This window comes from uncultured Tenacibaculum sp., assembly GCF_947495995.1.
Lineage (GTDB): Bacteria > Bacteroidota > Bacteroidia > Flavobacteriales > Flavobacteriaceae > Polaribacter.
On record NZ_CANMAX010000001.1, the window covers coordinates 980414 to 1095756 of the forward strand.

The 115343-nt window shown below is 31.2% G+C and carries 113 protein-coding genes and 1 tRNA gene (2 of these 114 running past the window's edge); 67 read left to right on the forward strand and 47 right to left on the reverse strand.

What is annotated here, in order from left to right; translation table 11 throughout:
• Positions 1-761: the 5' portion of a succinylglutamate desuccinylase/aspartoacylase family protein gene (locus Q1A15_RS04475; RefSeq protein WP_299619396.1), read on the reverse strand. It extends 205 nt beyond the left edge of the window; only the first 761 of its 966 coding nucleotides appear in the window; the start codon lies at positions 759-761; its stop codon lies beyond the left edge, outside the window.
• A complete protein-coding gene (locus Q1A15_RS04480; protein WP_299619399.1) occupies positions 728-1630 on the reverse strand; it encodes a RimK family alpha-L-glutamate ligase in 903 nt (300 codons plus the stop codon). Before Q1A15_RS04480 ends, Q1A15_RS04475 begins: the two co-directional genes overlap by 34 nt.
• An 83-nt stretch (positions 1631-1713) precedes the next feature.
• Here Q1A15_RS04480 and Q1A15_RS04485 point away from each other — a divergent pair, with 83 nt between their 5' ends.
• The 5 genes from Q1A15_RS04485 (at position 1714) to Q1A15_RS04505 (ending at position 9062) form a co-directional block, all read left to right on the forward strand.
• The gene (locus Q1A15_RS04485) at positions 1714-4545 is read left to right on the forward strand and encodes a sialidase family protein (protein ID WP_299619402.1); all 2832 of its coding nucleotides are present in this window, start codon (positions 1714-1716) and stop codon (positions 4543-4545) included.
• Positions 4546-4908 (forward strand): dihydroneopterin aldolase, encoded by a 363-nt coding sequence (gene folB / locus Q1A15_RS04490; RefSeq protein ID WP_299619405.1) that lies wholly within the window; start codon positions 4546-4548, stop codon positions 4906-4908.
• 50 nt (positions 4909-4958) lie between these two features.
• Positions 4959-5029, forward strand: a tRNA-Cys gene (locus Q1A15_RS04495).
• A gap of 487 nt (positions 5030-5516) precedes the next feature.
• Entirely contained in the window at positions 5517-7856 is a 2340-nt protein-coding gene (locus Q1A15_RS04500; RefSeq protein ID WP_299619408.1) for a spondin domain-containing protein, read from the forward strand.
• Positions 7857-8120: 264 nt separating this feature from the next.
• Positions 8121-9062, forward strand: a complete 942-nt coding sequence (locus Q1A15_RS04505; RefSeq protein WP_299619411.1) for a hypothetical protein — start codon at positions 8121-8123, stop codon at positions 9060-9062.
• Positions 9063-9126: 64 nt separating this feature from the next.
• Here Q1A15_RS04505 and Q1A15_RS04510 read toward each other — a convergent pair whose 3' ends face one another.
• The 3 genes from Q1A15_RS04510 to Q1A15_RS04520 form a co-directional block, all read right to left on the reverse strand.
• A complete protein-coding gene (locus tag Q1A15_RS04510; protein WP_299619413.1) occupies positions 9127-9579 on the reverse strand; it encodes a PA2169 family four-helix-bundle protein in 453 nt (150 codons plus the stop codon).
• An 81-nt stretch (positions 9580-9660) separates the two neighbouring features.
• Positions 9661-9867 carry a hypothetical protein gene (locus tag Q1A15_RS04515; RefSeq protein ID WP_299619416.1) on the reverse strand — a complete coding sequence of 69 codons (207 nt, stop codon included), beginning with the start codon at positions 9865-9867 and terminating at the stop codon, positions 9661-9663.
• A gap of 31 nt (positions 9868-9898) precedes the next feature.
• Positions 9899-10372, reverse strand: a complete 474-nt coding sequence (locus Q1A15_RS04520; RefSeq protein ID WP_299619419.1) for a hypothetical protein — start codon at positions 10370-10372, stop codon at positions 9899-9901.
• A 133-nt stretch (positions 10373-10505) separates the two neighbouring features.
• On the opposite strand from Q1A15_RS04520, the gene Q1A15_RS04525 reads away from it, so the two are divergent.
• The gene (locus tag Q1A15_RS04525; protein WP_299619422.1) at positions 10506-11543 is read left to right on the forward strand and encodes a response regulator transcription factor; all 1038 of its coding nucleotides are present in this window, start codon (positions 10506-10508) and stop codon (positions 11541-11543) included.
• Positions 11544-11580: 37 nt separating this feature from the next.
• On the opposite strand, the gene Q1A15_RS04530 is transcribed toward Q1A15_RS04525, so the two are convergent.
• Both Q1A15_RS04530 and Q1A15_RS04535 read right to left on the reverse strand, forming a co-directional pair.
• Positions 11581-12216, reverse strand: coding sequence for an SOS response-associated peptidase family protein (locus Q1A15_RS04530; RefSeq protein ID WP_299619425.1), 636 nt, complete (start codon positions 12214-12216; stop codon positions 11581-11583).
• 10 nt (positions 12217-12226) lie between these two features.
• Positions 12227-12394, reverse strand: coding sequence for a hypothetical protein (locus tag Q1A15_RS04535; protein ID WP_299619428.1), 168 nt, complete (start codon positions 12392-12394; stop codon positions 12227-12229).
• Between the two features lie 193 nt (positions 12395-12587).
• Between Q1A15_RS04535 and Q1A15_RS04540 the strand changes: the two genes are divergently transcribed.
• The 8 genes from Q1A15_RS04540 to Q1A15_RS04575 all read left to right on the forward strand — a co-directional run bounded on the left by Q1A15_RS04540 (position 12588) and on the right by Q1A15_RS04575 (position 21907).
• Positions 12588-12752 carry a DUF1328 domain-containing protein gene (locus Q1A15_RS04540; RefSeq protein ID WP_299619431.1) on the forward strand — a complete coding sequence of 55 codons (165 nt, stop codon included), beginning with the start codon at positions 12588-12590 and terminating at the stop codon, positions 12750-12752.
• A gap of 94 nt (positions 12753-12846) precedes the next feature.
• A complete protein-coding gene (locus tag Q1A15_RS04545) occupies positions 12847-13734 on the forward strand; it encodes a mechanosensitive ion channel family protein (RefSeq protein WP_299619434.1) in 888 nt (295 codons plus the stop codon).
• A gap of 130 nt (positions 13735-13864) precedes the next feature.
• A complete protein-coding gene (locus Q1A15_RS04550; protein ID WP_299619437.1) occupies positions 13865-14752 on the forward strand; it encodes a hypothetical protein in 888 nt (295 codons plus the stop codon).
• Positions 14753-14842: 90 nt separating this feature from the next.
• A complete protein-coding gene (locus Q1A15_RS04555; RefSeq protein WP_299619440.1) occupies positions 14843-15688 on the forward strand; it encodes an MBL fold metallo-hydrolase in 846 nt (281 codons plus the stop codon).
• Between the two features lie 8 nt (positions 15689-15696).
• A complete protein-coding gene (locus Q1A15_RS04560) occupies positions 15697-17352 on the forward strand; it encodes a S8 family peptidase (protein ID WP_299619443.1) in 1656 nt (551 codons plus the stop codon).
• 52 nt (positions 17353-17404) lie between these two features.
• Positions 17405-19264 carry a M1 family metallopeptidase gene (locus tag Q1A15_RS04565; protein ID WP_299619446.1) on the forward strand — a complete coding sequence of 620 codons (1860 nt, stop codon included), beginning with the start codon at positions 17405-17407 and terminating at the stop codon, positions 19262-19264.
• Between the two features lie 99 nt (positions 19265-19363).
• Positions 19364-21052 (forward strand): glutamine--tRNA ligase/YqeY domain fusion protein, encoded by a 1689-nt coding sequence (locus Q1A15_RS04570; protein ID WP_299619449.1) that lies wholly within the window; start codon positions 19364-19366, stop codon positions 21050-21052.
• A gap of 162 nt (positions 21053-21214) precedes the next feature.
• Complete coding sequence (locus tag Q1A15_RS04575) at positions 21215-21907, forward strand: energy transducer TonB (RefSeq protein WP_299619452.1); 693 nt, start codon at positions 21215-21217, stop codon at positions 21905-21907.
• 32 nt (positions 21908-21939) lie between these two features.
• Here the strand turns inward: Q1A15_RS04575 and Q1A15_RS04580 are convergent, their stop codons facing one another.
• Both Q1A15_RS04580 and Q1A15_RS04585 read right to left on the reverse strand, forming a co-directional pair.
• On the reverse strand, positions 21940-23565 hold the full coding sequence (locus Q1A15_RS04580) for an Ig-like domain-containing protein (protein WP_299619455.1): 1626 nt from the start codon (positions 23563-23565) through the stop codon (positions 21940-21942).
• A gap of 41 nt (positions 23566-23606) precedes the next feature.
• The gene (locus Q1A15_RS04585; protein WP_299619458.1) at positions 23607-24287 is read right to left on the reverse strand and encodes a phosphoribosyltransferase family protein; all 681 of its coding nucleotides are present in this window, start codon (positions 24285-24287) and stop codon (positions 23607-23609) included.
• Positions 24288-24330: 43 nt separating this feature from the next.
• On the opposite strand from Q1A15_RS04585, the gene Q1A15_RS04590 reads away from it, so the two are divergent.
• The 6 genes from Q1A15_RS04590 to Q1A15_RS04615 all read left to right on the forward strand — a co-directional run bounded on the left by Q1A15_RS04590 (position 24331) and on the right by Q1A15_RS04615 (position 33695).
• Complete coding sequence (locus Q1A15_RS04590; RefSeq protein WP_299619461.1) at positions 24331-24894, forward strand: methyltransferase; 564 nt, start codon at positions 24331-24333, stop codon at positions 24892-24894.
• Positions 24895-24921: 27 nt separating this feature from the next.
• Positions 24922-26112 carry a GTPase HflX gene (gene hflX / locus Q1A15_RS04595; protein WP_299619465.1) on the forward strand — a complete coding sequence of 397 codons (1191 nt, stop codon included), beginning with the start codon at positions 24922-24924 and terminating at the stop codon, positions 26110-26112.
• Positions 26113-26287: 175 nt separating this feature from the next.
• Entirely contained in the window at positions 26288-27013 is a 726-nt protein-coding gene (locus Q1A15_RS04600) for an energy transducer TonB (protein WP_299619468.1), read from the forward strand.
• A 104-nt stretch (positions 27014-27117) separates the two neighbouring features.
• Positions 27118-29916, forward strand: coding sequence for a TonB-dependent receptor (locus tag Q1A15_RS04605; protein WP_299619471.1), 2799 nt, complete (start codon positions 27118-27120; stop codon positions 29914-29916).
• A 159-nt stretch (positions 29917-30075) separates the two neighbouring features.
• Complete coding sequence (locus tag Q1A15_RS04610) at positions 30076-30816, forward strand: energy transducer TonB (protein WP_299619474.1); 741 nt, start codon at positions 30076-30078, stop codon at positions 30814-30816.
• A 29-nt stretch (positions 30817-30845) separates the two neighbouring features.
• Complete coding sequence (locus Q1A15_RS04615) at positions 30846-33695, forward strand: TonB-dependent receptor plug domain-containing protein (protein WP_299619477.1); 2850 nt, start codon at positions 30846-30848, stop codon at positions 33693-33695.
• A gap of 335 nt (positions 33696-34030) precedes the next feature.
• Here the strand turns inward: Q1A15_RS04615 and Q1A15_RS04620 are convergent, their stop codons facing one another.
• From Q1A15_RS04620 to Q1A15_RS04650, 7 genes are all read right to left on the reverse strand, one after another.
• Entirely contained in the window at positions 34031-35104 is a 1074-nt protein-coding gene (locus tag Q1A15_RS04620) for a CNNM domain-containing protein (RefSeq protein ID WP_299619480.1), read from the reverse strand.
• Between the two features lie 84 nt (positions 35105-35188).
• Positions 35189-36016 carry a DUF3078 domain-containing protein gene (locus Q1A15_RS04625; protein ID WP_299619483.1) on the reverse strand — a complete coding sequence of 276 codons (828 nt, stop codon included), beginning with the start codon at positions 36014-36016 and terminating at the stop codon, positions 35189-35191.
• A gap of 84 nt (positions 36017-36100) precedes the next feature.
• Complete coding sequence (locus tag Q1A15_RS04630; protein WP_299619486.1) at positions 36101-36949, reverse strand: DUF3078 domain-containing protein; 849 nt, start codon at positions 36947-36949, stop codon at positions 36101-36103.
• A 17-nt stretch (positions 36950-36966) separates the two neighbouring features.
• Complete coding sequence (locus tag Q1A15_RS04635) at positions 36967-37473, reverse strand: DUF2480 family protein (protein ID WP_299619489.1); 507 nt, start codon at positions 37471-37473, stop codon at positions 36967-36969.
• Position 37474: 1 nt separating this feature from the next.
• Complete coding sequence (locus Q1A15_RS04640; protein ID WP_299619492.1) at positions 37475-37795, reverse strand: DUF59 domain-containing protein; 321 nt, start codon at positions 37793-37795, stop codon at positions 37475-37477.
• 4 nt (positions 37796-37799) lie between these two features.
• A complete protein-coding gene (locus Q1A15_RS04645) occupies positions 37800-38621 on the reverse strand; it encodes a hypothetical protein (protein WP_299619495.1) in 822 nt (273 codons plus the stop codon).
• A 12-nt stretch (positions 38622-38633) separates the two neighbouring features.
• Positions 38634-39053: a SufE family protein gene (locus Q1A15_RS04650; RefSeq protein WP_299619498.1), complete on the reverse strand. Its 420-nt coding sequence runs from the start codon at positions 39051-39053 to the stop codon at positions 38634-38636.
• A 75-nt stretch (positions 39054-39128) separates the two neighbouring features.
• Here Q1A15_RS04650 and Q1A15_RS04655 point away from each other — a divergent pair, with 75 nt between their 5' ends.
• The 8 genes from Q1A15_RS04655 (at position 39129) to Q1A15_RS04690 (ending at position 47012) form a co-directional block, all read left to right on the forward strand.
• Complete coding sequence (locus Q1A15_RS04655; protein WP_299619501.1) at positions 39129-40055, forward strand: PfkB family carbohydrate kinase; 927 nt, start codon at positions 39129-39131, stop codon at positions 40053-40055.
• A gap of 63 nt (positions 40056-40118) precedes the next feature.
• A complete protein-coding gene (locus Q1A15_RS04660) occupies positions 40119-42017 on the forward strand; it encodes an amidophosphoribosyltransferase (RefSeq protein WP_299619504.1) in 1899 nt (632 codons plus the stop codon).
• Between the two features lie 104 nt (positions 42018-42121).
• Complete coding sequence (locus tag Q1A15_RS04665) at positions 42122-43057, forward strand: glutaminase (RefSeq protein WP_299619507.1); 936 nt, start codon at positions 42122-42124, stop codon at positions 43055-43057.
• Positions 43058-43189: 132 nt separating this feature from the next.
• Positions 43190-43861, forward strand: a complete 672-nt coding sequence (locus tag Q1A15_RS04670) for a Crp/Fnr family transcriptional regulator (protein WP_299619510.1) — start codon at positions 43190-43192, stop codon at positions 43859-43861.
• Positions 43862-43934: 73 nt separating this feature from the next.
• On the forward strand, positions 43935-44336 hold the full coding sequence (locus Q1A15_RS04675; RefSeq protein WP_299619513.1) for a DoxX family protein: 402 nt from the start codon (positions 43935-43937) through the stop codon (positions 44334-44336).
• A gap of 128 nt (positions 44337-44464) precedes the next feature.
• Entirely contained in the window at positions 44465-45442 is a 978-nt protein-coding gene (gene glpQ / locus Q1A15_RS04680) for a glycerophosphodiester phosphodiesterase (RefSeq protein ID WP_299619516.1), read from the forward strand.
• A 93-nt stretch (positions 45443-45535) separates the two neighbouring features.
• Positions 45536-46219 carry a hypothetical protein gene (locus Q1A15_RS04685; protein WP_299619519.1) on the forward strand — a complete coding sequence of 228 codons (684 nt, stop codon included), beginning with the start codon at positions 45536-45538 and terminating at the stop codon, positions 46217-46219.
• Positions 46220-46226: 7 nt separating this feature from the next.
• The gene (locus Q1A15_RS04690) at positions 46227-47012 is read left to right on the forward strand and encodes a ThiF family adenylyltransferase (RefSeq protein ID WP_299619522.1); all 786 of its coding nucleotides are present in this window, start codon (positions 46227-46229) and stop codon (positions 47010-47012) included.
• Positions 47013-47070: 58 nt separating this feature from the next.
• Here Q1A15_RS04690 and Q1A15_RS04695 read toward each other — a convergent pair whose 3' ends face one another.
• The 3 genes from Q1A15_RS04695 to Q1A15_RS04705 are packed head-to-tail and all read right to left on the reverse strand — an operon-like array spanning position 47071 to position 49993.
• Complete coding sequence (locus Q1A15_RS04695; protein WP_299619525.1) at positions 47071-47793, reverse strand: LytTR family transcriptional regulator DNA-binding domain-containing protein; 723 nt, start codon at positions 47791-47793, stop codon at positions 47071-47073.
• Positions 47790-48842, reverse strand: coding sequence for a histidine kinase (locus Q1A15_RS04700; RefSeq protein ID WP_299619528.1), 1053 nt, complete (start codon positions 48840-48842; stop codon positions 47790-47792). The genes Q1A15_RS04695 and Q1A15_RS04700 overlap by 4 nt, the downstream gene beginning before the upstream one ends.
• Positions 48843-48883: 41 nt before the next feature.
• Positions 48884-49993: an alpha/beta hydrolase gene (locus Q1A15_RS04705; RefSeq protein WP_299619531.1), complete on the reverse strand. Its 1110-nt coding sequence runs from the start codon at positions 49991-49993 to the stop codon at positions 48884-48886.
• A 371-nt stretch (positions 49994-50364) separates the two neighbouring features.
• On the opposite strand from Q1A15_RS04705, the gene Q1A15_RS04710 reads away from it, so the two are divergent.
• The gene (locus Q1A15_RS04710; protein WP_299619534.1) at positions 50365-50916 is read left to right on the forward strand and encodes an energy transducer TonB; all 552 of its coding nucleotides are present in this window, start codon (positions 50365-50367) and stop codon (positions 50914-50916) included.
• 110 nt (positions 50917-51026) lie between these two features.
• Here Q1A15_RS04710 and Q1A15_RS04715 read toward each other — a convergent pair whose 3' ends face one another.
• The 5 genes from Q1A15_RS04715 to Q1A15_RS04735 all read right to left on the reverse strand — a co-directional run bounded on the left by Q1A15_RS04715 (position 51027) and on the right by Q1A15_RS04735 (position 58736).
• The gene (locus tag Q1A15_RS04715; protein WP_299619538.1) at positions 51027-51734 is read right to left on the reverse strand and encodes a DUF6503 family protein; all 708 of its coding nucleotides are present in this window, start codon (positions 51732-51734) and stop codon (positions 51027-51029) included.
• Between the two features lie 63 nt (positions 51735-51797).
• On the reverse strand, positions 51798-52919 hold the full coding sequence (locus Q1A15_RS04720; RefSeq protein ID WP_299619540.1) for a glycerate kinase: 1122 nt from the start codon (positions 52917-52919) through the stop codon (positions 51798-51800).
• An 11-nt stretch (positions 52920-52930) separates the two neighbouring features.
• Complete coding sequence (locus tag Q1A15_RS04725) at positions 52931-54637, reverse strand: sodium/solute symporter (protein ID WP_299619543.1); 1707 nt, start codon at positions 54635-54637, stop codon at positions 52931-52933.
• A 29-nt stretch (positions 54638-54666) separates the two neighbouring features.
• Positions 54667-55980: a trehalase family glycosidase gene (locus Q1A15_RS04730; RefSeq protein WP_299619547.1), complete on the reverse strand. Its 1314-nt coding sequence runs from the start codon at positions 55978-55980 to the stop codon at positions 54667-54669.
• A gap of 89 nt (positions 55981-56069) precedes the next feature.
• The gene (locus tag Q1A15_RS04735; RefSeq protein WP_299619550.1) at positions 56070-58736 is read right to left on the reverse strand and encodes a TonB-dependent receptor; all 2667 of its coding nucleotides are present in this window, start codon (positions 58734-58736) and stop codon (positions 56070-56072) included.
• A gap of 145 nt (positions 58737-58881) precedes the next feature.
• Between Q1A15_RS04735 and Q1A15_RS04740 the strand changes: the two genes are divergently transcribed.
• On the forward strand, positions 58882-59901 hold the full coding sequence (locus Q1A15_RS04740) for a LacI family DNA-binding transcriptional regulator (protein ID WP_299619553.1): 1020 nt from the start codon (positions 58882-58884) through the stop codon (positions 59899-59901).
• 49 nt (positions 59902-59950) lie between these two features.
• Here the strand turns inward: Q1A15_RS04740 and Q1A15_RS04745 are convergent, their stop codons facing one another.
• From Q1A15_RS04745 to aspS, 3 genes are all read right to left on the reverse strand, one after another.
• Entirely contained in the window at positions 59951-60709 is a 759-nt protein-coding gene (locus tag Q1A15_RS04745; RefSeq protein ID WP_299619556.1) for a tetratricopeptide repeat protein, read from the reverse strand.
• Positions 60710-60761: 52 nt separating this feature from the next.
• Positions 60762-61316, reverse strand: coding sequence for a hypothetical protein (locus Q1A15_RS04750; protein WP_299619559.1), 555 nt, complete (start codon positions 61314-61316; stop codon positions 60762-60764).
• Between the two features lie 201 nt (positions 61317-61517).
• A complete protein-coding gene (gene aspS, locus Q1A15_RS04755; RefSeq protein ID WP_299619562.1) occupies positions 61518-63281 on the reverse strand; it encodes an aspartate--tRNA ligase in 1764 nt (587 codons plus the stop codon).
• A 116-nt stretch (positions 63282-63397) separates the two neighbouring features.
• On the opposite strand from aspS, the gene Q1A15_RS04760 reads away from it, so the two are divergent.
• The 5 genes from Q1A15_RS04760 (at position 63398) to Q1A15_RS04780 (ending at position 67834) form a co-directional block, all read left to right on the forward strand.
• On the forward strand, positions 63398-63742 hold the full coding sequence (locus Q1A15_RS04760) for a HopJ type III effector protein (protein WP_299619565.1): 345 nt from the start codon (positions 63398-63400) through the stop codon (positions 63740-63742).
• Positions 63743-64154: 412 nt separating this feature from the next.
• Positions 64155-64637, forward strand: a complete 483-nt coding sequence (locus tag Q1A15_RS04765) for a hypothetical protein (RefSeq protein WP_299619568.1) — start codon at positions 64155-64157, stop codon at positions 64635-64637.
• A 104-nt stretch (positions 64638-64741) separates the two neighbouring features.
• Complete coding sequence (locus tag Q1A15_RS04770; protein WP_299619571.1) at positions 64742-66478, forward strand: M28 family peptidase; 1737 nt, start codon at positions 64742-64744, stop codon at positions 66476-66478.
• A gap of 1 nt (position 66479) precedes the next feature.
• Complete coding sequence (locus Q1A15_RS04775; protein ID WP_299619574.1) at positions 66480-67115, forward strand: FMN-binding negative transcriptional regulator; 636 nt, start codon at positions 66480-66482, stop codon at positions 67113-67115.
• Positions 67116-67132: 17 nt separating this feature from the next.
• The gene (locus Q1A15_RS04780) at positions 67133-67834 is read left to right on the forward strand and encodes a M50 family metallopeptidase (protein WP_299619577.1); all 702 of its coding nucleotides are present in this window, start codon (positions 67133-67135) and stop codon (positions 67832-67834) included.
• Here Q1A15_RS04780 and Q1A15_RS04785 read toward each other — a convergent pair whose 3' ends face one another.
• Entirely contained in the window at positions 67835-69196 is a 1362-nt protein-coding gene (locus Q1A15_RS04785; RefSeq protein WP_299619581.1) for an alanine/glycine:cation symporter family protein, read from the reverse strand. It lies immediately after the preceding gene.
• 197 nt (positions 69197-69393) lie between these two features.
• On the opposite strand from Q1A15_RS04785, the gene Q1A15_RS04790 reads away from it, so the two are divergent.
• The 3 genes from Q1A15_RS04790 to Q1A15_RS04800 all read left to right on the forward strand — a co-directional run bounded on the left by Q1A15_RS04790 (position 69394) and on the right by Q1A15_RS04800 (position 71626).
• Complete coding sequence (locus Q1A15_RS04790; RefSeq protein WP_299619584.1) at positions 69394-70293, forward strand: hypothetical protein; 900 nt, start codon at positions 69394-69396, stop codon at positions 70291-70293.
• 149 nt (positions 70294-70442) lie between these two features.
• Complete coding sequence (locus Q1A15_RS04795; protein WP_299619587.1) at positions 70443-71252, forward strand: DUF6503 family protein; 810 nt, start codon at positions 70443-70445, stop codon at positions 71250-71252.
• A gap of 11 nt (positions 71253-71263) precedes the next feature.
• Positions 71264-71626 carry a cupin domain-containing protein gene (locus tag Q1A15_RS04800; protein ID WP_299619590.1) on the forward strand — a complete coding sequence of 121 codons (363 nt, stop codon included), beginning with the start codon at positions 71264-71266 and terminating at the stop codon, positions 71624-71626.
• A gap of 532 nt (positions 71627-72158) precedes the next feature.
• Here the strand turns inward: Q1A15_RS04800 and Q1A15_RS04805 are convergent.
• Positions 72159-72554, reverse strand: a complete 396-nt coding sequence (locus Q1A15_RS04805) for a hypothetical protein (RefSeq protein ID WP_299619593.1) — start codon at positions 72552-72554, stop codon at positions 72159-72161.
• Positions 72555-72640: 86 nt separating this feature from the next.
• Positions 72641-73660, reverse strand: a complete 1020-nt coding sequence (gene pheS, locus Q1A15_RS04810) for a phenylalanine--tRNA ligase subunit alpha (RefSeq protein ID WP_299619596.1) — start codon at positions 73658-73660, stop codon at positions 72641-72643.
• Positions 73661-73840: 180 nt separating this feature from the next.
• Here pheS and gdhA point away from each other — a divergent pair, with 180 nt between their 5' ends.
• The 26 genes from gdhA (at position 73841) to Q1A15_RS04940 (ending at position 98940) form a co-directional block, all read left to right on the forward strand.
• Positions 73841-75184, forward strand: coding sequence for an NADP-specific glutamate dehydrogenase (gene gdhA, locus Q1A15_RS04815; protein ID WP_299619599.1), 1344 nt, complete (start codon positions 73841-73843; stop codon positions 75182-75184).
• Positions 75185-75270: 86 nt separating this feature from the next.
• Positions 75271-76113: an alpha/beta fold hydrolase gene (locus tag Q1A15_RS04820; protein ID WP_299619602.1), complete on the forward strand. Its 843-nt coding sequence runs from the start codon at positions 75271-75273 to the stop codon at positions 76111-76113.
• Positions 76114-76285: 172 nt separating this feature from the next.
• Positions 76286-77842: a regulatory iron-sulfur-containing complex subunit RicT gene (ricT, locus tag Q1A15_RS04825; protein ID WP_299619605.1), complete on the forward strand. Its 1557-nt coding sequence runs from the start codon at positions 76286-76288 to the stop codon at positions 77840-77842.
• A complete protein-coding gene (locus Q1A15_RS04830; protein WP_299619608.1) occupies positions 77820-78320 on the forward strand; it encodes a gliding motility lipoprotein GldH in 501 nt (166 codons plus the stop codon). Before ricT ends, Q1A15_RS04830 begins: the two co-directional genes overlap by 23 nt.
• A gap of 3 nt (positions 78321-78323) precedes the next feature.
• Positions 78324-80615: a transglycosylase domain-containing protein gene (locus Q1A15_RS04835; RefSeq protein ID WP_299619611.1), complete on the forward strand. Its 2292-nt coding sequence runs from the start codon at positions 78324-78326 to the stop codon at positions 80613-80615.
• Between the two features lie 37 nt (positions 80616-80652).
• Complete coding sequence (locus Q1A15_RS04840) at positions 80653-81354, forward strand: CoA transferase subunit A (RefSeq protein WP_299619614.1); 702 nt, start codon at positions 80653-80655, stop codon at positions 81352-81354.
• 2 nt (positions 81355-81356) lie between these two features.
• Positions 81357-82013: a CoA transferase subunit B gene (locus Q1A15_RS04845; RefSeq protein ID WP_299619617.1), complete on the forward strand. Its 657-nt coding sequence runs from the start codon at positions 81357-81359 to the stop codon at positions 82011-82013.
• Between the two features lie 93 nt (positions 82014-82106).
• Positions 82107-82868 (forward strand): exodeoxyribonuclease III, encoded by a 762-nt coding sequence (locus tag Q1A15_RS04850; protein WP_299619620.1) that lies wholly within the window; start codon positions 82107-82109, stop codon positions 82866-82868.
• Between the two features lie 18 nt (positions 82869-82886).
• On the forward strand, positions 82887-84212 hold the full coding sequence (locus Q1A15_RS04855; RefSeq protein ID WP_299619623.1) for a lytic transglycosylase domain-containing protein: 1326 nt from the start codon (positions 82887-82889) through the stop codon (positions 84210-84212).
• Positions 84213-84261: 49 nt separating this feature from the next.
• On the forward strand, positions 84262-85254 hold the full coding sequence (locus tag Q1A15_RS04860; protein WP_299619626.1) for a DUF4837 family protein: 993 nt from the start codon (positions 84262-84264) through the stop codon (positions 85252-85254).
• 142 nt (positions 85255-85396) lie between these two features.
• The gene (locus Q1A15_RS04865; RefSeq protein ID WP_299619629.1) at positions 85397-85894 is read left to right on the forward strand and encodes a DUF1761 domain-containing protein; all 498 of its coding nucleotides are present in this window, start codon (positions 85397-85399) and stop codon (positions 85892-85894) included.
• A gap of 96 nt (positions 85895-85990) precedes the next feature.
• Positions 85991-87460, forward strand: a complete 1470-nt coding sequence (locus Q1A15_RS04870; protein WP_299619632.1) for a DUF5687 family protein — start codon at positions 85991-85993, stop codon at positions 87458-87460.
• Between the two features lie 7 nt (positions 87461-87467).
• Positions 87468-88175: an ABC transporter ATP-binding protein gene (locus tag Q1A15_RS04875; protein ID WP_299619635.1), complete on the forward strand. Its 708-nt coding sequence runs from the start codon at positions 87468-87470 to the stop codon at positions 88173-88175.
• Positions 88176-88251: 76 nt separating this feature from the next.
• The gene (locus Q1A15_RS04880) at positions 88252-90468 is read left to right on the forward strand and encodes a tetratricopeptide repeat protein (protein ID WP_299619638.1); all 2217 of its coding nucleotides are present in this window, start codon (positions 88252-88254) and stop codon (positions 90466-90468) included.
• A 7-nt stretch (positions 90469-90475) separates the two neighbouring features.
• On the forward strand, positions 90476-90898 hold the full coding sequence (locus Q1A15_RS04885) for a polymer-forming cytoskeletal protein (protein WP_299619641.1): 423 nt from the start codon (positions 90476-90478) through the stop codon (positions 90896-90898).
• A complete protein-coding gene (locus Q1A15_RS04890) occupies positions 90867-91097 on the forward strand; it encodes an AtpZ/AtpI family protein (RefSeq protein WP_299619644.1) in 231 nt (76 codons plus the stop codon). Before Q1A15_RS04885 ends, Q1A15_RS04890 begins: the two co-directional genes overlap by 32 nt.
• Positions 91090-91473, forward strand: a complete 384-nt coding sequence (locus Q1A15_RS04895) for a DUF6168 family protein (protein WP_299619647.1) — start codon at positions 91090-91092, stop codon at positions 91471-91473. The genes Q1A15_RS04890 and Q1A15_RS04895 overlap by 8 nt, the downstream gene beginning before the upstream one ends.
• A gap of 115 nt (positions 91474-91588) precedes the next feature.
• Positions 91589-92722 (forward strand): F0F1 ATP synthase subunit A, encoded by a 1134-nt coding sequence (gene atpB, locus Q1A15_RS04900; protein WP_299619649.1) that lies wholly within the window; start codon positions 91589-91591, stop codon positions 92720-92722.
• Between the two features lie 40 nt (positions 92723-92762).
• On the forward strand, positions 92763-92954 hold the full coding sequence (gene atpE, locus Q1A15_RS04905) for an ATP synthase F0 subunit C (RefSeq protein ID WP_013620961.1): 192 nt from the start codon (positions 92763-92765) through the stop codon (positions 92952-92954).
• Between the two features lie 97 nt (positions 92955-93051).
• Complete coding sequence (locus Q1A15_RS04910) at positions 93052-93552, forward strand: F0F1 ATP synthase subunit B (RefSeq protein ID WP_299619652.1); 501 nt, start codon at positions 93052-93054, stop codon at positions 93550-93552.
• A gap of 9 nt (positions 93553-93561) precedes the next feature.
• A complete protein-coding gene (gene atpH / locus Q1A15_RS04915; protein WP_299619655.1) occupies positions 93562-94119 on the forward strand; it encodes an ATP synthase F1 subunit delta in 558 nt (185 codons plus the stop codon).
• Positions 94120-94140: 21 nt separating this feature from the next.
• The gene (gene atpA, locus Q1A15_RS04920; protein WP_299619657.1) at positions 94141-95721 is read left to right on the forward strand and encodes a F0F1 ATP synthase subunit alpha; all 1581 of its coding nucleotides are present in this window, start codon (positions 94141-94143) and stop codon (positions 95719-95721) included.
• A gap of 63 nt (positions 95722-95784) precedes the next feature.
• The gene (gene atpG, locus Q1A15_RS04925) at positions 95785-96645 is read left to right on the forward strand and encodes an ATP synthase F1 subunit gamma (RefSeq protein ID WP_299619660.1); all 861 of its coding nucleotides are present in this window, start codon (positions 95785-95787) and stop codon (positions 96643-96645) included.
• 74 nt (positions 96646-96719) lie between these two features.
• Positions 96720-97262: an energy transducer TonB gene (locus Q1A15_RS04930; protein ID WP_299619663.1), complete on the forward strand. Its 543-nt coding sequence runs from the start codon at positions 96720-96722 to the stop codon at positions 97260-97262.
• Positions 97263-97305: 43 nt separating this feature from the next.
• The gene (locus Q1A15_RS04935; RefSeq protein ID WP_299619665.1) at positions 97306-97803 is read left to right on the forward strand and encodes an energy transducer TonB; all 498 of its coding nucleotides are present in this window, start codon (positions 97306-97308) and stop codon (positions 97801-97803) included.
• Positions 97804-98136: 333 nt separating this feature from the next.
• On the forward strand, positions 98137-98940 hold the full coding sequence (locus Q1A15_RS04940; RefSeq protein WP_299619668.1) for a hypothetical protein: 804 nt from the start codon (positions 98137-98139) through the stop codon (positions 98938-98940).
• A 34-nt stretch (positions 98941-98974) separates the two neighbouring features.
• On the opposite strand, the gene dxs is transcribed toward Q1A15_RS04940, so the two are convergent.
• Entirely contained in the window at positions 98975-100753 is a 1779-nt protein-coding gene (gene dxs / locus Q1A15_RS04945) for a 1-deoxy-D-xylulose-5-phosphate synthase (RefSeq protein WP_299619671.1), read from the reverse strand.
• Between the two features lie 101 nt (positions 100754-100854).
• Here dxs and rsmI point away from each other — a divergent pair, with 101 nt between their 5' ends.
• A complete protein-coding gene (gene rsmI, locus Q1A15_RS04950; protein WP_299619674.1) occupies positions 100855-101526 on the forward strand; it encodes a 16S rRNA (cytidine(1402)-2'-O)-methyltransferase in 672 nt (223 codons plus the stop codon).
• Between the two features lies 1 nt (position 101527).
• On the opposite strand, the gene Q1A15_RS04955 is transcribed toward rsmI, so the two are convergent.
• The 5 genes from Q1A15_RS04955 to Q1A15_RS04975 are packed head-to-tail and all read right to left on the reverse strand — an operon-like array spanning position 101528 to position 104656.
• Positions 101528-102226 carry a hypothetical protein gene (locus Q1A15_RS04955; protein ID WP_299619677.1) on the reverse strand — a complete coding sequence of 233 codons (699 nt, stop codon included), beginning with the start codon at positions 102224-102226 and terminating at the stop codon, positions 101528-101530.
• A gap of 56 nt (positions 102227-102282) precedes the next feature.
• Positions 102283-102972 (reverse strand): hypothetical protein, encoded by a 690-nt coding sequence (locus tag Q1A15_RS04960; protein WP_299619680.1) that lies wholly within the window; start codon positions 102970-102972, stop codon positions 102283-102285.
• Positions 102969-103637: a hypothetical protein gene (locus tag Q1A15_RS04965; RefSeq protein WP_299619683.1), complete on the reverse strand. Its 669-nt coding sequence runs from the start codon at positions 103635-103637 to the stop codon at positions 102969-102971. Before Q1A15_RS04965 ends, Q1A15_RS04960 begins: the two co-directional genes overlap by 4 nt.
• Positions 103638-103639: 2 nt before the next feature.
• The gene (locus Q1A15_RS04970; protein ID WP_299619686.1) at positions 103640-104305 is read right to left on the reverse strand and encodes a hypothetical protein; all 666 of its coding nucleotides are present in this window, start codon (positions 104303-104305) and stop codon (positions 103640-103642) included.
• 12 nt (positions 104306-104317) lie between these two features.
• The gene (locus tag Q1A15_RS04975) at positions 104318-104656 is read right to left on the reverse strand and encodes a PadR family transcriptional regulator (RefSeq protein ID WP_299619689.1); all 339 of its coding nucleotides are present in this window, start codon (positions 104654-104656) and stop codon (positions 104318-104320) included.
• 146 nt (positions 104657-104802) lie between these two features.
• Here Q1A15_RS04975 and Q1A15_RS04980 point away from each other — a divergent pair, with 146 nt between their 5' ends.
• Together Q1A15_RS04980 and Q1A15_RS04985 are read left to right on the forward strand one after the other, a co-directional pair.
• A complete protein-coding gene (locus Q1A15_RS04980; protein ID WP_299619692.1) occupies positions 104803-105849 on the forward strand; it encodes a ferredoxin--NADP reductase in 1047 nt (348 codons plus the stop codon).
• A 24-nt stretch (positions 105850-105873) separates the two neighbouring features.
• The gene (locus Q1A15_RS04985) at positions 105874-106557 is read left to right on the forward strand and encodes a LysE family transporter (RefSeq protein ID WP_299619695.1); all 684 of its coding nucleotides are present in this window, start codon (positions 105874-105876) and stop codon (positions 106555-106557) included.
• On the opposite strand, the gene Q1A15_RS04990 is transcribed toward Q1A15_RS04985, so the two are convergent.
• From Q1A15_RS04990 to Q1A15_RS05040, 11 genes are all read right to left on the reverse strand, one after another.
• Positions 106558-107379, reverse strand: a complete 822-nt coding sequence (locus Q1A15_RS04990; protein WP_299619697.1) for an SDR family NAD(P)-dependent oxidoreductase — start codon at positions 107377-107379, stop codon at positions 106558-106560.
• A 258-nt stretch (positions 107380-107637) separates the two neighbouring features.
• On the reverse strand, positions 107638-108705 hold the full coding sequence (locus Q1A15_RS04995) for a phosphotransferase family protein (RefSeq protein WP_299619700.1): 1068 nt from the start codon (positions 108703-108705) through the stop codon (positions 107638-107640).
• Positions 108705-109928 (reverse strand): acyl-CoA dehydrogenase family protein, encoded by a 1224-nt coding sequence (locus tag Q1A15_RS05000; protein ID WP_299619703.1) that lies wholly within the window; start codon positions 109926-109928, stop codon positions 108705-108707. The genes Q1A15_RS04995 and Q1A15_RS05000 overlap by 1 nt, the downstream gene beginning before the upstream one ends.
• A 10-nt stretch (positions 109929-109938) precedes the next feature.
• The gene (locus Q1A15_RS05005; RefSeq protein WP_299619706.1) at positions 109939-110700 is read right to left on the reverse strand and encodes an SDR family oxidoreductase; all 762 of its coding nucleotides are present in this window, start codon (positions 110698-110700) and stop codon (positions 109939-109941) included.
• An 84-nt stretch (positions 110701-110784) separates the two neighbouring features.
• Complete coding sequence (locus Q1A15_RS05010) at positions 110785-111339, reverse strand: Crp/Fnr family transcriptional regulator (RefSeq protein ID WP_299619709.1); 555 nt, start codon at positions 111337-111339, stop codon at positions 110785-110787.
• A gap of 6 nt (positions 111340-111345) precedes the next feature.
• Positions 111346-112701, reverse strand: a complete 1356-nt coding sequence (gene mgtE / locus Q1A15_RS05015; RefSeq protein ID WP_299619712.1) for a magnesium transporter — start codon at positions 112699-112701, stop codon at positions 111346-111348.
• The gene (gene rsmA / locus Q1A15_RS05020; protein WP_299619715.1) at positions 112670-113494 is read right to left on the reverse strand and encodes a 16S rRNA (adenine(1518)-N(6)/adenine(1519)-N(6))-dimethyltransferase RsmA; all 825 of its coding nucleotides are present in this window, start codon (positions 113492-113494) and stop codon (positions 112670-112672) included. The genes mgtE and rsmA overlap by 32 nt, the downstream gene beginning before the upstream one ends.
• Positions 113484-114107 carry a M23 family metallopeptidase gene (locus Q1A15_RS05025; RefSeq protein WP_299619718.1) on the reverse strand — a complete coding sequence of 208 codons (624 nt, stop codon included), beginning with the start codon at positions 114105-114107 and terminating at the stop codon, positions 113484-113486. Before Q1A15_RS05025 ends, rsmA begins: the two co-directional genes overlap by 11 nt.
• 2 nt (positions 114108-114109) lie before the next feature.
• Positions 114110-114358, reverse strand: coding sequence for a hypothetical protein (locus tag Q1A15_RS05030; RefSeq protein ID WP_299619721.1), 249 nt, complete (start codon positions 114356-114358; stop codon positions 114110-114112).
• A 2-nt stretch (positions 114359-114360) separates the two neighbouring features.
• Positions 114361-114690: a DUF4286 family protein gene (locus Q1A15_RS05035; RefSeq protein ID WP_299619724.1), complete on the reverse strand. Its 330-nt coding sequence runs from the start codon at positions 114688-114690 to the stop codon at positions 114361-114363.
• 14 nt (positions 114691-114704) lie between these two features.
• Positions 114705-115343 carry the final stretch of a tetratricopeptide repeat protein gene (locus tag Q1A15_RS05040; protein WP_299619727.1) on the reverse strand. It continues 1137 nt past the right edge of the window, so the window shows 639 of its 1776 coding nt (coding positions 1138-1776); the start codon falls outside the window, past its right edge — the gene reads right to left on this strand; its stop codon occupies positions 114705-114707.

Below are 115343 nucleotides of genomic sequence, written 5' to 3' on the forward strand. Positions count from 1 at the left end.
AACCAACTCTTTTTGATAATTTCTATAGTATCGTTTTGTAAAGGAATTTCTATAGTTTTATCAATCATATTGAAATAACGAAGTACTCTTAATGTTCCGTAAATTCCTTGGTTAATAGCAAATTCGTTTAATCGTAACGATTCTCCACCTTCGTAAACAATTACAGGAATATCATGCTTAAAACATTCGTTTCGAAAAGATTTAGGAATAAGTTTAGAACCAAATTTGAACGGAGCGTTAAAAATATTAGCTAAAGCTTTTCCTCGTTCGTCTTGTGGAGTATATCGAATTTGTGCGTAATTACTACGTTGAGCTCCGCCAGTATGATAATCGATAGCAAAATCAACATTTTTAGTAATCTCTTTCATAAGATAATATGCTAATCTACTTGCTAAAGATCCTTTTGTAGAACCAGGAAAACTTCTATTTACATCTTTTCCGTGTAATTCTCTAGAAAAATCTAAAAAGCCAAAGATGTTCAATAATGGAACAACAATTACACATCCTCTATGAATTTTATACGATTTGTCAATTAACATACGTCTTACCAATTCAATACTATTGGTTTCATCACCGTGCAATCCACCTTGCAATAAAATAGTCGGACCAGGCTCTTTTCCGTTAAATACATATACTGGAATTTCTATTAAAGTTCCTGTAGGTAATCTATCTACAGGGATTTTTATCAGTTTCGATTCACCTAAAGAAATTCGCTCTCCGCGTATAACTATCTCTTCATTCTTGAATTCTTTGTCGAACATTTTTTCTCTAAGTATTTTATAATTTCTTCAGCAACATTAACTTTAGTGTAAGCTTCAACACCTTGTAAACCCGGAGTTGAATTTACTTCAATAAGTAATGGTCCGCGTTTCGAACGAATTAAATCGACACCGGCAATTGGCAAACTTAAATAACCAGCTGCTTTTATAGCCATTATTCGTTCTTGATTTGTTAATTCTACTTTGGTAGCTGTACCACCTCTATGAATGTTTGACCTAAAATCGTCTTCTAAACCTTTTCTTTTCATAGCGGTAACAATTCGATCGCCAACAACAAAAACACGAATATCTTCACTATTACTTTCTTTGATGAATTCTTGAAGTAAAATGCTCATATTCATTCTGTAAAATGTGTCGATAATCGATTTCGCAGATTTTTTACTTTCTGCCAACATTACACCCATTCCTTGAGTTCCTTCTTGCATTTTAATAATTACTGGTGCGCCGCCAAGTAACTCTATTTGTTCTTTAATGTTTTCAGGATTTACAGAAAAAACAGTATCAGGAATCGGAATTCCTTTTCTGTTCATAATTTGAAGTGTTCTCAATTTATTTTGAGATCGTAAAATTCCTAAAGATCGAGCAGTGCTAAATATGTCGTTCATTTCAAACTCTTTAACAATTGCGGCTCCATGTCGAGTTACCGAAGCACCAATTCTAGGAATAATTACATCTGGTTCATCAATTATATTCTCTCCTTCGTAAATAATTTCTCTTTTACCGCCACTAAGTTTTATGGAACATTTTGTGTGATTAATAACACTAACATCATGTCCGCGTTTAACAGCCTCGGTATATATTCTTTTGGTAGAATATATATTTTCTCCAACTGATAAAATAAAAATATTCATGAAGATGCTTTTTACACAAATCTAATCAAAATTAAAATGGAAAGTATTTTTTATTTTTGATACTACTTTTAAATCCAAACCAAATGAAACAAATCCTTTCTATATTCCTGTTTGCAGGAATAGCGGCATTTTCACAACAAAATCCGACAAAAGCCACTATTGTTCAAGATGCACTTCAGCAAAAAGCAACAATGACTAAAAACTCATTAGTAAAAAATATTCCTTTTGAAAATATTGGTCCGACTGTAATGAGCGGTAGAGTTGTAGATATAGATGTAAATCCTAATAATACTGTTGAATTTTACGTAGGATATGCCTCAGGAGGTTTATGGTATACAAATAATAACGGAAATACATTTACACCAGTTTTAGATAATGCGCCAACTCAAAATATTGGTGATATTGCTGTTGATTGGAAAAATGGTACAATTTGGGTGGGAACAGGTGAAAATAATTCGTCACGTTCTTCTTATGCTGGAATTGGTATTTTAAAATCTACGGATAAAGGTAAAACTTGGACAAACGTAGGTTTACATGATTCACATCATATCGGTAGAATACTAATTAATCCAAACAATCCAGATGAAGTTGTTGTTGGAGTTTTAGGTCATTTATATTCTTCAAACAATGAAAGAGGAATTTATAAAACTACTGACGGAGGAAAAACTTGGAGTAGAACATTATTTGTAAATGATGATACAGGAATTATCGATGTGCAACAAGCTCCGAATAACTTCAATACATTATACGCTGCTTCTTGGGAAAGAGAACGTAAAGCTTGGAATTTTGATGGTGATGGAAAGAACTCAGCAATATATAAGTCTATTGATAGAGGTAATACTTGGAAAAAAGTTTCTGAAAATAATGGATTTCCAAACGGAGATGGAGTTGGAAGAATAGGTTTGGCAGTTTATGATGAAAATACTGTGTATGCTTTTCATGATAATCAATTTAGAAGAAAGAAGGATGGAAAACAAAAAAGTGATTCAAAAGCATTAACAAAAGATGATTTTAAGAAAATGTCTACAGACGAATTTTTAAAATTATCGGATAAAAAATTAAATAGTTATTTAAAAACAAACGGATTTCAAGAGAAATATAGAGCAGACAACGTAAAACAAATGGTTCGTTCGGGATCTGTAAAACCAATTGACTTAGCAAAGTATTTAGAAGATGCAAATTCATTGTTATTTGATACACCTGTAGTTGGAGCTGAAGTTTTTAAAACAACAAATGGTGGAAAATCTTGGAAGAAAACCCACGATGGATATTTAGATGATATTTATTATTCTTACGGATATTACTTCGGAGAGATTCGAGTAGATCCGCAAGATAAAAACGGAATTTATGTTTTAGGTGTGCCGATTTTAAAATCTAAAGATGGAGGAAAAACGTTTACGTCTATTAGTAGAGAAAATGTACATGCCGATCATCAAGCACTTTGGGTGAATTCAAAAGTTCAAGGTCATTTAATTGATGGAAACGATGGTGGATTAAATGTTTCTTACGACGACGGTAAAAGCTGGTTAAAGTTAAACACACCACCAGTTGGTCAGTTTTATGCGATTTATGCAGATAACCAAAAGTCGTATAATGTTTATGGCGGATTACAAGATAACGGTGTTTGGGTAGCAAATCATAATGCACAAATCAATAAAGCTTGGCATCAATCAGGAAAAAATCCATATGAATCAATTATGGGGGGAGATGGAATGCAAGTACAAGTAGATGATAGAAATCCAAATATTGTATACACTGGATTCCAATTTGGAAACTATTTCCGATTAAACAGAGAAAACGGAGGTAGAAAATACATTCAACCAAAACATACTTTAGGAGAGAATCCATATCGTTTTAATTGGCAAACACCAATATTATTATCGAAACATAATCAAGACATTTTATATCTAGGAGGAAACAAATTACACCGATCTTTAAATCAAGGAGACGATTGGGAAACGATTTCTGATGATTTAACTCAAGGAGGAAAAAAAGGAAATGTTGCTTACGGGACATTAACTACAATTAGCGAAAGTCCGTTTCAATTTGGTGTATTATATGTCGGTTCAGATGATGGATTGGTACACATCACTAAAAATGGAGGAGGAAGTTGGGAGAATATTTCAAACACACTTCCAAAAGATTTATGGGTAAGTAGAGTTATTGCTTCTAAACATAAAAAAGAACGAGTATATGTAACCTTAAACGGATATCGTTGGGATGATTTTACAACTTATGTTTATGTTTCTGATGATTACGGAAAATCTTGGAAAAACATCGCTAATAATATTCCAGCATCACCAGTAAATGTAATCAAAGAAGATTCAGACTATGAGAATTTACTATACTTAGGAACAGATAACGGTTTATATGTTTCTTTTGATTCAGGAAAATCTTGGGAGATTTTCAATAAAAACTTACCTAATGTTGCTGTACATGATTTAGTAATTCAACCAAAAGCAAAACATTTAATAGTAGGAACACACGGAAGAAGTTTATACAAGGCGAATATTAAGCCGTTGCAAGAATATTCTAAAGTGATGTCTGACACAAATAATAAAATCTTCAGCATTAATAACATTAGAAAAAGTGGAAGATGGGGAAGTTCTTGGAGTAAGTGGTTGCAACCTTATACACCGAGTATTACGATTCCGTACTTTTCAAATACAAATAAAGATGCGACTTTCACGGTTTATAATGGAGATGTTGTAGTAAATTCGTTTAAAGTTGAAACGTCTAAAGGATTTAACGAAGCGAAGTTTGATCTAAGCTTTAGTAAGACAGGATTAAAAAATTATAAGAAAACAAATAAAGAAGCTGTTTTAAATGCAGCCAAAAACGGAAAAACATATTTACCTAAAGGAAAATACAAAGTAACCATGGGTAATGCAATAAATACATTTGAAATAAAGTAAATGGGAGCAATAAAAGTAACGAATATTAAGATCTTTACGAACCACGGATGTTTAGAAGAAGAGGCAAAAATAGGGTCAGAATATAGAGTTGATATCGAAGTTAAGGGAAATTTAACACTTTCTGCAGAAACTGATGAATTAAGTGATACGATCGATTATGTGCACTTAAATAAGATCGCCAAAGAAGAAATGAATAAGCGTTCTAAATTATTAGAACAGGTGGCTAAGAGGATGTTAGATCGAATTTTTGATGAAATACCTTTGGTAGATGAAGCTGAAATTAGCGTGTCAAAAATAAATCCACCAATAGGTGGAAATGTGGGAGAAGTAACAATTGTGCTATCAGAAGTGCGTAAAAGTTAAAAAATACTTGCCACTAAAAAGAAAAAGTTTAAATTTGCACTCTCACTAAAGGTGTCGTGGCCGAGTGGCTAGGCAGTGGTCTGCAACACCATCTACAGCGGTTCGAATCCGCTCGACACCTCAAAAGTCTCAATATTTTATATGTTGAGACTTTTTTTATGTTTAAAAATGTTACATATTTTTCTGTTTGTAACTTAAAAACTGCAGAAAACGTGTTTTTTTAACCCATTCATAATAAATGTAACATTTTTGAAAGTTTCATAATAGGCTTTAACATATCTTTGTTTCATATTAAATCTTTGGTCATTAAAAGCTAAGTTGGGGGACAGATGTTTTTATTTAAAGACTTTTAAGATTTAACAGTTAAGATAACACAATCTAGAAATAGATTGTGTTATTGTTTTTTATAGCGTTTCCTTTTCAAATTGAATAAAAGGTTTTACTCTTATGTTACGATAAACAATCCTTGTTTTTATTGAATTTATAGGTTCCTTTCAAAGGATTTTTTTCCCTTTTAACCCATTTTATTTCCCTCTAACTCTATTTAATAGTTTTGTTAGCAGAGTCTTAAAATACTTTTGTGGCGTAAACCAGTAAAAGTATTTAACATGAAAACATTTAATTATTTCATACTAGCAATGTTGTTGTTAGTAGTATCATGTAGCGACGATGAAGACGCTAGAGAACCAGACAATGGTAATCCTCCTACTGCAGCAAAAAAAGATGTTGTGTTTAATGAAATAAAATATCAAGGAAGTAGAGATCTTATTGAAATTTATAACAGAGGAACCGAAGCAGCAGATATTAGCGAATATTGGCTATGTTTAGGACCAGGAGCATATCAAAAAATTGGAGACTTAACTCCAGAATCAGGAAGTACAACTATTCCAGCTGATGGATATTTAGTAGTAAGTTACAATTTACCTGACGATAAAGGTGGATTAGGATTATATTCTACTAATGAATTTACGAATCCAGATGCAATTATTGATTTCGTTCAATATGGAGATTCAGGATCAGCTAGAGAAAATGTTGCTGCATCTGCAGGAATTTGGACAGCAGGAGATTTTGTACCTACTGTAAAAAGTGAAGATAATAGTATCATTTACGATGGTGAAGGTAACGGTGTAATGAACTGGGCTGAAACTACTCAAGTTACTTTTGGGAATGAAAATGTATTAATGGCACCAGCTGATGATGTTCGTTCGGTTGTAATTAATGAGGTTAACTACGGACAAGATAAGTTAATCGAGTTATGGAATAACGGAGATGTTGCTGTTGACTTAAGTGACTATTGGTTATGTTTAGGACCAGGACAGTATTTACAAATCAGAAATGCTTCTGTAGTAAGCGGATCTGCACAATTAAATCCTGGTGAGTTTTTAGTAGTAAACTGGGATCAATTAAGTGAAAGTGCTGGGTTAGGTTTCTATTCAACAAATGCATTTACAAATCCAGATGCAATTTTAGATTTCGTACAATGGGGAGCTTCAGGAAGTGCTAGAGAAAATGTAGCAGTAGCTGCAGGAATTTGGACGTCAGGAGATTTTGTTCCACAAGTAAGATTAGAGAGCTATAGTTTAGCTTACGATGGTGAAGGTGATGCTATTTCTGATTGGAAAGAAGCTGTAAACCCAACTTTTGGTAGAGGAAATGCTGCTGAAGCTGCAAAAACAAGATTCACAGTAACTATTACAAATAAGATTAATTATTTAGGAACTCACGTTTTTAACACGCCAACAGGAGCTGCAAATCCAGGTCCAGTTACAGATGTTAACGGAAGTTATTCAGTAAAATTTAAAGCAGTACCAGGAACTAAATTAAGTTTTGCTTCTATGTCTGCTGCAACTAACGACTGGTTCTTTGCTCCAAAAATGAGCGGAATTGATCTTTTCGATGCAAGCGGAAGCGCAGTAACAGGAGATATTAGTGAGCAAATTTATTTATGGGATGCTGGAACAGAGGAAGAAGATCCTGCTACAATAGCAACTGAGCCTAATGGAGGAACAGCTGGTAGTCCAGATGACGATAATACAGTTCGTGTAGTAAATGATGATGTTACTGCTTATTTAAGAACTGAGTTAGCTTACGATAGTTCAACAAGATATTTCACATTAACATTAACAAATTTAATGGGAGCTGCAGGAAGTACTCCAACCGTACTTACACCAGGTTTAGCTGTATTACACGCTCAAAACGCACCTTTATTCACAGTTGGACAACCAGATAGAGGATACGGATTAAAAGAAATCGCAGAAGCTGGTAATCCAATGCCATTATACCAGTGGTTTAACGCAACAGGATCTCAAGGAGCTCCATTACGTTTATCATCTTCGTATACAGTATTTTCTCCTGCAGTATTATATGCATTTAGTACAGCAAAAGATCCATGGTTTGTACAAGGAGAACAAGCAAAAGCATCTAGTGGTTTAGAAGAAATCGCAGAAGATGGAAACAACCAAGTAGCTTACGAATACTTAAAAGGTTTAGGTCTTCCAGTAGCTAAGAGTAACGAAACTGCTCCAGTAAAACCAGGAGAATCGTTAACATTCACTATTGAAGTTCCTCAAGGTTTAGATTATAAATTAGGATTCGGAACAATGTTAGTAGATACTAACGACTGGTTCATCAGTTATAACAATAATGGTGTTGCATTATTTGATGAAAACGGAACAGCGTTCTCAGGAACTTCTGAAAGTGATGAAACATATCTTTTTGATGCAGGAACTGAGGCTGACGAAGAAGTTGGATTCGGAGCTAATCAAGCGCCAAGACAATCAGGACCAAATACAGGTGCAGCTGATGGAGACAATTTAATTAGAAGAGTAGCAACATTAAATGATGTACAATTTGGAAAAGGAGCTATTAATAGTTCTCCAGGTGTAACATGGTTTGGTGATCCAAGAGGAGGTTACAATTTAATAGAGGTGAATATCCAACCTCAATAAATAAACGTACGATTTGAATCAAATAATGTATAGTTTTTAGAAAATGTTGATTCATTCTATGTATTAATTTGGGATTATTTCTCCAGCCGTAATGGCTGGAGTTTTTTTTGAACTATGTTACATTTTACTCTTAGTGAATTGTTTAAGTTTTTGATTTTTATTGTTTTAAGCTGTTGTTTTCTAATGTAACTAAATTACAGTCTGTTAATTGTTGTGAGTTATATCTTTGCGAATAATAAATAAGTAATTCCTACCCCACATACCATGTTAATAAAAACAAAATTATCGCTCCTATCATTAGTTGTTTCTCTGAGTGTGTTTTTTTCTTGCAGTACTGAAAAAAGAAAAGAGATTAAAGAGGATAAAGTAAAAGCAGCATTAGTTAATACATTTAATTATCAGCCTAAAAAACTTGTTAATGGTAAATTAAAAGCTGTAATAGAATTGGGAGCTTCAGGATTTAATTCTTTTGTGATAAATGTTGACGCTGAGAAAAACTGGGAAATAGTCAATAAAGAATATGGAAAAAGCTTGATTTTAGATGGAGAAGCTACCGTAAATGGGGTAAACACAATTTTAGATCAGTACTTAGAAGAAATTAAAAAACTTGGAGTAAAAGGAGAAGATGTTCATTTTGTTGTTAGTTCAGGAGCAGAAAAAGAGGAATTAACCACGATTATTAAAGAAGAACTTCGTAAGAAAAATCAGAAAATTACAGTTGTTACTGCTGAAGAAGAAGGAAAGTACGCATTAAAGTCAGTTCTTCCATCGGAATTTAATGAAACTGCTTTTGTTGTAGATATTGGTTCAGGAAATACTAAAATTTCATATTTAAATAAAGATGAAATTTTTGCAGTTGAAACTTACGGATCAAAATATTTTAAAAAAGGAATTCCTTCAAATAAAGTTTATGATGAGGTGTCAACAAAAGCTAAAAACATTCCTTCGGAAAAAAGAAATGTATGCTTTATTATTGGAGGTGTGCCCTATCAAATGGCGAAAAAACAAAGAGTAAATAAAGAACGATTTACAACACTTAATAAAGATGTAAATTTTTATAACGGCCTAATCGAGAAAAAAGGAGATAAAGTAAAAAGTGGACTAACAATTTTTAAAGCAATCAACGATACAACTACTCCAAATACTATTGTTTTTGATTGGGATGCTAATTTTACAATCGGATTTTTATTGAATTTAAAATATTAAAAATCCACCAACATGTAAAATATACATATTGGTGGACTCTTATTTAATAAGTAGCTTAAGAAGATTACTTTATTTCTTCTAGTTTTTTTATTAGCACTGTATCGTCTATAATTGAATTTCTTTGACTTTTCAACATTTCGGAAGTTGATTTTGGCAAATGCTCTTTTGAGTTAATTACTTCATTATACTCTTTAATAGAAGCTTTTTCTCCACGAATAGCTTCTTCTAAAATTGATTTATCATTATCTAAAGAGAAAAATGCTTTGGTATCCATCCAGGCTCTATGTATTGTTCCTAGACTACTTCCGTTGTCTTGTGGTAATCGTCCAAATAATCTAATTTCTTTTTTTAATTCATTTCCGAATTTTTTACGCTCTTTAGCTTTTCTTTCAAATAAATTTGTTAATACATCACTATCTACATTTTCTGCTGCGGTTTGATACCCTTTTTCAGCATCATAATTCTTCATTAATAATCCGTTTAATTGACTGGCTACTTCTTGTGTATAACTATACATAATATTCTTTTTTTAAATGAAAAGTAATTTGCTTTTGAGATGCTTACTTTTTAACATCTACAGTAAATAAAATCGAGCTAATTAAGCTTGTTTTCTATTTACAATTAAACCTAATAACAGAATAGATAAACCAATACCTAATACGACATATGCGTTATTGTTATTTTGAGTTTCAATTTCAGCGATACCTAAATCAACTGAAGACTCTGGTTTTATGAGTTGATATCCTCCGTAGACAAGAAATGCTAATCCTGCCAAAATGAATATCAGTTTTATTATTTTGTTCATGTTTTTGTTTTTTGAAGATTAATGTTTTTCATTAAAATTGATATCTCAGTCCTAACGCTATATCTAAATCTAGGTCATTACTATAATTATCATTAAACCCAAGTTCTGGTCTAATATCTAATGAAATTAAAAGCGGAATTTTGAAGTTATATTCTATACCTAAATCTCCGGTAATAAGAGCAAAAACTCCATCGTTATTAGGAGTACTAAAAGATCCTAATCCTCCACCAGCACCTACGTACCAATTAAAATTATTGTCGATAGGTTGAACCCATTGGTATAACCCTACCAATTTAAAAGCTTCGACATTGTTAGAATCTCTAAGACCTAAATCAAACTCTAATCGGTTGTTATCAGATAAATAACGTTGGTAGGAAATTTCTCCTCCAAAACCATCATTATCACCAAGTCTTAAACCAATAGCATTTTTAGCTATAGTTTGTGCTGTTAACGATGATGTTATAAGTAGAAAAGTTCCTAAGATTATCTTTTTAATATTGTTCATTTTATATATGTTAATTTCTTACACTACAAAATTACAGGAAGAGCTTGTGTAAGCTTAGCTCATATAAAGTAAGTCTTAGCTCATTTACTTTTTTCTGTTGATTTTTGTTAACTTTACTCAGTATAATCATACTATGAAAACAATAAATATAACAGCTAGTAGCACAGAAGGTACTGTAAGACAAATTAGAGATGCTATCGGCGGAAAAATTATCGAACGTTGGGGAGAATACGTACTTCAAGTTGATAATGAAGTTGCGCAAGGAAAAATTACATTTATCAATTTTGAATGGGGTGCAAGCGTTTTAGAATATGATATTACTTTTTTAGATGATATCACATTGGTGATGGATGCGTCTGAATATAACCCTATCCATTTTACATATGCTTCAGAAGGATATTGTTTTCATCGATTTGAAAAAGAAAATAAAAAAAGAAAAATAGAGCAGTTTCAATCTGTAATTATTACCAGTAAAGATGGCGGATACAATTATGGTTATTTTGAAAAAAATGTGAAGGTTCATATTCATTTAATACAGGTTAGTAGAGTACTTTTCTTGAAGAAACGTTTAAACGACGGAGCAATCTTAAATCAGAAGTTATATAATGTTTTTCACGATCAGCAACACGAAAGTGTTTTTGCATACTTTGGAACTTACAATTTAAAATTAGCAAATCTAATTAAGCAGTTCGATAAGGTTAAACAAAAAGGAATGATACGAATGTTGATAAAAGAAGGTATAGTATATCAGATTTTATCAGAACATATTTTACAGCATAATAAAGATGTTGCTCTAAATAAAAAGCCAAATTCATCACTAACTAAGAAAGAATTAAGTTTAGTTAGAAAAACGGCAACAAAAATTTTAAAAGATGTTTCGTTAGATTATTCTGTTGAAGACTTAGCTTTAGAAAGTGGTTTAACGCAAGCTAAATTGCAAGAAGGTTTTAAGTTGTTGTATACAAGAACGGTAACAGAATATGTGCGTCATGTACGATTAGAAAAGGCAAGAGATTTAATGAATACTACAGATTTAAATATTTCACAAATCGTTTACACTATAGGTTTTAGTAGTAGAAGTTATTTTTCAAAAATCTTTAAAAGAAAGTATAATATTAGTCCGAGTGAATTTTTAAAAAATAAAAAAGAAGCAGATATAAAAGTTGCATAAAAAAATAGTTTCTTAAGCTCGATTTTTAAAAATGAAATTACGAGTAAGAAACTATTTCTTGAATATTAAATTTTGTTACATAGGGCTTAGAAAGAATATAATCAATCTCTTCTATGGTTGATTTTTTATGTAACCAAACAGCTTTAAAAATTTCAGGTATTTGTAAAGGCATTACATTATGTAAATTGTTTATTGAATCTAAAGATTCATCTGCGTCTGTATTTATCACGCTACAAGTAACAAAACCATCTTCCAAAACATTGTAAACACCTGCTAAATAAAAAGGTTTTTGCATGTCTTTTTCTATCAAGAAATTTGTAACACTATTATTGTTCAAATAGTAGGCGTAAAATCCAGTTACAATTATTAAACATCTTCTTTTTTGCAATGCTTCATTATAAAGATTGTTATTTCTAAGTTCTTTTTTATGAACGTGCAACGTATTTTTTAACCGTTGAAATTTTTTCCAACTTCCTTCATAATTATGAGGTAAAATACCCCAAATCCCCTGTGTAATTAAATCTGGCTCTTCAACAGTTATTATAGATAATGATTGCTCTTTGTATCCTTCAATTTTAAGTCTTGGTTTGTAAAGTATCGGATATTTAAATGATGTGCCCAAAGTCTCAACCAAAGAAGATAAGTTTGATGTATTAGATAAGCTATAAATCATTTAATACTTCTTAAATAATAACACCCGAAATTATAACCATAGTTAACCCTATAATTAATAAACTTGTTAAAATGTAAAATCCAGATCTTGTTGCTTTATTATTCTGGAAAATATAGTTTTTACTTTTGTTTTTTGTGTTTTTTTTAAAGATTTTAAAATCTTCTTTACCTTGTTTCATAATGTTATTAGTTTTGATTATGACACAAAATTACAGTGAATTAAAAGTGTTTTTTTGTTCATATGCTTTTAACATTGACTCATTTCCCTTAAGTCTTTTGAGTTAAGATCAATTTTATATGAGCTAAGAAATGGTGAATAGTGATCCTAACTTTGCCGTAACAATTAGTATTAACCTTAAAAAACTAAATATTATGTTACGATGGTCATTAACCTTTATAATTATTGCAATAATCGCTGGATTCTTAGGTTTTTCAGGAATAGCTGGAGCAGCAACAGGAATTGCTAAAGTCTTATTCTTAATTTTTATAATCTTATTTATTTTCTCTTTAGTAAGAGGGAATTCAAGACATGTGTAAAGACTAACTCAGAGATATAAATTAGGTGAAAACACATATTTCAACCTAAAACTTTCATTACTACTCACTAAATCTTTACAAATACTAAACACATATGAACTTAAATAATACACTTGATACAGTTAAAACAGCTATAGCAGATTACTGGAATGGGTTTTTAACGCATGTTCCAGGAGTTATTGTTGCTGTTTTAATTGTTATAGTGGGTTTCTTGTTGTCTAATTTTATATCATCATTTTTTAAAAAGACGATTTCTGTACGAACAAAAGATCCATTAATAACTAATTTCTTAGGGAAAACAATAAAATACGGATTAATATTATTAACCATAATATTTGCACTAAATACTGCAGGTTTAGGTCATATTGCAAGTGGATTTTTAACAGCAGCAGGAGCCTCGGCCGTAATTATAGGTTTTGCGTTTAAAGATATTGGTGAAAACTTTATTTCAGGTGTAATATTATCATTTAATAGACCTTTTAATGTAAATGATACAGTTCTAATTGGAGATATATTTGGAAAGGTAAAATCAATGGAATTTAGACATTCAAAACTTAAAACTTTTGATGGTAGAGATGTATATGTTCCTAACAGTGATATAATTAAAAAACCTGTTTTTAATTATACTGAAGATGGCTATTATCGTTCTGATTTTATTGTGGGTATCGACTATGATGATGATATCGATTTAGCAAAAGATGTTGTAATTAAAGCAGTAACAAATACTTCTGGAGTAATCGATACGAACAAGCATAAATGTTTTGTCACTGTAGATTCACTCGGAACCAGTACAGTTAATCTTAAGATTTTATTCTGGACAAAAACAATGGAGTACAAAAGAGGAGCTTTAGAGGTGAAGAGTGATGTAGTAAAAAACGTTAAAAATGCGATAATTCAAAACGGTTTAAATATGCCTGCTGATATTACAGAGGTAAAACTTTATGGTTCTCAAAAAGACATTCCGATTTCTTTAAATAAATAAGAATTAATTAACATACATTATAATAACCTTCAAACATCTTAAGATTTAGATTAAGATGTTTTTTTATTTTTGTCTGAAGTTAAGTAAGCCAATTATTAAAATGAATTTGTTCAAAACCCTAAGTATATGCATGCTTTTACTCTTTTGTTTTTCCTGTAAAAAAGCAGTAGAAAAACAAGAGGTAAAAAAGGAAAATTTCACATACAAACCTCAAAAACCAGAAAATGGAATTTTAAAAGGAGTTGTAGAACTAGGAACATCAGGTTTTAATTATTTTATCGTTGAGATCGATTCCCTAAAAAACTGGGAGTTAAAAAAAGCATCTTACAATAAAAGCTTAATTGCTGAGGCAATGACGAATGCAGATGAAATCGATCATAAGTTAAATTCATTTCTTTCAAAAATTAAAGATCTAGGAGTTACTGAAGAAAATATAAATTTTGTTGTTAGTTCTGGAGCAATGAAAGAAGAGGTTACTCAATTGATTATAGAAGAATTAAGAAAGAGAAATCATGTTGTTCAAGAAATTACACCTAAACAAGAAGCAGTTTATGGGTTAAAAGCAATTCTACCAGAAGAGCTAAAAGGTCAAGCATTTGTAGCTGATATAGGTTCTGGAAACACAAAATTTTCTTTTATTGAAAACAACAAAGTTGTTGGAAAAGAAACACATGGAAGTAAATATCATCAAAAAGGAACAGAAGACGAAGATGTATATTCAGATGTAAAAAAAGTAGTAGCATCTGTTCCAGAGAAAAATAGAAAATATTGCTTTATTCTTGGTGGTGTTCCATTTGAATTAGCAAAAACTTTACGTAAAGAAAATGAACGTTATACAGTACTTTCATTAAATAAAAAACAATTAACACAACTTGCCGAAGAAAAAGGTAAGAAAGTATTATCCGGACTTAATATTTTCTATGCTATTGCAGATGAAAGTAATTGTCAAAACTTTATTTTCGATTGGTCAACTAACTTTTCTATTGGATATTTATTAGCGCAAGAAAACGAAAATTAAAATCCAATAAAATCATATTATCATAATATTTATTAAGTATTACAATATTATTAACGAGTTAAATCGTTAATTTTTCGCATCTTTGTTTTTATGCGTATTTATCCTATTGAAACCGGTAATTTTAAATTAGACGGTGGAGCAATGTTTGGCGTTGTTCCAAAGTCAATTTGGCAAAGAACAAACCCAGCAGATGCAAATAATATGATCGACATGTCTATGCGATGTTTACTCATAGAAGATGGAGATCGATTAACGCTTATCGATACCGGTATAGGAAATAAACAATCCGACAAATTTTATGGCTATTACTATCTATTTGGAGATTTTTCTTTAGATAAATCGTTAGCTGAATTAGGTTTTCACAGAGACGATATTACTGATGTGTTTTTAACACACTTACATTTCGATCATTGTGGTGGAGCAATTCAGTGGAATAAAGATAGAACAGGCTTTGAACCAGCATTTAAAAATGCTAGGTTTTGGAGTAATAGTCGTCACTGGGATTGGGCAATCAATCCAAACCCAAGAGAAAAAGCCTCTTTCCTTTCAGAAAATATACTCCCAATAGAAGAAAGTGGTCAATTAAACTTTTTACATTTAAATGCTAAAGATTATGTAGGATTTGATGTGTTGTTTAAAGATGGTCATACAGAAAAGCAAATGCTTCCAAAAATTCAATACAAAGACAAAACCATTGTTTTTATGGCAGATTTATTACCCACTGCCGGTCATATTCCTTTACCATATGTAATGGGATACGATACTCGCCCTTTGTTAACGTTAAAAGAAAAAGAAGCATTTTTAAAAGAAGCTGCAGACAATGAATATGTACTTTTTTTAGAACATGATGCACATAACGAACTTATTACTGTAAAGCATACAGAAAAAGGTGTTCGATTAAAAGAAACTTACAAATTTAGAGAGATATTTAATTAATGATAGAAATGAAAACGAGAGTATACAAACCAATTTTATCTTCAATCGTTTTAGTGAGCTTAGCAAGTTGTAGTTCAACTGCTAACATTAAAAAGATAGCAATTCCATTAGGAGTTAATAATGAAGTTGTTATTTCTGAAAAGAAAGCAGCTTTAACAGATTCACAAAAAAAGAACTGGCAACATTTAGACTTAGCAACAGACACAATTCCTGGAATGAGTGTTAATAAAGCTTACGATTTCTTAAAAGGAAAAAAAGGAGTAGAAGTTGTTGTTGGTGTTGTTGATAGTGGTACAGATTTAAAACACGAAGATTTAAAAGATGTAGCTTGGGTAAATACTAAAGAAGTTGCAGGTAACGGTATCGATGATGATAAAAACGGATATGTTGATGATATCAATGGTTGGAATTTCTTAGGAGATTCTTATGCTGAGCACTTAGAGTATGAGCGTATTTTAATGAATCCTTCTGTTGCAGATGCTGAAACTTTAGCTGAAGTAAGAGCTTTTCAAGAAGAAAAGATTACAGAAGCAAAAAACAACCAATTCCGTTATAATGGAATTTTAGCTCAAATTAAGTTTGCAAACGAAGCGTTAAAAAAACATTTGAATAAAGATGAATTTACTTTAAAAGAAGTAGAGGCAATCAAAACAGATGATAACGAGTTAAAAGAAGCTGTAGCAATGGGAAAACAAACTTATGGTTTTGGTTTCTCTTCTCTTAATGAAGCTGAAAAGTATTTAGAAGGAGAGCTTAAAAAAGCTAAGAAAACTATTGATGGAGATAATCTTAAAAAAGATTACCGTACCGTAGTTGGAGATAACGCATACGATATCAATGATAAACCAGGTTATGGAAATGGAAATACTGGCCATTCTGATAAAGATGAATCTCATGGTTCTCACGTTTCTGGTATTATTGCTGCAACTCGTAACAATGGTAAAGGAATGAATGGAGTTGCTACTAACGTAAAAGTATTAGCAGTAAGATCTGTTTCTAACGGAGATGAGTATGATAAAGATGTTGCTTTAGGTATTCGTTACGCAGTAGATAACGGAGCTAAAGTAATTAATACAAGTTTTGGTAAAGCTTTTTCACCAAATAAAGAATGGGTTTACGATGCAATTAAGTATGCTGCACAAAAAGACGTACTTATCGTAAATGCTGCAGGAAATGATGGAAAAAATATTGATGTTGAAAAGACATTCCCTAACGATGCTCCAGATTTAGTAAATGAAATTTCTGACAATTTCTTAACTGTTGGTGCTATGAGTGCTAATTATAATGCAGATCTTCCAGCATCATTTTCAAACTACGGAAAATTAAACGTTGATGTTTTTGCTCCAGGTGTAAGTATTTACTCTACTTTCCCAGATAACAGATATCAAGCAATCAGTGGAACATCTATGGCTTCTCCATCTACAGCAGGAGTAGCGGCGTTAATTCGTTCTTACTATCCAGAATTATCTGCAAGTCAGGTGAAGAGAATTATCATGAATTCTGGAACTAAAATTAACATGAAAGTTAATAAGCCAGGAACTGGTCGTAGATATGGAACAAATGCTGAGTTAGTTCCTTTCGAAGATCTATCAGTTTCAGGTAGAATTGTTAATGCTTACAATGCATTAAAAATGGCAGACCAAATTGTTAAAGCAAACAAATAAATTATAATCAAAGAGCATTTTTTTAATGCTCTTTTTTTCTAAAATCTAAATAATGAGAAAAATTATTTTTTCACTTTTATCTGTTGGATTGTTTTCATTCGGAAGTTTTGCTCAAAAAACTTCACATGCTCCAGTAGGATATTGGCAACAAAAAGCTGATTATACTATGGATATAGATATGGATGTGAATACAGCTCAATATAAAGGAAAGCAGAAATTAGTGTATACAAATAACTCTCCAGATGAGTTAAATAAAGTATACTATCATTTATATTTCAATGCTTTTCAGCCGAATTCTCAAATGGATGCAAGATTACATACGATTATGGATCCAGATGGAAGAATGGTAAATATCTCAGGAACTTCAGAAGAGAAAATTACAGAGAGTAGAATTAAAAAATTAAAGCCAAACGAAATAGGTTTTATAAAAGTAAACTCATTACGTCAGAATGGTAAAAAAGTTTCTTACGAAGTTGTAGGAACAATTTTAGAAGTTACACTACACTCACCAATAAAATCAGGTAGAAAAGCAACTTTCGAAATGGAATTTGATGCTCAAGTTCCGTTACAAATTCGTAGATCAGGAAGAGATAGTAAAGAAGGTGTCGCTTTATCGATGACGCAATGGTACCCTAAAATGGCTGAATATGATTTTGAAGGATGGCATACACCTCCATACATTGCAAGAGAATTCCATGGTGTTTGGGGAAATTTTGATGTTACATTACATATCGATAGAAATTATGTTGTGGGTGGAACAGGAGATTTATTAAATCCGCAAGAGGTTGGTCATGGTTACGAAACTAAAGGAAAGAAATTAAAATTACCAAAAGGTAATAAGCTTACTTGGAAGTTCTCAGGAAAGAATATTCATGATTTTACGTGGGCTGCTGATCCAGAATATAGGCACGATATTTATAAAATGGATAATGGTATCGATTTACATTTCCTGTATAAAAAGACAATGGATCAAAAGTTTATTGATGGATGGAAAAAACTGCAACCTAAAACTGCTGAATTAATGAAGTATTTTAGTGAGCATATTGGTAAATATCCGTACAATCAGTATTCTGTAATTCAAGGAGGAGATGGTGGTATGGAGTATGCACAATGTACTTTAATTAGTGGTGAAAGATCTTGGGGAAGCTTATTCGGCGTTACAGCTCACGAATTAGCGCACACTTGGTTTCAATTCCTTTTAGCAACAAACGAAAGTAAACATCCTTGGATGGATGAAGGTTTTACTACCTATATTTCAAATAAAGCAAGTAACGATATCTTAGGTCAAGACAGACCAAATCCAAATAGTGGTTCTTACAGAGGTTATGGATTTTTAGTAAAGTCAGGAGCAGAAGAGCCTTTATCTACACATGCAGATAGATACGATACAAACAGAGCTTATGGTATCGCAAGTTATAGTAAAGGAAGTATTTTCTTAAGTCAGCTAGAGTATATCATTGGTTCAGAAAATGTAGCAAAAACATTAAAAGAGTATTTTAATGCTTTTTCTTTTAAACATCCAACACCTAATGATTTTAAACGTATTGCTGAAAAAGTTTCTGGAATTCATTTAGACTGGTATTTAAATGAGTGGACACAAACAACTCATTTTATCGATTACGGAGTAAAGTTTGTTAAGGATAAAGCAATTACTTTAGAAAGAATTGGAGCAATGCCAATGCCAATTGATGTTGAAGTTGAATATGCCGATGGAACTAAAGAGTCTTTTAATATTCCTTTAGAAATGATGAGAGGAAATAAGACATCTTCAGCAACATTACTAAAAGACTGGGGATGGGCTTATCCAACATACACTTTTGAGGTTTCTAAAGACGTGAAAAGTGTAAAAATTGATAAAAGCGGATATATGGCAGACATAAATCCATTAAACAATACTTTTAGTGTAGAGTAATCGAATTATCTCACTAAAGTAAAAAGCAGCGAAAACGATTAGTTTTTCGCTGCTTTTTTTCTATATAAATAATTACTTTTGCTTCAAATATTATTGAAAATGTCAGAAGAAAAAAAATCACTCAATTTTATTGAACAAATCATCGAGGAAGATTTATCGAATGGAATGAAAAAAGAAAACTTACGTTTTCGTTTTCCTCCAGAACCTAACGGTTATCTTCATATTGGTCATACTAAAGCTATCGGAATTAGTTTTGGTTTAGGAGAAAAGTACAATGCTCCTGTAAATTTACGTTTCGATGATACTAACCCTGCCAAAGAAGAGCAAGAATATGTTGATGCGATAAAGAAAGATGTGTCTTGGTTAGGATATCAATGGGAAAACGAATGTTATTCTTCAGATTATTTTCAGCAATTATACGATTGGGCAGTTCAATTAATTAAAGACGGAAAAGCCTATGTAGACAGCCAAACTTCAGAAGAAATGGCTGAGCAAAAAGGTACCCCAACTGAACCAGGAGTTGCAAGTCCGTATAGAGATAGAACTGTTGAAGAAAACTTAGAGCTTTTCACTAAAATGAAAAATGGAGAGTTCGAAGAAGGTGAACATGTACTTCGTGCAAAAATAGATATGGCTTCTCCTAACATGTTGTTAAGAGATCCGTTAATGTATAGAATTCTAAAGAAAGCACACCACAGAACAGGGAACGATTGGGTGATTTATCCAATGTATGACTGGACACACGGTGAAAGTGACTATTTAGAGCAAATTTCTCACTCTTTATGTTCTTTAGAGTTTAAGCCGCATCGTGATTTATACAATTGGTTTAGAGATAATGTTTTCGAATATAGCAAATCTGCTTATCCGTTAATGCCAAAACAACGCGAGTTTTCTAGATTGAACTTGAGTTATACAATTATGAGTAAGCGTAAATTATTGAAATTAGTTGAAGAAGGTGTTGTTTCTGGTTGGGACGATCCGAGAATGCCAACAATTTCTGGTTTACGTAGAAGAGGATACACACCTGCATCTATTCGTAATTTTATTGAAACAGTAGGAGTTTCTAAACGAGAGAATATTATCGATGTTGCATTGTTAGAGTTTAAGATTCGAGAAGACTTAAATAAAAATGCAAATAGAGTAATGGCTGTTTTAAATCCAGTTAAATTAGTTGTTACAAACTATCCTGAAGATAAAGAAGAGATTCTTATTGCAGAAAACAATCCAGAACTGGATGCTGGATCTAGAGAAGTTCCTTTTTCTCGTGAATTATACATCGAAAGAGAAGATTTTAAAGAGGAAGCAAATAGAAAGTATTTCAGGTTAACCTTAGGTAAAGAAGTGCGCTTAAAAAACGCGTATATCATTAAAGGAGAAAGTTGTGTAAAAGACGATGAAGGTAATATTACTGAAATTCACTGTACATACGATCCTTTAAGTAAGTCTGGAAGTGGAACTGAAGAAAGCAAGCGTAAAGTTAAAGGAACATTACATTGGGTATCTAAAAAACATGCTGTAGCTGCAGAAGTTAGAGTTTATGATAGGTTATTTTCTGATGAAGCTCCAGACGGACATAAGGACAAAGATTTTATGGAGTTTTTAAATCCTGATTCTTTAAAAATTATTAATGCTTTTGTAGAACCTAGTTTAGTAAGTTCAAAAATTGGTGAGCGATTCCAATTTCAACGTTTAGGATATTTTAATGTAGACGACGATTCAACATCAGACAAGTTAGTGTTTAATAAAACCGTTGGTTTACGCGATACATGGGCAAAAGTTAATAAATAATAAGACTAACAATCTAAGAATTAATTTTTTGAGGTTTTATAAAAATCAAAAGCATTCAGGTTAAAAAAATACGGATAATACATTTTTTTTTGTTTTTTAACATAATTTCTGTAATTTAGTAGTCCCAATATTATTAATTACCAAGTAATAATCCCCCCTAAGATGAAAGATTTACGTTGGTTACTTATATGCTTGATTTGTGTAAACATAGTAACGTCTCAATCTAACAGAACTTGTGAAAAGCAAGAAAAAACTCTTATAGAAGACCTCAATAGCATTAATAAATGTAAAGCTAAAGGAGAGAAGAATGTTGATGCTATACCAGCAAGACATGTTATTCTTGGCTTTAATAGTTATAAAAGCAGGTTTTTCAGAAAGAGAAGAAAAGAATTAGCCAAAATTGCCAATTCAATTTCAGCAAAAGGTATTTCCGAAGAACAAAAAGCAGTTAATTTAGTCAATGAAAAAATTGATATTAAGGCTTCTGAAGATTTGGAAAATAAAATATTTACATTTCAAAATGTAGATGAACTTCCGAAGTTTGATAATTGCGAAAATTCTCAAGATAATTTAAGGTGTTTTAATATAGCTATTGGTAGCTTTATTCAAGAAAATTTCGAATATCCAGAGGAAGCTATAGATAACGGAATTGTTGGGCAAGTAACGATTAGCTTTGTAATTGGTAAAGAGGGGAAAGTGACTGACGTAGTAGCGATAGACAAAGAAAATGGAAAAAATATCTTAACGAAATACAGTGAAGATTTAATATCGAGATTATCTAAAATGAAACCAGCAATGAAAAACGGAAAACCAGTTCAAGTTTCTTATGAACTTTCATTAGATTTCTCTTTATAGAAAAAAATATAAAGCATTAATAAAAAAGGAACCTATTCGGTTCCTTTTTTTGTTACTGTAAAGTTTAAATTTGATATCCAATTTGCACGTAATTCGGGCAATTCATCTGGATAATAAATAATTGATTCTGGTTGTCTTTTCTCTAGATATTTTCCAGTATCCCAAATCCCATTTCCATTCTCATCAATAATAGCTCTTATCATGTAGGTATCTGGAACTAATAAGTTGAACTCAATCTTTCCAGAAGAATTAAGAATTTTCTTTTTGAAAACCTTATTGTCTTTAAGTAATTCAATAATTACAGGAGCTTTTACTTGCTTATCAACACTTAAAATAATACTCCCATAATCTTCAGTGTCTTTTGTGTTGAATTTATAATCAAGAGTGTCTTTAGAACCTACTTTAAAAATATCTTCTATAGCTTTTGGTAAAGCTGTTAAACGGTATGATCTCTTCATTTTTTTCTCAAACAAAACAGCTAATTCAGTATTCGATATGGTTTTTAATTCATAATCTACATCTGTACTATCTGTTAAGTTTTCTAATGAGAATTTAGTTTTATCAACGTTTATTATAGGGTTATTTGTACTTAAGATCAACGTGTCATTTAAATGTAAAACAGATTTTACATTCGATGATACAGATAACGAATCCATCTTCTTTTTTCTTAGGGAAACTGTAGCAGTATCTATTGAAGTTTTTTCAGAAATAATAAAGTTTAGAGAGTCTAGTTTCTCTTTTGAATAATACCAGTAGTTGATGGTGTCTTTATCTTTTTCAAAACTTGTTCTGTATACAAAATCCGAAGGAACTTTCGAAGTAAGTTTTATCTCGATGTTTTCTTGTTTTCCTGTAAATCCGAATTGTATTTTTCCTTTTGTAACTTCTTTTCCTCGTTTAAATATGTAAGGTTGAATTTCTTTAAAAAGAATCATTGGCTTCTTCTTAATACTATCTTTTGGTAAGTACAAAGTATCTTTAAAGAAACCGATTTTATCAGTTCTAGGATTGAATTTATAATCCGGACTTTCTTCATCAACAGCCATTAAGAAATATTTTCCTTCTGCAATGTTGGTGAATTTATAATTAATTGAATCGTAAGTTCTAGTAACGTAATCAGGTTTGTTCTTATAAACAATAGAGTCGGTATAAGTTGAATCTATTTTATAAAGTAACACACTGTAATTTTTCTTCGACTCTTTAATGGTAATATCCTTTATAGATCCGGCAATACTTAAAGAATCTATAAAATCTCCTGTAGAAAAGATATATTTAAAATTTTCTAACGGATTGTTTTCGTTATTATCTTGAACAGCATTACCAAAATTAAAAGTATAAGTAGTATTCTCTCGTAAAGAATCTAAGATTTTAATATTGATGTATTTACTTGGCGTGCCTTGTGGTGTAATTAACGGGTCATTCTTAAAAGGAGGTGAAACAATTAGTTGTTTATTTAAATCCTTTAAAACAATATATTCATCAAAATAAATACGAATATTATCATCTTTAAAATTTAAGCTTTCATAGGCTGGTTTAGCCAAAACTAATATAGGAGCATCCTCATCTTTTGGTCCACCTTGCGGTCTACCTTTTCTTGCGCAACTCGAGAGTAAAAAAGAAAAACTTAAAAGAAGTAAAATAAAATTGTAATGTTTCACAAAAGTAATTTTAAACACAATCAAAAGTAGTAAAAAAACCGTTAGTCTTTACTCGTGTAAGCCATTGTTGCTACACTAATTTTTATGTCTTTTGTTGCATTTAACGCATTTATACAAGATTCTATTGTTGCGCCAGTTGTTATTACATCATCTACAAGTAAAACATGTTTGTTTTCAAAAAACGTAGTGTCAATAAGTTTAAACTTCGATGAACTCTCACTATATCTGTCAAATCTCGATTTTTTTGTTTGCGTTTTAGAGTTAGAAACTCGAACTAATTTGCCTTCATTATAGTTAGAATTTAAGTTTTTTGCTAAACTTTTTGCAAACGAACTCACCTGATTATAACCTCTCTTTTTTAACTTTTTTTTATGCAAAGGTACAGGAATCACATAGTCTATATCTGTAAATCTTTTTGAGTTAGATAATTCATACGAGAACCAGTTTCCTAGAAAATCACCTACATCTTCACGATCGTTATATTTTAATTCATGAATTATTTTCTGAGTAATATTATCTTTTCGATAATAAAGAAAAGACACAAAGTCTTGCAAATTGTTATTGGCAAGAAAAAATAGTGTATTAAATAACTTATCCTTAATAATTGGTAACTCATTTTTACAGTTTACACAAAGTGTTTTTTCATTATGAAAGAGATTATTTTCACAATTTAAACATAAATTAGGATAAAAAATTCCAAATAAATCCTTTAAAAAGCGCATATTTGCTAAGCAATTTTCGATAAATTTATAAAATTAATCATACTTGGGAAAGAAACTTAACTTCTTTAAAGAAGCATTACTCACGGCTAAAACGTCTGGAACTATTACTCCTAGCTCTCGTTTTCTAGCTGAGAAGATGCTTAAAGGAATCGATTTTAACAATGCTAAACTTATTGTAGAACTCGGCTCTGGTAATGGAGTTATCACAAAACATATTTTAAAAAAGATGCAACCTCACAATCATCTTATATGTTTTGAAATCAATGACCAGTTTTATGAAGAGTTGTTGAAAATTGAACACCCTCAGTTAACAGTCTTAAAAGTTTCTGCAGAATTTTTAATTGAAGAAATCAATAAAAAAGGTTTTGAAAGTGTAGATGCTATAGTATCTAGCTTACCGTTATCCATAATTCCGAAAGAAATTTCCCAAAAAATATTACAAGAGTCTTACAAATCATTAAATACAAACGGAACTTTTGTTCAGTTTCAATATACATTAGATTACTACAAAAGACTAAAACAACTGTTCAAAAAGGAAAACGTAAGTTTAAATTTTGAACCGATAAACATTCCTCCTGCATTTATTTACAAATGCATAAAGAAATAGTAACTACAATTTGTATTTTTGCCTTCTATGATAGAAACAAGAGAAGCCATATCAGAAAAGGTTGTATTGATAGGTGTAATTACACAACACCAAAATGAAGACAAGGCCAATGAATATCTAGATGAATTGGAGTTCTTGACCATTACTGCTGGAGGAGTTCCAACAAAACGATTTTTACAGAAATTAGAAAAACCAAATCCTAAAACTTTTATTGGTACAGGAAAGTTAGACGAAGTAAAAATGTTTATTGATGCGAACAACATCGGAACGGCGGTTTTTGATGATGAATTATCACCAGCTCAATTACGAAATATAGAACGTGTTTTAGATTGTAAAATCTTAGATAGAACAAATCTTATTTTAGATATTTTTGCTAGTAGAGCTCAAACTAGTTCAGCAAAAACTCAAGTTGAACTTGCGCAATATGAATATTTATTACCAAGATTAACTCGAATGTGGACTCACCTCGATAAGCAAAAAGGAGGTATCGGAATGAGAGGTCCTGGTGAAACAGAAATAGAAACCGACCGTCGTATTATTCGTGATAAGATCACTTTACTTAAGAAAAAACTACAAACAATCGACAAGCAAATGGCTGTTCAAAGAAAGAACAGAGGAAAACTTGTTCGTGTAGCTTTAGTAGGATATACAAACGTTGGTAAATCTACTTTAATGAACCTTATTAGTAAAAGCGAAGTTTTTGCAGAAAATAAACTCTTTGCAACACTTGATACTACAGTTCGTAAAGTAGTAGTAAAAAACGTTCCTTTTTTATTAACCGATACTGTTGGATTTATTAGAAAATTACCAACACAGTTAGTAGAATCTTTCAAATCCACTCTAGATGAGGTTCGTGAAGCAGATTTACTGTTGCATGTTGTAGATATTTCACATCCAAACTTCGAAGATCATATAGCATCAGTAAATAAAATTTTAGATGAAATCGATAGTGCTAATAAGCCTACGGTCATGATTTTTAATAAAATTGATGCGTATACTCACGAAACTATTGATGAAGATGATTTAGTTACTGTAAAAAGTAAAGAACATTACACAATAGAAGACTGGAAAAAGACATGGATGAACGATCTTGAGAAGAAAGCATGCTTTATTTCTGCCGTTAATAAAGAAAATATTGAAAACTTTAAAGATTTAGTCTACGATGAGGTTGTGACTATTCACTCTAAAATCTTTCCTTATAACAATTTCTTATATTAAGACAATATTTATACTGATAAATTGTTAAATATTCAGAAAGAAAGGTATAAATTGCTTAAAAATTCAATGATTTCAAAATCTTTAGCTATTTTTATTTACTTTTGCAAGTGGAACATATTATAAATTTATTAAACTTATAAACATTGTTGTTTGTGGGTTTTTAACTCCCCTACTTATGAAGAAAGTATTTTATGCAGCATTTTTCGCATTGTCGATTAGTGCGTTTGGACAGAGTAGTCAAGAAACATGTGATACACCAGAAAGTCCTGTAGAGGACTTAAACAGTATCACCAAGTGTACAATAAAACCTTTAAAAAAAGGAAAAGATAAAAGATCTAGGCAAATCTCAGTTAGAGTATCTGCTCCTAAACGAAGGTTCTTAAAAAAGAGAAAAAAAGAAGCAGCTTCAGGTGTTAATAACTTAAATAGTACTGGAGTTTCAGCTGTAAACCATTCAACCGATATTTCTAAGACGTTAAAATTAAAAACGAATTTATCTGCTTTAAGCAATACGCTTTCTAAAGAAGAAGTTAGACAAGCTGAAAAGTTTAGTACTGTAGATAATATTCCTGCTTTCCCAGATTGTAAAAGCGAACAAGGAAACGATCAATTAGATTGTTTTAACACTGAAATGATTAATCATATTCAAGAACATTTTAGTTATCCTGATCAAGCTTTATTAGATAAGTTACAAGGAGAAGTTTGGGTCCGTTTTATTATAGACAAAGATGGAAATGTTACAAATATAAAGGCTTTAGGTCCGAAAGGTGGAAAAATCTTAAAAGATGAAGCTATTAGAGTGGTATCTAACTTACCTAAATTTAATCCAGCAACAAAAGCTGGTAAGCCAATTTCTGTAAAATATGGTTTTCCTATAAACTTTTCTTTAGAGGATAATTAAATATTTCGTAACTTCCATAACGCAGAAATTCAATTAATCAAAAATTATAAGCAATGGTCAAAAAATTACTCTTGCTGCTTTTTATAACGAGCAGTTATTTTTTGTTGGCGCAGACAGAAGTTAAAGGTTTAGTCTTCGACGAATATTTAGAGCCTTTTCCTGGAGCAACTGTTAAAACAAGTGAAGGAAAATCTACAACTTCTAACTTTGATGGAGAATTTGTAGTAAATGTTAAAAAATTCCCCGTAACAATTACCGTAACGTTATTAGGTTATCAAACCGAAACTATTCAAATTTCTAGTCCAAATGATGATTTAAATATCATCTTAAAAGAAACATTAGGTTTAGATCAGGTAGTTGTTTCTGCTTCGAGAACTCCAGAACGAGTTATAGAATCGCCAGTAACCATTGAAAGAATTGATGGTAAATCGATTAAAAGAACTCCTTCACCGAATTTTTACCAATCTTTAGGTAATTTAAAAGGAATTGATGTTTTAGATAATAACCTTTTAACTAAAGCTATTGGTTCTAACCGAGGTTTTGTTAGTACTGATAACAATCGTTTTGTACAGTTGGTGGATGGAGTTGATACTGCTGTCCCTGTTTTCGATTATGCACTAGGTAATTTATTTGGTTTAAATGAATTGGATGTAAAGAACGTCGAGATTCTTCCAGGTGCGGCATCTGCATTATATGGGGCGAATGCCTTCAACGGAATTTTATTAATGACTAGTAAAAATCCATTTGATGATGCAGGAGCAAGTGTAGCTTTTCAATCAGGAGTTACAACTCAAGAAGGAAGAGGAGCTTATGCTTTTTATGATGTAAGTACTAGATTAGCTTATAAGTTTAGTGATCATTTTGCAGCAAAAGTAAGTCTTAACTATATCCAAGGAAAAGATTGGGTAGCTAATGATAGAACCGATGCAAACGGTAACGGTTTTAGTCATTTAGATAATCCAAATTATGATGGAATTAATACTTACGGTGATGAAGTAAGTTTGAACTTAGTTGATTTAGCTTTATTGGCTACGCCTTTTACCGCAGATCCAACTTCTCCATTATTTGGTTTAAATCCATTAGGGTTGATTTCTGGAATTAATGGTGTAGAAAGACAACGAGTAAGTAGAACAGGTTTTGCTGAAAGAGATATTATAGATTATGATGTTGATAATTTACTTTTTGATGGTTCTTTACACTTTAGACCATGGGGTGAAGAAGGAGCAGAAATTATCTTTGGATCTAAGTTTAGTATAGGAGATAACATTACTCAAGCAAGTAATAGATATGATCAATCGAATTCGTTTATGAGACAATTCAGATTTGAAGTTAGAGATAAAAATTACTTTGTTAGAGGTTACTATAATGAAAATGATGCTGGAAAAACAATTGATACAAGTTTAGCTGGAATCTTTGCTGGTAGTGCATGGAAAGGTAACAGAGCTTATTTTGAAGAGTATGCCGGAGCTTATTTTGCTTCTTTAGCAGGAGGACTTTCAAATGATCAGGCACACTTAGCAGCAAGAAGCTTTGTAAATAGAGATTTTCCAAATGTAAATTCTGCAGCTTATCAAAACTCTTTAAAGCTTGCTAAAGAAACAACCTTAGCAAACGGAGGGGCTTTATTATCTGAAAATTCTGGTTATTATCATGTTGATGCTAACTTAAATTTAGCTGAATTTATTGACTTTGCTGATATTCAAGTTGGAGGTAGTTTTAGAAGTTTTGCTTTAGATTCTAACGGACAAGTATATACAGATGATGATGGAGTGTTACGATACAGACAGTACGGGGTTTATACTCAAGTACAAAAGAAGTTTGTTGATGATAGATTAAAGTTTACAGGAACAGTACGTTTTGATAAATCAAGAAACTTTGAAGGTAACTTCTCTCCAAGAGCAACAATTTCATATGCAGCTGGAGAAAATAGAGATCATAACTTTAGAATTGGTTTTCAAACAGGATTTAGAAATCCAACTTCTCAAGATCAATATTTAGGTTTAACTTTAGGAAACTTAGTATTATTAGGATCGGTAGAGGAAAACTTAACAAGAGAGGTTATTACAAGAGAGTTTGTTTCAGATCCAAGTCAAACAGCTACTTTAGTAGGTACTTCTGCATTTAATAATTCATATACTGCAGCTTCTATCGATGCTTTCCAAACAGATTTTAGATCGAATGCTATCAATGGTAATTTAGGAGTAATTAATCCTAATCTTTTACAAGTATCTAATTTCGATTTAGTAAAGCCAGAAATTGTACGTTCATTTGAACTAGGTTATCGTGGTGCTTTAGACGTAGCTGGAAAATTATTTGAATTCGATATTGTAGGGTATTATAATTTACATAACGATTTTATCTCGTCAACAAATGTAGTTGTTCCATTTTATGGAGATGTTAACGATCCTACTTCAAACGCTGCGTTAGCAATTGCTAATAACGATTTTCAAAGATATTCTATCGTAACGAACATTGATTCTGAATTACAAGTTTTTGGTTTTTCAGCAGGTTTTAGTACAAAATTATTTAACAACTTCGATTTATCAGGTAGTTATGCTTATTCAGACTTTAATGTAGAAGATACTGCAATCGATTTTAAGCCATTCTTTAATACTCCAAAACATTCTGTAAAGGCTCAATTCGGAAATGATCGTTTATTCAAGAATTTTGGTTTCTCTACGAATGTAAGATGGCAAGACGAATTTTTATACCAAACAAGATTTGTTGATAGAGTATTAGATAGTCGTTTTGTGTTGGATGCACAAATCAATTATACAATACCATCTTTAAAATCTTTTATTAAGTTAGGAGCTACTAATTTAACAGGTGATGAATATGTTAGTGCCTTAGGTACAGGTACAATAGGTTCTCAATACTTTATTTCTTGGACAATTAATAATTAATAGTATTAACATAAATATAAAAAAGAGGGCTAATTTGCCCTCTTTTTTTTGCTTTTTTCAAAAAAAAACAGTAATCATGTTTTTTTATTCAAAATAAGTTGTACTTTTGCCGCCTAAAACCCAAACATACTGCTAGGTAAATTTGTAAATGTTAAACGTATGAAAAAAGTATATTTACTTGTAGTTTTATTATTATCCCTTAATAGTTTTGGTCAGGATACTTGTGATACACCTGAAGAAACTACCTTAGAAGATTTAAATAGTATTACTAAATGTTCGATCAAACCTGCTAAGAATAAGAAAGATAAAAGAAGCCGACAGATTACAGTTCGTGTTTCTGCTTCTAAAAGAAGATTCTTAAAGAAAAGAGAAATCAAAAAGAAACTAGCCGTTTCTGGAGCTAGTAATATTAATTCATCAGGAATTTCTACAATTTCAACTGGCAATACTATTTCAAATAAACTTTCCCTAAAGAAAAAATCAGCATCTAGTAGCATTGCTGCTTTGACTAATAGTTTATCTGAAGAAGAAGTTAGAAAAGCAGATCGTTTTAATTCAGTTGATAAAATTCCAGCATTTGCTAACTGTAAGAGCGCAAAAAAAGGAGATATGGTTGACTGTTTTAATACGGAAATGATGTTACACATTCAAAAACACTTTAGATATCCTGGCGAAGCTGTTAGGAATATGGTTGAAGGTGAAGTTTGGGTACGCTTTATCATTGATAAAAATGGTGAGGTTAAAAACATCAAAACTTTAGGTCCTGAGAACGCTGAAATCTTAAATGAAGAAGCTAGAAGAGTAGTAACTAAGTTAGCTAAGTTTACTCCTGCTAGAAAAGATGGAAAACGTGTAGCTGTAAAATACGGTTTCCCTATTAACTTTTCATTAGAAGAATAGAATAATTCCAAATCCTTAATATAACAAAAATGTTCAAGAAACAATTAGTAATGATTGTTTTCACTCTGTGCGCTATATCTACGTTTGCACAAGTGGAAATAAAAGGTGTGGTATACAATGAGTACCTAGAGCCTTTTTACAATGCTAAAATCAAAAGTAAGTCGGCAGTGGCATTATCTGACACTAGCGGTAACTTTACGATTACACTTAATGGAGCTTTACCTCAAACTCTTGAGATTTCTGCTTTCGGACACCAATCTGAATTTGTAGAAGTAGAAAGAGTAGGGCAAAAAATCAATGTAATTTTAAAAGAAAATTTACTATTAGATCAAGTAGTAATTTCTGCATCGAGAGTTCCGGAAAGAATTATCGAATCTCCAGTAACTATTGAAAGATTCGGTTTAACAGACATTAGAAAAACATCTTCGAATTCATTTTATGATGGATTAGCGAATTTAAAAAGTATTCAAGTTAGAGAAAGTGGATATGGATTTAAATCTGTAAACACAAGAGGTTTTGCTGATTTCGCTAACTCTAGATTTGTACAGTTAGTTGATGGTATGGACACAGCAGCTCCTGCATTAAACTTTAGTGCTGGTAATTTATCTGGTGTTTCAGAATTAGACATCAACAATGTTGAAGTATTACCAGGTGCATCTTCTGCATTATATGGGGCGAACTCATATAATGGTATCTTATTAATGAATACTAAAAGTCCATTCGATTTTACTGGAATTAGTGCTCAATTTAAATCTGGTATCATGTCTCAAGATTTATCAGGAAATAATGAGTTCTATGATGCAACAATAAGAATGGCATACAGATTTAGTGATGCTTTTGCAGCTAAAGTTAACTTATCTTACTTTGATGCTCCAGAATGGCAAGCAAATGATTTAAGAAATAGACAAATCGATACTGGTGAAATTATTGATGGAGAGCAAAACTCTGTTTTAAGTTACGATGGTGTAAACTTATATGGTGATGAAGTAATTCAAAACTTAAATAATATCGCTCGTACTTACTTTGGTGGTGCAACTTTACCTCAATTATATACTGTTAACTTAACAGGTTATGCAGAAAGAGATTTATTAAGAAGCTATAGAACTAAGAACTTAAAGTTTTCTACGTCTTTACACTATAGACCTTTAGAAGATGAGTCTTTAGAGATTATTTTAGCTACAAGATTAGGTAGAGGAGATAATATTTTCCAAGGAACTTCTAGATTCGCACAAAGAGATTATTTCATTGGCCAATCTAAATTAGAAGTTAAAGGAGATAACTTCTATGTAAGAGGTTATTACGTATCTAACGATGCTGGTAATACTTATGATTTAACAAGAACTGGTATTGCATTAAACACTGTAGGAGCTCAAAACAACACTGCTGGTGTTTGGGGAGTTGATTATGTTTTAGGTTTAATCAATAATGGTGGTTTTAACCCAGATAACTCGATTAATGTAGATCCAACTATTTTAGCTGCTGCTAGAGATTTTGCTAACCAAGCAAGATTAGCTCCAGGAACTTCTGCATTTAACACAGAATTTGATAGAATTACTTCTACTTTAATTACTCAAGGTGGTAGTAAAATCTACGACAATAGTTCTTATTCTCACATTGATGGTAACTATAACTTTACAAGTTTATTAAACGATTGGGCAGATGTTCAAATAGGAGGTTCTTACAGACAGTATAATTCAGACTCTAAAGGAACAATCTTTAATGATGCAGATGATATCATTAGAATTGCTGAATACGGTTTATATTCTCAAATTCAGAAAAAATTCTTAGATGATAGATTAAAGTTAACAGGTTCTATTCGTTACGATAAATCTGAAAACTTTGACGGAAATTACTCTCCTCGTTTCGCAGTAAACTATGGTTTAGGAGAAGATAAAAACCATATCATTAGAGCTTCTTATCAAACAGGTTTTAGAAACCCAACTATTCAGGAACAATATTTATTAATTCCTGCAGGAAGAAAAATTAATGTTGGTACATCTTTAGATAACTTAAGTACAGTTAATGTTGGAGGAATTACAGGAGATAACATCCTTAACAATTCATTATTAACTAGAACTGTTTTCCCAGAGGATACAGGTTACCAAGGACCACGTAACGTAAAGTCTACTTATGAGGCAATTGTACCAGAAGAAGTACAAACAATTGAATTAGGATATAGAAGTATGTTTGGAATTAGTGATTCTAACAACTTAATTATAGATTTTAATACTTTCTATAGTATCCACAATGATTTTGTTTTCTTCCAAGACGTTATTACACCTAACGCAGGAACAGTATTCCCATTAGGAAATACACCATTAACTGCAACTCAGTTAACAGATCCTAACATTGCAAACGGACTTATCGATCCTGATACAAACGTATTAGTTTTAGATGCTGCTTCGATCAACTCTGGTTTAGTAGAATTTAATATCGTAACAAACAGTAAATCTGTTGTAAACTCTTATGGAGCAAGTATCGCTCTTAATACTAAAGTTTTCAATCGTTTTGATTTAGGTTTAAGTTATGATTACATCGACTTTACTTTTGATGATAAAGATTTTGGTTTATTCGAGCCAAACTTTAATACACCAAAACATACAGTTAAAGCACAATTAGGAAACGAAAATCTTTTTGAGAACTTTGGTTTCAATGTTAATGCTAGATGGTTAGATAAATACAGATGGGTATCTCCATTCGTTAAAGGTGATGTTGATGCTAGAACAGTATTAGATGCACAAATCAACTATCGTATTCCATCAATCAAATCTCAATTCAAAATTGGAGGAACAAACTTATTAGGAAAAGAGTATTTAGTAGCTCCTGGTACAGGAAGTATCGGAAGTTTATACTACATCTCTTGGACAATAAACGACTAATAACTTAATTAAGTTATCATATTTAAAAAGCTTGTGTGAAAACACAGGCTTTTTTATTTATTGCTTGTTAGTGAAAAATGAATAATAATGAAAGTGTATCTAAATTAAGTATTCTAGGATTGTTATTCACATTAGTAAATTGTACTGATTCAGCTAAAGTTATAGAAGCTAAACAGTTGTTCAGCAAGATATAGAAGCTTATTTAGTAAAAAGTCTAAGTAATATCGAAGATGATGATGAAGATATAGAATAAAAAGATAATATATTCAATAAAAATAAAACCGCGTTATTAAGGATAAATAACGCGGTTTTATTCGTTTATAATTTTAAATCAGTTATTCGATAATACCTAATCTCTTAGCTCTTTCTTCCCAGCTTTTTCTAGCTAAATTTTGAAGGTTCGCAACATTATCACTTTCATCCATAATTTCTAACCCTAATAAAGTTTCAATTACGTCTTCTTGAGTTACCAAACCACTTACAGCTCCAAATTCGTCTACCACTAAAGCAATATGTTCACGTTGTGCTATTAATTTCTCGAACAGCTCAGGAATTGGTAGTTCTCTGCTAGTAACAATAATATCTCTTTTAATAGTTTCTAGTTTCTCTTCTCCTTTACCGTTTATAATGGCTTCTAAGAGCTGATCTTTCAAAAAGTACCCAACTATATTATCAGTAGATCCAGAGTACAAAGGAATACGAGAAAAACGCAATTTAGCATTGTCATCAAAGAATGATTTTATAGTTTGACCTGCATCAGCAGTTTTTAATACTGTTCTTGGTGTCATCACATGTTTTGCAGAAACTTCTTTGAAGTTCAACATGTTTTTAATCACTTTACTCTCATTTTCTTGAAATACACCCTCTTTTTCAGCGATTTCAGTCATAGCAGAAAAATCTTCTCTACTTAAAACACTTTCTCCATGTCCGCCTTTACCAAACATTTTTGTGAATAATTGTAATATCCAAATTATTCCAGTAAACTTTAAAATAGTGATTAAGATATTTAAAGTAGTTGTAGTAAATCCAGCTAAAGATTTCCAGTAGGTAGCTCCAATTGTTTTTGGAATAATCTCTGAAGCAACTAAGATTAATATAGTCATAATTGCAGAAACGATAAATACACCACTAAAAATTCCAGTAGATTCTTCTCCTTTAAATACAGTTTCTGCCTGAGAACCTACTAAAATTGCTCCTACAGTATGTGCAATAGTGTTTAAGGTTAAAATTGCAATTAAAGGCTTATCTACATCCTTTTTTAGCTTTTCTAGTCCTAAAGCAAAAGATTTACCTTCTTTCTTTTTTACGTTTACAAATGTTGGAGTAACACTTAGTAAAACAGCTTCGAGTATCGAGCACAGAAAAGAAAAAAGTATTGATATTGTTCCGTAGAAGAAAAGTAGTCCCATTATTAAATTTTTTCGTAAAAATAAATAAAATATAAAACCCCAAGCAAACACTTGGGGTTATTACTATAATATTGCTATAATTTCTTAGAATCCGTAGTTTACTCCTAAACCAAAAACTTCTCTAGTTTGAAAACCTTTAAAAGCATTGTCGTCGTAAATAGTTTGTAATGCTAAGTTTGCAGATAAATACTTGTTAATTTTCATTACGATGTTAACAGTATAATCAAGATCTATATTTTGAGGATCTTCTAAATAGTTGCTGTATAAGTTAACAATGTTCTCTACAGATACATTTTCCATAATTGTAAACTTATAGTAACCACTTACAGAAGCACCTAACTCGTAACGAGTAGATTCACCAGCTTCAACTCCAAATGCAGGAGCTAAATCACTTGATAAAACAACTAATTTAGAAGTTGCAGGCGCAATGTTTACTTTTAAGTTATCTGACTTTTTCCATAACATACCAGGACCAAATTGGAAGTATGCAGGAGAAAAGAAGTGAGATTGTTGTACTCCACCAACATCTGTAGAAGACATTTGTGTTTTAAAGTTAAAGAAAGCAGAATAATACCAGTTATTAGTTGCTTTTTTACCAGCTATAGAGTTAAACTCTAAACGGTCATCTGTTTTTTGAGCACCTTGTCCTCTTAATTTTGTTAATCCGTAAGAAGCTATAATCTTGTTATCCCAAGTCCAATCACCTCTTAAGTAGTTAAAATCGTAGTTTAAACCTAATGTACCAGAGATGTTATTTGTACCTCCAGCTAACCAATTGTTAAATGCAGATTGATTAAATAGAAAAGAAATATTTCCTTCTTTTTTCCAACCTTCTTTAGGTTCATCTTTTTTATCTTGAGCAGTAATAGTAAGCGCTCCAAATAAAATTGCGATAGCTAGTAATTTTCTCATTATCTTATTTTTTGATTTTTAAGGGCGCAAAAGTACGCCTTACTTTGTCTTTAGACAATACTATTTTAAAATAGTCACTTAAAATTAGATAATATAATTTAATCCTAGTCCAAATAATTGTTTGAATTGAATTCTAGTAGACGCATTATCATCTATAATAGTATGAAAACCAAGGTTTGTAGATAAAGACTCATTAATTTTCATTAAAAAGTTTATTTGATAATCAACATCAATATTTTGAGGTTTATCTAGATAATCTGCATATAAAGCAACAATATTTTCCATTGTAATGTTTTTGGCAACATTAAATTTATAATATGAAGACAGATTGAATCCTAAACTGAAACTTGAATTTTTTCCTTCATCAACACCAAAGTTTCCAGAAAATTCATTAGAAACAAATGTAAAACGAGATGTAGAAGGTGCGATATTGATAAACTGATTTTCAGATTTCTTCCATAGCATACCTGGTCCAAAACTTAAGTAAGCAGGAGAAAAAACATCTGAAATAGCAAGATTAGGTTCTTTTGTATAGTCGAAACCTCTAGAATATTGTGTTCTAAGATTATTGAAGAAAGAAAAGAACCAGTTGTTTTTAGATTTATATCCTAGTAAAGAATTGTATTCGAAACGGTCGTCTGTTTTACGAGTACCTTTTTCATCTACATAACTTAAACCGTAAGTAGAAAGAATTTTATTATTCCAGTTCCAATTATCTTTCTTGTAATTAAACTCTTGGTTAATATTAATGTTTCCAGCTATAGTATTTGCTCCACCGGCTGTCCAATTCAAAAATGTAGATTGGTTTAATAAAAAAGTAATCTTGGTAGAAAACTTCCATTTTTTTTGCGGAATACTATCCTTTTTTTCTGCTGTTTGAGCAAAAATACTAATACTAACACTAAGGCATAAAAACAATAAAAACCGTTTCATATCTAAAACAAACTTAATTACTTCTTCTTGTATAACGGGACTGTAGAACAAGCCTCACCATACATGATCGACTTTGCTACAGGTTGAATTTTTGATATTAATAGGGGATATGCGCTTACAGGAATTGGTTTGTTACTGCAACCTTTTATAATCACAGGTTTATCCTGAAAAGTGTCTAAAGATAAGGTATTTATAATTTCTGTAAAAAGAACTGTTTCTAATAATTCTAAATTACCAATTACTACTTTATTAGCGAAACGATATAATTCTGTTGAAACTAATAAATATGCCCAAGAAGGAATAATAGCATCTGTTGCACAATGCAATGCTACATAAGCACCTTGATATTGAGACCAATCGTGATTTTTTACATGTGCTCTAAAATCCTTTTCTTTAAGTAATAAACCTTCAAATAGCCAATCAGAAATATCGAAAAGCACACGCTTTCCTTCAACATAATAATCTTCAAGATCAAAAGTTACTAGTTTACTGTTGGCTACTCTATTTACTATTTCGTCTGCCATACTATAACATTCCTAATTCTAATTTGGCTTCTTCACTCATCATTTCTCTAGTCCAAGTAGGATCAAAAGTAATTTCAACTTCACAGTCGTTAATTTCTTTTAATGTTTTTACCTTATCTTCTACTTCTACAGGTAAGGTTTCTGCAACAGGACAGTTAGGAGAAGTTAATGTCATTAAAATTTTCGCATCATTTTCTTCAGATACAAAAACATCATAAATTAATCCTAACTCGTATATATCCACAGGAATTTCTGGATCGTAAATAGTTTTTAAAACTCTCACGATTTTATCTCCTAAATCTTCTAATTGTTCGTCTGTCATAATATTAAAGTTCTTTATAAAAATATTCGGTAATGTAAGTATGTCCTCCTAATCCAGCTTTGAATGAAGATTTTACTAAATATCCATTTCCATCATAACTGTTTTCAATTGTATCAACAAAAGATAATTCTCCATTATCCTTAAATTTTTGTTGCTCTATTACGTTGTTTGTATTAGGGCGTCCAATACCAAGTCTTTCAAAGAATCCATTAGAAACACCTTCAGCAACACTTTTATTTAGTTTTAAAATAGGTTTAAAGTATGGTATTCTAGAATATGGGTTATTCAAATTGTCGTATTTTACTATTCTATAACCAGATATATATTCTCCAGTTTGATTAAGTTTTATGGTATTATCTGTAATAAATTCATTTATTTCAGAATAATCAGGGCTTCCTGAAGTAGAAAATACCTGTACTACTTTATTATTAGAATTGTAAATGATTTCTTTTTCAAAAGTTACAATTCCACTGGATAAATAAGTTAAACTTTTAATTTTTGTTATGTTTTCAATAGTATAACTTAATTCAATTTTTTCAAATAATTGATCTCGTTTAAAATATTCTATAAGAACTATTTTATCATTTTCATAAGAAAAAGTATAATATTCAACTAGTTCTTGATCACTAATAATATCAATCCTTATTAACCTATTTTCTTCATCATAGCTATAATTTTTTTCATATTTTGAATATTCACTGCCTTGGTAATAGTCAATATTAATTGATTTTAAAGGCACTTTGCTTAATTCTATTTGCTCAGATTTCTCAGAATCACTACACGATACATGTATCAATATAATAAGCAACAAAAAATACTTTTTCATAGTTTTTAATTATTAAATTCTAGCTTGTTGGGCTATAGCATACATTTTAATTTGTTTAACCATAGATACTAATCCATTTGCACGAGTAGGACTTAAGTGTTCTTTTAATCCAATTTCATCAATAAAATTAGTATCCGCTTCAAGTATTGCTTTTGGCGTTTGGTCGGAATATACACGTAATAATAACGCTACAATTCCTTTTGTAAGAATAGCATCACTATCTGCCGTAAACTTAATTTTATCTGTATCAATTTCAGAATGCATCCAAACTTTAGATTGGCATCCTTTAATTAAATTCTCATCAAGTTTATACTCATCATCAATAATAGGTAACGATTTACCTAACTCAATTATATATTCATAACGCTCCATCCAGTCTTCGAACATTGAAAACTCGTCAATAATTTCTTCTTGTATTTCTTTGATAGTCATTTTTTAGAACTATTTTTGCACTTTACAAATTGTTTTGTGCGATTATTGTGCAAAATTACTGATAAAAATTAATAAATGGGTAAACTATTAGCGGTTGGAACTGTTGCCTTTGATGCAATAGAGACACCTTTTGGTAAAACTGACAAAATATTAGGAGGTTCAGGAACTTTTGTTGGTTTAGCAGCTTCTCAATTCGGAGTAGAAACAGGAGTAGTATCTGTCGTAGGAGGAGATTTTCCTCAATCTTACTTAGATATGATGCAAAGTAAAGGAATTGATACTACTGGTATCGAGATTGTAAAAGATGGTAAAACATTCTTTTGGAGTGGAAGATATCATAACGATATGAATTCTAGAGATACATTAGTTACTGAATTAAATGTATTGGAAACTTTTACACCTGTAGTGCCAGAAACTTTTAAAAATGCTGAAGTGGTAATGTTAGGAAATTTACATCCTTTAACACAAGCTTCTGTATTAGATCAAATGAATGAGCGTCCGAAATTAGTTGTTTTAGATACAATGAATTTCTGGATGGATATTGCATTAAGTGATTTACACGAAGTGTTAAAGAGAGTTGATGTAATTACAATTAACGACGAAGAAGCTCGTCAATTAAGTGGAGAATATTCTTTAGTGAATGCAGCTAAGAAAATTCACGAAATGGGACCAAAATATGTGGTAATTAAAAAAGGAGAGCACGGAGCTTTATTATTTAATGATGATAATATGTTCTTTGCACCAGCTTTACCATTAGCAGAAGTTTACGATCCAACAGGAGCAGGTGATACTTTTGCAGGAGGATTCTGTGGGTATTTATCAAAAACAGGTAATTATTCATTTGAAAACATGAAGAACGCCATCATTTATGGATCGAATTTGGCTTCTTTCTGTGTTGAGAAATTTGGAACACAACGCATGGAAGAGTTAACCAAAGACGAAGTTCAAAATCGCTTGGAAGCTTTTAAACAACTAACACAATTTAATATAGAATTAGTATAGAAAATCCGCGCCTTCATGCGCGGATTTTTGTTTCACACACACAACACAACTTAAAGAAGAATAATGAGTGATTTTTTAAAGCACGAATGTGGTATTGCTTTAGTTAGGTTAAAAAAACCGCTTCAATATTATAAAGACAAATACGGTACTGCTTTTTATGGTTTAAACAAGTTATACTTGTTAATGGAAAAGCAGCATAATAGAGGTCAAGATGGTGCAGGTTTAGCTAGTATTAAGTATAATGTAGAACCAGGTACAAGATATATTAGCAGAATTCGTTCAAATAAAACACAACCGATTCAAGATATTTTTGGTCAAATTAATGGAAGAATCAACGATATTTTTGAAAAGAATGAAGAGAAACTAGATGATGTTGCATGGCAAGAAGAAAACATGCCTTACATTGGAAATTTATTCTTAGGTCATGTTCGTTACGGAACTTTTGGTGGAAACAGTATTGAAAACGTACATCCATTTTTACGTCAGAGTAATTGGAAACATAAAAACCTTATTGTAGCAGGAAACTTCAATATGACAAACTCTAAAGAGCTAATGAAAGAATTAGTGACTTTAGGTCAACATCCAAAAGAAGCAACAGATACAGTTACAGTAATGGAAAAAATAGGTCATTTCTTAGAAGATGAAGTGGCAGATACTTATAAAAAAGCTAAAGCTGCAGGTTTTAATAAAAGACAAGCGTCACCATTTATTGAAGAGCATTTAGATATTCAACGAATTTTAAAACGTTCTTCTAGAAATTGGGATGGAGGTTATGCTATGGCTGGTTTATTAGGTCATGGAGATGCTTTTGTATTAAGAGATCCATCAGGAATTCGTCCTGCATTTTGGTACGAAGATGATGAAGTTGTAGTAGTAGCATCAGAAAGACCAGTAATTCAAACTACATTTAATGTTCCAATTGAAGAAGTTAAAGAATTACCTCGTGGTAAGGCATTAATTATAAAGAAAAGCGGAGCTACTTCGGTAGAACGTATTATAAAAAAGAGAGATAAACTTTCGTGTTCATTTGAGCGTATTTATTTTTCTAGAGGAAGTGATGCCGATATTTATCAAGAAAGAAAAAATCTAGGAAAGTTTGTTTTTCCAGAGGTATTAAAGTCAATTAACGACGATATTTCAAATTCTGTTTTCACATATATTCCTAATACAGCTGAAACTTCTTTCTACGGAATGATGGAAGCTGCTGAAGATGTATTAAACCAACAAAAAACTGCTGAAATTTTAGCAGGTGGAGGAAAGCTCTCTGCGCAAAGGGTAACTGAAATCTTATCGGAAAGACCTCGTTTTGAGAAGATCGCTATTAAAGATGCTAAACTAAGAACTTTTATTACAGACGATAATAGTAGAGACGATTTAGTAGCTCACGTATACGATGTAACTTATGGTGTAGTAAAACCTACAGATAACCTAGTTATTATTGACGATAGTATTGTAAGAGGAACTACATTAAAGAAAAGTATTATTAGAATCTTAGATCGTTTATCGCCTAAGAAAATTGTTGTTGTTTCTTCTGCACCACAAATTCGTTATCCAGATTGTTATGGTATCGATATGGCTAAAATTGGTGACTTTATTGCATTTAAAGCTGCATTAGAATTACTAAAAGAAACAGATCAATATCATATTGTTGATGAAGTATACGAGAAGTGTAAAGCACAACAAGTGAATGCTGATAAAGACATCGTAAACTTTGTAAAAGAAATTTACGCTCCATTTACTCACGAACAAATTTCAGGAAAAATAGCTGAAATGTTAAAAACGGAAGAAGTAAACGCAGAAGTAGAAATCATTTATCAAACTGTAGAAGGATTACATAATTCTTGTCCGAAACATAAAGGAGATTGGTATTTCACAGGAAATTACCCAACACCTGGTGGACATAGAGTTGTTAACGAAGCATTTATCAATTTCTACGAAGGAAATGATAAAAGAGCATATTAATAAAAACTACATTGTTTTTAAAAAGACCACTAATGAGTGGTCTTTTTTGTTTTATAAAACTAAATAAATAGTACTTTGGTAATATATTACAAACCAATTTCGCAATGAATGTAGAAGAGAAAATAATCGATTATAAACAAGTTTTAGAAAGTTTATATAACACAATAGCTTCAGAAGAAAATAAAGGAGCTATAGCTACTTATATTCCAGAATTAGCCAAAGTAGATTCGAATAATTTTGGAGTTTGCTTCTTGTCTACAAATAACGAAGAATATGGTGTAGGAAATTGGCAAACAAAGTTCTCAATTCAAAGTATTTCTAAAGTATTGTCACTTAGTATAGCATATCAAGTTTTAGGAGATAAAATATGGGAACGTGTAGATGTAGAACCTTCAGGAACTCCTTTCAATTCTTTAGTTCAGTTAGAATCTGATGGCGGAATTCCAAGAAATCCGTTTATGAATAGTGGCGCTATGGTAATTTGTGATATGCTAGTGAGTCATTATAAAAATCCGAAAGAAGATTTTTTAGCTGCAGTAAGAGAAATCTGTGAATCTAGCGATATTCAGTATTCAGAAACTGTGGCAAAATCAGAGGCTTCCGTAGGATATAGAAATAAAGCGTTATGTAATTTTATTAAATCCTTCGGAAACATAGAAAACGAGCCAGAAGAAGTTTTAGATTTTTACTTTAACATGTGTGCTATTGAAATGAGTTGTCAGGAATTATCAAAAGTATTTATGTTTTTGGCGAATCCTAATTTTAAGACTTCAAAAGGAAACAATGTTTTAAGTTTAAGTAAAACCAAAAGAGTGAATGCAATTATGCAAACTTGTGGATTTTACGACGAATCTGGTGAATTTTCTTTTCGAGTAGGTTTACCAGGTAAAAGTGGTGTTGGCGGTGGAATTGTAGCTATTTATCCAGGGAAATACTGTATTACAGTTTGGAGTCCGAAATTGAATGAAAAAGGCAATTCATATCGAGGAATGAAATTTTTAGAAGCGTTTACTACAGAAACAGAACAATCTATATTTTAAGACAGTAGCGGTTTCAGGTAGAAATAAAATTTAAAATTTTTGCAATTTTTTAACTTTTTGTTCGACTACAAAAAATATTAGAAAATGTAAATTTTAGATCAGCGTATGTCTTCAAAATTAAAATACTGGTATTTGCATAAACATAAACTTTTTAAAAACTTAAGTTATGAAGAGATTGATAGTTTATGCATTTTAAAGCGTTTTAATAAATCGAAGAAAAATGAAATTATACAGTTACCATACAGCGAAAAAGAACGTGTATATTTCTTAAAAAAAGGAACGATAAAACTGATAAGTATATGTGAACAAGGTCAAGAAACATTGATTGATGTATTACAAAAAGGTGACTTATTCGGAGATTTAAATTTAGAACGTTCAGAAGAAGTAAGTAATTTTTTTAAAGTAGTTTCCGAAGAAGCAATTATCTGTACATTTTTAAAAGAACGATTAGAAGATTTAACGCTTAAAAAACCAGACTTTGCACTAAAGTATATCAAGTTTATTGGTTTTCGCTACAAGAGCATTCAGAATAACTATCGAAACTTATTGTTCAAAGATGCCAAATCTCGTTTAGTATTGTTACTAAATATGCTGATAGAAAAAGAAGAAGTAACATCAACTTCTTACATTTTACCTAACTTCTTAACGCAAAAAGATTATGCACAATTAATTTGTGCTTCTCGTCAAACCGTAATTTCCTTATTTAAAGAGCTTGAAGATGATGGTTTGCTTAACTACGCACAAAAGGAAATATCGATTCCAGATATTCATAAAATCAAGGAATGTGTCGAAAATGTAAAGTAGCTTACATTTTACATTTTATCATTTATCTAACATTGTACTGTGAAAATTGAGTACAATTTTAAACAAAACAATTATGATTTCTAAAACTACTATTTCTTGGCTGTTACGAATCGTTGTAGCTGTTATTTTTATTCAAACACTGTATTTTAAATTTACAGCGCATCCAGATTCAGTACATATTTTTTCAAGTTTAGGTTTAGAACCATTTGGAAGAATAGGTCTTGGAGTAGCAGAATTAATCACTTCAATTTTATTACTAGTACCTAGAACAAAAATTACGGGATTAATTTTATCAATAGGTATTATTTCTGGAGCTATTTTCTCTCATTTTTTAGTGATTGGAACGAATGTAGAAGGTGATGGTGGAACATTATTTTGTTTAGCTCTAATAATTTTATCAGCGTGTATCGGATTACTATTTATTCATAAAGAAGAAATATTGGGGATGATAAAAAAGTTGCAAAAAAGTAAATAGTTTTTGAGATTAACTATGCAGAGGAAATAATTATAACGTAGTTTCATGCTGTAAACAAAACCTTTTCTTAATTTTAGAAAAGGTTTTTTGTTATAAATTTATAAATGATAAATTTTAAAATATAAGTAGTGAAATACTTTAGCTTAGCGATATTATTAGTGTCGTTATTTTCTTGTAAAACCAAAGAAAAGCCAATTGAAATACCAATGGAGAAAAAAATTGTTGTAGCACACAGAGGAGCTTCAGGATATTTACCAGAACATACAATGGAAGCAAAAGCTATGGCTTATGCAATGCATCCAGATTATATAGAACAAGATTTGGTATTAACTAAAGACGATGTTCCTGTGGTTATTCACGATATTCATTTAGATGAAGTTACTAATGTTGCTGAAGTATTTCCTGATAGAAAACGTGAAGATGGGCGATTTTATGTAATTGATTTTACTTTTGAAGAAATTCAACAACTCAAAGTTTGCGAACGTTTCGATCATAAGACAGGGAAACAATTTTATCCAAAACGTTTTCCTAAAGGAAAAGGAAAGTTTAGACTGCATTCATTTCAAGAAGAAATAGAATTAATTCAAGGTTTAAATCAAAGTACTGGGCAAAATATTGGTATTTATCCAGAAATTAAAGATCCAGGATTCCATCATGAAAATGGAAAAGATATCGCTAAAATTAGTTTAGATATTCTTAGAGAATATGGATATACTTCTAAGAAAGATAAATGTGTTTTTCAGTGTTTTGATGCGAAAGAATTAGAGCGTGTTCGAAAAGATTTAAATTCTGATTTATTCTTAGTGCAATTAATAGAATTTCCTGAAGAAACTAAACAGTTAAATCATTTTGCAACTTATGCAGACGGAATCGGACCGTGGTATAAGCAGATTGTAGATAAAAAAGAAAAAGGAAAATGGTTGTTTACAACATTGGTTAACGATGCACATGAACTCGGATTACAAGTACATACATATACATTACGATCAGATCAATTAGGAGAGTTTTCTTCTTTTGAAGAACATGTAAAAACAATATTATTTGAAGCTGGAGTTGATGGCTGTTTTACAGATTTTCCTGATCAAGTTATTAAAATATTACCATAACATTTTAGAACATATGGTTACTAAAAATCACCTTTTTTGGGTGATTTTTTTGTTTTAGCAAAGCAATAATTTTGCGGCTAAAGGGAGAACATAATGTATAAAATAATTGAAGAAGAAGTATTTAGAGAAAACGATACTCTTATCGATGTATTCAACAACATTTATCTTTATAAAGTAGGATATAAGAACTTAGAAAAACTATCAAATTTTGTTTTTGAAAAATATGCGTTCCACTATCATAAAAAATACAATTGGAAGCCAGATGATGAAGTAAGAAAGGCAATGTTTGAATCGGATAAAAAGCAATTTAAAGATTCTGTTTATTTCGCATATAAAACTTTAGATGATCGTTTTTTAGGCACGATAAAAGTGAGTAAAAGAACTACGCAACAGTTCTCTATTGAAAAAGATTTTAATATCAATATAGATGATTTTGTAAAAAGTCAAAATTTCCCTGTAAACACAATTTGGCATTTAGGTCGCTTGGCAATAGCGTCAGAGATTTTAAAAACAGAATACACAGTGTCTAGCAAAGAATTAATAGAAAGATTATTAATTCATTCACTCAATTATATAGCTGTAGATGAAAACAATTTAATGCTGGCAGAATCAGATGTGTTAATTCATAAAATCTTTGATCAGTTAGGAGTTCACATGGAAATCATTGGAGAGCAAAAAGAATTTTTAGGAAGTCCAACTTACCCAGTAATGTTAAAAGCATCTGCAATTCGAAAATGGTTCGAAACATCAATAAACAATAAACTTCAATCAAATTAATTAGAAGATGAAAACTATAAAAGCAATATCAGAAATGCATGATAGCGAGAGGTATCATAAAAATGTATTGTATATCACACCAGAACAACAAGATAAAATTAAAGATATTAAAATCGTATTTGGAGGTGTAGGTTTAGGAAGTGTAATTGCAGAATCACTTTTACGTTTAGGATTTGAAAACTTTGTGTTTATCGACGGAGATGAGGTAGAAACTTCTAATTTGAATAGACAAAACTATACAGAAGAACATATTAATACTTCTAAAGTAGCATCGATTACTCAACGTTTAACTGCGATAAATCCTGAAGTAAAAGTTACGTATCATCATGTGTTTTTAGAACCAGACACTATTGAAAACTACGTTAAAGGTTGCGATATAGCTATTAATGCAATTGATTTTGATACGTTACAAACTCCTTTTGTTTTTGATGAATGTTGTAAAGCACTTGGTATACCAGTAATTCATCCTTTAAATTTTGGTTGGGCAGGAGCAGCTTATGTGGTTACCCCAACGAGTGAACAAATTTATGATGTAGCTAGAAGTACAGGAAGATTTGAGTTAGTTTTAATTCAAAATATGTTGAATTATTTCGAAAATAGAAAAGATATCGACTTATCGTGGTTTTACGCTTTTTATGAAGCGTATAAAGCAAAATCAAAAGAAATTACACCACCACAACTAATTGTAGGTTCGCATATTGCTGCGGCCTTAGTTACCAATATCGCTTTTAGTTTAAGTAATAATTTACCTGTTAAAACATACCCCGAACCTTACTTTTTATCAACACGATAAGAATAAGAAACAAAAAAACCTCAATATTTACTGGGGTTTTTTAATTCTAATATGAGTTTTAAAATTCTAGTTCTTGTTTAAATTTTACCGATTGTCGTCTAGAAACTTCTACTTCTGTATTGTTCTCCATTGTAAATTTTAATTTTCCATTAAACCAAGGAGTAACATTTGTGATATGATTTAGATTTACAATTTGTTGTCTGTTAACTCTAAAAAAAGAGTTTGTAGGTAATCTACTTTCAATTTTGTTTAACGATTTGTAGATCAAAGGTTTTTTGTCTTTAAAATATACTCGTGTGTAATTACCAACAATCTCGAAAAGTGTAATATCTTGTATGGCAACCATCCAACAATCTTCTCCGTCTTTTAAGAAAACCTGACTGGTTGGTGTGAATTGTTTTTGAGGATTTTTTTCTGTGTTTTCCTCTATTTCAATTCGATCTATTGTTTTTTGTAATCGATCTTTATTAATTGGTTTTAATAAATAATCGAACGCATTGTATTCAAAAGATTTTATTGCATATTCATCATAAGCAGTGGTGAAAATTACCTTCGGAATTTCATCTAACATTTCCAATAATTCAAATCCGTCTTTTTCTGGCATATTAATATCTAGAAATAATAGATCAGGAAAAGAAGTGTTTATCATCTCAAAAGCATCATCTACATTTTCGGCTTCTCCAATTACTTCAATATGTTTATGTTCTTTCAATAAAAGTTGTAACTCTTTTCTTGCCAATCGAGAATCTTCAACAATGATAGCTTTTAAGGTAGTTTTCATAACGGAAGTTTTATAAGCGCAATTACTTCGTCTTCAGTTTCATTTAAATCAAAACTAGCATTATTTCCGTATAAAATTTGAAGACGATCACTAATGTTTTTCAATCCAATTTTAGTTGATGATTTTCCTTTTTCAATTTTACCTGTATTTCCTACTTTTATACATAGGTTTTTGTTTTCTTCGAAAATAGTAAGTGTTACTACGCCACCTTTCTTTTGCTGAGAAATTCCGTGTTTAATTGCATTTTCAATCAACATTTGAATAATCATCGGAGGAATTTCTTGAGTTAGCAGATTTTGATCTACATTTTCTACATAAGTTAATCGATCTTCAAACTGAATATAAGAAAGCTCTATAAAATTATTCACCATTTCTAATTCATCTTTAACTTTAATAGTGCTATCGCTACTTTTAGAAAGAGAATATCGAAGCAACTCAGATAAACGAGTAATCATGTCTCTAGCTTTTTCTACATCTTCTAACATTAATCCACGAATATTATTTAAACTATTAAACATGAAATGAGGATTAATTTGTCCTTTTAATGTATTCAGCTGAGAGTCTTTTAAAGAACTTTCTAACTGTAAATATTCAATACGTCGCTTTTTTGAATTTATAATTGTTTTAATACTGATGTAAAATAATGCCCAAAAAAGAATGAATAAGAAAATGTTTAGAAATGTAGAAACCATCATAATGTGATTTTTAGCATCTAAAGCTGTTTCATGAATTAAGTTATAAGTTACATACGATAAAACGATTAATGATCCGGCATAACCCGAAGAGGTTGTAAAATAAGCAACAATAACTTTTACTGATTCTTTTTTTAGCTTATCTAATGATTCTAGAAAACTTTTGATGTAGTTTCTGAAGATTGTACTCCAAAAAATTCCTAGAAGAAAGAATAATAAGGTTTCTGTAAGTATATACTTTTTTGTTAATCTTTCAGAATTGGTTAGAAACTTAGCATAGCCGTTTAATAATGATGGAATTCCCCAACCCACAATTTGTAAAATCCAGAACAGTAATTGTTGCGATCTTTTTTGCATAAATATTAGCTCTTAAAGTAAAGATACTATTCTTAGTAGAATTAAAAACGTTTTAAAATCCAATCTTTAATTACTACCAAAGCATCTTCCGAGAAAGTTTCTTCAATAGTAGCATATTCTTGAACACTTCCTGTTTCTGCTTTCTGAAATAAATGATTAAATCCATCTAATTCTACAAATTCAGCATCTTTGTTTTTAGCTTCTTTAAGAGCAGTTTTAATTCCGTTTAAGTTTAATTGAGAAAGTACTTGTATGTCTTTTGAGCCGTTTAATGCTAAAAACGGACAAGTAATTTTTGATAGATATGCCTTAGGATTTGTTTTAATAAAGTTCAACATCCATTTAGAAGTAAGCATTTTAATTTGACCGTCTATCACAGGTTTTGTTAACTGCATTAATAAAGGACTACTTGGATCTGCTTTCTTTTGTTCAGCTAAAAACGAATGAATTTCTGTAGCAATAGTTAAAGAATCTGAAGATTTCTGAGTTATATCGTACATTTTCGCGGCTAATTTTTCATTCTTATCGATAAAATCAGCAGGTACATTTTGAAGTTCCATTGCTTTTCTCGATTGAGTTAATAAAATTTCAGCACCATCTACTCCTGGTCCAGCAAGAGAAATAACAAAAGCTAAGTCTTTACTTTGTGAAGCGGTAATTGCAGCAATTAAAGAACCTTCGCTATGACCAATTAATCCGATCTTTTTTGTGTCAACAACATTTCCTTTAGTTTTTAAGAATGCAATTGCACCCAAAACATCGTCAGCAAAATCGTGACTTGTAGCTCCTTTAAATTCACCTTCAGATTCAGCAATTCCACGATCATCAAAACGTAATACAGCAATTCCATTATTAGTTAAGTAATCTGATAATACTAAAAAAGGACGATGATTAAATTGCTTTATTTCGCTATTTCTGTTTTGTGGTCCAGATCCAGAAATTAAAATCGCTACTGGTGGATTTTTTTTATCCTTAGGTAATGTTAATGTTCCTGCCAATTTAAAATCTGCTTTTCCACTTTTAAAAGTTACATCTTCTATTTGATAAGAAAATGGTGCAACAGGATCTTGAGGTCTTTTTTCTGATTGTCCGAAAACGGAAAGTAAACTAGAAATAAAGAATAAAAAAAGTAGTAAAAGTAAACGTATCATAATCAGTAAATTTTTTTAGCTAAACTAAAGATCTTTTTCGCTTTTTAAGCTTGAAATATGATAAGTGGTAAAATAGAAATGCAAACGGTAATTATAAGTAGTGAAAACTGTAAGTCGCTAAAAACAAGGGGTTGAGTGAGAATTTCAACCCGTTTTATTCCCTTTTAACCTCTGTTTTTCCCTCTCACCTATGTTTTTTTTAATAAGAAGAGTTATTGAAGGTTATTTGTAGTGTTGTTAGCAAATAACACCTATCAACATTTAATTTTTAACTACTATTAAACACCTTTATTATGATTTTAAAAAGAATATTAATTTTAAGTTTTTTCGTTTTTTCGAATATAGTATTAGTGAGTCAAAATGATACTTGTATGAGTCCATCTGAAGATGATGATCTTCTTTCAGAACTGAATGCAATCGATAAATGTGTTATTGAAAAAGAGGAAAAAGAAGTAGCAATACCAAAAAAGAAAAGATATCTTAGAATAAGAAAAACGAATTATTACGCAAATCTGAGAAAGAATATTAACGACTTAAAAAAGAAGAAAAAAGAACCAGTTAAAGAAGTAATTGCTAAAGAAGTATATCTTGGAGAAGTAACTCAAGAACCAGTTTTATTACTAGCAAACCAAAATAAAAGAAATTTAAAAGAAAGTTTAGATAGCTATGTTACTGATAACTTAGTATATCCTGAATCTTTAAGAGATAAAAATGTTGAAGGTATTGTATGGAGTAGCTTTGTTATTGACACTAAAGGGGAAGTGAAAAACATTGTTACTTTAGGACCAATTGGAGGTAAATTATTAGAAGAAGAAGCTGCTAGATTATTAAAGGCATTACCAAAATTTACTCCAGGGGAATTAGATGGAGAAAAAGTTAACGTAAAGCATTTAATGGCAATAAAGTTTGAATTAAATATATAGTTCGTATTAGATGTATATATCATAATAAGTGGGAGGAACTATAAAAAGAGATTCTAAATGCATAGAAAACATTTAGAATCTCTTCATTTATTTTATTAAAGTCTAAAAACCTACTTTGTTAAAGTATCTGTTCCTAAATAACCATCATTTTTATTGTAATACCAAGCTCTCACTTTAGGCATTTTTATACCATTGATAGTTTCTTCTTCAGAAAGTAAAATATATTCGCCACTATCTTTAGTTGCTTTAAAGAACTGATAAACTTCCATAGCATAGGTTTTCGGATTAAAATAAAAATACCAAGTATCTTTTCCTACGTTTGCATCATAAGTAGCTTTTAAAACCAAATATTCTTTTCCTTTAAAGGTTTTCTTTTCTACTTTATCATCGATAATAGTTCCATTATCTTTTAACTTCATCGGTAGACCATATAAATATGTGTAGTAGTTCTTAAACAAATTTGCTCTGTCACAACTCAATTTGTGTTCTTTTAGAATTGCTTCAGAAGGATTTTCATTACCATTGAAAGCAATTGTACAATTTTCCTTTTCTACAGTATATTTAGTTGTGTTTTCGCCTCGTTTTGCTTCTACAGAAAAAAACTGATTCGGTAGATTGATTTCTATTTTACTATCTCTTTTCGGATTATTAGGAGTTGTCATAGTAACATTTAGTGTTCCTTTAAAGGCTTCCCAATTTCCGTTTGGATCGTGGTATTTAATAGCCTTTTCTAATAATTCTTTTCCTGAAATATTTTGAGCGTTTACCAATAAATTAAAAGAGAATAATAAACTTAAAAGAAGCGATAGTCGATACATAGTACATTAGATTTATTGAACTAATGTACTGTTTTTTGAAGAATGTATACGTGAATTAACAATTTACAATTGATCTTCAACAAACTTTTCAGCTAATTCTTTTAGATAGAATTTTGTTCGATCGAAAGCATCGTTAACATCTGTGGCAATGTTGATAATATCTTTTGCATAATCAATTTTGAAATGTTTTAATTCTTCTGAAGTCAAAGAAATTTCTCCGCAGAATACAGCGACTTTGGTTAAAAGGTTTCTGGCTTGTAAAATACCTTGAATCGTTTTTCCATTTTTAGTCTGTTCGTCTAGTTTTCCTTCACCAGTGATAATCCAATCAGCATCTTGAATTACTTCATTAAAATTCGCCAGTTCTTTGATTAAATTAATACCAGAAATAAGTTCACCTTTCAGAAAAATATGACACCCAATACCCATTCCTCCAGCTGCACCACCACCTACAATTTTTTGAGTTTGTGTATTAAAATGATGATCTAAAACTTTTGAGAAATGAATCATACCGTTTTCCAATAGCATAATATCACTTTCTGAAGCTCCTTTTTGTTTTGCATACACGTGAGAAGCACCATTAGATCCGTATAACGGATTGGTAACATCGCAAGCTATTTTAAATGTAGTGTGTTGTAATTTAGGATGTACATTTTTGGAAGAAACCTTTTCAATTTCATTAAGATTTTCTCCAATAGGATGGACCGGATTTCCCTTTACATCGTAAAATTCATATCCTAAAGCAGTTGCCATTCCAATACCGCAATCGTTAGTTGCACTTCCGCCTAATCCGATAATAATTGTTTCTGCTCCTTTTTCTAAAGCATCAATAATCAGTTCGCCGGTTCCGAATGTACTTGCTTTTTTAACGTTTAAAACATCTCCAACTAAAGCTTTCATTCCTGAAGCTTCAGCCATTTCTATAAACGCTGTTGTTGTTGTTTCAGAATATAAATAACTGGCCTCAATTTCATTGAAATAGGCACTTTTTACTTGTTTGGTCATTAAATTTCCACCTAAGTAATATTGTGCAATATCAATAGTACCATCACCTCCGTCTGCTAAAGGAAGTAGTTTGATATTATCTCGATGAACAAAGTTTTGTAATGTGCTTTTAAAGATATCACAAAACTCAAACGAAGAGAGTGTACCTTTAAATTTATCTGGGGCAATAACAATACGCATAACAAATAGTTTTAGCTAAAAAGCTGTGGAATAAATAGACTAAAGATGATGATAAGAATAAAGAAACCTACTAAAATTCCTGTTTCACGAGTTAATACAGATTGTAAATTGATGCTGTATGTTTGACTTTGCATTTGCTTTGCAGGTACTTTTGGAGTCAATTTACTAACCAGTACAGCTAAAACTACAGCAATTACAAAACCAGTTAAGTTGTACCAAATCCAGAATAAATCAGGAACATTTTGAATTCCAATATTTGCTAACGCTTGATGAATATTTTCTGATCCGCTATAGAATTTTCCTTGATTGATAAAGTAAGTAATTTCAGGAAGGTATTTAAAAATTAGATTTATAATTACTGAACTTATAATGGCAACATTCATTCCTATATGATTTACTTTTTTGAAGAAAATAGCTAAGATGAAAGCCGCTAAAATAGGTCCGTAAAACAATGAAGAAATGGAATTGATAATTTCAATAACTGTACTTTGACTGTTACCAAATAAGTAGGCTGCCAGAATACAAACAGCACCCCAAAAAACAACTAATATTTTAGAAGTGAAAAGATATTTTTTCTCTGATAATTGTCCTTTGCTATTGAAAAAATCTTCAATAGTTACAGCGCTTAAAGAGTTGATTGTAGAACTTAAGGAAGACATTGCGGCAGACATAATTCCGATCATTAATATTCCAATAAAACCGTTTGGTAAATATTTAGTGATAAATACAGGAATCATTAAATCAGGTTTTATTCCGTTCCTAGCATATTCAGCAGGATAATGAGTTTTTGTAGTCGTAACAATACTGTCGTAAAATTCAGGAATGTTATTTACTAAATAACCAATAATTAATCCCATAACACAATACACAAAAACTACAGGAAAACGAAGTAAACCATTTGCCACCAATAGTTTTTTTATTGAAGAACTATCTTTTGCTGAAAGTAAACGTTGTGCTTGAGTTTGATCGGTTCCGTAATACGATAAGTATAAAAATAATCCACCTAAAAGCATAGGCCAAAATCCGTAATTTTCGTTGTTGTAAATTCCTAAATTATCTAGTTCTATAACTTGCAATCTAGAAGCATCAAAACCTTTAAACTGACCAATATCTTTCATCATATAATATGCGACACCTAAACAAATAATTAAACCCAAGAAAAGAATGATCATTTGAATTGCATCTCCCCAAACCACAGCTTTCATACCGCCTTGATAAGAATAAATAAGTGTAACAACACTTATGATTAATAAAGTAAGATGAAAACTAATACCAACTACAGCTTGAATAATTAACGCCATAGTAAACACCATTACTCCAGTACCTAAAGCTCTACTTATTTGAAAAACCAAACTGATAAGTTTTCGTGTTGAAGCAGAAAAACGTTTTTCTAAATATTCATAAACACTAACAACTCCAGATTTATATAATGGGGGAATAACAAAAAACATAATACCTACCATGGCTAATGGCACACCAAATTCAAACGTTAGCCATTTCATACCACCACCTTGTTTTAAACCGACGAACGCAGGTGCCGAAATAAAACTAATGGCAGACAATTGCGTAGCCATGGTAGATAAGCTTAATGGGAACCAACCTAGACTTTTACCTCCTAAAAAGTAATCTTTAGAAGTTTTATTCTCTTTAAAAAAATATCCCATGCTCATAAATGCAATGAGATAAACGATAATAAGTGTATAATCTAGCCAGTTCATAGGTATCTATTATTTAGGGGAATTAAATGTTATTCGCTTAATAAATCTATTAAAAGTGCTGCACTCCAAGAAAAATTATTTCCTCCATATCCAGCTGTATTATTTTGATGCTCTTCTTTTCTTGCATCGAAATATTCGTAAAATCCGTTTTTTTCTAATATTTCAATAGAATCATCCTTCACGCGTTGCGCTATAGCATTGTATCCGTATTTATTCAATCCGTGATATAATAACCAGTTTAAATTAATCCAAACCGGGCCTCTCCAATATTGTTTTGGTTTATAACGTTCGTGAGTTGGATCGAAAGAAGCACACATGTACTGATCTTCATTTCCAAATTTATCCATTAACGTACCAACTAATTCATCTGCTCTTTTTTGATCTGGAATTTCAGCAAATAAAGGCGCAAAAGAAGAAGAAGAAACATAACGTAATAACTTCTTATTTCTTAAATCGTAATGGCAATACGCTTTTAGTTCTTCATCGTATAATTTATCATTAAAACTTTGAATAGATTTCTCTGTGAGTTGTTTTAATGTCGCTATTTTATCTTCGTTTCCACCAATTAATTCATACAAACGAATTAAAGATTGATTAGAAGCAATAAGCACTGTATTAAAAAGCGGATCTTGAATTAAGAAAGGTGATAATTCTGCAATTTTCTCATCATTATAATGATGAGCTTTTGCTATTTCAATAATGTGTAAATAATGATTATATTCTTCATTGCTTGGTCTTTGAGAAGCATCTACATGAGTTGTGTCTCTTCGTTCAAATTTATACTTTGGAGATTCCATGGTGTTCCAAACATCGTCCCAAATAGGAGAATTGTCTGTTCCCGATTCCCAATTATGATAAATGTATACCAATCCTTCATCTAAAGGATCTCGATGCTTATAAAAATACAAGCTATATTCATAAACGGCATCAATTGTAGCTTTAATAAACGCAGTAATATCTTCTTTGTTTTCAGCAATGTGATACATACGTTCTAGCATAAAACCAAGAACATGTGGTTGTGTCATTCCTGTAGTCGGAATTTTATTAACAACTAGTGGACTTAAACTAGATTGATGAAATTCTGGTCCAGGGAAATAGGTGTCACTTTCATTATGAAAAATGATGTGCGGTATAAATCCGTTTGACCATTGTGAATCGATTAGTGTTTTAATCTCTTTCTTGGCTTTTTCCATGTCGAAATGAGCAAAACCGATAGCTATAAATCCAGAATCCCAATTCCATTGAAAAGGATATAAACCCTGGCAAGGAATGGTAAATCCTTTTTCCTGATAGTTGTTATTTAATATCTCTCGAGCTTTCGAGATAAGTTTTTGATCTTTCATAAAAATTAGTAAAAGAGCATTGGCTTATGTGTTGATAATGATGTTGCTAAGCCAATGCTTTATAAAAAAACTATTAACAAATTGTGTGATTAAAAGTTGAAGGTTGCTGTTAAGAATAATCTTCTTGGTAAAATTGGTCTACCGAAGAAAAATTCTGCATCACCAGCTTGATTAACGTTTCTTGGATCTCCTTCTGTTACTCCGTCTGTATCGAATAAGTTGAATACAGAGAATCCTAAACGTAAATTATCTCTTTTCTCGTTTAAATCGAATGTATATCCAGCTCCAAGTCTTACAATAGAAATTGGATCTAATTCAACGTTATTATTATCTGCTGCGAATTTGCTACCTGTGTAGTTTAAAGAGAATACACCATCAAATTTCTTGTCATCGTAGTGTAATCCTAAAGCAGTAATAAAATTCGGTTGTCTTGCTAGTTTATTACCTTCATTAATTGAAGTACTTCCTCCGTTTACTAAATCTTCATCTACATTTTCAGTAATCTCATGATCTTGATACGTAAGAGTTCCTCTGAAGCTTAAGTTTTCAATGAATTTATAATCCCAGTTTGCTTCAACACCAAATGTAGCTGTATTCTGAGAAGATCTTGTTAAATCTACTAATTGACCAGCATTAAAACCTTGAGTAATTCTGATACGATCACTTAATCCTACGTAATACGCAGCAAAAGAACCAGAAAGTTTTTCGCTTCCATATTTAGCTCCTGCTTCAAACTGAATGATTTGTTCAGAATCGTATTTACTGTTTGTTACTCCAGTTGAAATTGGTGCAAATCCTCTTAATTGTGGGAAGAAATATCCTTTAGAGAAGTTAGCATATAAGTTTACTTTCTCATTTAATTCATATAAACCAGCTAAAGAAACTGCCCAATCTGTAGCAGATACAGAAGCTCTTGTAAAACTACCATCTGCATAACTTACGTTAGCAAGTTCTGGAGTTAATTCTGGATTGTCGTAAACTTGTTCTTCAACAATGTTTCCGTTGCTAAATACACCATCTGTAGATTCTAGACGGAATCCAACATCGAAACGCCATCTATCAAATACCATTTCATCTGTAATGTAAACCGCACTTCTATTTTGGGTTAAAAATCTATTTGAAGTCATACCAATTCTGTTGTATAAACCACCTTCAGAATACACGACATTATTTCCGTTTCCATCTGTATAACTTAAATTGATTAATCTTGGATTATTATTGAATTCTGATAAAACACGATATTGAAAGTTTACATCTTCAGCTTCAGAACGAGCTAAGAAAGTTCCTAAAGTAATAGAGTGACTTCCGTTATCGGTATTAATTTTCTTTACAATTGCAGCTTCCCCTGCATAATCTGTCATCGGACGTAAACGGTCGATATGTAAATTATCAAGTACTAAATCGTTACCATTTACAGGAACTGTACTTCCTTGATAAGTTGCTGTAAAATCAGTGTTTCCTGGAGCAACATTATTGATGTATTCATTTAAAGTGATAGGATTGTTATTCGCGCCATTTCCTCCAATGTATAAAGCAAAATTATGCTCGTACTCTGCAAATCTTATTTTTGACTTAAATTTTAAATCATCAGTAAAATTGTAGTTGAAATCGGTAAGTACATAACCACCTTTAGTAGAAACTCCATCTTCAATTGGGCTGTTATAAATTCCACCCGGAGTTCTAAAAGAAGTATTTGCTAATTCACCAGATAATAACTGAAAAACTTCTTCACCATCGTTTCCTGTTAATCTAGATCGAGATGCTCCGTCTAAAGGTAATGGTAAAAAGAATTGAGCATTATCGTTGATGTATTGTCCATGAACAGTTAATGAACCATTTTCGAATTTCTTTTTAATATTTCCTCTGAATTGCGCTCCTTTTGTTGGTAAACCTGTTACAATCGGACCTTCATCGTATCTTACAAACCCAGTAAAAGCGTAATATGTATCAGAATCTTCTCCACCTAAACGACCACCAGTATAAAAGTCAGTTTTTACACGTCCTTTATTAGCCCATTCTACATTGATAATATTATTTGCATCTGTATCTCCTGTTTTACTTGTGTAATTTAAAATACCAGCAACAGATCCAGCCCCGTATAATACTGCTGCTCCACCACGAACAAATTCAAATCCCTTAAAACCAATATCTGGTCTTGCATAAACATCGTGAGCAGATGAATTTAATCCGAAAGTACTCATTAAAGGCATTCCGTCGTATTGTAACGGATTAAAAACATATTGTCCGCCAGAAGGTAAACCTCTTACAAATACATTTGTAGCTGTTTCACCACCACCACCTTCAGCAGTAACACCAGGAACACTTCTAATAATATCAGCCTGACTATTGGCAGATAGTTTTGTAATCTCTTTTTGTTTTAAAGAGCTTATAGATAAAGGTGCGTTTTTTTGCGATCTAAAAGTACTAGATGCGGTAAGTACAACTTCATCAAGTACATCTCCACCTTCTTGAAGAACAATGTCTTTTTGAATTGTAGTTCCATCCAATTGTATTACTTCTATAAATGTTTTAAATCCTACAAAACTCGCTCGTAATGTTTGTTTACCTGTAAGAGAAGTAACCAAGGTAAAATTTCCATCAAAATCTGTAGAAGCTCCAGAAGAAGTTCCTTCTATAATGATGTTTACTCCAGGGATAGGCTCACCCTGTTTGTCTTTTACTGTACCTTTTATAGTTGTTTGTGCAAAAGTTGAAAAACCATAAAACGATAATAATACTATTAATATTTGTTTCATAAAATTGCGAATTAGTTGCTAATAGGGTAAAAATATTATTATATGTTTATTTTTTTTTCGATAATTTTACGAAAAATTAACGCAAACGTTACCGCAAACGTTTGCATAAGAGTATTTCGTTAAGATTTAACCTAAAATTTACGTTATGAAAAAAGAAACTACAACATTAAAACAGATTGCAGCGAGTTTAAATCTTTCTATTTCAACAGTATCAAGGGCGTTAAATGATCATATTGATATTAGTGAAGAAACAAAACGTAAAGTAAAAAGAGAAGCAGAACGACTACAATATGTGCCCAATATTCTTGCAAAAGGGTTTCGAAAACATAAAACAAATATTATAGGAATTATAGTTCCGAGTGTTATTCATTCGTTTACAGCTACAATTTTAAAGGGAATATTATTAGAGTCTGAAAAAACTAATTACACAACCATTATTGCGGAAACAAATAATAATCCTGAGAAAGAAAAAGACGTTTTAAATACAATGCTTCAATTTGGTGTTGAAGGAATTTTAATGGCCTTATCTAAACATACTAGAGATATTTCACCAATGTTGCATGCGCTAAAAAAACGACCTTTAATTCTGTTTGATAAAGTATCAAGTAAAATTCCTTGTACTCAAGTGGTGATTGATGAGGTTGCTGCTGCAGCAAATGCGGTTGAACATTTGGTTAATATTGGAAAGAAGCGTATTGCGATTATTAAAGAACGTGAAGATTCATATAATTCTGAAAAGCGATTTGAAGGTTATAAGCAAACCTTAAAAAAACACGATTTGCCAATTGATGAGAGTTTAATTTTAAGTACAGATGATTCATCAATTAATGAAGGGAAACGATTAGCAAGAGAACTAATATGTTTAAAAGATAAACCAGACGCTATTTTTTGTATTACAGATGATTTTGCTATTGGTGTGATTAAAACATTAAAAAAGTTTGCTATAAAAATACCAGATGAAATCGCGGTTGTAGGTTTTAGTAACTCATCTCACTCAACAATTATAGAACCTAATCTTACTACTGTAAATCAGCCAGGAGGTAGAATCGGAAAGTTAGCCATGCAGCAAATGATAAGAGAAATTGAAAGCAATGAAGTTTTCGGAACGAGTAAATCTATTGAAATTCAAACGAATTTGATTATAAGAGAATCTACTTTTTTATAAATTAAAATTAAATCAGAGAGTAAAATCGTGTGTTTTTTACACTTTGTATTTATTTTGATAAGTCTTCTATTAAGTTTTGATAATCTTCAAAATACAACTCTCTCATACTTTCAACATAAGGACGCTGATTTACGTAACCATCATTAAAATCCTTTAATCCAGAAAGTAGCATTTCTTTAGCTTCTTCTATTTTTCCTTCTTGCTTTAAAATAAGGGCTAAATAGTATTTTCCATCAGCATAAACATCGTATGAATTTTTTAATAACAATTCGAAATTCTCTTTAGCTTTTTCAAAGTCATTTGTTTCATAGTAAACGATTCCTTTGTATAAATAAGTTGTAACTTCAATAGTACTTGTTCCGAATTTTTCAATTTCTTCATTTATATATTTATCAAAGTATTTTAAAGAGTTCTCATAATCTTTTAATCCTAAGTAGGCAATTCCTATCCAATAATGAACACTATGACCTTGAGGTGCATCAGTAAAGCTTGGATTTAATGCATCACTAGCATTAAAATCTGCAATAGCTTTCTTATAATTTCTGTAAAACCATAAATAACAATAACCTCTGTATCCTTGCCAAACTTCAGGATTTAAAGCTACAGCTTTATCCATGTGTTTTTTCCATAAGTGTGGCATTCCTCTTTTTAAATACGCGACAGACATTTCTCTAACAGCTTCGGCATATGTTGGGTCAATTTCAATAGCTTTTTGAATTCTAGTCATGCTTTTTGGAGAGCCCTGATATAAGTGTGCGCCTTCTTTAAAAACTTTTTCAGCTAAAACTCTTTGTTCTGTTTTTCCCATTTGATTTACTTTCTCTTTACAAGAAGACAGAAGACTAAAGCAAATAAGTAAACTAAGGTAATATTTCGACAATTTCTCCATTTTCAATGCGATAAGATATGTACATATAATAATTTCTTGGCTGATTTTTATAAGAAAAAACTGCCCAATTTCTAGAATCTGAAGTTAACTTTAGTAATTGTTTCACCATGTTTTTATTCAATGGAGATTCCTCTAAATCTAGATTCATTTCAATGATTTCAAACCAACCCGCGTTTCCTTCGCAGTTTATCAAAAACCGAAAGTTTAAATATCCAGAATCGGTGTAAGACTCGTTTTTATAATTTGAAAGGATAAAGTTTTTGAACTGTTTTTTACTTCCTTCAAAAGCATCATCAGGAGCACCGTGATGTATTTTATAAATACTTCGATCTCCACAAAGTGTGTATGTATCGTTTAATAAAGCTTTTTCTTGATCTATATATCCAATATGATGAGAGAATTGCTGCGTATCAACTTCAAACTTTCCGTAGAAATTATAATACAGTATAGCAAAAGTTGTAATTCCACCTAAGAACAAAATAGAAAAGACGTATAGTGTAGTTTTTAGCTTTTTTCTTTTTTTCATGAGTCAAATGTAATTTAAAAAAACATAAAATTTTGATAAAAGAGAAATCTATGTACAAACGACAAATAAAAGAGTACGTATAGCAAAAGTAGCATAGAAAGAAAGTAAGATTTGAATAAAAAAATCCCGAACTAGGCGGGATTTTTAATTTATAGAATTCTTTTGTCTTAATTGTTAAAGCGAAGCGATTTAGTTTCTAAACTATGCTTCTTGTTGTTGAATATCTAATTTAATACTCAATTCTTGTAATTGTTCATTATCAATTGTTGCAGGTGCGTCAATCATAACATCTCTACCAGAATTGTTTTTAGGGAACGCAATAAAATCACGAATTGTTTCTTGTCCGCCTAAAATAGCAACTAAACGATCTAAACCGAAAGCTAAACCTCCATGTGGTGGCGCTCCATATTCAAAAGCATCCATTAAGAAACCGAACTGAGCTTTCGCTTCTTCTTCAGTAAATCCTAAATGTTTGAACATAATCGCTTGTGTTTCTTTATCGTGAATACGGATAGATCCACCTCCAATTTCGTTTCCGTTTAAAACTAAATCATAAGCATTTGCTTTTACAGCTCCTGGATCTGTATCTAATAATTCGATCTGACCTGGTTTTGGAGAAGTAAATGGGTGGTGCATGGCATGATAATGTCCAGTTTCCTCATCTAACTCTAATAATGGGAAATCAACAACCCATAACGGAGCAAATTCATCTGGTTTACGTAAACCTAAACGTTCAGCTAATTCCATACGTAATGCACTTAACTGTGCACGTACTTTATTCGTGTTTCCAGATAAAACACAAATTAAATCTCCTGGTTCTGCTCCTGTAACTTCTGCCCATTTTGCTAAATCTTCTTGATCGTAGAACTTATCTACAGAAGATTTAAAACTTCCGTCTTCGTTACATTTCACATATACCATTCCTAAAGCTCCAACTTGCGGACGCTTAACCCAGTCAATTAATTTATCAATTTCTTTACGAGTGTAAGAAGCAGCTCCAGGAACAGCAATTCCTACTACTAACTCTGCACTATTAAATACTTTAAAATCTTTATGTTGTGCAACTTCGTTTAATTCACCGAATTGCATTCCGAAACGAATATCTGGTTTGTCATTTCCGTATAAACGCATAGCGTCATCAAAAGACATTCTTGGGAATTTATCAACTTCAACTCCGTTAATCTCTTTTAATAAATGACGAGTCATTCCTTCGAAAATCTCTAAAATATCTTCTTGCTCTACAAACGACATTTCGCAGTCTATTTGTGTAAACTCAGGTTGACGATCGGCACGTAAATCTTCATCTCTAAAACACTTTACGATTTGGAAATATTTATCAATTCCACCAACCATTAACAATTGTTTGAATGTTTGTGGCGATTGAGGTAAAGCGTAAAACTGACCAGCATTCATACGAGAAGGCACTAAGAAATCACGCGCTCCTTCTGGTGTAGATTTAATTAAATATGGAGTTTCTACATCAATAAATCCTTTGTCAGATAAATATTTACGTACTTCCATCGATACTTTATGACGGAATAATAAACTGTTTTTAACAGGATTACGACGAATATCTAAATAACGATATTTCATACGAATATCTTCTCCACCATCAGTTTCATCTTCAATCGTAAATGGAGGTAATTTAGCATCGTTTAAAATCGTTAAGTCAGAAACTAAAACTTCGATGTCTCCAGTTTCTAAGTTAGGATTTTTAGAAGCTCTTTCGATTACTGTTCCTTTTACTTGAATAACGAACTCTCTACCTAAGGTTTTTGCTTTTTCAATAAGATCTTTTGAAGTTCTTTCTTCATCAAAAATCAACTGTGTGATTCCATAACGATCTCGTAAATCAACCCAGATCATAAAACCTTTATCTCTTGATTTTTGAACCCATCCAGCAAGGGTAACTTCAGTATTAATATGCGATGCTCTTAATTCACCGCAAGAATGCGATCTATACATTTTTGATAATTTTAGATGCGCAAATTTAACTATAATTGTTAGTTTGTAAAAAATTACTATAGTTTAGTTTTTAAGTTGAATTATCTATTTTTTTGTATTTCTAAAACATCGGAGAAATGACACTACAAGAATTCAAACATAAATTACAAAACGAACCTGCTACAATAGATTTTTCAGAAACGATATCAGTGATCGAAGACAACTATAATTTTACACCTTCTGCATTTAAAAACGGAGTGTTAGAAAATGAAGTTTCTCAAAATCAAGGTTCATGCAAAGTGTTTTCATTTGCAATTCAACAAGAACTTACACAAGAGGAAACTTTAGCTTGTTTCGGACAATATTATGCTGAGGTTGTTAATGAACCTAACGGAACAGGTCATCAAAACATCAGAAATTTTATGAATACTGGTTTTGAAGGATTGAGTTTTGAGAATGAAACGTTATTCAAAAAAAGTTAATTTTTATTGTCTCTTTTTAATTGATTGGAGAGTAGATTAATAAATAAATTCGACTTTGTTTCTTTTTCATATTTTATTAGATCTTTTAGAGACATATTTGGATATAGTTTTTTTAAAACATAGGCGTTTAGAGGTTTTTTTATTACTATACAAATTGTAAAAACAAATATTAATGTTGTCATCTATTACATTTAATAATTTCAATCAAATTTATTCATCATTAATTTTTTTTTAATAAAAAAGTCCATAACCTTTCCGTAGCTTCACTTAATTAGAAAAAAATAAATTGAGAAACATAAAATAACCTTTTAATTGAATCTTAGCAATAAACTCAACTTAATTCAAGACCTAAAAAGAATTAAATTTTTACAGAGAAATAAAAGTGTATTTTTAGCATATTAAAAATTGTAGTATGTATAAGAATACACTTTATTTTATGGTTTTGTTTTTCGCATTTACTTTAGTAAAAGCCCAAGATGATGGAAAAAGTAATGAAGAAGTAGTTGATTGGTCTGTTGATGATTTTATAGTTTATTGTCCGGAAAACATAAAGCAGAATCTAAAAAAAGACTTGTCTTATGAAGTGAATCTATGGAAAACTAGATCAAATTCTTTTGTTGCACACTATTCGGGAAACGATTTTGGAGATTACCATCATATAAATTTTACAGATGAAAACGAAAATATATATGATTTTGGTTTTGGAAATAATGATTTCGGAACTATTATACTCTTTTTTAAAGACAAACAGTTTAACGACAATCCAAAATATTTAAAGAAAAAATTTAAAGTGTTTTGGAAATGGAAAGTATCTTCATTTCCTTGTTGTAATGGTGATTACGAAATGGTTAAAACCTACAAGCCATCTATAACAAAACTTCAATTATTAGATTAAATAAATTAAGAGTTTTGTTGTGATCAATTTTTAGGAATCTAAGAATATATTAAGCTTTCACAGAAAAATAAAAGTGTATTTTTAGCCCATTAAAAAATTGTAATATGTATAAAAACACACTTCTTATTTTATTGTTTATTATTTCAATAGTTTCATGTAAGAAAACAACTGATAATCAAAAAAATAAAACTTTAAAACCAACTAATTATTCAGAGGTTTTAAACCAAGAATTTACTGGAGATTTAGCTTACAATACTACAGCTTTTGTAGAAAAATATTGGAGAGTTGTAGGAAACACCGGTTTTAATAAATCGATATATAAAGTAGCAGAAGAATTAGAAAAATCTGGATTTGTAAAAGAAGAAAATGCCAAAGATGGAGATGTTCTTACCTATCGTATAGAAAAAAGACCATTACAAAGACCAACCTGGGAATCTGTAGATGCTTCATTAAGAATTGCAGGTAAAGAGGACATTTTATTACAGCACGATACGAATAGAAACATGATTGCTTTAAATTCTTACAGTACACTAAAAGAAGGAATTACTGCAGAAGTAATTTATGTTGAAGACACTAAAAGTTTAGAGAAAATGGATGTAAGAGGAAAGATGGTTTTTGCTGAGGTTCATCCGTATAGAATATTTAAAAAAGCTATAGTAGAAGGTGGAGCAGTTGGTTTAGTAACTTATAACAATCCAAGTTATTTACAGCCAGAGAAAAATACAACTTCTATTCAATTCCGAACAATTCCTTTGAATGAAAAGATTAAATCTTGGGGAATAGCTTTGTCTTATAAAGCAAGAGAAGCTTTAAAAAAAGAATTAAGCAAAGGAAAAGTGAAACTTACAGCAGTTGTAAATACCAAAATTTATGAATCTGAAGAGTTAACTATTGTAGCCGATATTAAAGGAACTACTTATCCAAAAGAAAGATTAGTTTTCAGTGCACACGTTCAAGAGCCTGGAGCAAACGATAACGCAACAGGAGTTGGTGTTGCTTTAGAAATGGCAACTTTAACAGCTAACTTTATAAAGAATAATAGGTTTACAAATAAAAGAACATTAACGTTTCTTTGGGGAGATGAAATTGTTTCTACAAGAAGATATGTAGAAGAAGATAGTATTAGAGCTAAAGATATTAAATGGGGAATCTCGTTAGATATGGTTGGAGAAGATACAAAGAAAACTGGTGGTACTTTCTTAATTGAAAAAATGCCAGACCCGAGTGCAATTTGGACTAGAGGAAAAGACAAGCATACAGAATGGGGAGCTGCAGAAATGAAGTTGTCTCAAATGAAACCTCATTACTTAAATGACTTCTTAATTAATAAATTCAAAGCTCAAGGAAAAATTGCGAATTGGGAAGTAAATACAAATCCATTTGAAGGCGGAAGTGATCATGTTCCGTTTTTGAAAGGCAATATTCCAAGTGTGCTATTTTGGCATTTTACAGATCAGTTTTATCATACAGATAACGATCGTTTAGATAAAGTATCGCAGGAAACTTTAAAAAATGTAGGTGTTGGTTCTTTAACAGCAGCTTATACGCTATTAAATTCAGATAAAACCACTGCAACAACAATTTTGAATGAAATAGAAGTAGCTGCTTTAGCAAGATTACAAGAGGAAAAAGAGCAAAGTAAAATTGCACTTTCAAAAGGTGATTCTTTAACTACTCAAGTAAGAATTATTAACGCTTGGAATAATTGGTATGTGAAATCTGCTGAAAAGACACTAGATATGGTTAAGGATTCTTTAACTTTAAAGAAAAAAATCACCAAAACACAAGAGAAAATTAACACAACTTCAAAACAAATAGTTGAAGAGTTAAGTAAAAAATAGGATGTACAATATACCAAGTTATAAAGCCAAAAACGAACAAGAAATTTTAGATTTCATCAATGAATATCCATTTGTTCAAATTACAGGTGTAAACGAAGAAGGAAAACCTGTGGCTACTCAAATTCCTGTGATTGTTGAGAAGCGTAATGACGAATTGTATATCATAGGACACATGATGAAAGAAACAGATCATTGTAAAGCGTTTCAGAAAAACTCTAATGTATTATCAGTTTTTACTGGACCTAACGGATATGTGAGTGCTTCTTGGTGCGTGAATTCGAATAAAGGTTCAACTTGGAATTATATGAGTGTTCATGCTGAAGGAAAGATGTCTTTTTTTGAAGGAGAAAAGTTGGTTTCATTAATGAAGTCATTTACGTTACTTCACGAAAATGGAAATCAGAATTCGCCTACCGTTTACAATAATTTGCCAGAGAGTTATACTAATAAATGGATGCCGCACATTACTGGCTTTGAAATTAAAATTGATCGTTTAGACACTGTGTTTAAATTAAGCCAAGGTTTAGATAAAGAAAGTTATTTGAATGTAATTATAGAGCTTGAAAAACGCGGAGGAACAAATTCTTTTTTAGCTTCTGAAATGAAAAAGAGAGTTTCAGAATTATTTTCTGAATAATTTTTATAAATGATAAAGTGATTTCAAAAAAACTAGATTATACTATTTTAATTATAACTGTAGCTATATTTTTATTGTTACAACTACCGTATTTTGTTCAGGTCCAATATCCTTTTAGACTCTTAGGAACGTGGTTTCATGAAATGGGACATGGGTTAACAGCTTTACTTGTCGGAGGGAAATTTCATTATTTAGAAATTTATCAAAATGGTGGAGGTGTCGCTTATTCTTCTGTAACAAATCGATTTTTACCGATTTATCTTTGTAGCGCTCTTACAGCTGCAGGTGGATTGTTCGGTCCTGCTATTTCTGGAAGTATTTTAATAATGTCAGCAAGATCACAAAAGCATGCTGCAATTATGCTAAGAATACTAACAGGAGTTATCATTTTATCTTTAATAATTTGGATTCGTTCTTATTTGGGAATTGTAGTTTTAGGCGCTATCTCAATAGCTTTAATTATTATTATGTTTCTTAAAAACAAAAAAGTAGAAACAATTACTGTACTGTTTTTAGGATTACAATGTATGTTAAGTACATACCTTCAATTCAATTACTTATTTACAAAACAATTTGAAAGAAACGGACAAATAATGACTTCCGACACACAAAATATTGCAGCCAATACCTTTGGTACGTATTGGGTGTGGGGAGCGCTTATTTTTATACTCAGCGGAATTATGCTTTATAAAAGTATAAAGTTTTATTTGAGAAAATAACTACGAACTTTTTTCGGCTTTTAATCTTGTAAAATAATCTTTAGCAGCTCTTTTTACTTTTGGAGCTAATATTAATGTTGATAGTACAGTTGGTATTGCCATTAAAGCATAACCACTATCAATCAAGTTAATTACGAAATCTAATTTTACGTTTGCCGCAATTACTATGGCTGCTATATAGATATAGTTATAGTATTTTCCAATTTTTGTATTGGTTAAAAAACACAAACAAGAATATCCGTAGAAAGAATATGTGAATAAGGTAGAAAAAGCGAAAATTAAAACACAAATAGTTAATATAACACTACCTATTCCGTAAGGTAAAACAGAGTCAAAAGCAGTTAGAGTTAATGATATTCCATTGCCTTGAAAACCTTTCCAAATACCAGAAGCCAATATAGCTAAAGCTGTAAGTGTACAAACAAGTAATGTGTCAATAGCAGGACCTAACATGGCTACCAAACCTTCACGAATTGGTTCATTAGTTTTTGCGGTTCCGTGCATCATTGGTGCTGTTCCTAAACCGGCTTCATTAGAAAAAGCAGCTCTTTTCACACCAGTAATAATTAAAGCTCCTAATGCTCCACCCATAACTGCATTTCCTGAAAAAGCATCAGTAAAGATCAAAGAAAACATACTAGGAATATTTTCAATTTTTAAAATTAAAATAGAAAGTACAGTGATTAAATAAATAGCTACCATTACAGGAACTAACTTACCGGCAATTTTTCCAATTCTTTTAATTCCACCAAAGATTACTAAAGCAGTAATAATTCCAATAGTAATACCTAATAATAGCTTAGATGTTTGAACATTACTCTCGTTTACCTTAAAAACATCGATTAAAGTTTGTGTTAATTGATTGGCTTGAAATGCTGGTAAAGTTCCTATTAAACCTGCAGATGCAAAAAATACGGCTAAAGGCTTCCATTTTTTTCCTAAACCTTCAGTAATAACATACATTGGTCCGCCTTTTACGTTTCCGTCTTCATCTTTTCCACGATACATTATAGATAAACTACAAGTAAAAAACTTTGTAGCCATTCCTACAAAGGCACTTACCCACATCCAAAAAATAGCTCCAGGTCCACCTGTAGCTATAGCAATAGCAACACCACTAATATTTCCCATACCAACTGTTGCTGCAATTGCAGAGGATAAAGCTTCGTAATGGGAAAGATCTCCAGGAGAATTATGCTTGTCGTATTTTCCTCTTAAAATATTTACTGCATGGCCCAAATAACGAAAAGGAACTAAACCAGAGTAAATAAATAAAGTTAAACCACCACCAATCAATAGTATTAACAAAGGAATACCCCAAACCCAAGAAGAAAATTCAGCAATAAGATCTTGCACACTCATAAAAGTTGTTTTCAACGAAAATAACAATAATTAAAGATTTTTTTGTATATTTAAATGCACCTAAAGTGTAAATTCTTACAAAGTCTATCGACTCATCCCCAGCGTTCATCGCACAAAATCAACAGTTGGTCGAAGACAAGAAGGTCGAAAAAACAACATTTTTATATTTACAAATTTTAATTCTTTATCCCCTCAAAATGAAAGCATTAAATAATACTTCGTTGAGTAAATTTTTAAAATTTTCTCCAGTGATTCTTTTAGTTTCATTAATTATCTATTCTTTTAAAACACATGAGAATAAAAATCAGTTGGAGAATGAGTTCTTCAAAGAGAAAAAAATCTTAGAAAAAGAACTAGATAAAATCGTAGCAGACTACAAAGAAATTAGAACCAAAAAGAAATGGTTAACTAAGCGTGTTATTACTGGAATGAATAAAATCATAGCACTTAAAGATTCTGTTAAGAAGATGGAAAAAGTGAATTATGATTTATTATTCAAATATTCTTTAAAAGTAACTAAGTTAGAACGCGAAAACAGAAAGTTGTTCTTAAAAGCAGAATCTTTAGATAGAGAAAACAAACGTCTTCGTAAAGAGAATAATGATGTAAAGAATCAGTTAGAGGCTGGTGAAAAATCATATAACTCTTTATTATCTAAGAATAAAAAATTAACTGCTGAGGAACGCGAATTAAAACGTAAAGTAAGTATTGCAGGAAATATTAAGATTAGTGGAATACAAGTACAAGCGTTAAAAGAGAGAAACAACGGTAAGTATACTAGTACTTCTAGATCTAGAAAAACAGATGCTTTTAAAATCAAGTTTGATATGTTACCTAATCAAGTAGCTTCAATGGGAAAAAAGCAAGTTTACGTTCAACTTCTTGATAAAAATGAAGAAGTAATTCCATCAGAAAGAAGTGATGCAAATAAAGAAATTGCATACAACGATCTGATAAATGTAAATTACGACAAAGAAAAAATCGGAGTAGTATCTTTAATCTCAGTTGACAGAACTCAACTAACTAAAGGTAAGTATACTGTAAATGTTTTTATCGACAAAAGAAAAGTAGGAGAAACAAGTATTAGCTTAAGATAAGCTTTATCAATATAAAAAGAATAAAGGCTGCCTAACAAGGCAGCTTTTTTTATTGTGATAATTTTAAGTAGTAATAGTGTATAAATATTAGTTAATAATTGTAAGTTGTTCGTGAAAAACAGACTTAGTACTAATAAACAAACGGAACAATGAAAAAAACTTTTGGAAGTATTATCGTATTATTTGTGTCATTATTCACAATATCTTGTCAACTAAATAAGGAAGAAAAAGAGGGTAAAGAAAAGAAAGAAATAAAGGTTGTAAAAGAAGAAGTAAAACCAGTTTCTGAAGGAGAAATAATAATTAATAAAGCTATTAAGGCTCACGGAGGAGAATTATATAATACTGCACATTATAAATTTATTTTCAGAAAGAATGAATATGCTTTTAAAAATGATGGAAGCAATTATACGTACAGCGTAAAGAGAAATATAAAAGATCAAATCGTTGAAGATGTTTTAAACAACGGAGAATTATCAAGAAAGATTAATGGAGAAGCTGTTGAGCTTGATGATAAAACTAAATCTAGATTTTCAGAAGCATTAAACTCCGTAATCTATTTTGCTACGTTGCCATACAAGCTTAATGATGGAGCAGTAAACAAAGAATTTAAAGGTAAAACTACAATTAAAGGAGAAGCCTATAATGTTGTTGAAGTTACTTTTAAACAAGAAGGTGGAGGAAAAGATTTTGAAGATCAATTTCACTACTGGGTAAACGAAAAAACGAATACAGTAGATTATTTAGCTTATAATTATAAAGTGAATAGTGGAGGTGTACGTTTTAGAAGTAGTTACAATAGAAGAAATGTTGATGGAGTTATCTTTCAAGATTATGTCAATTATAAAGCAGAAGTTGGAACGCCTTTAGCAGATTTACCTAAATTATACGAAGAAGGTAAGCTTAAAGAATTGTCTAAGATAGATACTGAAAACGTAGTAAATTTAAATAAGAACTAAAACTCATTGTCATGTCAAAAGTTATTAATATTAAAGAGAAATTAGATTTATTCTCAGATCAATGGTCTCCAAAAAAAGTAGCCAAATTAAACGGACAGCAAGTATTGTTGGCTAAAATTAAAGGTGAATTTGTATTTCATAAACACGATGATGAAGATGAGTTATTTATGGTCATAAAAGGTCAGTTACAGCTAGATTTTGAAGACTCTTCTGTAATTGTTAATGAAGGAGAGTTTTATATCGTGCCTAAAGGTGTACCACATAAACCTATAGCCAAAGAAGAGGTTCATCTTTTACTCTTTGAACCATTATCAACAAAGCATACCGGAGATGTTACAGCAGATATAACTGTTGAAACTTACGATACAATTTAACGCTCTAATTTCTATTCGTCGACAAAGATCAACCTTTAGTCTAAGTTTAGAAACTAGATGTCGAATCTTAACATAAAAAAATGTGAAACTAATCTACCTTTGAAGTGTTAATAGTAGTGAAAATAAACTTTTAAAATAATCCCTTTTTTATAAGTTTTGTTTTTTCATTTTTTAAGTTATAAGGTTTTCCTTTAAAAACCTATATTCAACCCTTTTGCAAGCCCCAAATGTAAAAGGGTTCTTCTTTTTTATAAAACAATCAAAATTTATTTATTGTGTTCGTTTAGAGGTATTTAAATTCATTCGTCGATGAAATTAAACAGTTTATCTATAGATGGAAATCACACCGTCGAAAATGCACAAAAAAATGAAGAAGTGTGTAGTATCTTTGAAGTGTAAATAAGTGATATACATGAAAGTATCCTTATAGTTTTGTTTTTTTCATTATAAGAAAATAAATGAAGGTTTTTTAAAATTTATTTGGTTGATTAAATTAATCCTTTTACGTCCCCAATCGTAAAAGGATTTTTTTTTATTTGATAGTTATACCTCTTAGATTTAAGGTTTTTATCATTCTTAAATTACCTTCTTTTATAGTATTTGCTTCGAATGTAAAAGTCTTTTCAAATAATTGATTTCCTTCAAAAAAAGAAACTTGAAATCTATTAGATAAACTAAAAACATCTGGATGAATCATTTCTACTTTAGCATAACTATTAGCAGGTAAAGAATCTATTCTTTTTCTAAAAACAGTAGTTGTTTTCTTTTCTGAAAAACCTTGAGAAACAATCATAATCATATCGATATTTACCTCTTTTTTATTCATAAGGTAAACATACCAGTCTTCAGTGTTGTGAGTTTTATTATGCTCTAAAACAACCGCCATTTCTATTCCTGTAACTCCAGGTATCGTAATATCTTTCTTCATTCTATATCTTTTTGAAATTAAAAAAAGTTGTAGCGTTCTTAAGATTAAAAAACACTACAACTTTAAATTATAATATATATTATTTTTTAGATGACAGATTTAAATTGTTCTAAGAAACGAACATCATTTTCGTAAAACATTCTAATATCTGGTATTTGATATAATAACATGGCTATACGCTCAATTCCCATACCAAAAGCATATCCAGAATATTTTGTTGGATCGATGTTACAATTCTTAAGTACATTAGGATCAACCATACCACATCCCATAATTTCTAACCAACCTGTACCTTTTGTAATTCTATAATCAGTTTCAGTTTCTAATCCCCAGTAAATATCAACTTCAGCACTTGGCTCCGTAAAAGGGAAATAAGAAGGACGTAATCTAATCTTAGATTTTCCAAACATTTCTTTAGTAAAGTATAATAATGTTTGCTTTAAATCAGCAAAAGAAACATCAGTATCAATATATAATCCTTCTACTTGGTGGAAAATACAGTGAGCACGAGCAGAAATATCTTCATTTCTAAATACTCTACCTGGAGAAATAGTTCTAATTGGTGGCTCATTTTGCTCCATATATCGAACTTGAACAGACGATGTATGTGTGCGTAAAAGAGTATCCGGATTCTTGTCAATAAAGAAAGTGTCTTGCATATCTCTTGCTGGATGATATTCTGGCAAGTTTAATGCAGTAAAGTTATGCCAATCATCCTCAATTTCTGGACCTTCAGATACAGTAAACCCAATTCTATTAAAAACTTCAATGATTTGATTTTTAACAATAGATATTGGATGTCTTGAACCTAATTGAATTGGTTCAGCAGGACGAGTTAAATCTCCATAAACACCTTTTTCTTCAACAGCACTTTCTAAACGTTCCTTTAAAGTGCTAATTTTTTCTTCAGCAGAATTTTTTAAAAGGTTAATTGTTTGCCCGAATTCCTTTTTTTGTTCGTTAGGAACATTTTTAAATTCTGCAAACAAATCCTTTAAAATCCCTTTACTACCAAGGTATTTTATTCTGAAATTTTCAATTTCTTCTGCCGATGAGGCATCAAAGTTTTTAACTTCTTCGATTAAGCCTGTAATCTTTTCTAACATAATCCGTCAAATTAGGTGGCAAATTTAAGATTTTTTACTGAATTAGGCTGGTAAATTATACGAACGACTATAACGTTTTCGTATCAGCAAAAAAAGGTCTTTTTTAGACCGTCAAATTAGTTAATTAATTATATTTGTACATTATTTTTATAAAAAAAACATTTTTAGAATAGTTAAATTATGGAATCTAAAATAAAGGCCTTTATGGATCTGGTTAGACAACGTAACGGTCATGAACCAGAATTTTTGCAAGCTGTACAAGAAGTAGCAGAAACTGTTATACCATATATTGTTAAGCATGATATTTATCACGGAAAAAATATATTATTAAGAATGGTTGAGCCTGAAAGATTAATTTCTTTTAGAGTAAACTGGGTAGATGATAATGGTGAAATTCAGGTAAATAGAGGATATAGAGTTCAAATGAACTCAGCTATCGGACCTTACAAAGGTGGGTTACGTTTTCACCCAACGGTAAACGCTAGTATATTAAAGTTTTTAGCTTTCGAACAAGTATTTAAAAACTCATTAACAACATTACCAATGGGTGGTGGTAAAGGTGGTTCTGATTTTGATCCTAAAGGAAAATCAGATAACGAAATCATGCGTTTTTGTCACGCTTTTATGAGTGAGTTATTCAGACATATTGGTCCAAATACAGATGTTCCTGCTGGAGATATCGGAGTTGGAGGAAGAGAAATCGGATTCATGTTCGGTATGTATAAAAAACTAAGAAACGAATTTACTGGAGTTTTAACTGGTAAAGGAGCAACTTGGGGTGGATCTTTAATTAGACCAGAAGCAACAGGTTATGGAAACGTATACTTTGCTGATAGTATGTTAAAAACTAAAGGAGATTCTTTCAGTGGAAAAATAGTAACGGTTTCTGGTTCTGGAAATGTAGCACAGTACGCTTGTGAAAAAGCAACTGAATTAGGTGCTAAGGTTGTTACATTATCAGATTCTTCTGGATACATTTACGATGAAGACGGAATTGATGCTGAGAAGTTAGCTTTCGTAATGGAGTTAAAGAATGTAAGAAGAGGAAGAATTAACGAATATGTAGAGAAGTATCCTTCAGCTAAATTCTTTAAAGGTGAACGTCCTTGGGGAGTTAAGTGTGATGTTGCTTTACCATGTGCAACTCAAAATGAGTTAAGCGGTGAAGAAGCTCAAACTTTAGTAGATAACGGATGTATTTGCGTAAGTGAAGGAGCAAACATGCCTTCTACTCCAGAAGCTATCGCTGTATTCCATAAAGAAAAAGTATTATTCGCGCCTGGTAAGGCTTCTAATGCTGGTGGAGTTGCAACTTCAGGTTTAGAGATGAGTCAGAACTCTTTACGTTTAAGTTGGACTCGTGAAGAGGTTGATGAAAAACTTAAAGATATTATGGAGAATATCCATAAAGCTTGTGTTGAGTTTGGAACAGACGAGTCTGGTTATGTAGACTATGTTAAAGGTGCAAACATCGCAGGATTTGTAAAAGTAGCTGATGCAATGCTAGCTCAAGGAGTAGTATAATAGTATTTTTAAATAAAATCGTTAAAAGCCCACCTTTGTTAAGGTGGGCTTTTGTATTTTGTGATTATTCAGAAAAAAGTTAACTCATGGAGATTTCTAAAAATAGTATCATACCTAATAAAACGTCAAAACCAATCCTTCTAGATGTTTTTTATGAAAGCAATACTAAAAAGAAGGATGTTATAATATTCTGTCACGGTTACAAAGGATTTAAAGATTGGGGAGCTTGGGATTTAATGGCGCAAGCCTTTGCTAAAGCAGGTTTCTTTTTTGTGAAATTCAATTTTTCTCACAATGGAACTACTCCAGATAATCCTTTAGAGTTTGACGATTTAGAAGCTTTTGGAAACAACAATTATTCTAAAGAACTAGAAGATTTAGATACTGTAATTTCTTGGTGTTTAAAAGAAGAGCAGTTTAAAGAAGAAATTAATACAGAATCAGTGGCACTTCTAGGTCATAGTAGAGCTGGAGGTATAGTTTGTATAAAAGCTGAAGAAGACAAAAGAATTCATAAAGTAATTACACTTGCAGCGGTATCAGATTTTAAGAGAAGAACTGCTACTGTTGGTGATTTAGAAACATGGAAAAATGAAGGTGTTAAATATATTTTAAATGGAAGAACAGGACAACAAATGCCACATTTTTATCAGTTTTATGAAGATTTTGTAGCTAATGAAAATCGCTTAACTATTAAAAGAGCTGTTAAAAACTTAAACATTCCTTTTTGTATCATTCATGGTGATGGAGATACTTCCATTTTAGTAAGTGAAGCCAATAGTTTACATGAATGGAATTCTAAAAGCGAACTTCATATTATTGAAAATGCAGATCATGTTTTTGGAGCGAAACATCCGTGGGAAAAAGATGAATTACCACAAGATTTACATAAGGCAGTGGAACTTTGTATAACATTTTTAGGGAACTAGTCGTTCCAATGAGTGAAGTGATTTTAACATTCCATTAGAATGACTATATTTACGAATTGATAGAAAAGAAATTGAATTTTTCTTATCTGGCTAAAAATCAAATAAATATAATTAATTTCTTGATACTGAAATACCATCAGATTTAAGGAATTATTACATAAATACATAAATTATGGGTTGTAGCAGTTGCTCAACCAACAAAAGCGGCGTTCCAAAAGGATGTAAAAGCAATGGAAATTGTGGTACAGATACATGTGGAAGTGGAAATAAATTAGCTGTTTTTGATTGGTTATCGAATATGACTTTACCAACAGGTGAAGCTCCATTTAATATATACGAAGTACGTTTTAAAAACGGAAGAAAGCATTTTTATAAAGGTAGTCAAAAGTTGAGGTTTTCAATGGGTGATGTTGTTGCTGTAGAAGGAACACCAGGCCACGATATTGGAATAGTTTCTTTGGCTGGAGAACTCGTAAAAGTGCAAATGAAAAAACGTAAAGTTGCTCAAGATAGCGAAGACGTTAAAAAGATTTATCGTAAAGCCACGCAAAAAGATATTGATGTTTGGCAACATGCTCGTGGTAGAGAGCAAGAAACACAAAGAAAAGGTCGAGAAATAATTAGTAAACTTGGTTTAAAAATGAAGCTTTCTGATGTTGAATTTCAGGGAGATGGAAACAAAGCTACTTTTTATTACACTGCAGACGACCGAGTAGATTTCCGACAATTAATTCGCGATTTAGCTGGTGCATTTTCTATTCGAGTAGAAATGAAACAAGTTGGAATGCGACAAGAAGCAGCAAGACTTGGTGGTGTTGGTTCTTGTGGTAGAGAATTATGTTGTTCTACTTGGTTAACAGACTTCAGAAAAGTTAATACTGCAGCAGCTCGTTATCAGCAATTATCTTTAAATCCTTTAAAGTTAGCTGGTCAGTGCGGAAAGTTAAAATGTTGTTTAAACTTCGAATTAGATTCGTATTTAGATGCGTTAGAATCTTTTCCGAAACAAGACGTTATTTTAAAAACAGAGAAAGGAGATGCTGTTTTTATTAAAATGGATATTTTCAAGCAGTTGCTTTGGTATACTTATAAAGAGGAAAAATCTAAATGGTTTAAGATTTCTCTAGATCAAGTCAATGAAATCATTGAGTTAAATGCTACTAATGAATTAGCTTCACCATTAGAAGATTATGAATCGGAAATTGAGGAAGAAGTAGAAGTTAGTTTCGAAAATGTTGTAGGTCAAGATAGTTTAACTCGTTTCGATACGCCTAAGAAACCTAGACGTAACAAACGAAGAAGAAGAAACCAGAATCAGAAATCGAATTCAAATTCGAATAAATCACCGAATAACAATAATAATTCGAAAAAGCAGCCTGCTAAACCAAGAAATGCTAAGCAGCCGCAACAACAATCGAATCAAGCTAAGAATTCTAATCAGAAAAATCAGAATAGGAAACGAAATCCTAATAGAAAAACTGATAATCTGAATTCACCTTCTAATAATAAGCAGAATTCGAACAAGCAGCAAAACAATAAGCAACAAAACAACAAACAGCAGAATAATAAGCAGGGTGGTAATAAGCAAAATAATACCAACAAGCAAAATAATACCAACAAGCAAAATACTAATAATAAGCAAAGCAATACTAAACCGAATAATAACCAGAGAAGGAATAAAAGGAGAAACAACAACGGGAATAAAAATGCAAAAACAGATAAACAGTAAAAAACTAGTAGTTAGATTACTAGCTGTATTGGTTTTGGTTTCATGTGATTCCAAAGGAGTTTTTGATAATTATACTGCTTTAGATAATGGTTTATGGGAAATTAATACTCCTGTAACATTTCAATTTTCAGTAAAAGATACCTTAGCAAATAAAAACTTGTTTATAAATATTAGAAATAATAGTCGTTACGAGTTTAGTAACTTATTCTTAATAACGAAATTAAAATTCCCTGATGGTAATAGTCTTATTGATACTTTAGAGTATGATATGACCAATAGAAAAGGAGAGTTTTTAGGAACAGGTTTTACAGAAACAAAAGAAAATAAACTGTTTTATAAAGAACATATTTTATTTCCTACAAGCGGAGAATATACTTTAGAAGTTTATCAAGCCATGCGTAAAAACGGAGAAGTAGATGGTGTAAATGAACTTGAAGGTATTACTGATGTAGGGTTCAGAATTGAAAAGATTGAATAAATTATGAGTGAAAAGAAGACTGTAAATTTTAGAACATTTGTTAAATGGTTCTGGGGATTAATATTAGGTGGTGTTTTATCCATATGTCTAATATTTTTATTAGCATCAGGGGGAGCTTTAGGTAAGTTACCTACGTTTGAAGAGTTAGAAAACCCTAAAAACGATTTAGCAACAGAAGTAATTTCTTCTGATGGAAAAACTATTGGAAAGTATTATTTAAAGGCAAATAGAACTCCAATACAGTTCAAAGATTTACCAGATAATCTAGTAAAAGCTTTAGTCGCTACCGAAGATGAGCGCTTTTATGAGCATTCAGGTATCGATTTTAGAGGCTTGGCAAGAGCAGTTGCTAAGTTTGGAAAAGGCGGAGGTGCAAGTACTATTACACAACAGTTAGCTAAAAATTTATTTACGAAAAGGGCTTCTTCGAACAAAATAAAGAGGATAATTCAGAAGGTAAAAGAATGGGTGATTGCAGTTCGTCTAGAACGACAGTACACAAAAAAAGAAATCATTACGATGTATTTAAATACTCAAGATTTTATTTTCAATGCTGTAGGTATTCGTTCTGCTGCGCGTATTTATTTTGGTAAAGAGCCTAAGGATTTAGATTTACAAGAGTCAGCAATTATAGTTGCTATGTTGAAAAATCCTCGACAATTCAATCCAAATAGAAAAATTTCAAAGAAAAAATCTTTAAATCGAAGAAATGTTGTGTTCGCTCAAATGCTAAAGAACGGATTTATAACGCAACAAGAGAAAGATTCTTTACAAAAGCTACCTTTAAAAATTAAATATACCCCAGAAAGTCATAGTGACGGTCTGGCTACTTATTTTAGAGAGTATTTAAAACAGTTCGTGAAAAATTGGGCTAAAAATAACCCTAAAGCAAATGGTGAATTATACGATATTTATAAAGACGGACTTAAAATTTATGTAACTATAGATTCTCGTATGCAAAAGTATGCTCAAGAAGCAATGCAAGAGCATATGGCGAATCTTCAGAAATACTTTTTCGAAGAACATAAGAAGAATAAAAATGCTCCATTTTATGATATAGATCGAAATGATATCGGAAAAATTATCAATAGAGCAAAGAAAAATTCTGATCGTTATAAGCGAATGAAAGCAGCTGGAAAATCAGATAAAGAAATAGAAAAAGTGTTTAATACGAAGACAGAAATGACTGTTTTCTCTTGGAAAGGAGATAAAGATACACTAATGTCTCCTTACGATTCTATACGTTATTATAAGCACTTTTTACGTTCTGGTTTAGTGTCTATAGAACCACAAACAGGTCATATTAAAGCTTGGGTTGGTGGTATTAATAATAAACATTTTAAGTACGATGCCGTAAAACAACAAAAACGTCAAGTAGGTTCTACTTTTAAACCATTTGTTTACGCTACTGCAATTAATCAGTTGAAAAGATCTCCTTGTGATAAATTACCAAATACACCATATACAATTCCAAAGGAAAAATATGGAATGGATGACGATTGGACTCCTAAAAACGCTGGTAATAAGTATGGAGGTGAACTTACTTTACAAAGAGCATTAGCAAATTCTGTAAACGTAATTACAGCTAGATTAATTGATGAAGTAACTCCAGTAAATGTGGCTAGATTAGCAAAATCTGCAGGAATTTCAACAGAATTCCAAGCAAATCCATCAATAGCATTAGGAGCGATCGATTTAACCTTATTAGAAATGACAAGTGCGTATTCAACTTTTGCAAATAAGGGAATGCGAGTTACACCAATGTTTATCACACAAATCGAAGATAAAAACGGAACAGTTTTAGAAACATTTGTACCTAAAACAAAAGAAGTTTTAAGTGAAGAATCTTCTTATGTAGCATTAAATTTAATGGAAGGTGTAACTAAATTTGGATCAGGAGCGAGATTAAGAAGTAAACATATCAGACCAAAGTTTATTACAGGTTATCCATACAAATTTGAGAATGCTATAGCTGGAAAAACTGGAACAACACAAAATCAATCTGATGGTTGGTTTATGGGAACAGTTCCAAATTTAACTACAGGTGTATGGACAGGAGGTGAAGATAGATCTATTCACTTTATTGGTTTAGATAAAGGAGGAGGAGCATCAATGTCGTTACCAACTTGGGCTATTTTCATGAGAAAATGTTATGCAGATAAATCGCTTAATGTTAGTAAAGCTGATTTTGATGAACCTGAAGATTTATCAATTAATGTAGATTGTAGAAAGCACGAAGAGAAAAAAGGAGAAAAGAAAGATGAAGAAAAAGTGCAAAATGCCGATGATTTTTAAAAGGTAAAAACAAACAGAACAAACAACTGAATTATAAATGATAAATAAAAAAGTAAATACCGTTAAAGAAGCTTTACAAGGAGTTTCTGATGGAATGACAATGATGTTGGGTGGTTTTGGTTTATGTGGTATTCCAGAGAATGCAATAGCAGAACTAGTTCAATTAGGTCTTACCGATTTAACATGTATTTCTAACAACGCAGGAGTTGATGATTTTGGATTAGGATTATTACTTCAAAATCACCAAATCAAGAAAATGATATCTTCTTATGTAGGTGAAAATGATGAGTTTGAAAGACAAATGCTTTCAGGTGAATTAGAAGTTGAATTAACACCACAAGGAACATTAGCAGAAAAATGTAGAGCAGCTCAAGCTGGTTTTCCTGCATTTTATACACCAGCAGGTTACGGAACAGAAGTAGCTGAAGGTAAAGAAACAAGAGAGTTTAATGGGAAAATGTATGTTTTAGAAGAAGCCTTTAAAGCAGATTTTTCTTTTGTAAAAGCGTGGAAAGGCGACGAGGCAGGAAACTTAATTTTTAAAGGAACTGCACGTAATTTTAATCCATGTATGTGTGGTGCAGCTACAATTACAGTTGCAGAAGTAGAAGAACTAGTTCCAGCAGGAACATTGGATCCAAATCAGATTCATATTCCAGGGATTTTTGTACAACGTATTTTTCAAGGAGAAAAATATGAGAAGAGAATTGAACAACGAACTGTAAGACAAAAGAACTAGTTATGGCTTTAGATAAAAACGGAATAGCAAAGCGAATTGCAAAAGAAGTAAAAGATGGATACTATGTGAACTTAGGAATAGGAATTCCAACATTAGTAGCCAATTTTGTACGTGAAGATATAGAAGTTGAGTTTCAAAGCGAAAACGGTGTTTTAGGAATGGGACCTTTTCCTTTTGAAGGAGAAGAAGATGCTGATATTATTAATGCCGGAAAACAAACAATAACTACGTTACCAGGGGCAAGTTTCTTTGATTCGGCAACTAGTTTTTCTATGATTAGAGGAAAACATGTCGATTTAACTATTTTAGGAGCTATGGAAGTAGCCGAAAATGGTGATATTGCCAATTGGAAAATTCCAGGTAAAATGGTTAAAGGAATGGGTGGAGCAATGGATTTAGTTGCATCTGCTGAAAATATTATCGTAGCCATGATGCACACCAATAAAAGAGGTGAATCTAAGCTATTGAAAAAATGTTCTTTACCATTAACAGGTGTTGGTTGTGTAACTAAAATCGTAACTAATTTAGCCGTGTTAGAAGTTAAAGACGACACATTCCATTTAGTAGAAAGAGCTCCAGGTGTAAGCATTGAAGAAATTCAAGCAGCAACCGAAGGAACTTTAATCGTAAATGGAGATATTCCTGAAATGGAAATCTAAAAAATTATCATATCACAGATATTCAATAAAGCAATCTTTACGCTAAGATTGCTTTATTTTTAAAATAGAATTTAAAGCTTAATAAAAGATCAAATGAAAGTTTTATCCTATAATGTAAACGGAATTAGAGCTGCCTTAAAAAAAGGCTTTATTGAATGGTTACAAGCTGCTAGTCCAGATGTAATTTGTATTCAAGAAACAAAAGCACAGAAAGAACAAGTAAACGGAGAAGATTTTGAAGCTGCAGGTTATCCATATCAATATTGGTTTTCTGCTGATAAAAAAGGATATTCAGGTGTTGCTGTTTTTTGTAAAAAAGCGCCTAATCATGTTGAGTATGGAACAGGTATTGAATCAATGGATTTTGAAGGAAGAAACATCCGTGTAGATTACGACGAGGTTTCTATAATGAGTATGTATTTACCTTCAGGGACTAATAGCGATCGTTTAGATTTCAAATTCAAATACATGGATGAAATTTTAGAATATGCTTCTGAATTAAGAAAAACGATTCCAAACTTAGTGATTTGTGGAGATTATAATATTTGTCACGAAGCTATAGATATTCACAATCCGAAAATGAAAGGAGTTTCTGGTTTCCTTCCTGAAGAAAGAGAATGGTTAAGTAAATTTATTGATAGTGGATTTATTGATAGTTTCCGTTTTCTAAATCCAGAACGACAAGAATATTCTTGGTGGAGTTACAGAGCGAATGCAAGAGCAAATAATAAAGGTTGGCGATTAGATTATTGTATGGTTACAGAACCATTAAAAGAAAAGATTTCTAGAGCCTATATTTTGCCAGAAGCAAAGCATTCAGATCACTGTCCAGTAGCTGTAGAATTTAAGTTTTAGTATTTATAGTATATGTAAATGAAAAAGTTCTTTGTCTTAACCTTATTTAGTTTTACTACACTTTTTGCACAAGTTCAACCTGTAGATTCTATTCAAAAAATAGCATCACCAATTGATACGATTCCTGTTGTAAAAACAGATTCTGTTCCAGAGAAACTTGTTGTAAAAGAGAAATACACTACAGATGATTTAAAAAGAATAGACAGCCTGCTTGTAGAAGCTAAGTTCTATTCTCCATTATTTGATAGTGTGCCTTATTTAATCAATGATAAAGATTTAGTAAGTAACGTAACTCAAGTTGTTACTCCTGAATTGCTTAAAGAGCGATTACGATTAATTAATCAAACAACACCGTTTAATTTAGCTTTTAATCCTGCTCTAGAACGTGTAATCAATAATTATTTAAAATACAGAAAGAAATATTATCCAGCTTTAATGGCTAGAGCAAAGTATTTCTTTCCGATGTTTGAACAATATTTAGATCAATACGATATTCCATTAGAAATGAAATATCTAGCGATTGTTGAATCTTCATTAAGACCTCAAATTAAATCGCGAGTTGGTGCAACAGGACTGTGGCAGTTTATGTACGGAACAGGAAAACAGTATAAACTTGCTGTAAATTCTTATGTAGATGAACGTCAAGATCCAGTAAAATCAACAATTGCAGCTTGTAAATACCTTACTTTTTTACATGGACTGTTTAATGATTGGGATTTAGCACTAGCAGCTTACAATTCCGGTCCAGGAAATGTATTAAAAGCAATCAAAAGATCAGGAGGTTATAGAAACTATTGGAATATTCGTCCGTTTTTACCAAGAGAAACTGCTGGTTATGTTCCAGCCTTTTATGCAACAATGTATATTTTCAAATATGCAGATGAATTAGGTTTACAACCTGAAACACCGAAAATATACGATTTTCAAACAGATACAATTCAAGTAAAAAGAACCGTCTCTTTTGATCAAATATCAGAGAAAATTGATGTGAATTCAGAAATGTTATCTTTCTTAAATCCACAATATAAGATAGATATCATTCCATATATAAAGAAGAAACTTTTTACAGTACGATTACCAAGAAATAAGGTGATAGATTTCTTAGAAAAAGAACAAGAAATTTATGCATTAGCACAAAGCGAAGATTCTTTAAGAGAAAAACCGTTACCAAAGTATTTTGAAATGGATAAGAGAATTCGTTACAAAGTGCGATCAGGAGATTATTTAGGTAAAATCGCTATTAAATTTGGGGTTCGTGTAAAAGACATAAAACGTTGGAATAACATGAGAAGTTCTAACTTAAGAGTAGGTCAACGTTTATATATTTACCCAAGAAGAATGTAAAAGGTACGCTTTTTGATAAGGAGTATTTACGATCTAATAACTAACTATTATGAAAAAAATATTAACGCTGTTTATAGCTTCATTAACGCTACTAAGTTGTAAACAAAACGGTAAAAGAGAAATTATATTACCAAGATCTAACGGAAACACCAACTCTATTTTGGTGGTTATGAAAGGTGATGATTGGTTAAGTAAACCAGGAGATGAAATTAGAAGAGTTTTTGGTGAACACCAAGTAGGTTTACCACAACCAGAAACATTACTATCCGTAGATCAAATAGACCCGTCTGGGTTTAGCAAGTTCATTCGTAATAATAAAGCCGTTTTATTATTCCAAAAAGGAGATTCTGTAGGAATTTCTACTGAATATGATAAATATGCAGCTCCTCAAATAGTTATTAAAGCAACTTATAAAGATGAGTACGATTTAGTAAACATCATTAAAAACAGAGGAAAAGAAATTATTCAGTTGTTTAAAGATCAAGATGTAAAATATACTCAAGGAATCTTTAAAAGAGAGAAAATAGATGTTTCTAAGCTAGGTACGGTTAATAACCTAGGATTAGATTTAATTATTCCAGAGCGTTATAGATTGGTTCAAGATACTTTAAATAACTTCTTATGGATGCGTCAACATCTTAAAAGCGGAATCGCTAGAGGTGATGGAACTAATAATATTCTAATTTATTCTCTTCCTTTAGGAGATGAAACAAAGATTGTAGATAATATTACAGCTGTAAGAGATAGTATCGGTAAAATATTTATTCCTGGAAGCAAAGAAGGTATGTATATGATTACAGAACAAGCATACACACCTTTTACTTATGAAACTAAAATTGATGGTAAAAAAGCTTACGAAACAAGAGGGAAGTGGGAAGTGAAGAACGATTTTATGGCAGGTCCTTTTTTAAACTATACTATAGTTGATAAAAAGAATAATAGACTTGTTGTTTTTGAAGGTTTCACTTATGCACCGTCAGTGAATAAAAGAGATTTTGTTTTCGAATTAGAAGCAATTGCAAAATCATTGAAAATAAAATAAAAAAAGTATTATAATATTACTGTTTAAAACCACCTTTTTTAGGTGGTTTTTTTGTTTCGTAAAAGTGCTTGTTTGTTGAAAAATAAAAAGTTATAATATTTTCTATACCTTTATTAGTACTAACTTTTAAACTTACAAAAGGATGAAAATCAATTTTTTAGTTTGTGCTATAGCTGCACTAGTTCCTTTAATTACTGGTTTTATTTGGTACGGACCATTATTCAAAAATGCTTGGATGAAAGAAATGGGATTCACCGAAGAAAGCTTACAAGGCGCTAATATGGGAATCGTTTTTGCTATTAGTTATGTATTAAGTTTTATTGTTTCTTTAGGTTTATTACCAGTTGTAATTCATCAAATGGGAATCTTTTCTACACTAGCTGGAGAACCAGGTTTTGTAAATCAAACTGGAGAAGCTTTTGACACTTATACTTCTCTTATGGAAACTTATGGTGGAAGATTTCGAACATTTAAACACGGTTTACTTCATGGAAGTATTTTAGGTTTTTTTGTGGCTTTACCAATTTTAGCAATACAAGCTATGTTTGAAAGAAAAACATTTAAATATATTACGATAAATGCTGGCTATTGGATAGTGACTCTGTCTATCATGGGAGGCATAATTTGCCAGTGGTTTTAAATAGAAAAATAGGAAAGCACCAATTTAGGTGCTTTTTTTATGTAACAAATTTATAGAAGTAGCTACTTATTTAACAACCAAACAAAATTACACGCTATGTTCAAACGTTTTTTAAATTTCGAAGTAAAACAATTTTTTCGATCTACGTTCTGGCAAAAAGGAATTGCTATAAATATAATTATGGGATTTTTTGCTCTATACTTAATGGTTTCATTTTTAAGTGTAGGAATCGGAGGTTTTTATATTTTAAAGAAAGTATTTCCAGAACAAGATCCATTTCAAATAGTTAACGGATTCTTATTGTTTTATGTAATCGGAGATTTAGTATTTAGATATGTAATGCAAAAATTACCGGTAATGAATATCAAACCATTATTGGTGCTAAATATCAAAAAGAAGCAATTGATTAATTATACATTAATTAAATCAGCGTTATCTCCTTTTAACTTTTTTAGTTTATTTTTCTTTGTTCCGTTTTCATTGGTCCTGATTAATGAAGGTTATCCTTCAAACAATGTGTTTAGTTGGTTAACAGGAATGATAACTATAGTTTTTGTAGTTAACTATTTAAATTTCATTACCAATAAAAGTAATATCGCTTTCGGAATTATAGTAACAGCTTTAGGAAGTATTATTGCATTACAACAATTCGGGATTTATGATTTCACAGGCGTAAGCGCAGCGATTTTTAATAGTTTATATAATAGCTGGATTTTTATCTTAGTTCCAGTTGTGTTATTAGTCGTTTTTTATATCGTTAATTATAAAAAATTAGAAACTCAATTATACTTAGATGATGCCGTAAAAGTGAAAGTAAAAGAAGCAAATACTAGTGATTTATCTTTTGTAGATAAGTTTGGAGATTTAGCTCCTTTTATAAAAAATGAAATGCGATTAATTTGGAGAAACAAAAGAACTAAAATGGTTTTTTTAATGTCTTTCCTATTCTTATTCTACGGTCTGGTATTCTATACAAATGATATGTATGAAACTAAAATGCGAGCGATGTTAATTTTTGCTTCATTATTTATCACTGGAGGTTTTGCAATTAATTACGGACAATTTGTTCCTGCTTGGGATAGTGAATATTATAGAATGATCATGACTCAGAACATAAGTTACCGTAAATTCTTAGAAAGCAAATGGCTAATCATGTCTACTGTAACCTTTGTGCTATACATTTTAAGTTTACCTTACATCTATTTTGGTTTAGATAAGTTTTTAATGATTACAGCCGGAGCAATTTATAATATTGGTTTTAATTCATTGTTCTTAGTCTGGTCAGGTTCTTACAATAGAAAAAGAATTGATTTAGAAGCCAGTGGTTTTGGTAATACTCAAGGAATAAGCGCAACTCAATTTTTAATAATGATACCAGTAATGGGACTTCCAATGTTATTATTCTCAGTGTTTAATGTTTTAATTGATTTCAACGCAGGAGTTTTAGCTATCGCAGTTTTCGGTTTATTGGGAATTCTTTTAAAGAATCCAATTATGAATCTTATTGAGAAAAAATATATCAAAGATAAATACGCAACAATACACGGTTTCAACCAAAAAAAATAAATTGATTATGATACAAGTAAAAAATATTTCAAAAAAATACGGATCAACAGAAGTTTTAAATGTTCAATCTTTAGATATTCCTACCGGAGAATCTTTTGGCCTAGTAGGAAACAATGGGGCAGGAAAAACAACATTATTCAACCTTTTATTAGATTTAATTCGTCCAACAACAGGAAGCATAGTTACTAATAACGTAACTGTAAATAAAAGTGAAGATTGGAAAAAATTCACAGGATCTTTTATAGATGAAAGTTTCTTGATTGGATATTTAACTCCACTTGAGTACTTCGAGTTTGTTGGTGATCTTAGAGGAATGAATAAAGCAGATATCCACGTTTTTTTACAAGACTTTGAAGAGTTTTTTAACGGAGAAATTTTAGGAAAAAGAAAGTTCTTAAGAGATTTAAGTAAAGGAAATCAGAAAAAAGCAGGAATCGTAGCCGCTTTAATTGGGAAACCTAAAGTAGTTGTTTTAGATGAGCCTTTCGCAAATTTAGATCCAACAACGCAAATTCGATTAAAGAATATTATCAAGAAACTTAAAGAAGATAAAGAAACTACAGTGTTAATTTCTAGTCACGATTTAAGTCATGTTACCGAAGTTTGTGATCGTATTGTTGTTTTAGAAAAAGGTAATTTGGTGAAAGATATTACTACAACAGCATTAAGTTTACAAGAATTAGAGACCTATTTCTCTTCTACCCTAGAAAATTAGGTTTTTATTTCTATTTTTACGCTCACCTGTACAATAAGATCTTTAGTTTATGTGTTGTACATGTAGAGCTCGTTTTATGAAAAATTTATACAAAGTACTTACTTTCATCATAGGTATAATTGTTGTCTATTCTTGTAGTACGAAGAAAGATACAATGATTAATAGGAATTTCCATGTGTTAAACACAAAGTATAATGTATTGTTTAACGGTGAACAAGCTTTCGAAAAGGGAATTAAAAACATTGAAACTAATTATACCGATAACTTTTGGAGAAGGTTGCCTTTAGAACCTATAAAGTTTGACGAAAGAAGTATTGGTGAATTGAGGTTTGGAAGCCCAGGAAGTGGATTTGATTCGAAAGATGATAAGCAAAAACAACCTGCCACTCCTTTTGATAGAGCTGAAGAAAAAGCAACAAAAGCGATTCAGAAACACTCTATGAATATTGCAGGTTATGAAAAAAACAGGCAAATCGATGACGCTTATTTATTGTTAGGTAAAGCAAGATATTACACGCAACGATTTATTCCTGCAATTGAAGCTTTCAATTATATTATTGCTAATTATCCAAAAGCAGATTTAATTTACGATACTAAAGTTTGGAGAGCTAAGGCTAATGTAAGATTAGAAAATGAAAAATTAGCAATAGAAACTTTAACACTTTTAGTAGATTTAGATAAAAACGAGCAAGACTTATCTGGTGAGCAACTTCAAGCTGCACATACTGCTTTGGCTATGGCGTATGAGAAAACAGATACAATTCAAAAAGTAATAGATAATTTAAAGAAATCTGCTTCTTTAGTTAATAACGAACAATCGTACAGAAACAGATTTGTATTAGGGCAAATTTATAGTGAGTTAAACCATAAAGATTCTGCAAGAACTGTTTTTAAATTACTTGCAGGTAATCGCAGTACGCCAAGAAAATATAAAGTTCACGCTTATATAGAATTGGTTAAAAACTTAGGAAAAGATTCTTCTAGCCTAGGTTTAATAGGAAAGTTTAAGAAACTAATACGAGATTCAGATAATAGAAAATATCATAACGAATTATATTATCATTTAGGAGTTTTAGAGGAAAAGAGAGATAGTATTACATTGGCTACAGATAATTATATCAAATCGTTAGAAGCCAAGAAAAATACAAACTATCAAAAAACGTATGCTTACGAACGTTTAGGGAATATTTATTTCAATAAACAAGAGTATTTATTAGCAGGTTCTTTTTACGACAGTGTTTTACAAGTTACTTCAGAAGAGTTTGAAAATGAAAAACGAATTCGTAGAATTAAAAGAAAGCAAAAAGGTTTAGAAAAGTTAAGGTCTTTTGAAGAGTTAGTTCAAACTAACGATAGTATTCTTAAGCTAACAGCGATGAGTAAAGAAGAGCAAACAGCCTTTTTTACGAAGTATATCGAAACCTTAAAAGAAGACGAAGAGCGTAAAAGACAACAATTAGCTAACTCGCAAAACTTTGGAAGTCAATTAGGAGGCGGAGCTTCTTTTGGTGGAAATAAAGGGAAATGGTATTTCTACAATTCACAATCAAAAGGTTTTGGAAAAGTTAACTTCACAAAAACTTGGGGTAATCGACCGTTAGAAGACAATTGGAGATGGTCTGATAAAACTAAGATTTCTGAAGAAGAGGAAGAAAATGAAGAAACCGAAAAGCTAGATAGTAGATACGAAGTCGATACATATATTTCAGCAATTCCTACAAATCAAGAAGAAATAAAAGCAATGCGTAGAGATAGAAACGAAGCATTGTATCAATTAGGTTTAATCTATAAAGAACAATTTAAGAATCCACAATTAGCTATTGATAAGTTTGAGCGTTTACTAACGTTAGATCATAAGCCAGAATTGAAACTACCGATTAATTATCATTTATATCAATTATATCAAACAACAGAAGAGAACGATAAGTCAGAAGAAAAGAAGAATTTAATAGTTACTAATTATCCTGATTCTAAGTTTGCTCAAATTATTTTAGAGCCAAATAAACGTTTAGAATCAGATGTTGAAGTAAGTGAAATTCATAAAAAGTATAAAAATATTTACAGCATGTATAAATTCAACATGAATGAAGAAGCTGTAGATCAAATAGATAAATTAGCGCCTGAAATTGAAAAGTCAGAATTAATTGCTAAATTTGCTTTACTTCGCGCATTGTGTATAGGTAAATACCAAAGTAAAGAAGAATACAAAAAGGCCCTTGAATTTGTAGCATTTAAATATGCAAATCAAATTGAAGGTCAGAAAGCTAACCAAATTATACAACTTTTAAAATAATTCCCTTATGTTCAGTAATAAGAATAAAAAAGATAATACAGTCGAAAGAAAATCTACAAGCAGAAATGTAATCGGTAAAGGAACTAGAATTACTGGTGATTTTATCTCTGAAGGAGACTTTAGAATAGATGGTACTTTAGAAGGAACATTAAAAACTAACGGAAGAGTTATCATCGGACAAGAAGGTTATATCAATGGAACAGTTGATTGTAACAATGCAGATGTAGAAGGAAAGTTTTCTGGAGAGTTTAATGTAGCTAATATCTTAACAGCAAAATCTACAGCTAATATTACAGGGAACGTAAACGTAGGGCAAATTTCTACAGAACCAGGAGCAGCTTTTAATGCAACATGTAACATGAAAGGTGCTGTTAAAGAATTAGGCAGTAAAGAATCTGATGCCAAAAAAGACAAACAAAAGTCAGCTTAAGCAATACGCTCGTTTTAGCGGAATAGCCATTCAAATGGGGATTACTATTTATCTAGGAAGTTTATTAGGTGAATGGCTAGATAACAAATACCCTAATTCAAATAACTTATACACTAAAATTTGTACTTTAGCAGCCGTTTTTATTTCCATGTATTCGGTAATAAAACAAGTGATTAATTTATCTAAAGACAATGATTAAGCGTATTCTTATTTTTACTGTAACTCTTATACTTCTTTTTTTATTAAGTTATTTTACAAATGCATATTTAGTAAAAGAGCTAACATTTTCATTTTCGCTTTTACAAGTATATTTATTTCATGTAATAGCCGCCTTCATTGTATATGGAATTGTTGAATTTGTTGCAAGTATTTTACCAAACCAAGCAGGCTATGCTTACTTAACATCTATATTTATAAAAATAGGTTTATTCGTATTAATTTTTAACGGATCTGTATTCGCAAAAGAGAATCTTTCGAGACCAGAAAGACTGTCTTTAGTAGTTCCGTTATTTCTTTTTTTAATTACAGAAGCAGTAGCAATTTCTAAATTATTAAATACGAAGCAATTCAATTAAACTATAACGATTTAGATACGATATGTAAGTATCTCTAAAAAAGAGTTTGTAGTTTTAATTAAATGTGTACCTTTGCACGGAAATTTAGAGACCATAATTCTACATTTAGTAAGGTATGATGATAGCAAAAAAATCTATCAAGTTTGTAGCAATACTAGCATTAGTATTTACTTCATTTAACGCATTCGCTGGAGGAGGAGAAACTCCAAGCAAAGGAGAACAGATTAATACTCCTGAATCCATTAACGGTTATATTAAACATCACTTAGCCGATTCACACGATTTTACATTGTATTCATATACTAATGATGCAGGTGAAAGAAAACACGTTGGTTTTCCGTTACCAGTAATCGTTTGGACGAGCAAAGGTTTAAAAACTTTCATGTCTTCTGCATTTCATCATAATGATGATGGTCATGTAGTAGTAGAAAAAGGTGGTGTTAAGTTTGCTAAAATTCATAGTAAGATTTATGAGTTAGATGCAGGTGCTGAACATGTTTCTTTTGATGAAGCTCATCACGCAACAAATGCACACAGAGTATTAGATTTTTCGATTACTAAAAGTGTGTTCGGAATGTTATTCGCAGGATTACTAATGTTCTTAGGATTTGGTTCTTTAGCTAAAGGATATAAAAAAGGAGCTATTCCAACTGGAGTTGGTCGTGTTCTTGAGCCTTTGGTGTTATATGTAAGAGATGAAATCGCAAGGCCAAATATTGGTGAGAAAAAATACAAGAAGTTCATGCCATACTTATTAACGGTATTCTTCTTTATCTGGATATTAAACTTATTAGGATTAACTCCAATAGGATTTAACGTTACAGGTCAAATTGCAGTTACAGTTTGTTTAGCTTTATTTACAGCTATAATCTATTTAAGTAGTGGCTCTAAAGATTTTTGGGCTCATACATTATGGATGCCTGGTGTACCAGTAGTATTAAGACCAGTGTTAGCAGTGATAGAATTAGTAGGGTTTGTTTTAATTAAGCCATTCTCGTTATTAGTTCGTTTATTCGCAAATATTACAGCAGGTCACTTCGTAGTAATGAGCTTAATTGCTTTAATGATTACTATGAAAAACCAATTTGGAGCTATAGCTTCAACAGGAATGTCTTTTGTTTTAGCAACGTTTATTATGGTAATTGAAGTGTTAGTAGCATTCTTACAAGCATTTATTTTTACCATGTTATCTGCTTTATTCATCGGAATGGCAGTAGAAGAGCATGAGCACGATCATGCACATCATTAATATAGAATAAGAATTTGTTTAATTATATAAATCAATTAGTATGTACAATTTAATTGGAGCAGGATTAATCGTAATCGGTGGAGGAATCGGATTAGGTCAAATCGGTGGGAAAGCAATGGAAGGAATTGCTCGTCAACCTGAGGCTGCTGGTAAAATCCAAACTGCGATGATCATCATTGGAGCTTTATTAGAAGGATTAGCATTCGGTGCTTTAATCTTAGGGAAAGCTTAAGGAATTAAAAAAGTAAAACATTTCCCTGTAACGGTTGGTTACAGGAAATGTTTTCAAATTAAACAAAAAAGATTTTTAAAAGAATAAATTAAATATAATGGATCAGTTATTAAATGATTTTTCGCCAGGGTTATTTTTCATGCAAGCGGTAATCCTTATCGTATTATTAGTTTTATTAGCTAAGTTTGCTTGGAAACCAATTTTAAGTTCTCTTGATGAAAGAGAAGAAGGTATTCAGAGTGCTTTAGATCAAGCTGAGAATGCTCGTAAGGAAATGCAAAACTTACAGGCTGATAACGAAAAATTATTAAAAGAAGCGAGAGCAGAGCGTGATGCAATGATGAAGGAAGCTCGTGAGATCAAAGATAAAATTATTGCTGATGCTAAAGAAGAAGCAGGAGAAGAAGCTTCTAAGATGATTGAAAATGCAAAAGCAACAATCAAGCAAGAGCAACAAGCTGCAATTGCAGAATTAAAGAAAAAAGTAGCAGAACTTTCAATTGGTATCGCTGAAACAGTTGTAAAGAAAGAATTAGCTTCTCAAGACGACCAATTAAAGCTTGTAGAAGGAATGTTAGAAGACGTTACTTTAAACTAATCAAGCATAATGAAACAGTCAAGACCAGCATTACGTTACGCAAAAGCGATATTAAACCTAGCTAAAGAGCAAGGTAATGATGCAGAAGTAAACGATAACATGAAACTTATCGCTGCTACTGTTGCTGAAAGTGACGATTTAGATGCTATGCTTAAAAGTCCAGTTATTAAAGCTTCTGATAAAAAGAAAGTATTAGATGCTTTATTTGGAGATAAAGTAAATAGTATCGGAAAAGGATTATTTAACTTATTAGCTGAAAATAAAAGAATGTCAATGTTAGAAAGTGTTGCTAAGCAATACACTATCATTTTCGATTATTACAAGAACATGCAAGTTGCTACAGTAACTACAGCAGTTGCTTTAAGTTCAGAATTAGAAGCTAAGATCCAAAAGAAGATTGTTGAAATTACTGGAAACAGTGCAACAATTGAAAACGTAATAAATCCAGATATTTTAGGTGGATTTATTTTACGTGTAGGAGATGTGCAGTATGATGCAAGTATCTCTAACCAATTAAACGAATTAAGAAGAGAATTTGACAATAGTCATTATATTCCAAAAATTTAATTATACATCAAAAGATATAAGATGGCAGCAATTAAACCAGCTGAAGTATCAGCAATTTTAAAGGAACAATTAACGAATTTTGAATCAAAAGCTACGTTAAACGAAGTAGGAACTGTATTACAAGTAGGTGATGGTATCGCACGTGTTTACGGTTTATCTAACGTACAATATGGTGAATTAGTTGATTTTGGTAACGGTTTAGAAGGAATCGTATTAAACTTAGAAGAAGATAACGTTGGTGTTGTATTATTAGGAGCATCTACTGGAGTAAGTGAAGGTTCTACAGTAAAACGTACTGAAAGAATTGCTTCTTTAAAAGTTGGAGAAGGAGTTGTAGGTAGAGTTGTAGATACTTTAGGTAACCCAATTGACGGTAAAGGACCAATTGAAGGAGAAACTTTCGAAATGCCTTTAGAGCGTAAAGCACCAGGGGTAATCTATCGTCAACCAGTAACGGAGCCATTACAAACAGGTATTAAGTCTGTAGATGCAATGATTCCAATCGGACGTGGACAACGTGAGTTAATCATTGGAGACCGTCAAACTGGTAAGTCAACAGTTGCTATTGATACTATCTTAAATCAAAAAGAATTTTACGATGCAGGTGAGCCAGTATATTGTATCTACGTTGCAGTAGGTCAAAAAGGTTCTACAGTAGCTGCTATCGCTAACATGTTAGAAGAAAAAGGAGCTTTAGCTTATACAACTATTGTTGCCGCTAACGCTTCAGATCCTGCTCCAATGCAGGTATATGCACCTTTCGCAGGAGCTGCTATCGGTGAGTATTTCCGTGATACTGGTCGTCCAGCATTAATCATTTATGATGATTTATCTAAACAAGCAGTTGCTTACCGTGAGGTATCTTTATTATTACGTCGTCCACCGGGACGTGAGGCGTATCCTGGAGATGTATTCTACTTACACTCTAGATTATTAGAGCGTGCAGCAAAAGTTATTAATGACGATTCAATTGCAGCTCAAATGAACGACTTACCAGAGTCATTAAAGAGTAAAGTAAAAGGTGGTGGTTCTTTAACTGCATTACCAATTATTGAAACTCAAGCGGGAGACGTTTCTGCGTATATTCCAACAAACGTAATTTCGATTACTGATGGACAGATTTTCTTAGAGTCTGATTTATTTAACTCGGGTGTTCGTCCAGCGATTAACGTAGGTATTTCTGTATCTCGTGTAGGAGGTTCTGCTCAGATTAAGTCAATGAAGAAAGTATCTGGTACATTAAAGTTAGATCAAGCTCAGTACCGTGAATTAGAAGCATTCGCTAAGTTTGGTTCTGATTTAGATGCAGCTACAATGAATGTAATCTCTAAAGGTCAACGTAACGTTGAGATTTTAAAGCAAAATCAAGGAGATCCATTTACAGTAGAAGATCAGATCGCTATTATCTATGCAGGTTCTAAGAACTTATTAAAAGATGTTCCTGTAAATAAAGTAAAAGAATTCGAAGCAAATTATATTGAATTCTTAAATGCAAAGCATAGAGATACATTAGACACGTTAAAATCAGGTAAATTAACTGATGAGACTACTGATGTATTAACACAAGCAGCTAAAGAGATTTCTGCTAAATATTCAGCATAATTAAAACACATTTCCTCATTGAGAAATCATTGAGGAAATTCAAACAATTTTAAGTTCATATAGATGGCAAACTTAAAAGAAATACGTAACAGAATTACTTCGATTAAATCAACAATGCAGATTACATCTGCCATGAAAATGGTATCTGCTGCAAAGTTGAAAAAGGCACAAGATGCTATTACAGCAATGCGCCCTTATTCTTCTAAATTAACTGAACTTTTACAAAGTTTAAGTGCTACTTTAGAAGGAAATACAGGAGGAGCTTATTCTGAACAAAGAGAAGTAAACAAAGTTTTATTAGTTGCTGTTACTTCTAACAGAGGTTTATGTGGAGGATTTAACTCTTCTATCATCAAAAAAACTGTTGGTACAATTAATGAAACATACAACGGAGTAGAAGTTGACCTTTTAACTATCGGTAAAAAAGGAAACGACATCTTATCAAAAGAATATAATGTTGTTGAAAATAACAATAGTATTTTCGATGATTTAACTTTTGATAATGCTGCTGAAGTTGCTCAACAATTAATGGATTTATACGTTACAGGTACTTACGATAGAATCGAAATTATCTACAATCAATTTAAAAATGCTGCTACACAAATTGCAATGGTAGAGCAATTTTTACCTATTAAACCTGTTGAGGGAGAAAACAATGTTAGTTCAGACTATATCTTCGAACCTTCTAAAGAAGAAATAGTTTTAGAATTAATTCCTAAGTCATTAAAAACTCAGTTATATAAAGCAATTCGTGATTCATTTGCTGCCGAACACGGTGCTCGTATGACTGCAATGCACAAAGCAACAGATAATGCTAAGGAATTACGTGACGATTTATTATTAACATATAACAAAGCGCGTCAGGCTGCAATTACTAATGAAATTTTAGAGATCGTTGGTGGAGCAGAAGCATTGAACAACTAAGAATATTTAATATTTATATATTTGAAAGCGAATCTCAAAAGATTCGCTTTTTTAATTTAAAACTACCATAAGCTATGAAACAATCAATCTTTATTATTTTATCATTTTTTTATGCAATCACTTTAGTATCTCAAGACGATGGTTATGCGAGTGAAAAGAAAATGGAAAAACCTAAAGTAATTACAATTAATAAGGAATCAGAAGATATTCCTTTTACTATTATCGAGGAAGTTCCTGTACATCCTAAATGTCAAGATTTAATCACAAATGCTGAAAAGAAAAGATGTTTGAATGTTATGATGATTAAACACGTACAGAGACATTTTAATGCAGGATTAGCTAATTGTATTGAAGAAAAGACAGTTTACAATCCAGATACTGAGAAAAATGAAAAACAATGTGTAGGTTTAAGACCCGGTAAAAAGAAGATTTACATTCAGTTTAAGATCGATGTTACAGGTGAAGTTGTTGATATTAAAGTAATGGCACCTCATAAAACTTTGGAAGAAGAAGGAGTTAGGTTAGCAAAACTTTTACCTAAAATGATACCTGGGAAACAAAAAGGTAAGCCTGTTAAAGTTGCTTATACCTTACCAATAACTTTCAATGTAGATTAAACACAGGGAATAGAAAATCTATTTAATTCCAAAGACAATTCTTATGAAAAAAGCTTTTCTTTTATTGCTTCTTACAGGAATAGGAGTGATAGGTTATTCTCAGAATGACACTATAAATACATCGTCAGAAATAGTAAAAGTAGAACGACCTCCAGTACATAGGAGATGTAGAAAATTTAAAACAGCTGAAGAAATAGGGAGTTGTTTAAATAAACAAGTTAAAAAACATTTTAATAGAGCTTTTTATATCGATTATGATTGCATTGTAAAAAAGCATGTATTTGATGCTAAGAAAAATAAAAAAGTATTCAAATGTATTCCTTTAGACGCTGGTAAGTATGTGGTTTACGTTCAGTTCAAAATAAACAAAGAAGGTTATATCAAAGATATAACAGTAAAAAATGCTCCTCATATAGCTGTTGAGAGAGAAGCTATTCGAGTAATAAAACGAATTCGAAAAATGAAGGAACCTGCAGAGCTTAGTGGAATTCCTGTTGAAGTAGGTTATACTTTACCATTTACGATTACTGTAGAAGAATAAAAAACGAATCCATTTGGATTCGTTTTTCTGTTTATATATAAAATCTATAAGATCAGACATGTAACTTTTTCTATGAATTTCACTTTGTTTTTTAAGGTGAATTAATGTTAAATTTGTTCTTCAAGTTTGTTTTTTTCATTAGATTTGATTCAAAGAAGAAAGAAAAAATAGCTATTAAAATTCACAATTCTTTAATTTTTAAAAACTAGTTGTTTAGTGTTTATTTGCTAGATAAACTACAGTTATATGTGCGCACATATATCGTCGTTTGTCTTTTTATTTAGTACTTAACAACTATAATATTAATCATCCTTTTTAAATTTAAACTAGAAAATGAAATCAGTTTTCAAAGTATTATCAATTTTCATGTTGATAGCAGTCCTTAATTCATGTCAAAATGAAGAAGAACAATTAATTCCTAATGAGTCATCTTCTGATGTTGTAAACACATTAACAAAAGAAGATTCTGAATTATCTGCAAGATCATCTAACATTTGTAATTTCGATATAATTACAGCCAATAGAAGTAATATTGTTAGAATTGGAGAAGTAAAAACATTTACAGTTTCGAATAATGTTCCAAATAATGTTTCTTTTAAATGGTCTGTAATAGATGGAGCAGGAATTCAAATATTAGGTTCAACTACATCTAGAACTTTTACTGTTAAAATTAGTAGTGGTTTTAGAGTTGGAGCAATAAGATTAGAAACAAACTATAGTGGAAATTGTAACTTAGAATTTAGTATTTATCTTAATGGAATTTTTAACAGTTGTTCTAGTGTTATTACTCCGCCAACTCCATCTCCAATTTATTCTAACTTCAGACCACCTGTGCCAGATGGTTATTTTAAAGATAATTTAGGATCAAATTATATTTGTGTAGGTACAATTGCTAACGAATTATCGGTACCATATGAGCCTTGTACAACTTACAATTGGAGTATTAGTCCAGCAGGAAATGATACGGCAATTATTTATCCTTCTAGGAACAATGCGACGGTAATAGTTAAAAAAGCAGGAATCTATAAAGTTAATTTAACGACTTCAAATAGAAATGGAACTAGATACGAACAATTCATATTAAGAGCAGAGAATTGTGATACCACTCCAGGTGGTGGAGGATTTGGAGGCTTCTAAAATGAGTAAAAGAAAAGTAAACCTTAAAAAAGGTTTACTTTTTTATCATATTCTCAATTTCAGATAAAATAGTATTAGCGTCAATTCCACAAATTTGATGCAATTCTGCTACTGTACCGTGATGTATAAACTGATCTGGTATTCCTAAAACTTTAATTTGATTTTTATAATCATGTGTAGATGCAAACTCTAAAATGGCAGAACCAAATCCGCCTTTTATAGTTCCGTCTTCAATTGTGATTATTTTATCAAACTTTTTAAAGATGCTATGTAATAGCACCTGATCAAGTGGTTTTACAAAGCGTAAATCGTAATGTGCAACTTGATTCTTTTCTTTTGTTAATTTTAAAGCCTCTGAGACGTTTTTAGCTATCGAACCAATAGAAAGTATAGCAATGTTGTTTCCTTGTTGTAAACAAGCTCCTTTTCCTATAGAAATCGATTCAAAAGGTAATTGCCAATCAATAGTAACTCCCTTTCCTCTCGGATAACGAATAGCGATAGGGTTTTCTAAGCCTAATTGTGCAGTATATAAGATGTTTCTTAACTCAATTTCATTGCGCGGAGCGAAAATAGTTAGATTCGGAATGCAACGTAAATATGCAATATCAAAAACTCCATGATGTGTTGCTCCATCTTCACCTACAAGTCCGGCACGATCTAAACAGAAAACAACAGGTAAATTTTGTAAAGCTACATCGTGAATAATTTGATCGTAAGAGCGCTGTAAAAAAGTTGAGTAAATATTGCAATAAGGTATCAATCCTTCTGCGGCCATACCAGCAGCTAAAGTAACTGCGTGTTGTTCTGCAATTCCAACATCAAAAGTTCTCTTCGGAAACTTTTCTAACATAAATTTTAATGAACTCCCAGTTAACATAGCTGGAGTAATTCCAACAATTTTATCGTTTTGTTCAGCAAGCTCAACAATGGTTTTACCAAAAACATCTTGATATTTTGGAGGTTCAATATGATTTGGTTTCGGAATTATATCTCCAGAAACTTTATCAAATTTCCCCGGAGCATGATATTTTACTTGATCTTCTTCTGCTTGTCGTAATCCTTTTCCTTTGGTAGTAACAACATGTAAGAATTTCGGACCAGGAATATCTTTTAGTCGCTGTAATTCGCGAATTAGTTCTTCTAAATTATGACCGTCAACCGGACCAGAATAATCGAAGTTTAATGCTTCAATAATATTATCTTGAGAAACATCACTTCGTTGTAATTTAACTCGTGTTAAGTATTCTTTTAAAGCACCAACTGCAGGATCAATTCCAATAGCATTATCATTTAAAATAACAAGTAAGTTGGCATCAGTAACTCCGGCGTGATTTAAAGCTTCGAAAGCCATTCCACTGGCAATCGATGCATCTCCAATAACTGCAACATGATGTTTATGTTCGCCTTTTAGTTGCGAAGCAATTGCCATTCCTAAAGCTGCAGAAATTGATGTTGAAGAATGTCCAACTCCAAAAGTGTCGTATTCACTTTCGCTACGTTTTGGAAACCCTGAAATACCATTAAGCTGACGATTGGTATGAAAGTTATCTTTTCGTCCAGTTAAGATTTTATGTCCGTATGCTTGGTGTCCAACATCCCAAACCAATAAATCTTTAGGAGTATTAAATACATAATGTAACGCTATTGTAAGTTCGATAACACCTAAGCTAGCACCTAAATGACCTTCTTTTGTAGCTACAATATCGATAATGAATCTACGAAGTTCTTGAGCTACTTGAGGCAATTCCTTTGTATCTAATTTTCTAAGATCTGAAGGAAGTGAAATAGTATTTAATAGCTTTTCCAACATGAGACAAAGTTAATGATAAGTTGGAAGTAAGAAGTTGGGAGTTTCGTTTTTTTTGATTTATTAGAATGATTTCAAACTAACACTTTTACTAACTTTGCAGTATGAGTAAATTGTATTTGGTACCAACACCTATTGGAAACTTAGAAGATATCACATTTAGAGCTTTAAAAGTGCTAAAAGAAGTTGATTATATTTTAGCGGAAGACACGAGAACAAGTGGTAAATTATTAAAGCATTTTGATATTAGTACGCCAATGCAATCGCATCATATGCATAATGAGCATAAAACAGTTGAGAATATTGTAAAGCGAATTCAAGCTGGAGAAATATTTGCTTTAATTTCAGATGCAGGTACTCCAGCAATTTCAGATCCTGGTTTTTTATTAACTCGCGCTTGTATTCAAAATAATGTCGAAGTTGAATGTTTACCAGGAGCAACGGCTTTTGTTCCGGCTTTAGTGAATTCTGGATTACCGAATGATAAGTTTGTTTTTGAAGGCTTTTTACCTGTAAAAAAAGGTCGTCAAACACGATTGAAATTTCTTGCTGAAGAAACTCGAACAATGATTTTCTATGAAAGTCCGCATAAACTTTTAAAAACATTAACCAATTTTTCTGAATATTTTGGTGAAGATCGTTTAGTTTCAGTTTCTAGAGAATTGACAAAAATGTTTGAAGAAACCAAACGAGGAACTGTAAAAGAAGTACTATCATATTATACAGAGAAACCTGCCAAAGGCGAGATTGTAATTATTGTTGATGGTAAAAAATAAGTTATACTAACTTATATTCAGGATATTGCTCTTCTAATAATTCTTCAGCTTTATTAGGAATAACATGTACTGTTACGTGAGCAATTATAATTGTTAGTACTATAATAGCAGCACAGAAAAATCTGCTAGTTTGGCTCAACTCTAAAAAATTATGATTGTTTGGTAAAGAAAAATCAACCGTATAAAATAAAATTAGAGCTAAATTTCCAACACCTTGAGCTAAAATGATGTTTTCAAGCATCCACTTTTTTCCAGTTGCCTTTTGTTTACGAGCAATCTTTTTTCTTGATTGAAACATTTTAATCAATTCAAAACAGATAATACAAAAGTAAATTGCAGTATAAATGTAAAATGCATGATTAAAGCTTTGAACTTCATAAAATAGCCAAACTAGAAAAGTAGTAAGAATAATTTTAGGTAGTTTAAACCACTCTTTTACAAAACGTAATATGATTTTTAAATATCTTTTTGAAAGTTGACGTTGCTTTTCTTCAACTACATCCATAAAACCATAAATACCAAATTTTTTAAAAGAAGCATCTCTCGCTTTTTCGAAAGATAACTCAGGATTTTCTTCCCAAGTAGCTTCGATATCATTTGCTAAATGATCTACCAATTCGGTTTGAACATCATAATATTCAACATAATGTTTTCTGGTAAATGTATATAAATCTTGTATTTGTGTATCTGTTAATTTCATAACTGTTTTTTAATGAGATAATTCTTTTTCAATCAAATTAAAACGAACTATAATACTTAGTATTCGGCATAGGTTTTTTGTAAAAGTTCTTTGGTTCTTTTAGGTATGATTATTAAATCAATATAACTAAATACTAAAAAAAGTACTACAGTAAGGGACAACGCTATTTGTTGCAGATTTCTGAAGTAGATAAAACTATTATCTTCTCTTAATAGAAATTTTGAAAAGAAAAAAAGAATTACAAAAGGATGAATAGAATATATCTCTTTGATTTCATCAAGTGTCCATCGTTTGGTGATTTTATCTTTTCTGTTGATAAACATTTTTTTACCTAACTTTAAAATTGTTATCATCTTAATAGTCATTAGTATGTTAACTATAGCCAGAATAAAATAATTGGAATAGCTTACTTTTTGTAGTTCAAAAATCACCAAAGCAGCGATAAATATTAGAATTATCTTAGGAAAACTAAACCAATCTCTGATGATGTCAGAAACTATTTTATAGTTCTTTTTTATTAGTGAAAAAACTCTATTAGTTTCAAATTTTGAAAAACCATTTTGTCCAAATTTTTGAAAAGCTAAATATTTAGCGTGTTCAAAATCAATGGTTGGATTTTCAGTCATTATTGCTTCGATATCATTTGCTAAATGATCTACTAATTCAATTTGAATATCATAATATCGAACATCGTTTTGACTAGTAAACGTATATAAATCTTGTATTTGTGTATCTGTTAATTTCATAGCGTTTTTAATTTTTTATAAATATTATTTGTTTTGGTAAATTCTTTAAAGAAAAAATTGAATCCAATGTAAGAATAGAAAAGTGTGGAACTAAAGATTAAAGAAATTGCTACAGGATAATCGAAAACATTAAAATTGAAAAACACTTTAGGAATATGAATGAAAATATTCAATATAGATAATCCGAAAAAAGCTAATGATGCAGTATGACCTAATTGTAACGACTTGTAATATGCTTTTTTTGAAAGAAAATATCCTAATGGAATCAAGTATGCCAACATAATAAGTATCATACTGTATTTTAGTATTGATTTGTAATGAGCTATTTCATAAAGTAAAAACAATACAAAGAAAAAAGCACTAATTACTAAAGGGTTTGACAAGGCTTTTTTTCTAAATTCAGAGAAATTCCTTCTTATTTTCTTCGAAGTAGAATTATGATATTGTTTAATAACATTTTCAAAAGAACTACCATTAAAATTTTCTTTCCAACCTAACTTTTTAAAAACATCCCAAAGAGCAGTTTTAAAATCTATATTATCAGGTGTGTTTTCTAATTCAGAAACTACATGATCTAATAATTCAATTCTAGCATCCCAATATTTAATTCCATTTTCCTCAAGTAGATTATCGATGTAAGTAACTTGTTCATTTGTAATTTCCATAACTATTGAATTAAATATTTATAGGTGTTGAAAATTTTATTTTGTTTCTGAAAGAAGTTTATATGAACTAACGATGTTATTGTTAATGATATTAAATACATAAACATTGTAGTTTTTGAATAGTTTCCATCATAAATAGTAGTACTGATATTAGGGAAATTTATAATCAACACCGAAGAAACCGAGTTTACAGCAACATAAAATCGTATGAGTTTTATATTTCTGTAAGACTTAGGAATTCGATACGAAACATATAAAGTAACCATATACCACAGCAGAAGCAGAGAAAAATAAATGATTGATAGCTCTTTAAAGTAAACATCTCCAAACCTTATAGATACTAGAACAAAAAAAGTAATTGTAAATAAATATTTTGGTTGTACAACCAAATTAAATAACTCTTTGCAAAGATTTTTAAAATAATACCAATTCAGCTTTTTAAGCTGTTTGTTATATTTTTTTAAAAGTGACTTTTTCTTGCTTAGCATGTATCTTAAAAAAGAAGTATTAAAGCCATCGTGTTCAAAAAATGAATCGATATCTTCAATATTATTTTCAATATCAGAAGCAATATGATCGATCATTTCCACACGAATATCTATATACTCAATTCCAATACCTTCTAAAAAAGTATTAATTTTTTGTATTTGTTCTCTGGTTAATTCCATAGCTATTCCCCTTTACTCTAAACCTAATTTAGGATTCACCAAATGCTGCATAGTATTTAAAAACTCTTGCATTTGCTGTAGCCGATTCACAGTTTCTTTAGTTCCAGTTTCAGTAAGTTTATAATACTTTCTCAAGCGATTTCCCACTTTTGCGACTTCTACATCTAACAAACCTTCGGCTTCGAGTTTATGTAATGCAGGATATAAAGCTCCTTCTGTTATTTGTAATTCTCCTTTCGTTAGTTCCTTTACTTTTTGAGTAATTTCATAACCATACATTTTGTCTTGTTCTGCAAGCAATTTTAAAATGATAGTTTGTAAAGAACCTTTATACAATTTTTGATTTCCCATGATTAAGATTTTTCATATACCTAAAAAACTTAGGTATGCAAATATACATAAATTTCTTATACATAAAAACCTTAGGTATGTTTTTGAAGCTGTTTTATGCTTACGATTCTTCTTTTCTTTAGTATTTTTGTTCAAATTTTTTTCAAATGAGTCAATTTTATCCAATCAAAATAAAAGATATCATTAGAGAGACATCATCTGCAGTTTCTTTAGTTTTTGATATTCCTTCTGAATTACAAAATGATTTTAACTTTATTGCTGGTCAGTATATTACTTTAAAAACTGAAATCAATGGAGCAGAAGTAAGGAGAGCATATTCGTTATGTTCATCTCCAAAAAGTGGTGAAGTAAAAGTGGCTATTAAAGCTGTAGAAAACGGAACATTCTCTGTATATGCAAATGAAAAGTTAAGTGTTGGAGATACATTAGATGTTTCTAAGCCTGAAGGAAAATTTATTTTAGAACCGGCTGAACAAAAAAATTATATTGGTTTTGCTGCCGGAAGTGGAATTACACCTGTGCTTTCTATGGTAAAATCTGCTTTAGAAGCTAATACGTCTGCTACATTTACTTTAGTTTATGGAAATAAATCTGTAGCTGATACGATTTTTTATAAAGAACTTGCTGAATTAAAAACACAATATGCAGAGCGTTTTAATTTAAGTTATGTGTTTAGTAGAGAAAATGTTGAAGGTGCTGTTTTTGGAAGAATAGATAAAGCTCACGTAAACTATTTTATTAAAAATATTTATAAAGAAATTAGCTTCGAAAATGCATTTTTATGCGGACCAGAAGAAATGATCAATATTGCTTCAGAAACGCTTATCGAAAATGGCTTTGCTAAAGAAAATGTATTATTCGAATTATTTACTGCTTCTGTAGACGTAGATGCTGCAAAGCAAGTTAAAGAAGGTGAATCTGAAATTACTGTAGTATTAGATGATGAAAAAACTACATTTTCAATGCCTCAAGATTCTGATATTTTAGCTGAAGTTTTGCGTAAAAATATAGATGCTCCATATTCTTGTCAAGGTGGAGTTTGTAGTAGTTGTATCGCTAAAGTTACTGAAGGAAAAGCTGTAATGGTGAAAAATCAAATTTTAACTGATGAAGAGTTAGAAGAAGGTTTCATATTAACATGTCAAGCACATCCAACAACTCCTACAATTACTGTAGATTTTGACGATGTTTAAAAAAACAAAAAAAATTGCTATAAAATGGAGTCATTAGATTACAGTAATGCATACGGAGTAGGAGCCTTTATGGCTTTAATGATCGGACCTGTGTTTTTTATGTTGTTAAAAACAAGTGCATTAAAAGGTTTTAGAGCTGCTATTGCATTTGATATCGGTGTAATATTAGGTGATATTACTTTTATCTTAATTGCTTATTTCGGAAGTAGAAGTTTACTTGAGAAAATTAAAGACGATCCTCGATTGTTTTTAATTGGTGGACTGATTTTATTAGTTTACGGATTTATTACATTTCTAGACAAGAAAAACAAAAAAGAAGTCGATGAATCTGAGGTTGATGTTCCAAAGAGTAACAATTATTTCAAGCTTTTTCTAAATGGTTATTTCTTAAACTTTATAAATATTGGTGTTTTAGCGGGGTGGTTAACAATTATGGTTATTGTTGGTCCGCTTTTAGGAATGGATTCTAATTTAATCTTCTGGTACTTTGTTAAAGTAGTTATCGGATATTTTGCACTAGATGTAATAAAAATATTATTAGCCAAACAATTACGTTCTAAACTAACTCCTTTAGTAATTTACAAAGTGAAAAAAGGAATGGGCGTTTTATTGATCGTTTTTGGAGCAGTTATGATGCTGAAAAGTTTTATCTCTAAGGAAGAACTTGACAAGTTAATCAATAGAGTAGAAATCACTAAGAAAAAGTAATTAGTGATTAGATAGTCTAGACATCATTTTTTGATATTGCTTCTCAACTAATTTTGGCAACCATTTTTTATAGAAAAACTTAGTTTTTGCATCTTTAGGATAGATAATTTGAAACTTTCCTTCAGAAGCTTTTTCAAGAGCGATTGCAGCAACTTCATCTGCATTAGTAGTAGAATGTTTCATCTGTTTTTCTGCAAATCCTTTAAACATTTTAGAACTAGCATTTTCCATAATGTTAGTCTTAAAGAAAGTAGGTGTAAGTACACTTACCTGAATGTTGTTCAGTTTTAATTCATGATATAAAGATTCAGAAAGTGAAAATACAGCAGCTTTAGAAACACTATAAGCCGACATTCCTGGTGCGTTCATAAATCCAGCAGAACTACCAACATTCAGTAAAACACCTTTTTTCTGTTTTAATAATTTTGGTACAAAGAAATGACAACCATAATATGTCCCCATCAAGTTTACTTCAATCATCTTTTCCCATTTTTCGATAGGATAATCTTTAAATAATAAACCATCACCAATTCCAGCATTATTAATCACAACATCTACTATTTCACTGTTTTCATAAACTTTATGAACCACATTTTCAAACTGATTTTTATCGCTTACATCTAAAGAATATTGAAATACCTTCTCGTTTGTGTTTAAATTCTGAACTACATTTTCTAAAGCTTCTTCATTAATGTCACTTAAATGAAGTGTCCAATTATTCTTAGCCAATAATTTTGCAAAAGCAGCACCCAAACCAGATCCTGCTCCAGTAACAAAAGCAGTTTTATTAGGATATAAAGCATTCAGTTTTTTTAGATTCATAATGATAATAATTTGCAGTTATTTTTTAAGTTTCAGTCTTAGTTTTAATGAATAATTTTACGTCATTCCGAATTTACGTATCCTAAATTTTTCGGATTTTTTTAGTGATTTTTGAACAACGTTTACTTTAAGTAAACTATAATTTATCTTGTTTAATATATTGAATATTTGTCAGATCGAGCGCAGTCGAGATCTTATTAGTTTTATCATAAAAATACTTCTCGACTGCGCTCGAAGTGACACTTTTTTAGTTAACAGTTATTTTTTACGTTTAATAATGTTTTCACAGGTTTTAATCAAATAGATAGAAATCAACCAGAAATTTTTAAAAGCTTTGTTTTTGGTATATCCTTTTGAATATCTGTAGTAAATCTGTTGCACAATTCCAGCCAATCGGAATAAGCCATAAACTCTGTAAAAACGGAAATCATCAATTGTCCTTCCTGTTTTTTCACAATAGTAGTTTATAATTTCTTCTCTAGTTAACATACCAGGAATATTACTCGGTTGTCTTCGAATAGATTTTACAAAAAAGTCATCTTTTTCTTCAACCCAATACGCTAAGCTGTTTCCTAAATCCATCAAAGGATCTCCAATGGCAGCCAATTCCCAATCTAAAACTCCTAAAATATTTTCTGGATTACTAGGATCGATAACCACATTGTCTAGTCGAAAATCGTTATGAATAATACATAGGTTTTCTTCTTTAGGAATGTTTGATTCTAGCCATTTCATTACTTTTTTCCCAGCCGGAACATTCCATGTTTTTGCATTTGCATAACGTTTATTCCATCCAAGAATTTGACGTTCAATATAACCTTCACCTTTACCTAAATCTTGTAAACCTTCTTTCTTATAATTTACTTGATGTAAATGAATCATTTTATCCCAAAAAGAATAACAGATCTTACGAACCGTTTCTTCATCCCAATGAATTCCTCTTGGAGGATTTTTTCGAAGAATGATTCCTTCCAATCGTTCCATCAGATAAAAAGTTGAACCTAAAACAGATTCATCTTCACAAACGGCGATCATTTTTGGCACATAAGGATAATGCGGTTTTAATTTTTGTTGAAGATAAAATTCTCTTGGCATATCGTGCGCTCCAGCTGCTTTTTTCCCTAAAGGAGCTCTACGTAAAATAATATCTTGTTCGTCAAATTTTAAGCGATACGTCCAATTCGATGCTCCACCAGAAAATTGCGTAATAATTGGATTAGAATTAATATTAGGAATATGATTTTTTATCCAAGGCAATAAAGTATCTAAATTTAATTCCTCACCTGAGCGTTGTTGTTTTTCAAGATCTTTAACAATGTTCGACATTAGCCTAAGTATTTTTTAAATTCAAGTCTAGAAATCATTCGTAAATGCACTTCATCTGGTCCGTCAGCCAAACGTAAAGCACGCGCTTGAATGAAAAAATTAGTCAGAGGAAAATCGTCAGATAATCCTGCTCCACCATGAATTTGCATTGCCATATCTGTGACTTCTTGTAATACTTTCGGAGCAACAACTTTTATCGCAGAAATTTCGGTCATACTATTTTTCACACCTTGTTCATCAATTTTCCAAGCAGCATAATGTGTCAATAATCGAGCTTGATCTATGGCAACTCTAGCTTGTGCAAAACGTTCAGAATTTCCGCCTAATTTAGCCAAAGGTTTTCCAAAAGCTTGTCGTGTACCACTTCGAATAATCGCCAATTGTAAAGCACGTTCAGCAGCTCCAATACAACGCATACAATGGTGTATTCTACCCGGACCTAATCTTCCTTGTGCAATAGCAAAACCAGCACCAAAATCTAGAATTAAATTCTTTTTCGGAATTCGAACATTATTGAAATGGATTTCTCCATGGCCCGCAGGAGCGTCGTAAGCTCCAAATGTATTTTGCATTCTTTGTATTTCCACTCCTGGAGTATCCAAAGGGACCAAAACCATACTGTGTTGTTTGTGTTTTTCTTGTGTAGTATCTGTTTTTCCTAACACAATGGCCAATTTTGCTTTCGGATGTCCTAATCCTGTAGACCACCATTTTTTACCGTTCACTACAATCTCCTCTCCATCTTCAATTATAGAAGTTTCAATATTAGTTGCATCGGAAGAAGCAACATCAGGTTCAGTCATACAGAAAACAGATTTTATTTTTCCATCTAGTAAAGGTTGTAGCCATTCTTCTTTTTGCTGTTGGTTTCCGAAGTGATATAAAACCTCCATATTTCCTGTGTCTGGAGCGTTGCAATTAAAGATTTCGGCGGCATTATATACACGTCCCATTTCTTCAGCAAGAGGCGCATATTCTAAAACGCTTAATCCTTGTCCTAATGAATTGTCAGACAAGAAAAGATTCCATAGCCCTTCTTGTTTAGCAAGTTCTTTTAAAGCTTCTAATTTTGGGTGTTCTGTCCATTCTTTCCAATTTCCAGAAGTATTATGTTCTTTATGATAAGTTATAAGTTCTCGTTCAAACGGATAAATATGTTTATCCATAAACTTTTTAAGACGATCTAAATAGTCTTTTGATTTTTGTGATGGATTAAAATTCATGTGTTCTAGATTAGAATTTTCTCAACATTTTTAAAGTAAAAAATGGCATAGCTTGTTTGATGAAATACCATGGCCAAAACGGAACAAAAGCATTTGCTTTTTCTTTATTGATTGCTTTTACTAATAGTTTTGAACCTTTACCTAACGGAATCATTAAAGGTGGTGGTTTTCCGATAGAATCTGTCATTTCAGATTGAATGTAACCAGGACAAATAGTAGATACTTTGATGGGTTTTTTAAGTACATCTGCTCGAATTCCTTCAGCTAAACTTTTTACACCAGCTTTTGTTGCTGCATAAACAGTCATTGCTCTTGGATAACCTCTGAAAGCAGACATGGATGAAATGACGACTAAATGTCCAGAATTTTGCGCTCTAAAAATTTCCATAGCAGCTTCCATTTGATGTAAAGCGCCGCAAAAATTGGTAACAGCAGTTTGTAAATTCTGATTAGCAAATCCTTTTCCTATTGAAGCTCCTTTACCCATTCCTGCATTAACAATCACACGATCTAATTTTCCGTTGATTGTTTGAAAATCATCATGGAAAGCTTTAAAAACTGAAAAAACATCTTCTTGTTGAGTAACATCTAAAGCTCTTATAAAAACGTTGATATTACTGTTTGTTTTTAGGAGTTCTTTTTTTAAATTTTCTAGTTTTTCTGTTCTTCTTGCACATAAAGCTAAGTTACAGCCTTGTTTGGCAAACTCTATAGCCATGCCTTTTCCTAAACCAGAACTAGCTCCAGTAATGAGTATGTTTTTTCGATTCACAATAGGTTGAATTTGAAATGAATACTCTAAAAATAAGGATTTGTATTGGCTTATCTTTTCACCTATGTTAAAAAAGAAGAATGGTTATTCGGACTTTGATCGAATTCTACTCAGGCTTTGTTGTGCGACACCTAAGTAACCAGCAATATGACCTAATTTTGCGCGCTGAAAAATATCGGGATGTGTTTTTAATAAATCATCGTAACGTTCTTTAGCACTTTTATTTTGAAGGTAAATTACTTTTTTCCCTAACGCCATCATGATTTCTGTAACCAAAAGACGCATAAAACGCTCTACATCTTTTGAATCGTTAAGAACAGTTTCTAGTTTATTATGAGAAATAGCTTTTACAGTTGTTTCTTCGATGGCTTCAATGCTAATGTTGCTGGGTTTGCGTTTAAAGAAACTATAAGCTTCAGTAATAATCATTTGTTCGCTAGAAAACCAATTAGTTATATCGTTTCCTTTTTTGTTGTAGTAAAAACTACGTAGCATTCCTTTTTCAATGATAAATAGATGATTACAAATTTTACCAGATGCTACAATAATTTCATTTTTTTGAAATGTAATTTGTTCAGAGTTATTGAACAAAGCTTCTCGTACTTCTGGAGTAATTAATTGATCATCAACTTTAATCATAGAATATTAATATCCTAAAATTATTTTAGCAATCGTAAAGTAAATTAAGATTCCAAAAATATCGTTACTGGTGGTGATAAATGGTCCTGTTGCTATAGCAGGATCAATTCCTCTTTTATCTAAGAATAAAGGAATAAATGTACCGATAAGTCCAGCTACAATAATTACAGCTACTAAGGATACAGATACAGCAAGAGAAATTCTTAAATCGTTATCAGCATCAGAAAAATAAACAAACAAGAATAAAACAATGGCTAAAGCTATTCCGTTTAGTGTAGCTAACAACATTTCTTTTATCAATCGTTTATTTACGCTTCCTTTAACATCGTCGTTAGCTAAACCTTGAACAATAATTGCAGAAGACTGAACTCCTACATTTCCAGCCATGGCTGCAATTAATGGAGTAAAGAAGAATAACACTGCATTCTCTTTAAATGTGTGTTCGAAATTTTTCATGATTAAGAAAGCTCCAATTCCACCTAATAATCCTAAGAATAACCAAGGTAAACGAGCTCTTGTTAATTCTAAAATGGTATCATCAGCTTCAACATCTTGTGTAATACCGGCAGCTAATTGATAATCTTTATCTGCTTCTTCTTTAATTACATCTACAATATCATCAATGGTAATTCGACCAACTAAAATTCCAAGTTCATCAACAACAGGAATAGCTTCTAAATCGTATTTACGCATTTTGTTTGCCACATCTTCGGCAGTATCGTGAACATTTACGTAATCAACACGAGGAATATAAATATCGGCAATCTTCGATTTGGTAGAAGCCATTAATAAATCTTTTAAAGAAAGACGTCCTTTTAGTTTTCCGCTATCATCTACCACATAAATTGAATGTACTCTTGTAACTTCTGCAGCCTGATCTCTCATTTTGGTTACACAACCTAAAACAGACCAGTTTTCGTTTACCTTAACAAGTTCCTTTGCCATAAGTCCACCCGCAGAACTTTCATCAAAACGAAGTAACTCAACAATTTCTTTTGCATGTTCTTCATCTTCAATCTCTTTCATTACTTCCTGTTTACGCTTTTCAGGAAGCTCAGCAATTACATCTGCTGCGTCATCAGTATCTAACTCGTCAATTTCTTCTGCAATTTCCTTTGCAGATAATTGTTCTAAGACTTTTTCACGAACGTCATCATCAACATCCATTAATACTTCAGAAGTTGTTTCACTATCGAGTAAACGGATAATGTATACAGCTTCATCAAAAGATAATTCGTCTAATACTTCAGCGATATCAGCATGATGTACATCAGAAAAAAGATCAGAAAGTGCGGTATCTTTTTGATTGGTAATTAGGTTGGAAACGTTATCAAGAAGTTCTTTCGTTATTTCTATCGCCATGACGTGCAATTTTCTCAGTCAATTCTACAAATTCTTGTACCGACAATTGTTCGGGACGCATGGCAAATATAGGGTCTTCTTTTAATGTATCCGAAAGATTCATGGATTTTAAACTACTACGTAGCATTTTTCTTCTTTGGTTGAAAGCAGTTTTTACAACTCTGAAAAATAACTTTTCATCTACAGGTAATGTATAATTCTCTTTTCGAATCATACGCATTACACCAGAATCTACTTTAGGTGGCGGATTAAAAACGTTAGGAGGAACTGTAAATAAATACTCAACATCGTAGAAAGCCTGAGCTAAAACAGATAAAATTCCGTAAACTTTACTTCCTTTTTTTTCTGCAATACGCTGGGCAACTTCCTTTTGAAACATTCCAGAAAATTCAGGAACAAGCTCTCTGTTTTCAATGGCTTTAAAAACAATTTGTGAAGAAATATTGTATGGAAAATTTCCAATGATAGCTACTTGTTCTCCATTAAATGTTTTAGCAATATTTTGCTTTAAAAAATCACCTTCTATAATAGAAAATTTTTCTTTTGAAGTATCTAGTTTAATATGTTCTACAGGAAAAACTTCATGTAAATAAGTAACAGATTCAGAATCTAATTCCATTACTGTTACTTTTGGTTCTTTTTCGAGTAAATATTTGGTTAGTACTCCCATACCAGGACCAATTTCTAATACATTATCGTATCCTTTTTCGGTTAATGAATTTGCTATTTTTTTAGCAATATTTTCATCATTTAAAAAGTGCTGTCCTAGGTGTTTTTTAGCTCTAACGCTCATCTTCTATTGTTCTGTGTTTTTTAATAAACTCTGTTGGATCTAAATATCCACTGGTATCTTTAGAGTATCCAGGTCCCAAAGGTAAGGTAATATCTTCTCTTATTTCAAAATGTAAGTGGGCATAATATCTTCCATTGGCTGTTCCTATCGTTCCAATTTTAGTTCCTTTTTTAATCCAAGAATGTTTTTTAATAAGTAAAGTATCGCAATGTGCATACAAAGATTCTATTGCTTTATCATTAGGAAGAAAATGTAAAACACGAATTACATTGCCCCATCCACCGCCGTAATCTTTACTTTCTTTTATAAAACCGTTTGCTATTGCATAAATTGGATCGCCTAAATCTGAATTTCCACCAGTAACAGCATTCCAGTCATCACCTAAATGATAGTTCTTTGTAAACTTTTGTGCATTGTAATATCCTTTCGCATTGGGTTTGCTAACAGGAAAATCAAAATGTGTAGCAATAAACTCTTTAGGAATAGTGTCTTTGTAAGATTTAATAAGAGTTATAGTTTCTTTTTTTATTGTAACTTCTTTAGTTTTTTTCTTCGGTTTGTTACAAGAAAAGAATAAAATGTAAGATAATAATACTATAACTCTATATTTCATCTTTATATAAAAGCTAATAGTTTTATGTTACTCGAAATAGTAATAACAAAACCTGCTATAGCAATGTAAATTAATAGTTTCCCTATTTTTTCTACATATTTAGATGTAGTTTCATAGTATTCTTTTTTACGATCTGTTAAGCCTAAAAATTCTCTTAATTCATCAGGATTAGATAATATTTTTCCTAAAAAGTATAAAACAACATCAAAAAGTAAAGATTTAATGAAACTTAAAAAGATTATAAAAGACATAATTAATTACTTGCTACAGTTGGGAAAAACTCTTTAATTACTTTTAACTCTGTTCTAAAAGCTAACATTTTATCTGCAAATTTTTTCATTCCATCAGAACGAAGTTTTTCAGCATCGTGCTTATAGTAATTGTCTAAATCTTCTCTTGTTTTTGCCGTGTATTGAATAGAGTATGTTACTCCACCCATTTCTTCTTCAACTAAGACTTGAGTCATTTTTGCGCTAGTAAATCTTCCCGTAGCTAAAACTTCAGGAATATGAGTTTGCATCCATTGTAACCATTCGTTATGAACAGTTTCGTCTATATTTATAGTAACGTTGTATATATACATAATTAAAATTTCTATTATAAAGTATCTCCTCTTAACTTTCTAAATTTATTTCTAGCATCTACTAAATAAATACTCGAAGGATAATCGAAGATTATTTTCTGATAATATTCTTTTGCCTTTTCAGGATTGTTTAATTCATTTTTATATAACTCTGCGATATTATAGTAAACATCATCAGCTAAAATACCTTTTTGATCAATGTCTATAATTCTTGCGTAAGTTAGAATAGCTTCGTCAAATTTTTTCTTTTTAGTAAATAATTTTGCTTTTTTGAATAAGGCTTCATCCTCTATTGGTTGTCCTTTAAATTGAGATATAACACCATCTAAAACAACCATAGCTTCATCATTCTTGTTCTGATAAGAAAGTAAATCAGCTTTAGCGTATGATGCTAGCCCACTTGGTAAACTATCTTTAGGTTGATTGTCAGAAATGATTAAAAACAAATCTGCTGCATCGTTTGCTATCAATTGACTTGTTGAACCTTTCAGAACTTTTAATTGAGCTTTAGACCATTTAAAATCACCTTTAAAATAAGATGTTTGTGCAACTTTAAAACGAGCTTTTTGCCCTAGTTGATGATCTCTAAATTGTGTTTGAATTTGAGAGAAATAGATCAACGCCTTGTTAAATGTATTTTGATATACTAAAAC

Bases quoted from the DNA above. Each gene is read 5' to 3' on its own strand.
- Q1A15_RS04850 (WP_299619620.1), top strand. From the start codon at position 82,107: ATGAAAGTTTTATCCTATAATGTAAACGGAATTAGAGCTGCCTTAAAA.
- atpH (WP_299619655.1), top strand. From the start codon at position 93,562: ATGAAACAGTCAAGACCAGCATTACGTTACGCAAAAGCGATATTAAAC.
- Q1A15_RS04870 (WP_299619632.1), top strand. From the start codon at position 85,991: ATGTTCAAACGTTTTTTAAATTTCGAAGTAAAACAATTTTTTCGATCT.
- Q1A15_RS05010 (WP_299619709.1), bottom strand. From the start codon at position 111,339: ATGATTAAAGTTGATGATCAATTAATTACTCCAGAAGTACGAGAAGCT.
- atpA (WP_299619657.1), top strand. From the start codon at position 94,141: ATGGCAGCAATTAAACCAGCTGAAGTATCAGCAATTTTAAAGGAACAA.
- Q1A15_RS04635 (WP_299619489.1), bottom strand. From the start codon at position 37,473: ATGGCAGACGAAATAGTAAATAGAGTAGCCAACAGTAAACTAGTAACT.
- Q1A15_RS04935 (WP_299619665.1), top strand. From the start codon at position 97,306: ATGAAAAAAGCTTTTCTTTTATTGCTTCTTACAGGAATAGGAGTGATA.
- Q1A15_RS05030 (WP_299619721.1), bottom strand. From the start codon at position 114,358: ATGTCTTTTATAATCTTTTTAAGTTTCATTAAATCTTTACTTTTTGAT.
- Q1A15_RS04735 (WP_299619550.1), bottom strand. From the start codon at position 58,736: ATGAAACAAATATTAATAGTATTATTATCGTTTTATGGTTTTTCAACT.
- Q1A15_RS04640 (WP_299619492.1), bottom strand. From the start codon at position 37,795: ATGACAGACGAACAATTAGAAGATTTAGGAGATAAAATCGTGAGAGTT.
- Q1A15_RS05000 (WP_299619703.1), bottom strand. From the start codon at position 109,928: ATGAATTTTAATCCATCACAAAAATCAAAAGACTATTTAGATCGTCTT.
- Q1A15_RS04865 (WP_299619629.1), top strand. From the start codon at position 85,397: ATGAAAATCAATTTTTTAGTTTGTGCTATAGCTGCACTAGTTCCTTTA.
- Q1A15_RS04995 (WP_299619700.1), bottom strand. From the start codon at position 108,705: ATGTCGAACATTGTTAAAGATCTTGAAAAACAACAACGCTCAGGTGAG.
- atpB (WP_299619649.1), top strand. From the start codon at position 91,589: ATGATGATAGCAAAAAAATCTATCAAGTTTGTAGCAATACTAGCATTA.
- Q1A15_RS04535 (WP_299619428.1), bottom strand. From the start codon at position 12,394: ATGAAACAAGGTAAAGAAGATTTTAAAATCTTTAAAAAAAACACAAAA.
- hflX (WP_299619465.1), top strand. From the start codon at position 24,922: ATGATAGAAACAAGAGAAGCCATATCAGAAAAGGTTGTATTGATAGGT.
- Q1A15_RS04555 (WP_299619440.1), top strand. From the start codon at position 14,843: ATGCGTATTTATCCTATTGAAACCGGTAATTTTAAATTAGACGGTGGA.
- pheS (WP_299619596.1), bottom strand. From the start codon at position 73,660: ATGTTAGAAAAGATTACAGGCTTAATCGAAGAAGTTAAAAACTTTGAT.
- Q1A15_RS04725 (WP_299619543.1), bottom strand. From the start codon at position 54,637: ATGAACTGGCTAGATTATACACTTATTATCGTTTATCTCATTGCATTT.
- Q1A15_RS04875 (WP_299619635.1), top strand. From the start codon at position 87,468: ATGATACAAGTAAAAAATATTTCAAAAAAATACGGATCAACAGAAGTT.
- Q1A15_RS04800 (WP_299619590.1), top strand. From the start codon at position 71,264: ATGTCAAAAGTTATTAATATTAAAGAGAAATTAGATTTATTCTCAGAT.
- Q1A15_RS04600 (WP_299619468.1), top strand. From the start codon at position 26,288: ATGAAGAAAGTATTTTATGCAGCATTTTTCGCATTGTCGATTAGTGCG.
- Q1A15_RS04675 (WP_299619513.1), top strand. From the start codon at position 43,935: ATGATTTCTAAAACTACTATTTCTTGGCTGTTACGAATCGTTGTAGCT.
- Q1A15_RS04705 (WP_299619531.1), bottom strand. From the start codon at position 49,993: ATGATACGTTTACTTTTACTACTTTTTTTATTCTTTATTTCTAGTTTA.
- Q1A15_RS04575 (WP_299619452.1), top strand. From the start codon at position 21,215: ATGAAAGATTTACGTTGGTTACTTATATGCTTGATTTGTGTAAACATA.
- Q1A15_RS05035 (WP_299619724.1), bottom strand. From the start codon at position 114,690: ATGTATATATACAACGTTACTATAAATATAGACGAAACTGTTCATAAC.
- Q1A15_RS04730 (WP_299619547.1), bottom strand. From the start codon at position 55,980: ATGAAAGATCAAAAACTTATCTCGAAAGCTCGAGAGATATTAAATAAC.
- Q1A15_RS04910 (WP_299619652.1), top strand. From the start codon at position 93,052: ATGGATCAGTTATTAAATGATTTTTCGCCAGGGTTATTTTTCATGCAA.
- mgtE (WP_299619712.1), bottom strand. From the start codon at position 112,701: ATGGCGATAGAAATAACGAAAGAACTTCTTGATAACGTTTCCAACCTA.
- Q1A15_RS04805 (WP_299619593.1), bottom strand. From the start codon at position 72,554: ATGAAGAAAGATATTACGATACCTGGAGTTACAGGAATAGAAATGGCG.
- Q1A15_RS04570 (WP_299619449.1), top strand. From the start codon at position 19,364: ATGTCAGAAGAAAAAAAATCACTCAATTTTATTGAACAAATCATCGAG.
- Q1A15_RS04790 (WP_299619584.1), top strand. From the start codon at position 69,394: ATGAAAGCATTAAATAATACTTCGTTGAGTAAATTTTTAAAATTTTCT.
- folB (WP_299619405.1), top strand. From the start codon at position 4,546: ATGGGAGCAATAAAAGTAACGAATATTAAGATCTTTACGAACCACGGA.
- Q1A15_RS04760 (WP_299619565.1), top strand. From the start codon at position 63,398: ATGACACTACAAGAATTCAAACATAAATTACAAAACGAACCTGCTACA.
- Q1A15_RS04930 (WP_299619663.1), top strand. From the start codon at position 96,720: ATGAAACAATCAATCTTTATTATTTTATCATTTTTTTATGCAATCACT.
- Q1A15_RS04820 (WP_299619602.1), top strand. From the start codon at position 75,271: ATGGAGATTTCTAAAAATAGTATCATACCTAATAAAACGTCAAAACCA.
- Q1A15_RS04970 (WP_299619686.1), bottom strand. From the start codon at position 104,305: ATGGAATTAACCAGAGAACAAATACAAAAAATTAATACTTTTTTAGAA.
- Q1A15_RS04770 (WP_299619571.1), top strand. From the start codon at position 64,742: ATGTATAAAAACACACTTCTTATTTTATTGTTTATTATTTCAATAGTT.
- Q1A15_RS04955 (WP_299619677.1), bottom strand. From the start codon at position 102,226: ATGAAATTAACAGATACACAAATACAAGATTTATATACATTTACCAGA.
- Q1A15_RS04715 (WP_299619538.1), bottom strand. From the start codon at position 51,734: ATGTATCGACTATCGCTTCTTTTAAGTTTATTATTCTCTTTTAATTTA.
- Q1A15_RS04620 (WP_299619480.1), bottom strand. From the start codon at position 35,104: ATGGGACTACTTTTCTTCTACGGAACAATATCAATACTTTTTTCTTTT.
- Q1A15_RS04615 (WP_299619477.1), top strand. From the start codon at position 30,846: ATGTTCAAGAAACAATTAGTAATGATTGTTTTCACTCTGTGCGCTATA.
- Q1A15_RS04710 (WP_299619534.1), top strand. From the start codon at position 50,365: ATGAGTCCATCTGAAGATGATGATCTTCTTTCAGAACTGAATGCAATC.
- Q1A15_RS04965 (WP_299619683.1), bottom strand. From the start codon at position 103,637: ATGGAAATTACAAATGAACAAGTTACTTACATCGATAATCTACTTGAG.
- Q1A15_RS05025 (WP_299619718.1), bottom strand. From the start codon at position 114,107: ATGAAATATAGAGTTATAGTATTATTATCTTACATTTTATTCTTTTCT.
- Q1A15_RS04500 (WP_299619408.1), top strand. From the start codon at position 5,517: ATGAAAACATTTAATTATTTCATACTAGCAATGTTGTTGTTAGTAGTA.
- Q1A15_RS04660 (WP_299619504.1), top strand. From the start codon at position 40,119: ATGAGTGATTTTTTAAAGCACGAATGTGGTATTGCTTTAGTTAGGTTA.
- Q1A15_RS04855 (WP_299619623.1), top strand. From the start codon at position 82,887: ATGAAAAAGTTCTTTGTCTTAACCTTATTTAGTTTTACTACACTTTTT.
- Q1A15_RS04845 (WP_299619617.1), top strand. From the start codon at position 81,357: ATGGCTTTAGATAAAAACGGAATAGCAAAGCGAATTGCAAAAGAAGTA.
- Q1A15_RS04485 (WP_299619402.1), top strand. From the start codon at position 1,714: ATGAAACAAATCCTTTCTATATTCCTGTTTGCAGGAATAGCGGCATTT.
- Q1A15_RS04665 (WP_299619507.1), top strand. From the start codon at position 42,122: ATGAATGTAGAAGAGAAAATAATCGATTATAAACAAGTTTTAGAAAGT.
- Q1A15_RS04700 (WP_299619528.1), bottom strand. From the start codon at position 48,842: ATGCAAAAAAGATCGCAACAATTACTGTTCTGGATTTTACAAATTGTG.
- Q1A15_RS04525 (WP_299619422.1), top strand. From the start codon at position 10,506: ATGAAAACAATAAATATAACAGCTAGTAGCACAGAAGGTACTGTAAGA.
- Q1A15_RS04895 (WP_299619647.1), top strand. From the start codon at position 91,090: ATGATTAAGCGTATTCTTATTTTTACTGTAACTCTTATACTTCTTTTT.
- Q1A15_RS04645 (WP_299619495.1), bottom strand. From the start codon at position 38,621: ATGAAAAAGTATTTTTTGTTGCTTATTATATTGATACATGTATCGTGT.
- Q1A15_RS04520 (WP_299619419.1), bottom strand. From the start codon at position 10,372: ATGAACAATATTAAAAAGATAATCTTAGGAACTTTTCTACTTATAACA.
- Q1A15_RS04985 (WP_299619695.1), top strand. From the start codon at position 105,874: ATGGAGTCATTAGATTACAGTAATGCATACGGAGTAGGAGCCTTTATG.
- rsmA (WP_299619715.1), bottom strand. From the start codon at position 113,494: ATGAGCGTTAGAGCTAAAAAACACCTAGGACAGCACTTTTTAAATGAT.
- Q1A15_RS04550 (WP_299619437.1), top strand. From the start codon at position 13,865: ATGCTTTTACTCTTTTGTTTTTCCTGTAAAAAAGCAGTAGAAAAACAA.
- Q1A15_RS04880 (WP_299619638.1), top strand. From the start codon at position 88,252: ATGAAAAATTTATACAAAGTACTTACTTTCATCATAGGTATAATTGTT.
- Q1A15_RS04625 (WP_299619483.1), bottom strand. From the start codon at position 36,016: ATGAGAAAATTACTAGCTATCGCAATTTTATTTGGAGCGCTTACTATT.
- dxs (WP_299619671.1), bottom strand. From the start codon at position 100,753: ATGTTGGAAAAGCTATTAAATACTATTTCACTTCCTTCAGATCTTAGA.
- Q1A15_RS04980 (WP_299619692.1), top strand. From the start codon at position 104,803: ATGAGTCAATTTTATCCAATCAAAATAAAAGATATCATTAGAGAGACA.
- Q1A15_RS04560 (WP_299619443.1), top strand. From the start codon at position 15,697: ATGAAAACGAGAGTATACAAACCAATTTTATCTTCAATCGTTTTAGTG.
- Q1A15_RS04890 (WP_299619644.1), top strand. From the start codon at position 90,867: ATGCCAAAAAAGACAAACAAAAGTCAGCTTAAGCAATACGCTCGTTTT.
- Q1A15_RS04685 (WP_299619519.1), top strand. From the start codon at position 45,536: ATGTATAAAATAATTGAAGAAGAAGTATTTAGAGAAAACGATACTCTT.
- Q1A15_RS04655 (WP_299619501.1), top strand. From the start codon at position 39,129: ATGGGTAAACTATTAGCGGTTGGAACTGTTGCCTTTGATGCAATAGAG.
- Q1A15_RS04835 (WP_299619611.1), top strand. From the start codon at position 78,324: ATGAGTGAAAAGAAGACTGTAAATTTTAGAACATTTGTTAAATGGTTC.
- Q1A15_RS04480 (WP_299619399.1), bottom strand. From the start codon at position 1,630: ATGAATATTTTTATTTTATCAGTTGGAGAAAATATATATTCTACCAAA.
- Q1A15_RS04960 (WP_299619680.1), bottom strand. From the start codon at position 102,972: ATGAAATTAACAGATACACAAATACAAGATTTATATACGTTTACTAGT.
- Q1A15_RS04745 (WP_299619556.1), bottom strand. From the start codon at position 60,709: ATGGGAAAAACAGAACAAAGAGTTTTAGCTGAAAAAGTTTTTAAAGAA.
- Q1A15_RS04795 (WP_299619587.1), top strand. From the start codon at position 70,443: ATGAAAAAAACTTTTGGAAGTATTATCGTATTATTTGTGTCATTATTC.
- Q1A15_RS04610 (WP_299619474.1), top strand. From the start codon at position 30,076: ATGAAAAAAGTATATTTACTTGTAGTTTTATTATTATCCCTTAATAGT.
- Q1A15_RS04750 (WP_299619559.1), bottom strand. From the start codon at position 61,316: ATGAAAAAAAGAAAAAAGCTAAAAACTACACTATACGTCTTTTCTATT.
- Q1A15_RS04530 (WP_299619425.1), bottom strand. From the start codon at position 12,216: ATGATTTATAGCTTATCTAATACATCAAACTTATCTTCTTTGGTTGAG.
- Q1A15_RS04510 (WP_299619413.1), bottom strand. From the start codon at position 9,579: ATGTATAGTTATACACAAGAAGTAGCCAGTCAATTAAACGGATTATTA.
- gdhA (WP_299619599.1), top strand. From the start codon at position 73,841: ATGGAATCTAAAATAAAGGCCTTTATGGATCTGGTTAGACAACGTAAC.
- Q1A15_RS04720 (WP_299619540.1), bottom strand. From the start codon at position 52,919: ATGCGTATTGTTATTGCCCCAGATAAATTTAAAGGTACACTCTCTTCG.
- Q1A15_RS04765 (WP_299619568.1), top strand. From the start codon at position 64,155: ATGTATAAGAATACACTTTATTTTATGGTTTTGTTTTTCGCATTTACT.
- Q1A15_RS04585 (WP_299619458.1), bottom strand. From the start codon at position 24,287: ATGCGCTTTTTAAAGGATTTATTTGGAATTTTTTATCCTAATTTATGT.
- atpG (WP_299619660.1), top strand. From the start codon at position 95,785: ATGGCAAACTTAAAAGAAATACGTAACAGAATTACTTCGATTAAATCA.
- Q1A15_RS04515 (WP_299619416.1), bottom strand. From the start codon at position 9,867: ATGAACAAAATAATAAAACTGATATTCATTTTGGCAGGATTAGCATTT.
- Q1A15_RS04545 (WP_299619434.1), top strand. From the start codon at position 12,847: ATGAACTTAAATAATACACTTGATACAGTTAAAACAGCTATAGCAGAT.
- Q1A15_RS04975 (WP_299619689.1), bottom strand. From the start codon at position 104,656: ATGGGAAATCAAAAATTGTATAAAGGTTCTTTACAAACTATCATTTTA.
- Q1A15_RS04840 (WP_299619614.1), top strand. From the start codon at position 80,653: ATGATAAATAAAAAAGTAAATACCGTTAAAGAAGCTTTACAAGGAGTT.
- Q1A15_RS04940 (WP_299619668.1), top strand. From the start codon at position 98,137: ATGAAATCAGTTTTCAAAGTATTATCAATTTTCATGTTGATAGCAGTC.
- rsmI (WP_299619674.1), top strand. From the start codon at position 100,855: ATGAGTAAATTGTATTTGGTACCAACACCTATTGGAAACTTAGAAGAT.
- aspS (WP_299619562.1), bottom strand. From the start codon at position 63,281: ATGTATAGATCGCATTCTTGCGGTGAATTAAGAGCATCGCATATTAAT.
- Q1A15_RS04740 (WP_299619553.1), top strand. From the start codon at position 58,882: ATGAAAAAAGAAACTACAACATTAAAACAGATTGCAGCGAGTTTAAAT.
- Q1A15_RS04565 (WP_299619446.1), top strand. From the start codon at position 17,405: ATGAGAAAAATTATTTTTTCACTTTTATCTGTTGGATTGTTTTCATTC.
- Q1A15_RS04630 (WP_299619486.1), bottom strand. From the start codon at position 36,949: ATGAAACGGTTTTTATTGTTTTTATGCCTTAGTGTTAGTATTAGTATT.
- Q1A15_RS04860 (WP_299619626.1), top strand. From the start codon at position 84,262: ATGAAAAAAATATTAACGCTGTTTATAGCTTCATTAACGCTACTAAGT.
- Q1A15_RS04775 (WP_299619574.1), top strand. From the start codon at position 66,480: ATGTACAATATACCAAGTTATAAAGCCAAAAACGAACAAGAAATTTTA.
- ricT (WP_299619605.1), top strand. From the start codon at position 76,286: ATGGGTTGTAGCAGTTGCTCAACCAACAAAAGCGGCGTTCCAAAAGGA.
- Q1A15_RS04785 (WP_299619581.1), bottom strand. From the start codon at position 69,196: ATGAGTGTGCAAGATCTTATTGCTGAATTTTCTTCTTGGGTTTGGGGT.
- Q1A15_RS04650 (WP_299619498.1), bottom strand. From the start codon at position 39,053: ATGACTATCAAAGAAATACAAGAAGAAATTATTGACGAGTTTTCAATG.
- Q1A15_RS04690 (WP_299619522.1), top strand. From the start codon at position 46,227: ATGAAAACTATAAAAGCAATATCAGAAATGCATGATAGCGAGAGGTAT.
- atpE (WP_013620961.1), top strand. From the start codon at position 92,763: ATGTACAATTTAATTGGAGCAGGATTAATCGTAATCGGTGGAGGAATC.
- Q1A15_RS04695 (WP_299619525.1), bottom strand. From the start codon at position 47,793: ATGAAAACTACCTTAAAAGCTATCATTGTTGAAGATTCTCGATTGGCA.
- Q1A15_RS04830 (WP_299619608.1), top strand. From the start codon at position 77,820: ATGCAAAAACAGATAAACAGTAAAAAACTAGTAGTTAGATTACTAGCT.
- Q1A15_RS04505 (WP_299619411.1), top strand. From the start codon at position 8,121: ATGTTAATAAAAACAAAATTATCGCTCCTATCATTAGTTGTTTCTCTG.
- Q1A15_RS04540 (WP_299619431.1), top strand. From the start codon at position 12,588: ATGTTACGATGGTCATTAACCTTTATAATTATTGCAATAATCGCTGGA.
- Q1A15_RS04885 (WP_299619641.1), top strand. From the start codon at position 90,476: ATGTTCAGTAATAAGAATAAAAAAGATAATACAGTCGAAAGAAAATCT.
- Q1A15_RS04990 (WP_299619697.1), bottom strand. From the start codon at position 107,379: ATGAATCTAAAAAAACTGAATGCTTTATATCCTAATAAAACTGCTTTT.